Here is a 114,376-nt window from a genome sequence, read left to right as displayed (position 1 = left end):
TGATTTTTGCTTTCTGGACGATATTTATTTATCGTCCGTGGGAGCCAAATTGGTATAAAGGATGTCAACAGCAAGGGCGCATAGCGTTTAATGGGGTTAAGGATTTGATGTTTTTTGAAGGCTCAGAAAAGAAACTTGAGATCATCGCGGCGGCGTCTGCGCTGAATTTACGCGAACTCGATGTGAGCTTTTGGTCAGCCTTAGTCAATTGTGCCCATGCCGAGATTTTGTCGCAGATAAGTAATGCTGATTGCGATGCCTACCTGTTGAGCGAATCCAGCTTATTCGTGTGGCACGACAGATTTGTCATGCTCACCTGCGGCAATAGCACTTTAGTGGACGCCGCCTGTTATTTTATCGATGCGCTTGGCGTATCTGCGATGGCGCTGGTGAGTTATCAGCGTAAAAACGAATACCAAGCCCACCTACAAGCCAGCAGTTTTGCCGATGATGTTGGCAAGTTGCGTCAGCGTATCGCGGGTAAGGCAATGAGAGTGGGGCATTTAGACAGTCACCATCATTATTTTTTCTGCTCTGACAGCGATTATCGAGCACCAAAGGATGATCAAACCTGTGAGCTGCTGATGTACCACATTCGTGGTGAATTGGCCGACTATCTTAATGGTGGCTCGCAAAGCAAAGATGAAATTTGCGCCGCACTCGAACTTAACGATTTACTCCCCGAATTTGAGATTGACGCCCATTTATTTGACCCCTCAGGTTTTTCGATGAATGGCCTCTGGGGCAAATATTATGCCACCTTGCATATCACGCCTCAAAGCGAGAATGCCTGCGCCAGTTCCTATGTGAGCTTTGAAACGAATCTTGATTTAGCCCAGTATCCGCAAGATCTCTTGGGGCGGCTATTAGCGCTGTTTTCTCCCGTCAGCTGGGACACTATCGGCTTTAATACCTATGACTCAACGCAGGGATTTCCTGCCCATTTATGCTTAGGGCGTGGCTCATTAACGACCGAGCAAGGTTATGACATTAGTTTTAGTCACTATCAGCAGCTTGATGCTGAAGTGCTGATCCCTGAATTCATGTAATTTTTTGGCATTTGCTTAAGGAAAACCCATGACAGATCTGAGTGATATCCGCCGCGAGTATGCTAAAGGCGGCTTAAGACGTGCCGACTTACCGCAAAACCCGATGGACTTGTTTGAATTGTGGATGACGCAGGCGAGGGATGCGGAACTTAGCGATCCAACCGCCATGTGTGTGGCGACTGTGGATGAACACGGCCAACCTTTTCAACGGATAGTGTTACTTAAGCGTTTTGATGACACTGGCTTCGTGTTTTTTACCAACTTAGGCAGCCGCAAAGCCCAGCAGATAGCCGCCAATAATAAAGTCAGTTTGCATTTCCCTTGGCATCCTCTAGAGCGCCAAGTGTCTGTGCTCGGAGAAGCGCAGGCGCTGTCTACCGCCGAAGTGCTTAAATACTTTATGACCCGTCCTAAGGACAGTCAAATTGCCGCTTGGGTGTCGCAGCAGTCGAGTAAACTCAGCGCGAGACAAGTACTTGAAGGTAAATTCTTCGAAATGAAGGCTAAGTTCGCCAAGGGCGATGTGCCTTTACCCAGTTTTTGGGGCGGTTACTTAGTCAGACCTTCGAGTATCGAATTTTGGCAGGGTGGAGAACACAGGCTGCATGATCGTTTTATTTATACTCGCCATGATGCTGAGTGGGAAATCGATCGTTTAGCGCCATAATACGCGCATAGTTCTGCATAGTATTGCCTAAAACTAAGCCTGTGAACCTAACACCAACAGAGTTAAAAGACATTGAGTGATTATAAAATTTGGGTTGATGCGGACGCATGCCCTAATCCCATTAAAGAAATCCTGTTCCGCGCGGCGGAGCGTAAAGCTTTGCCGCTGGTGCTGGTGGCCAATCAAATGATCCGTGTACCGCCATCGCCCTATATCAGCCAAATTCGCGTTGGCGCGGGTTTTGATGTGGCGGATCAATACATTGTCGACCATGTCGAGCCGACGCATTTAGTGATCACCGCGGACATTCCCTTAGCGGCTTTAATCATCGAAAAGGGCGCCTTGGCACTCAATCCCCGCGGCGAGCTTTATACCGTCGATAACATAAAACAAAAGCTGACGATGCGCGATTTTATGGAAGATTTACGGGGCTCTGGCGTGCACACCGGCGGGCCGGATTCGTTTTCCCAAGCGGATAAACAGGCGTTTGCCAATAGCTTAGATAAATGGCTAGTTAGAGTATGAAGCATAGTTTACTGGTCGCTAATGGATAAAAAGAGTATCTTTAGCTTAAGTTAGGTGATGTGGGTCACGTTTAACGGGGCAGGATTTTCGCCTGCTGCAGATGTCGATTTGCTTTACTGCATGGCTTTTAAACTCACTTTTTGAGGACTGATACGATGAAAAAATGGATGGGAATTGTCGCCTTATCGGCTATGGCCAGTTTTAGCTGCGCCGCGCAATGGCAAGTGATGGATCAAGATTCGCGAGTCAGTTTTATTTCGGTAAAGAAAGGTGACATTGGTGAAGTCCATCACTTTAAACAACTCAAAGGTACGCTAAAAGAGGATGGTCAATTCGAATTAACCATTCCGTTAATTGGCGTCGCCACAGGTATTGATGTCCGTGATGAGCGGATGCAGAACTTATTGTTCGAAGTGTCTTTATATCCTGAGCTCAAATTGTCGTCTCAAGTTGACATTAAGATGCTAAAAGATCTTGGCGTTGGCGAGACTAAAGTTGTTGATATCGATGGTAAAATTGCATTGCATGGTAAATCGCAAACTAAGACTTTTTCGGTTATTATCACTAAAGTTTCTGATAACAAGCTGTTAGTGAACAGTTTTCAGCCGATAATTGTGAATGCTAATGAGTTTGATCTTGTCGCTGGGATTGATAAATTACGTGAAATTGCGGGTTTATCGAGTATTAGCCAAGCTGTTCCTGTGTCATTTGTACTAACCTTAACTCAGTAACTTCAATAAGATTGGTGTAGATCAATACGTCGGTTATCGAAGATAGGCTAGAGTTGAATAAGTGGCGTATGCTGGATCTCGATGAGAAGCCGAACTTTCGGCTTCTTTGATATTTCCGATTGTGGTATTAATAGCACCACAGTAGATATTAAGTTAATGAGTTTAAAGGGTAAAAAATGGTCACAGATAAAGATGGTTACATGCATTTGGTCCAGTATTTAACTGAACATCTTGGCTTATTTGAAACACCAAATTCTGAGGTGATTTCAGACGATACTGTGATGGAATTATTTGAAGAGCAATTGTCGGCGCAGATCATTATGGTGTGTGGTCAAAATCCGTCATTGTCTTTCACGCAGCGCAACATGATTATCCGCGAAGTGGATGCGATAGTATATGATTTAGAAGAGATTTTAGCTTCGGTTGCCAATCATAAAGCCACGCCCGCGCAGACGTTATTTATTACCGAGTTTTCCGGTTTAATTAAGAATTTGTTCGATCAAGAAATCGCTAAACAGCAAGTCAGCGCCTAGTCAGAAGGGCGCTCTAATCTTGAGTGGCAAGCGTGCTGGCATTAAAATTAGGGCGTAATTTCAGCTCGTTGTAACAGTTAGTGTTAACGGCCTATTTTAACCGTGATGTTTTTGCCGCTTGATTGCCACGCTTAAGTGCCATGTGTTTCCTCACCTTGAATCTAGTCTTAAGTCGCTGCGCGAGTTATCGTTAAGCTTAAAACATTTGGTGTGAGGCTATATCTGCTATCCGTTACCCTTCGAGTTATTCTACTTTTCATCACTTTTCAGTCTTGTATTGCCACTTTGTTCAGCGATTTTATGCTGCTGGCTGACACTTAGCTCGAGTGATTTTAAAACTTGAGTGGTGAGGACTAAATCGGCTGAGCGTAAAATAAACCACTCTTTTCCTGCATTTATTTCATTGTCTGTGTATCTTTAGTGTGTGAGCTTTAACAATTTTCTTCATGTATTGATAAGGAGTGTTCAATGCTAACGATCTCTTCGGGCCATGCCCATGACATATTAGCAGTCGTCGCATCTGGTCGTGTTAACCATGAGGATGTTGAAGGCTATCTAGTTCCCGCCATTGAAGCTAAGCTGCAAGATCACGCCAGTATTCGCCTCTGGTACGAGTTTTCCCCTGAATTTGAAGGCATATCCGTCGCTGCCCTGTGGGACGATGCAGTACTCGGCTTATTTCACTTAAGTGATTTCTCAAGAGTGGTGATGATTGCTAACCAAGCTCAAACAAGCGCTATGGTCAATGCGCTTGCCTGCATGCTGCCGTGCCCTGTAAAGGTATTTGCTGCCGATGAGCAAACCCAAGCAAAAGCATGGCTTGATCAGTAAGCCGACTTCTTTATTGCGACGCTAAGCTTGTACTAAGCGGCCAATGACATTGTATGTGTGTGCCTTGGTTTAACAGGCTGCTTATGGTCAGGCTGCCATTAAGATCGTTTTTGAGCCACAGATTGATACAGGTTAAGGTTCCGAGGCAGAGTTCTTGCTCCAGTTCCTGTCGCAATTGCGTGAGCTGCGCCTCCGTCATACCAATTCCATTATCGATAATACTGATCTGCAGCACGTCGTTCGATTTGTCGATGGCGATGGTGATTTCACGCTGTTCGTTGTGAGTCTTAAAAGCATGATTCAAAGTGTTAGTAATTAAGCGATAGAAGAGTTGCAGATATTGCCAAGCAGGGCCATCGATGATGATGTTTTCCTCGCAATCGAGCACTATCTCTACGTTTGCTTTCGCTAATTGCACTTTTAACAAACCTAAGAGATGGCGCATAAATTGCGCCAGATGTAATGGACGAATATCGTTTTGATGATTGGTTAGCAGCTGGGCAATATGCCGCAATTTCTCTGCCTGAGTTACCATGATTTCGGTGATCTGAGTTCTGTAATTTGCCTCGTCCGTTTGCTGCAGTTGGCAAACTTTAGCGAGTAGCTGATCTTGCTCATGCATGATCTGCGTCATCATTTCAGCTAAGAAGTTTTGCATTAGCTGTTGGCTTTGTTCACGGCTGAGATTGAGTTGATGATGCTTCTCAAGCATTTTAGTTAATGCTTCTTGCTCTTGGTAAAGCTCATTATTATGTTGATTGATAAGGCGAACTTGCTCTTGTAGATGATTGAGCGTCTCGACTTGCCCTAAGAGTAATTTATCCTGTTCTTGCTCTTTAATCTTTTTCAACGTGATATCAAAGGCGATAGCGCCGACCGCAATCACAGTATCGTCATCATCTTTTATCTTAAATTTGGTCACGATATAAATAAGATTCCCCAGTGGCGAGGGGATGGCCTCTTCAAAATTAATGGCTTCGTTATTGTGCAGTACGCGCCGATCGTTCTGTTGATACTCGTGGGCAAATTGGCTGGGAAATACCTCAAAATCCGAGGCGCCAATAATGCGTCTGCGTTCTATGCCTAAAATTTCACAATACTTGTCATTCACCAGAATATATTTACCGTGCAGATCTTTGACATAGATAAGGTTTTGGGAAAATTTCAGCAAAGCCCTTAGTTGTTCCTTATGGCGCTTTAATTCAAGTTGGAATAGGTTCTGACTCTGCAATTGTTGCTCTAGGGCAAGATTACTGGCATCTAAACTCGCCATGGCGACTTCAAGTTGTTGAGTGCGCGACAGGAATGTCTTGGCTAATAAGCCAATTTCGTCGTGACTGTCTTTGGCTTTAAGTTCAATTGATGCGGAATCATTACGCTTTAAGGCTTGGACGATTTCAATAATTGGGGTAATAAACAGCCGGTGTTGGAGCAAGAATAACAGGATCAAGCCTAAAAGCTGGATGAACACTAAATAAATACCAACCTTTTCAACTAAGTGTTTGGCGGTATCTTGCAGTGGCGAAATTGGGGTGACAACTAACACTTTCCAATAAGTATTTGGCATCAAAAATACCGAAACCAGGGACGCCGTTTTCAAAATGGGATCATGGGCTAAGGTCACTGAGGTCAGTAATTTTGGGGTGGTGAAATAGTTTAAGGCATTGTTATTGACGATGGCGGCTAACATGTCGCGCTCATCTTGATGACTTAGCCGAGTCAAATGCTGCATCTGTTCCTGGGTAAATACGCGCTCGGCCACGGCTTCTTCGATAAAGGCTTTATCCGCATTGTGTAATGCCGCTTCGATGGGGCTGAAGTCTGGCTGCTGGTCAACGAGATGATTAAAAGTGACAAAGGTGTGGCTGGTATTGGCTTGATGCTGAAGATTATGATTGCCATGGGGATAGGCGAGTACTTGATTTTGATGATCTAAGGCAATGACATAACCCCTGACATCGACCATAGCATTGCGTAGTAGGGCATTGAGCTTTTCTAAGCTGATATCCACAGTGGCGGCACCAATAAACTGATGGTCCATCCACATAGCACCAGAGGCCGTGATCATGGACTCATGGGTGGTGGGATCGAAATAAGATTTAGACCAGAAAATTTTGCCCGCAGGGAAATAGCGTGTCGGGCGATACCATTCTTCGGTGTGATAACTAGGAAACGTGTCCTTGTTATAGCTATCAATCGCGACTAACTCGTCGTTTACATTGTGGGCCCAGAATAGGCTATCCCGGAATTTTTGCTGATTAAACGCGCCGGGTTCCGGCCAGACACCACCGCCAGAGATGATGCGCTGTTGGTTATCGAGCGTCAGCAAGCTGGGTATGGTTTTCACCAGTTGCTCATGATCATAGCGATAAAGTTTTGCAATACTGGAAATGGAGCCGACAACGGTTTCGACCTGTGAAGTCATTTCCTGCAGTTTGGCGATGATTAACTGGCCATAGTTTTGGTTTAACACGGCTTGTTGATCAAGCACTTGTTGACGCTGAATACTCAGAATCACCCAAGCTGTGCTGCAAATCAAAATAGCGGCAATGACGAGTTGGATAAGGCTAAATTTGAACGGCAAACTGTTTTGCCATTGGGTTAAGGCAGTGTGTGGCTCAGAAGTCGAACTTTTTCCCATAATCACCAGTTTCCAAATCACCACTTTTCATTGAGCCAGTGTAGCGCGTTCTCGCTGTTTTGCTATTGGCATATGTCTAAGTTGCGGGGATTGAATGGGATAAGCAGCGGGAATCAGTCGTAAACTGTGAATAAAATCGTTAATAAAAAGGCAGGGTTGATCCCTGCCTTATCTCAAACTTGTTACTTATAAAGAGAAGGTTTATTTGAACCACTCAAGATAGGCACAATAAAGAGTAACCAAGCCACTAGGAAGCCACTGAAAGCGACTACCATCCATTCGGCCATTGTCACACCCATAAAGACCCAAGGCACATCAGTACACATGCCAGTAGGCATCATAATGGAAGGGAACCATTCGTGTAATGGCATCCAAGCTGGGAATTCAGGTAAGAATGAACACGTTGAGAAAGGCGATGGGTTGGTTTGCATGTCTACCAGCGATAGCGCTAGCTTTAATCCCCAAGTCGCACTGACTGCCCAAACAATGGCCGCGAGAATCCTCACGATTCGATATTTTGGCGCCGTCATGCCGATAATGCCGGCCGCTAATAAACCAAAGACAGCAAGTCTTTGATAAATACACATAACACAGGGGTCGAGTTTCATTATATGTTGAAAATACAGTGCGCTTAACTCTAAGCCTAGGGCTGTGCCTGCGAGAATAAACCAAGATGAACGGGAATGGGCAAAGCGAGTAATAACAGTCAAAGTGAGCTCCATATCAACAAAAAACGCCCTCAGACATGGGGCGTTTTTTGGACTCTACTTATTTAATAAAGTTCAGTCAATAGAGAAGATTAATGTCCGGACACTGTGCCCAACACTTCTTTTGCACTGTGATGGATGATTGTATGGGAATCATAGAAATATTGAGTGGCTTGTTCTAAGAATCCCGTTTGGATCGCCATAACGCCCACAATGGATAGCACGATAGTGTAGGGCAATGCCATCCATACCATTCTGCCATAGGATAAGCGGATCAGCGGTGCTAAGGCTGACGTCAGTAAGAACAAGAACGCCGCTTGACCATTAGGTGTCGCCACCGAAGGTAAGTTAGTTCCGGTATTAATCGCAACGGCCAGTAAGTCGAATTGATCACGGGTGATTTGGCCGTTAATTAATGCCGCCTTCACTTCGTTGATATACACAGTACCGACGAACACGTTATCACTCACCATAGACAATAATCCGTTGGCGATATAGAAAATCACTAATTGGGTATTGCCTTCATAACCCAGTGCCCATTGGATAACGGGGGCGAATAAGTGTTGATCGATAATCACGCCAACAACCGCAAAGAACACCGCTAATAATGCGGTAAAAGGTAGTGCCTCTTCAAAGGCTTTACCAAGGGCATGCTCATCGGTGACGCCATTAAAGGCTGTGGTTAAAATAATCACAGAAAGACCAATTAAGCCCACTGAAGCCAAGTGCAAGGCAAGACCTGCGATCAACCAGACACCCACTAGCGCTTGGACGATTAACTTCATGTTGTCTTTGTTGGTACGGCGCGCATCTTCATGGGCGGCATATTCACATAAGATCCGATGAACGGCCGTTGGCAACTTAGCGCCGTAACCAAAAATACCAAACTTTTCAACTAAGTAGCAGGTTAAGATACCAGAAATCAATACAGGGACTGTAACTGGTGACATACGTACGGCGAATTCACCAAACTGCCAATTGGCCTGTGCGGCAATAATCAAGTTTTGAGGTTCGCCCACCATAGTACATACACCGCCGAGTGCAGTACCGACACCCGCATGCATTAACAGATTACGCAGGAAGCCACGGAATGCACCGAGTTCTTCTTCGTTTAACAGATCTTCACCCGCAGCGTTTTTACCTTCGGAGGTATGATCGTGATCGGCGCCGAAATCTTTTCCAGAAGCGACCTTGTGGTAAATAGAATAGAAACCCACAGCGACCGCGATAATCACGGCAATAACCGTTAACGCATCTAAGAAGGCAGATAAAAACGCCGATGCCAAACAAAACATTAGTGACACTAAAACTTTAGAACGCACTTTGGTAATAATTTTCGTGAAGCCAAATAGCAGCAATTGCTTCATGAAATAAATACCAGCGACCATAAACACCAAGAGTAATAATACTTCTAGGTTGGCTTCTATTTCATGTAAGACTTGGCTTGCCGATGTCATGCCAATTGCGACAGCTTCAATTGCTAATAATCCGCCAGGCTGTAATGGATAACATTTTAATGCCATTGCTAAGGTAAAAATAAATTCAAGCACCAATACCCAGCCGGCCACAAAGGGGTCGACATAGAAAAAGAGTAGTGGATTGATAATTAAAAATGACAGTATTGCGGTTTTGTACCACTTAGGAGAATTTCCTAAGAAGTTCCCAATAAACGCCTGACTCATTGTCGCCGGCATGGCAGCCTCTCTTCTAATTATGTTAAAAATTGCACGTGTTTAATATCAATACCTGCGTTTGTTAAATCAGTCTAGCCTAAAGAGAAAGCTAATGTAATGAGATACTGATACCCACATTTCAAAAAGCGGAGCTAATCGGCAAAATTGGCGTTTGTTGCCTTGATCTTGGTCGTTTTTTTGAGCGATTGTGTGACATTTACACGGCGATAACACAGTGAATTTAAGTCAATGGTTTCCATTTTTTACCGCTCTGGTATGATCAGTGACCATTACGACGCACAACAACTGGATAAGTGGGCTGATGATTATCAATGCCAAAGGACCTGCAAGTTTTGCAGAGAAGTATATTGTGAGATCCATTTGGGATAATAAATTTCCTCCAGGGTCCATTTTACCGGCTGAACGTGAGCTTTCGGAATTGATAGGTGTGACTCGCACCACTCTGCGTGAAGTGCTACAGCGCTTGGCCCGTGACGGTTGGTTGAAAATCCAACACGGTAAACCAACGCGAGTGAATAACTTCTGGGAAACCTCAGGCTTAAACATTCTAGAGACGATTGCCGATCTCAATCCCGAAGGATTTCCGGTATTGGTTGACCAACTCTTGTCAGCTCGTACTAACGTCAGCGCTATCTATTTCCGTGGTGCCCTGCGTTATAACCCAGATACAGCTGTGGATGTGCTCGCCAAAATTCACCAACTTGAAGATACGGCTGAATCCTATGCCGAATTTGACTATTTATTGCATCACACCTTAGCTTTTTCCTCTGGGAATCCACTTTACGTATTGATATTAAATGGATTTAAGGGATTGTATAGCCGAGTTGGTCGCTATTATTTTACTAGTTCCGATGCGCGTTTATTGGCTTTGAACTTTTACAAAGAGTTAGAGCTACTGGCTCAGGCGAAAAATTATCTCGACGTCCCTGCGCTGATGCGCACCTACGGCATGAACAGCGGTAAGATGTGGTTACAATTACGCGATGATATGCCCGCGTCTATCGCACAGGATAATTAATTGCTGCGATTGATGTCGCATTAAAATAGCGATAAATACATAAAAGCCGTTTCCAATGGAAACGGCTTTTTTATTCGGTTTATTATTCTGGTTTAGCCGCTTCAGGGCAGGATGCTAATACTGTTACACTCGCATCCTCATTTTTTTGCTCTAAGGTGACAGTGAAACCCCATAATCTATGTAAATGCTTTAATACTTCTTTATGGCTGCTGGCTAAGGGAATATCGTTATTCGGCACATAACGTAAGGTCAAGGATCTATCACCGTTGACCTCCACATTATGCACTTGGATATTCGGCTCAATATTCGACAAGTTATATTGCTGCGATAATAACTGGCGAATATCTTGATAACCTTGTTCATCATGAATTGCCGATACAGACAGATAATTGCGTTTCTCATCATCATGGATACCAAACAACTTAAATTGGCGGATGACTTTAGGTGAAAGATATTGGCTAATAAAACTTTCGTCTTTAAAGTTCTGCATTGCAAAGTGTAAGGTTTCAATCCAATTGCTGCCGGCAATGTCGGGAAACCAGGCTTTATCTTCATCGGTCGGATTTTCACAAATTCGACGAATGTCAGTAAACATCGCAAAGCCTAAAGCATAGGGATTGATGCCACTGTAATAGCGACTGTTGTAGTCGGGTTGGGCAACCACGCCCGTATGGCTTTGCAAAAACTCGATCATGAAGCGGTCAGTGACCACGCCATCATCATACAAGTGATTCAAAATAGTGTAGTGCCAGAAGGTGGCCCAGCCTTCATTCATTACTTGAGTTTGTTTTTGCGGGTAAAAATATTGCGCCATTTTACGTACAATGCGGATAATTTCCCTTTGCCATGGTTCCAGTAAAGGGGCATTTTTCTCGATGAAATATAAGATGTTTTCCTGCGGTTCTGCGGGGAAACGACGTTTCTTCAATTGAGACTGTTCATGTTGCTGGGTAGGAATCGTGCGCCATAAATCATTCACTTGGCTTTGAAGGTACGCCTCGCGATCTTTTTGTCTTGCTTGTTCTTCTCGGAATGAAATTTCTGAGGGGCGTTTATAGCGATCGACACCATAGTTCATTAGCGCATGGCAGGAGTCGATGACGCTTTCGACCTGTGCAACGCCATGTTTTTGTTCGCAATCACTGATGTAGTTTTTAGCAAAAACAAGGTAGTCAATAATCGAGCTGGCATCTGTCCATGTCTTAAATAAGTAGTTGTTTTTAAAAAAGCTATTATGTCCGAAACAGGCGTGGGCGATCACCAGAGCCTGCATTGTGATGGTGTTTTCCTCCATAAGGTAGGCAATACAGGGGTTAGAATTAATCACAATTTCGTAGGCAAGCCCCATTTGGCCGCGCTTGTAACCTTGCTCGGTTTCGATAAAACGTTTGCCAAAGGACCAATGGGTGTAACCAATGGGCATACCTATGCCCGCATAAGCATCCATCATCTGCTCAGCGGTGATGACTTCAATTTGATTTGGGTAAGTGCTGAGCTTATACAGTGCTGCTACCCGTTCAATTTCCTTGAGGTAGTCCTGCAGTAGCTCGAAGCTCCAGTCAGGACCATCGCTCAGTGGTGTCCAAGGTGTTGATTTAGTTATCCCCATAGTGCCCCCTTAAACCGCTTGTTTCTTGAATAGCTCCCTAAAGACAGGGTAAATATCTTCGGCTTGACGTATGTGCTGCACGGCGATGTTGTCGTAATGCTGTTGCAGGGATTCATATTCACGCCACAAGGTTTGATGGGCGCGATTGGTGATTTCGATGTAGCTGTAGTAGCGCACCAGTGGCAAGATTTTTTGTTCTAACAATTGCCTACAGGTTGGTGAATCGTCGGCCCAGTTATCACCATCGGATGCTTGGGCTGCGTAGATATTCCATTCATCGGCTGGGTAGCGGGCTTGTTGAATTTCATGCATTAATTTTAATGCACTGGACACTATGGTGCCGCCCGTTTCTTGGGAGTAAAAGAACTCGTGTTCATCGACTTCTTTAGCTTGGGTGTGGTGGCGAATGTAGACCACTTCTAAATTTTTATAGGTACGGGTGAGGAACAGATACAGCAAGATATAGAAGCGTTTTGCCATATCTTTAGTTGCCTGATCCATAGAGCCAGACACATCCATCAAGCAGAACATCACGGCTTGGCTAGAAGGGATTTCCCTTTTGGAATAGTTATTAAAGCGTAGATCGAAGGTATCGATAAACGGCACTCTGGCAATCTTTTGTTTTAACTCCTCAATTTGGGCTTTTAAATCCAAAATCAACTCGGCCTTAGTGCCTGGAATATTTTCCAGTTCGGCAAGTTCTTGTTCTAACTCTTTTAACAATTTCTTTTTACTGGCTGACATCGCAATACGACGTGCCAGTGATGAACGTAATGAACGGACAATATTGATGTTAGCGGGGACGCCATCATTGGTGAATCCCGCACGGTAGATTTGGTATTCCACCAGTTTATTAAGGCGATTTTTTTGTAGATTGGGGAGTTCTAAGTCCTCAAACAATAATTCTAGATACTCATCCTTAGATATTTCGAACACAAAGTCATCGTCGCCTTCACCCGAATTTGAGGCTTCACCTTTGCCCGAACCGCCGCCAGAACCACCAGGTGGCCGGTCAATTTTATCGCCACGGGTAAATTGGTCATTACCGGGATGCACTCTGTCCCTGACACCGCCTTTGCCTTGGTGAAACATAGGTTCACTGATATCCCGGGTGGGGATACTGATTTTTTCGCCTTTATCTACATCCGTTACGCTGCGGCGAGTCACTGCATCGCTGACGGCTTTTTTAATTTGTTGCTTATATCTATTGATAAAGCGTTGGCGGTTGACTGTGCTTTTTCCTTTCGCATTCAACCGTCTATCGATAAAGTTCGCCATACGCACCTCCCAAAACCCAGCGAAGGCTTTGGCAACACCAAAGCCCTGTACTTAGTTAGCGCAAGTTTAAGAAGATTTACGAACCCGTAAATACCACTCAGACAAGAGTCGGACTTGTTTCTTGGTATAGCCTTTCTCCATCATACGATTGACGAAATCATCGTGTTTACGTTGATCGTCGTTCGATGTTTTGGCGTTAAAGGAAATAACAGGCAGTAAATCTTCTGTGTTGGAGAACATTTTCTTCTCGATCACAGTGCGAAGTTTCTCGTAGCTGGTCCAGAGCGGATTATTACCCTCATGGTTCGCGCGGGCGCGCAGTACAAAGTTGACGATTTCATTACGGAAATCTTTAGGATTGCTGATCCCCGCGGGTTTCTCAATCTTCTCAAGTTCTGCATTGAGGGCGGCGCGGTCGAATAGCTGACCTGTTTCTGGATCGCGGTATTCTTGATCTTGGATCCAAAAATCGGCGTAGGTGACATAGCGGTCGAAGATATTTTGGCCGTATTCAGAGTAAGACTCTAAGTAAGCGGTTTGAATTTCTTTACCGATAAACTCGACGTATTTAGGGATCAAATAACCTTTTAGAAACTCCAGATAGCGTTCGGCGGTATCGCCGGGGAACTGCTCTTGTTCAATTTGCCGTTCGAGCACATAGAATAAATGCACTGGGTTGGCGGCGATTTCTGAATGGTCAAAGTTAAATACCCGCGACAAAATCTTAAAGGCGAAACGGGTGGATAGCCCATTCATGCCTTCATCGACACCCGCGTAATCACGGTATTCTTGGTAAGACTTAGCCTTAGGATCGGTATCTTTCAGGCTTTCACCGTCATACACCCGCATCTTAGAGTAGGTGGAGGAGTTTTCAGGTGGCTTGATGCGCGACAACACACTAAATTGCGCTAGGGTTTCTAAGGTACCTGGCGCGCAGGGCGCTTTTGATAACTCAGAGTTGATCAGCAGTTTTTGATAGATTTGCAGTTCTTCCGAAACCCGTAAACAGTAGGGGACTTTGACTATGTAAACACGGTCGAGGAAGGCTTCGTTGTTTTTGTTGTTTTTGAAGGTTGACCATTCTGATTCATTTGAGTGAGCCAGAATAATTCCGCTATAGGGCAGGGCCGATAGGCCTTCAGTGCCGTTATAGTTGCCTTCTTGCGTCGCAGTTAGTAGTGGATGCAGCACTTTAATCGGTGCCTTAAACATCTCGACGAATTCCATCACCCCTTGGTTTGCGCGGCACAATGCACCCGAATAAGCGTAAGCATCGGCATCATCTTGGGAGAAATGCTCGAGCTGACGAATATCCACTTTACCGACGAGGGATGAAATATCTTGATTGTTTTCATCTCCGGGTTCTGTTTTCGCTATCGCCACTTGGTCCAGAATCGATGGAAAAACTTTCACCACGCGAAATTTGGAGATATCGCCACCAAACTCATGCAGACGTTTTACCGCCCAAGGCGACATGATGGTTTTGAGATAGCGGTTGGGAATGTTGAATTCATCTTTTAACAGCTGACCATCTTCTTCTAAATCGAATAGACAGAAGGGATGATCGTTGACAGGGCTACGTACCCCATTTGCGCTCAGAATATAAATGGGCACTTTTTGCATCAGGGCTTTGAGTTTTTCGGCGAGCGATGACTTACCGCCGCCCACAGGGCCCAGTAGGTATAAAATTTGTTTGGATTCTTCTAATCCTTGAGCCGAGTGCTTTAGATAAGCCACGATTTGCTCTATGGCATCTTCCATGCCGAAGAAATCTTTAAATGCGGGATAGCGTGAAATAAGTCGATTCGAAAAAATACGGCTAAGTGTTGGATTTTTTGCGGTATCAATGACTTCTGCTTCACCGATTGCAAGCAATAGTCGCTCTGATGCTGACATGTAAGCGCTGCGATCTCCTTTGCAGATATCCAGAAACTCCTGCAAAGAATATTCTTCATCGAGTTTTTGTTCGTAGCGCTTTTGGTAATGCTCGAAAATGCCCATATAAACCCCCTGAAACGCCAGTGATGTCATGGAACGGATAACTGGCTAGCCAGCCTCCTACTCTAATCTTAGACACAAACTCACTATCTGTGTCAAAAAAATATCAAATAAAACAATAACAAATAGTTGCAAACGCAATTATTGCACTTGTAGTTTACGGAGGGGCAATCAGCGGGATAAGGGATGGACGGCAAACGAGGGGCATAAAAAAAGAGCCACTATGGCTCTTTTTACTGGGATTAACCCACTGCTCATACAGCAGTCAACAACGATAGGTTAAATGAATTAACCAGCGAAGTTTTGGTTAACGAAGTCCCAGTTAACTAATTGCCAGAAGTGGGCAAGGTAGTCAGGACGCACGTTACGGTAATCGATGTAGTAAGCGTGTTCCCACACGTCAACTGTCATGATTGGCGTTACTGTGCTGTCAGTCAGTGGCGTTGCTGCATTGCTAGTGTTAACGATAGCAAGAGTGCCATCGGCTTTTTTCACTAACCATGTCCACGCGCTACCGAAGTTATTTACTGCTGAATCAGTAAATTGTGCTTTAAATGCGTCGAATGAACCGAAAGCAGCATTGATTGCATCAGCAACTGGGCCAGTTGGCTCGCCGCCAGCGTTTGGTGCTAGGCAGTTCCAGTAGAAAGTGTGGTTCCACACTTGAGCTGCGTTGTTGAATACGCCGCCAGTAGAAGTTTTGATGATATCTTCTAAAGATTTACCAGCGAAATCAGTTCCTTCGATTAAGCCGTTTAGCTTAACAACATAAGTGTTGTGATGCTTGCCGTAGTGGTATTCAATGGTTTCTTGAGAAATGTGTGGTTCTAGTGCGTTCTTTGCATATGGTAATGCGGGTAATTCGAAAGCCATTAGTATCTCTCCATGGTCTTAGGTTATCGTTTTTAAACGTGCTCACTTAGAGCTATTGTACCGATAAAATTTGTGATGTGAATCATTGTTTAGCTAATTGACTAGATAGACGCCATCGAAAAATCAAATGTCGGCATAACCTTACAAACTGTGGGATTTTGTTCTGCCTCTAGCTGACGTACAATAGTCGCATTGAGTCAATGTCATCCTACTTAGGAATCAAAATGGAAACAGTAGAGAAAATTAAGCAGCAGATCACGGAAAACCCTATCATTGTTTATATGAAAGGCTCTCCTAAGTTGCCTAGCTGTGGCTTCTCGTCACAGGTAGCTCAGATCATGATTAACTGCGGTGAGCAGTTTGCATTCGTGGATATTCTTCAGCATCCAGACATTCGCGCAGAATTACCTAAGTTTGCTAACTGGCCGACTTTCCCACAATTGTGGATTGAAGGTGAGTTGATCGGTGGCTGTGATATCGTTGTGGACATGTTCCAAAAAGGCGAATTACAACCTTTGATCAAAGCCGCTGCCGCTAAGATCAAGACTGAAGAATAAGCGTTAATGCTTTTTTATAAGTATTAATGAAAAAGCCGCCATGATTAATATCACGGCGGCTTTTTTGTCGCTGTTTTTCAAAGAGCTATCGCTAAAAAAACATTACAACAAAGACTTCAATAAAACGGCGATTCCTCAAACAACGACTAGTGAGGGGTAACATCTGACTCATTGTGTTTATCGTGTGGCTTGGTTGCGGGCAATAATAAGTTCATGGTAATCGCGACAATGCCGCACAAGCTGATACCGGTCAGGCTGAATGAACCTATGCCAAATGCCATGCCGCCGATACCAAATACTAAGGTGACACCGACAATGCTTAAATTACGCGGCTCAGACAAATCCACATGATTGCGAATAAGGGTGTTGAGACCAACGGCTGCAATTGAGCCGAATAACAAACACATAATACCGCCCATGACTGGGACAGGAATGGTTTGCATCAGCGCACCTAATTTGCCGACGAAGGCCAACGTGATGGCAGTAATAGCGGTCCAAGTCATAATTTTCGGATCAAAATTGCGCGTTAGGGTCACTGCACCTGTCACTTCTGAATAAGTCGTGTTTGGCGGGCCACCAAAGGCTGCCGCGGCAATCGTGGCAATACCATCACCTGTTAGCGTGCGGTGTAGTCCCGGTTTTTTCATAAAATCTTTACCTGTGACATTGGATATCGCCAGAATATCGCCGATGTGTTCAACCGCCGGAGCGATTGCGACAGGGATCATAAAAGCAATGGCATGCCAGTTAAATTCGGGGGCGACAAATTTAGGAATCGCAATCCAACTGGCGGCTGTAACAACCGCAAAGTCAACAATACCAAAAGCAAGGCTTAAGCCGTAGCCTACAATAATCCCCGCTAAAATCGGCATCACTCTCAGTAAGCCCTTGGCAAAAATTGCTACTGCTATAGTGGTACAGAGTGATGCGAGCGAAATAAATAGCGCAATATTGGTGTCAACGAGAGTCAAGCTGCCATCGCCACTTTTACCTAAGGCCATATTCACAGCGACAGGTGCTAAGCCAAGGCCGATGATAATGATCACAGGACCCACTACCACAGGCGGTAACAGCCTATGGATGAAGTCGGTGCCGCGCACTTTGACCAAGGCGCCGAGCATGACGTAGACCACGCCCGCGGCCATAATGCCGCCCATGGTGGAGGGAATGCCCCAAGTTTGCACGCCATAGAGTATTGGGGCGATAAAGGCGAAGGAAGATGCGAGGAAGATAGGCACTTGGCGTTTAGTGATTAATTGGAACAGTAGAGTGCCGATACCTGCGGTAAACAATGCCACACTGGTGTCGAGTCCTGTCAGCAGCGGCATTAGCACTAAGGCACCGAAGGCCACAAACAGCATTTGCGCGCCCTGTAGGGGGATAGCGAGTCGTCTCATTTATTATTCTCGTTAATTTTAGGGTAAACCGCCAAATGATATCAGTTTGTTGGATTTTGAGCAGAAGAAAATCGCCCGTTTTGCCGACTCGGATCACTGTTTGGGTTTTCCGTGCCATGGTTGGCACTGAAATGGGGCTAAATTTTGCCAAGACTCGCTTAAGGCGCTAACTATGGTACAATTTGCCCCATCTGACGTTACTTCAACTACTCAAAGATGCTGAAATTCCTATTGAAGCCGAGCTTAATTGCATTTCTATATTGTCTGTTCACGATTAATAGCGTCAATGCTGTTGAGGTGAGTAAATTAGATGAGGCCAATGTGCCTGTGTCTTCTCGCGCGGTTGCAGAACGCGACAAAGCCCTAAAAAGTGCGCTTGAGCAAGTCATTATCAAGAATACTGGGACGGCGCGATCCCTCGACAACAGTCTGATCCAATCACAGCTCAGTAATCCTGATACCTTGCTGAGCCAGTATGGTTATATCGAGCAGAATGGCCAATTACTGCTAACTGCCAGTTTTGAACACCGTCGCATCGTGGCGCTACTGCGTCAGGCGCAATTGCCCGTTTGGGGAACACAACGCCCGCTGACCTTATTTTGGGTCGCAATGCCAGGCGATGGCGACACTATGATATTGGGTGACTCGTCTGCGTTAGCCGAACGTAAACTCTTTAGTGATTTTTCCGATGCCCGCGGTATTCCGGTATTGCTGCCAATCTTAGATCTTGATGAGTTGATGGGAATTAACCCTAACGATATCAAAGGTATGTTTGCCGATATCGTGGCGAGTGTCTCTGGCCGTTATCAAGCTGACTTTTTGGCATTGGTGGCGATTGATGCTGCTGGCAGCCAAGTTCGTTACCGTTTAAATCTCTATACTAAGGCTACCATTGACTCTTTGACGCCACCGTTATTCAGTTACAACGGCACCGCTGAAAATTCGACTCAGGCGATTGAAGCCATGATGGCGGCGTTAGGCGAATACTATTTTACTAAGTATGCCATTGCCGACACGGGCACGCAGCAAGGCGCGAGTGTCACTTTTGTGAATATTCAAAAAATGGCGCAACTAGTTGAAGTCGAAAAATATTTGAAGCAACTCAGCGCGATTAAAAATGCCACGTTAACGCATATTCAAGGTCATACCGTGACCTTCTCGCTAGATTTGTTTGGCTCAGAAACGGATTTACAACGTTTATTAAGCTTAGAGCCGCGAATTTCTGTGGTTGCACCTGTGAGTGCGGGGGAGTTTAGCCCAGTCTCTAACCAAACAGGCAAGCCTGTGTATGAATGGCGCTTACCTTAAGATGTTATCGGCCGTGCTGAGCCATGATAAGCACGGCATTGTTTTTATTTGATATTGAGAAGACCGAGTGCCCTTAAACTCACCTCTGCAACTCTCGTTACCTGTGCATTTGCCAGACGACGAAACCTTTAACAGTTATTACCCTGCCGCTGGTAATGATGAGCTTATTCAAAAACTGAGAGCCAATGCCGAAGGGCAGGGTGAAGCCGCCATTTATTTGTGGGGCCCAGTCAAATCGGGTCGAACCCATTTAATGCACGCCGCTTGCGCCCACGCTAATGAAGTAGAGCGTCGCAGCTTTTATATTCCATTAGGCATACATGCGAGTATCTCGACCGCCTTGCTTGAAGGACTAGAACAGTTAGATTTAGTTTGTATCGATGATGTCGATGCCATCGCTGGTCACCCCGTCTGGGAAGAAGCGATTTTTGATCTCTACAACCGCGTCGCCGAACATAAAAATTGTGCCTTAGTGGTCAGTGGCAGTTCGTCTCCTGCGGATGCGGGTTTTCTGTTACCTGATCTCGTTTCACGTATGCAGTGGGGTTTGAATTATCAACTGCAACCTATGGCTGATGATGAGAAACTTGCTGCACTGCAACGCCGCGCCGCCATGCGTGGCCTGCAATTACCGGAAGATGTGGGACGTTTTTTGCTGAACCGAATGGCGCGAGATTTACGTACCTTGTTCGATGTATTGGATAAGTTAGATAAAGCCTCATTAGTGCACCAGCGCAAGCTCACCATTCCCTTTGCCAAAGAGATGCTGCATCTTTAAAAGCATGATTGGTTAGAGACGCGGTTTGAGTGGTTTTGAATTAGCCTTGAGCGATGTAAACGCTAAAAAATGTAAAATCCCTAAAACCTAAAAATCAAAAGCCCGTCATGCTGAATGCAGACGGGCTTTTGTTTATCTACAACTTAAACACTCTATTGCTGAGGATGACGGTGACGGTCGCCACTTAAGTGAAGTTCAGGCTCAAAGCGTGGCTGTACATCGTTTGTCGGTGCATTGTTTTGGCCTTTGAGCTGCGCATTCGCAGGCGATGTGGCTAATGTTTGACGCCAGCTTTGACCTTGGGTCATGGCAATCGGCTCGGGCAGGCTTTCAATCAAACTGATCCCATCAAGCTCTGGCAGAATTTCATCAATCACCAGTGCAGCACGATTCTCTAGGCTGTCTTGTGCAATTCGACCTCTTTGTCCCCAGTCAATAATCAGCGTATCCGCAGTTAACACCGCAGGTTTATTGGTGACGGCGACATCACGTAATATTTGATAGCGATAACTCATCATGGCTTCTTCAAATAGCATAGCCGTGTCTTCACGGGTACTGGAATAGGCATAGAAGTCGCTGGCGATATCGGTAGAAAAGAATGTACTCACATCCGATGGTTGATAGGCCTTCTGTACATTACTCGCCGCAGCGCCGAGGAAACGGACATTGGCAAGCCCCATCATTTCAGTGCTCATTAATGGATAGCTGGTGCTGACTTGATCAGATATCAGGCTCTTGTTGGCATTGCGGCGACTGTAATCATCTAGCAGTCTTGGCCCTGTGAGTGAGGCATGTACGCTGCGGGGGAAGAAGTCATTGGCATGGGCTAGCTCGTGATACAGCAAGGAGGCTAGATCGGGATTGATTTGCGCTAATGTTCGGTCTGCTCTGACGGTGATAGGTACGCCAAGTGACGCATACTGATTGTCTTTCACATAACGCCAAGGCATCACAAAGTTAAGATCATCACCGAAATTACTGCGGTAATCCGGCGCCTCATTAATGGTGTCACGCTGGCTTGGCGTAAGCCATAAATCGTCGGGATCGAGATAAATCGCTCCTGTAACTACCCAATAGAAGGAAGGGCGCACGTCATAGCTAATCACCACGGCCGTGACGGATTGTAACAGGCGAGCAAAATCGCTGTTGGGGTCCATCTGAGCTAAAAAGGCGGCAAAGTTATCGCCCATCCAGTCGTGGGAAACCAGTACACGATTAAGAATAGTCTCGCGATTTAGATCGCTTGAGGTTTGGCCTATCAAAGGTAAGGTATTGATAGTGCAACTATCATTGAGCTGATTAGAGTAAACACAGCCCGCTAGCACATTGGCGTAAGGCGAGGCGGGACGATAGGCGTGAGTGCGCGCCACTGGAGTATCGAAATATTGCGAGCTGATCGCCGGCGCCGCAGTTGTTAGCACAAAGGCATCATCACTGAGTGGATTACCGTTGATACTGGCGTTCACTTTGAGCCGAGTGATTGTATCTTGGGCGACCGTTGGCGCGGTAAATAAAGGCCTAAACGGATCGCTTACATCGACCATTAAATCTGGGCCAGACGCCACGCACCAAGAGATATTCGCAGCGCTTAATCCTGATTGTTGTCCGAGCCTTAAGCTGACATTGTTACCTTCAACCACTTGGTGATCTTGGCGGACGTTCAGTACACCCGTCGATGCGGGATCGACATTAATGCCAATTTCTCCGCTGACATCTAGATTACTTCCCGTGACATGCAAGCTAAAACGGTAGCCGCCTGCGGTGGTAGTATCAAAGGCTAATACCGGGCTGTTTTGACTGACTAATTGTATGATAGGTCCATCGATTTGCTGCCAGCGAAAGGTTAAGTTTTGGCTATCGCGATTAAGGATGTTGGCAATGATGGCACTGGATTGACCTGCCACATAAGTCGGCTCAGTTTGAAAACGGATTGAGGATGATGTAGTAACAAGGAGCGGCGAAATGCTATCTGTGCAGCGTGGCAGTGAGGTGGAGGGGGGCGTTACTCCGCCATTATCTGTGTTGCTGTCTCCACCGCCTCCGCACGCCACGAGTAGGCTAGAGCAGGCCATTAATCCCAAAAGCTTCAGTGGTATCGATATCCCCATTACAGCATTCTCCCTTGTTAACTCAGCAGTGCGATTAGACTTTTTGTGACTCACGGGATACTAAGGCCCCACGATGAGAAACTGACTATAGCACGGGGATTAAGTTGCAAAAAGTCAGTGTAAGTATATTAAGTGTTAATTTTGCTGCGGTTTAACTGTCCGTTTAGCTGTTTATTTAACTGCTCGTTTGTCTGTTTGTTTAGCTGGGCATTGAACTGAGGTTGAAGGGGATATTTGAACGCAGATCTGCAGCGGAGTTTGGCGTTGCGATATAAAAATGCCGTCATACCCAGTAAGGTAAGACGGCACTGATATCACATTGTATGCAATGGCTTATTCTTTAGACTTTTTCTTCAGGCCTAATCCCAGTTCACGACCACGGATCCGAGCGTAGAAGGGGAAGGCAATCAGCAGTACACCAATCAACAATACTTCGATTAATGCAAAAGCGAAGGCATCGGTAGTGACATAAAGCAGTGTCAGTCCATGCAGCATATAAAGGCACAGAACAAAACTCGCCCAAGCATAAGTATATGGATTACCTTGGAAAACCCCTTTTGCAGGTAGTAATAATGGCACTATCCATAATAGGCTAAATAGCAGAGTGTATTCACCGCTAATCCCTTGGCCAACAAACCAGCCGCCTAATAGCAGAACGAGCGCGAAGTAGCCTAAACGGCTAAGGGTAAATAAGGTGTTGGACGTCATATGTCTACCTAACGATTAAAATTAAAGCGATTTTTTTTTAAATCATGGATTAAAGAATAGCGAGCACATTCTCTGGAGGACGGCCGATAGCAGCGCGTTGATTGGCGAGCACAATCGGACGTTCGATGAGTTTAGGCGTGTTCACCATGGCCTCAATCAATTGCTGCTCCGTCAACGAGGTGTCGGCAAGTTCCAAGGCTTGATATTCCGCTTCCTTGGTGCGCATTAATTGGCGAGCACTGATGCCTAATTTAGCCAGAATATCGCCGATGACTTCAGCCGTAGGGGGCGTTTTTAAGTATTCCACTAGGGTAATATCGCAACCTTGTTGCTCAAGTAGAGCTAAGGTTTCACGGCTTTTTGAACAACGTGGGTTATGGTAAATCGTCGCTTGGGTCATAGTGCTAGAGGCTCAATACGGGCTGAAATAACGATGGAGCGGATGATAACAGAAAAAATAGCGCCCCGTCAGTGTGTTCGGGGCGCATAAATGGGCTATTAAGTTAAATCAATTTATAAAACAACTGATTACTTAAGTGCTTCCATCTCTTTATCGGCCATTTTGAATTGGCGAATACGGGCTTCAATACGTGCAAGCTGTAAGGGATTACTTTCGGATGCACGGTAGGCAAAGTTAAGCTGATCGATAGCGCCCTTATAGTTAGCTCCTAATGCCATGAGCTCAGCGGTGGAAAAATATTCCAATGCCTGATTACCTGTTTTTTTATAGACAGCGCTCAGCAATTGATAGGGCAGCTGATTTTGCTTATCGAGGAATATCATATCTTCTAGTAAAGGGATTGCCTTAGAGGCTTGGTCAGCTTCTAGGTAGATATTGGCTAAGTTGGCGTTAATCACTTGCGATGTTGGCTTCATTTTCCGCTGGGCTTCAAGCATCGCAATCGCCTTCGCGTAGTCTTTACGTTCGGTCAGTAAATCGGCTTTAGTATCGATATAAAACAGGTTGTTATCATCAATTTTCAATAGTACATCGACGATTTTTTCCGACTCACCAAACTTCTTCAATCTAAATAACGCCAGCGCTTTGCCATAGAGCGCTGCCTCTTTAAAGCTGTAAGTCTGTTTGTTCAGTTGTCTGTCAAACATGCTTAAAACCGCTTCGTCGCTATAACTGGAAAAACGGACTTGAATACGGGCTTTCGCCAGCTGGAAATTGAGGTTATCGGGGATATAACGCTTAGGATATTGCTCGGCGCGGTTACGGGCTTCGGTAATCCGCGACTCAGGTAATGGGTGAGTTAACAGCATTTGTGGCGGTGTGGTGGTAAAGCGATAACGAGTGGCTAACTTACCAAAGAAATCCGCGGCGGCGTTGGGGTCAAAGCCTGCATCCACCAAAATTTGCATACCGATGCGGTCGGCTTCTTTCTCATGTAAACGGGTATAGTTGATTTTTGATTGCGTTGCCATCGCTTGGGTCGTTGCCAGCGCAGCCATACCGGCTTGTGGCACAGCGATGGTTAATAAAATGGCGCCGAGTAAACCCGCAATCGTCGCCGGATTGCTCTGTTGCTGTGCTTCGAGCGAACGCGCAAGGTGACGTTGGGTAACGTGGGTTATTTCGTGACCGAGTACTGAGGCGAGTTCGCTTTCGTTATCTGCATTGAGAAATAAGCCTGTGTGTACGGCAACATGGCCGCCGAAGAAGGCGAAGGCGTTGATTTCATCATTTTGTAACAGGAAGAAATAGAAGGGTGTTTTTACCCCTGTGGCATGGGCGACCAGTTTGTTGCCAAGCTCAGTAAGATATTGACTTAACACGGGATCATTTAACATAGGCGCCGAAGAGCGAATGATGCGCATATAGGCATCACCGTAAACCATTTCTTTTTCAAGGCTGAAGGTGTTAACTGCGGCCGTACCTAAATCCGGTAAGTCATTGTTAGCAAAGCTTTTGGCGGCGAAGGTTAGCAGCATCAAAGAGAGTGCGCCTGCAACAAAAGGTTTTAATCGAGTTAAAAAAGTCAAATTACGCAAGCGGATCCTTTTATTTCTAATTATCTCAACTAAAGGCAGAGATACTGCACTTAGCTTGTAGTTTGAGGTGCAACTTAGGATAATAGCCCAAGTTCGTCTATAGCAAGTTCATTATGATTTTTATTGATTTAACGCTATTTCGCTGTCCTGTACCTTTAGTCAAAGTGAAGCTTGCATTGAAGCCAATGCGAGACGGCGAGCAATTTCATATCTTACTCTCTGACTCAGGCTCGAGGCGAGATGTTCCCCAATATTTAAAAAAACAAGGTCACGTCGTGCAAGAGTTGCGTAATGATGTGAGTCTGTTAGCCTTGATGATCACCAAAGTTGATCTATCTCAGGGATAAATTGAGGATTTTCATGTTTAAATCCTGTCCGAGTCGCGGCCTAACCTCATGTGGGAGCCAGATGAGTGTACCTGATTAGTGTGCCAGATGAGTGCAAGAGTCTCGCTTAGATACGATTTTTGAACTTTGTGAACTCAGTTTTTATAACTTAGCTGACAAGTTGAAGTAAAAGTAGGATTGAGTAGTGTCGTAAATAACTGCATGATAAATAAACTTTCCTGAGCGTTTGGGAAGCCTAGCCAATCATCACTATTGGAATGATCCATGTTTACTGTTTTTTCTCGTTGGTATCAAGAGCGCTTTAGTGATCCACAAGCGGTGACCTTAATGGCTATCCTTGTTGGGTTCGCGTTAGTGATTTATTTCGCTGCAGGTTTACTTGCCCCCTTGTTAGTCGCGCTGGTGTTGGCATTTCTACTGGAATGGCCCGTGGCACAAATGCTTAAAGTGGGCATTAATCGCACCGCTGGTGCATCCTTAGTTATTGTGTTGTTTTTGGGCATTGTGGTCCTACTGACATTTGGCTTAATTCCGAGTGTGTGGCGCCAAGGCGTGAGCTTAATTGCCGATCTGCCGAGCATGATAGATAAAGGGCTGCTGACGATACAAACCTTGATCAATCAATACCCGCAATTTATCAATCCAGAGCAGTTAGATCTGATGGTCGGAGAGCTTAAAAAGCTGCTTGATACTCAGCATGTGCTGGATATTGCTAAGCAATTAATTGGCTACTCAGCTTCTTTGCTCGTCTTGATGGTGTATGCGATTTTAGTGCCTTTGCTGGTGTTTTTCTTTTTAAAGGATAAAGACCAACTGATCAGCGGCAGTAAGCGCTTTTTCCCCGCCAATCGCCAGTTAGCTCGCAAAGTGTGGTTTGAAATGCATCAGCAAATTTTCAATTACATTCGCGGTAAAGTGATTGAAATCGTGGTTGTTGGCGTCGCAACCTATATCTTGTTTGCCGTAATGGGACTGAGATATTCAGTGTTGCTCGGGGTGCTAACTGGGTTGTCGGTATTGATCCCCTATGTTGGTGCAACCTTAGTCACCTTGCCGATCACCTTAGTGGCATTTTTTCAGTGGGGTTTTAGTTCTGAATTTGGTTATTTGATGTTGGGTTACGGCATTATTCAGGCGCTCGACGGTAATTTACTCGTGCCGATTTTGTTCTCCGATGCGGTGGATTTGCATCCGGTGATCATCATAGCCGCGGTGTTAGTCTTTGGCGGTTTATGGGGCGTGTGGGGGGTATTCTTTGCCATTCCATTGGCCTCGCTGGTCAAAGCCGTGATTAACGCTTGGCCTAAAACTGAGGTTGAAACTCTCCATGGACTCGATGCGAGTTGATGCCGACTCGCTGAACGGTTTGCTTAGCTTGTCCTTGTGAGCATGCCTGCTTTTAACAACTTAATTTAGTTTCTAAATTTGAGCATTGAGTTCCGTCATGGAACTCAGTGCCTGAGACGAGTAGGGCGTTCAGGCGCCACATTTAGGCACCATATATAGGCGCCATGTTTCGTCTCCATTACACATATTCATCAATCACTCGCTATATTTCTTGTTTAGCGTTATTGCCTTCGGGTTTGTCATTTGTCTTCAAGTCCCTTGAATAGAGCCCATATTGTCTAATTCAGGCTTTTTATTTTGTCCTTAGTCGCTTTGGGGATTTACATTATGTAGCCTCTAGGTTAGGCATATGTAAAACTCTTATATAAGCATGTGGTTACATGATGCAGCGCACATTTTACCCTTGAGTATGTTGATAAAGTTGGGGTGCTTAGCATGGGTTTGCTTATTCGTTCATCCTTAGCTAAGTTATATCGAGTCGTGCTATTTACTTTTGGTTGCGAGATGGAAGTCACCCTGACAAGAATTTCCACTGACAATCGCCATTGGAGGATACTATTGTGAGCAAAAAACTATTAAGTGCGCTTTTCGGGGCTAGTCTCGCAGCGTTAGCGCTGTCGCCAACCGCATTTGCTGCAGATCAAAAATTGTCTGATTTCCACGCTGAGTCGGGTGGTTGTGAAAGCTGTCATAAAGATGGTACACCTTCTGCGGATGGTGCCTTTGAATTTGAACAGTGTCAAAGCTGTCACGGTTCTCTTGCTGAGATGGACGCTGTTCATAAACCACATGACGGCAATTTAGTCTGTGCAGATTGTCATGCGGTGCATGATATGAATGTAGGTGAAAAACCTACCTGTGAAAGCTGCCATGATGATGGCCGTACACCTGCGACTATTCTGAAAAAATAATCAAAAAATGTTAGAAACGTTGGCGCAAGCCTTCAAGTCTAAACAAATAACGCCAGCAAATGCTGGCGTTATTTTTATCATTAAACTAAACGATTACTCGTCTTTTGGCTGACCTTGGATGATCTTCTTGCCAGAGAACATGGCTGAAATAATCCCAGGTTGACGTTTAACTTCGGTATAAACCACTGCGAATACATGCAGTAAAATCAGTAGCATAAGTAGATAAACCGCATAAACGTGAACTTCACCGGCAAGTCCCTTCAGCGGTTTAAGCGCATCCGCTTTCTCGGTATTCACCCCAGTGGCATCATAGGGTTTTAAGCTTGCTGGATCGACATTGGTATCGGCCAGATAGCTTTGTACTGCACTACCCAATGGCGGGTAGTAAATATCTGTTCCTGCGCGTAAAAGCCCAGTTACCATGATAGTAACTAACAGCAGCATAATGCCGAGGACAGCAAATTTGCCTTTAGGATTATGGCCTAAATACTGCGGATTTTTACCCGCGGCCAGTTCTGACTTATAGGTCATTAACTCATTTTTGCTATTGGCATTGGGAAACATATGGCTGAAACGCGCATATTTGTTACCGACAAAACCCCACACAAGGCGAATGATGAGGTTGATTGCAAACGCATATCCTATGCATACGTGTAAAGTTTTTAAGCCAATTTTGCCGGTTAACTCAGTGATGCCCAACTCAGTGCGATACATCATGATGCCACCCACTAATATGAGTGCGAGCACGAGAATGACATTTATCCAATGGAATAATCGAGTCGGTTTGTCCCACACAGGGTAGGATTTGACTTCAAGCGCGGTGGGTTTACTGCTGGACATGGAATTTCCTTATTTTTTGTGTTGATATGATCTTACGCTTTTATCTAAAAATTTCAGTAATTTTTTTCAGTTTCAATTAAGACTTCTGATTGATAGTGGATTCAACGAAAGTGTTAGAAGTTTTTGATTTGCGTACGGTAAATATTTTTCACGTAAGTCTTTTTAATCTGTTTTATCTAATGCTAATATCGTCACCACGATAGACTTGGAAGTCTATTGAACGGATGTTGAAGTTGTATTGAGAGGATCTTAGGTTCTCAAAGTGAATAATCGTTAATCAGACAGGGAGTGAGCAGGATGTTCAAAATATTACATTGGATTGTAGTGTCACGATCGCAAGTATTAATGGAACTGCTAGCAGGACGTTGGCCACAGGAGTTTCTCGTTAAGTTGACGCAAGTCAGCCCAGATGAGATGTGTGAACAAATCAAGGATAATCATGCCTCCATGGTAGTGATTGATTTAGCGACTGTTGATCTTCAAAAAGCCCATCAATTTCAGCGTTTACTTGCCCGTGAACAACCAAGTGTACGAGTCGTCTATTTACAATTCCCTAAACAAGTGGATGCGCGCTTTTTAATGCAAGCAGCCACAACCGCAGGGGTGTTTTATCTCGATGCGGGTTTAACTGAGATTAGCCTAGGATTCTCGAATATTTTACGAGGACATAGGGTGATCCCAATTCAACTCGTCAATGGGGTGAACGATGACTTTGGTTTGTTCGAGGATACTGAACCGCTGACGATTCGTGAGCGAGAAGTATTACAAGCACTCTTAACGGGTAGTACTAACTTAGATATTGCCAATCAGTTGTTTGTCAGTGAAAGCACGATAAAAACCCATTTGTACCGAGTATTCCGTAAGATAGGTGTGTCGAGCCGTGGTCAAGCGATCGCGTGGGCGCAGACCTATTTGCACGATGTGGTGGTTTAAGTCTGTATAAGCACTGATATAAGACACTGATTTAGCAAGGGAATACTGATCTAGACATAGATGTGTGCGTTTAGAGATTAGTACCTAAGTTAAGTGTTATCTCAGAAATGATAAAAGGGGCTTTTGCCCCTTTTGTTTTTCTTAAAACCTGTCTAATCAAAACGTTAAATTAACGTCCTAACCAAGCCGCGAGTTTAGTCTTGTCGCTAATCGCTAGGGCGACAGTGTCCTTCGGCGCGGCAGTTATCATCAATTCACCCGTCATCAATTCATCCCGTCTAAACCAATGTAGATTCAAGGATTCACCCAGCGGATATTGCTGCAGCTGCGACTCAAATTGCGCGCTGACTTGCAAGTTATCGGCGGCGATTAAGATATCCCCCGCACTTAACCCCGCAAGGTGGGCAGGGCTGCCTTGGGTAACTGTCACCACTTTCAATCCCATCGGCGCCACTTGAGTTTTCGCGCCAAAGGCAATGTCATAACCTTTAGCTTGCCCGCCGCCCACATCCTGCGGACCTTGGCTGGCTCGAAGGTTAAACTCGACGCCAAATTCGGCGAGTAGCGCAGCCAGTGGAATATCATCGGTGTTATCTAAGTAGGCAAACAAATCGTGGCAATCACGGTCAAGGAGTCGCTCGACAATCGCTTGGTGACAGCCGTCAGTCGTGCCTTTGTCTTGCAGAGCATATTCCTGCCATAAAATCTGCATAACATGGTCGAGATTGTATTTGCCTTGGGTTTCACTGCGCAGGGTTAAATCTAAGTACAGCGCAAACAGCGCGCCTTTGGTGTAATAACTGATGATGGCGTTTTGCGCGTTTTCATCCTGCTTATAGAACTTAGTCCAGGCATTAAAGCTTGAATCTTTAACACTTTGTTTAAAGCGTCCTTGGCTGCGATAGACGCGAGTGAAGGTTTCACTCAGCATATCTAAATAGCTGTGTTCATCTACCAGTCCGGCGCGATAGGTAAGGAAGTCATCATAATAAGAGGTGATACCTTCATAGGCCCATAGCTGCGGCGTATAGGTTTCAGCCTCAAGTTTATAGGGTAAAAAGCACTCCGGCTTAATCCGCTTCACGTTCCAGCTGTGGAAATACTCGTGGCTGCACAGGGATAAATAAGTGCGATAGTCGTTATTAATTGGCGCATTGAGCGATAGCGGTAAGTCCTTGCGAGAACACATCAATGCGGTAGAAGCTCTGTGCTCTAACCCGCCAAAGCCATTGTCTAATACTGTGGTCATAAACAAATAACGTTTAAACGGCGCAGGCGTGCCGAAGAGATTGATTTGATACTCACAAATGGCTTTCAAGTCTTGGCAGAGCCTTGGCATGCAAGCGCGGTGGCGGCCATTGAGTACGATATCGTGTTGGACGCCGCAGGCATCGAAACTGGCTAAGGTAAATAAGCCCATTTCCACTGGATGATCGATAAGCTCGTCATAGCTTGTGGCACTAAATTGGCCGAAGGCAAAGTCGTCACCACTGATGCGGGTCATGCTGGTAGCGACGCGCCAATCACTTAATGTGGGCTCAGAGGGCGGTAACATAGTGACAGTGTGGGTTTGTTGTTCAAAACCGTGGGCGGATAAAAACACGCTACTGCCGTTAAAGAAGCCGTGGGTTGTGTCCAAATGCGCAGTGCGCACCGACAGATCCCAAGCATACACTTGATAAGTCAAAATGATTTCGCTGCTATTATTGTCAACCGACCAAGTTTGCTTATCTAGCTGTATGAGCTTGAGTGTTTGGCCATTAGCATCTTGTGCCTTGAGTTCAATGATATTTTTAGCAAAGTCGCGCACCATATAACTGCCAGGTAGCCAAGCGGGGAGGCTAAAGACCTGCACTGGCTTGGGCTGGGATAATGTCATAGTGACTGCGAATAAATGGGCTTTCGGATCGACGGGGATTATCTGGTAATGGATCATATTTATCCTGCAAAACCTGAGTGTTTTAATGGTGGCCATGCTGCCAAAAATGCCTGCAACTGGCAAATGAAAAGCAAAATATCTACAGACACAAAGTATTGAATTACTAGTATACTATGCCAACTAACCCAAGGAGGACGCCCCATGGCCGAAGAAACGATTTTCAGCAAAATTATTCGTCGCGAAATTCCCGCGGATATTCTGTATCAAGATGAACTTGTGACTGCCTTTAGAGACATTTCCCCTAAGGCGCCAACGCATATTTTGATTGTGCCGAATCACTTGATCCCAACGGCGAACGACATGAAAGCCTCTGATGAGCCGGTACTTGGCCGTATGATGACGGTTGCGGCTAAATTGGCGGCGGAAGCGGGTATCGCTAAAGATGGCTACCGACTGATCATGAACTGCAATCAACACGGTGGACAAGAAGTCTATCACATTCATTTCCACCTTGTGGGCGGGGAGCCTCTGGGGCCCATGTTGAGCCAAGGAAAATGAAGGTCAATTCGGATTTTTTCCCGTTGACCCAAATGGCTCAGCGGTTTGTGGATCAATTAGCTCAGTGTCGTCGCCTCGGTTTAACGGTACTGGAGGCGAGTGAGCATCATGTGTTGATTGAGTTACCCTACAGCACTGAATTAATTGGGTATCCCGATACCGGTGTTATCCATGGTGGGGTGATCACTACTTTAATGGATACCGCGTGTGGTAGTGCAGTCGTGAGCGCAATTTTCCATAAATTCAAACTATTAGAAATATCACCTACGCTCGATTTGCGGGTGGACTACATGAAGCCGGCTCAGCCCCATAAGCCTGTATTTGGTTTTGCAGAATGCTATAAGTTGTCTTCTAATATTGCTTTTACCCGTGCAATTGCTTACCAAGACAGTATTGACGATCCCATCGCCCATGCCGTCGGCTCTTTTATGCGGATAAGCCCTGAAATGGTCGGTGATGCCTTTAGGCAAGCGTTAATGGGTGACGCCGTGCCTGCGATAGGAGAGTGTGATGAGCGCAAATAATTCGATACTAGATGCCGCCAGTAAAACTCAAAACGCACAGGTTAAAGCGCCTATTGATGTGCAAGGCATAGTTAAACGCGCCACTGAACTTAATGATTTTGGCCATTTACTTGAGCACGTTCCCTATGCCAAATTTATTGGCATGAAGGTGGAGCGTTTTGGTGATGAACTGATTTTTAAATTGCCCGCTAAAGACGACAATATCGGTAATCCTGTGTTGCCAGCGATTCATGGCGGCGTCATTGCAGGTTTTATGGAGATGTCGGCGATAGTGCAGTTAATGGTCTTTATGCAAACAGCCAAAGTACCTAAAGTGGTTGATTTTTCAATCGACTATTTACGTGCAGGACTGCATAAAGATAGCTTTGCTGAATGTCGTATTACCCGTCAGGGGCGACGAGTGGCCAACGTGAATATCGATTGTTGGCAAACCAATCGTAAGCAGCTCATCGCTACGGCACGGGCGCACTTTCTGATTGATTAACTCGTTTTATTGAGATGTTCGAGTGATGATTAAGTCTGTCTTGTTAAGCATAAGTTCAGCACAGTTCGATTAGCTTGTCGTTTAATGGGAAATGGTGCGCGCTGGCCGCGCATTTTGTCGCGTGACTGGGAGAAAGAGATGAAACAAATTTATACAGGACTATTATTGGCCGCGGTGCTGACCTTAGGCGCTTGTGCCTCACATACCGCAGGTATTTCAGTGAGTTCGCTTGGTGAAACCCGTGTCGATAATACCAGTTTTGCCCGAGATATTGGAGTTGAAAGTGTGGATGCACGCCGAGTTGGCGATTTAGTGCAGGGCTCAGCGCTGATTGTTAGCAAATCATCAACTGACATGCGTGTGCAGTATAAATTCACTTGGTACGATGCCAGCGGCTACACCATAGAAGATGAAGCGACGAGCTGGAAATCGGTCAAGCTGCATGGCAAGCAACAATTGCAAGTCGCCGCCGTGGCGCCCAATGCCCAAGCGGTTAAATTTGATGTGTACGTGCGCGAAACCTTTTCGAATTAAGCGGTGAGCTCGCCCAGAGAATGCCAGCTATGCTGGCATTTTTCATTTTATGAGGTAAATGTGTCATCCCATCCTATTACTCATGTATACTAGGCGTCGCCAAGGGGTGTTTGCAGCGAATGAATTTACGTTAATTACTGCAAACTGAGATGTCAGTTGACGAACCCTTAGAACCTGATCCGGCTAATACCGGCGTAGGAATGGGCCAATCAACAGCACACTTCTGAATCGCTTATTCGTTGCCGGATCTCAAACTATGTATTTGAGGTCCTATGTTAAACAGTAAAACGCTAAACAGTAACACGTCAAAACGCCATTCCCCGTTTTCAACCATCACACCCAGCTTGTTTTTAACCCGAGCGCCGCTGGCGTTAGCCATTGCTACCGCGCTGAGCACTTCTGCATTTGCACAAACCGACGCTATCGATAAACCCGATCCCAGCACTGAGATGGAAGTCATGGTAGTGACGGCGGATTTTCGCAGTTCAAGCTTAGAAAAAATGCCCTCCAGCATTACCGTTATCGACAGTCAAAAAATTCAAGATGAAAGCGCGCAGCACTTTGAAGATCTGCTTAATTCTATTGCCAATTTTAACTGGTCGGGTGGAAGTTCGCGGCCGAAATATTTTCAAATTCGCGGCGTAGGTGAGCAAGAGCAATACCAAGGCGCGCCTAATTCTTCTGTGGGTTACATCATAGATGATATCGATTTATCCGGTATTGGCATGGTGTCGAGCATGTACGATCTACAACAGGTCGAAGTGTTACGCGGACCACAGGGCACACGTTATGGCGCGAATGCTTTAGCGGGACTGATTTATCTGAAAAGTAACGACCCCACCGATGTGTTTGAACATGGCGCAGAAGTCTCGTTAGGTGATGATGATTTACGTACGTTTAGCGGTTTCAGTTCTGGCCCATTAACGGATTCTGGCAAGCTGCTTTATCGCGTGTCACTGCAGCAACATCAACAGAATGGTTACCACGACAACCTCTATTTAGGTCGTGACGATACCAATGGCCGCGATGAGTTCAGCGGCCGCGCTAAGCTGCGCTGGTATGCGACTGACGATTTGCAGTTTGATTTAACTGTGCTGCACGCCGATTTTGATAATGGCTACGATGTGTGGAGTTTAACCAATTCTCCGACCCAGACGACATCGGATCAACCGGGTGTCGATAGCCAGCGCACCACAGGCGCAGGCTTTAAAGCGACCTATTCTGGCGCCGAAACCTTTGAGCTAACCTCGTTAACGTCCTTTGCTAATACCGATCACCATTACAGTTACGATGGCGATTGGTCGAACCCAGAGTATTGGGCTTCTAAGCAATGCAGTGATGACGATGGCAATCTGGCACCGTGCCAATATGATTATTTTTGGGATAAAACGGGCCAACGTAAAACCGTGTCGCAAGAGTTTCGCTTAAGTTCTACCGAGCAGGGCCGAATCTTTGCGGATAGCACAGATTGGTTGCTTGGTGTGTACGGCATGAATCTGAAAGAAGATAACCAATTGTATTCTGAGTACAATACTTTGCCGGATGAAGTCTTAGACTCTGAGTATGAAGCGACGAACTATGCCTTTTTTGGTCAGCTCGATACGGATCTGGGCTCAGATTATGCCTTATCTGTGGGCCTACGTTTAGAGCGCCGTAACAGCCATTACTCAGATACGAATAACGATAATTTCGACCCGAGTGAAACCATGTGGGGCGGTCATATTGCAGTGAGTAAAGTGCTGAATGACTCGCACAACGCTTATGTTCGTGTTGCACGCGGTTACAAGGCTGGCGGTTTCAACATGACTTTACCTGTCGAATTGAACGATAAAAAAGAGTTTAGTACTGAGACGCTTTATAACTATGAAATCGGCCTTAAATCCCATTGGTTAGCGGGGCTTATCGATACTAATTTGGCGCTGTTCTATATGGACAGGCAAGATCAACAGGTGGCGGCATCCCAGCAAGACCCTGATAAACCGCAGCGTTTTATCTTGTTCACCGAAAACGCTGGTAGTTCTAATAACTATGGTGCTGAGTTAGATGCGACCTGGTATGCCACGGATAATCTACAAATTTACTCAAGCTTAGGTTGGTTAGAAACAGCCTACGGTGATTACCAGTATCAGGATAAATACGGCACTGAGGTCGATTTAACTGGCCGCGATCTGGCTCATTCACCACACTTAACCTACAGCCTTGGCGGGACTTATCGTACCAATTCGGGCTGGTTTATTAACCTAAACCTGAGCGGTAAGAGTGAGTTTTACTACTCCGACAGCAATGAATCCCGCTCTGAGCCTTACACTATCGTCAATGCCCGTGTGGGTTATGAGGCGAGTGCATGGTCAGCCTATTTATGGGGCCGTAATTTGTTCAATGAAGAATACGGTGTGCGCGGCTTCTACTTCGGTAACGAGCCTGATAATGGCTGGGCTGAAAAGCAATATATTCGTTACGGCGATCCGCGTCAGATTGGCGTAACCTTTAACGTTAAGTTTATGTAAAAGCTGATGTAATGGCACATATCACTATGAGCCTATTGGGTTAACTCATGACTAAGCTGCAGTCCAGTGTAAGGGCTACAGCTTCTCTCAAATTTAAGGAATTAAAATGAAACTGACCGCAGAAATTAGCATGTATCCCTTCAATGAGAACTACCTCGATCCGATTAAGTGGTTCATTGGCCGGGTGGATAGCTATCCTCATATCGAGCGCGTGACCAATGCGATGGCAACACAAGTGTGCGGCGATTATTTAGATGTGATGACTATGCTGGCGACCGAGATGCAAGCCGCCCATGAGAAGTGGGGCAAGGCAGTATTTGTGTGTAAGTTTATCGGTGGTGAGCTTAATTTAGCCCACAGCGAATAACGCTTTACCGTCACATACGCGATAAATAGGCAGTGAGAACAACACAATGACAGATTTATGGTTAACCTTGGTCGAGAGTATGAATGCGGCCTTTGGTGAAGTCCATGTGATGACCGCATGGGAAGCCTTGGCGGTACTGCTAGCCATGGCATATCTACTGCTGGCGATGAAGGCGAGCGTCTGGTGCTGGGCGGCGGCCTTTGCCAGTACCGCCATTTACACTGTGTTGTTTTGGAAGGTGTCGTTACTGATGGAGTCAGTGCTGAATATCTATTATATGGTGATGGCGCTCTATGGATATTGGCTCTGGACCCAAGGCGGAGATAAACATCAAGGGGTAAAAGTGACCACTTGGCCGTTGAAAACCCACTTGAAACTGATCGCGGTGACGGGCGTTATTTCGCTATTAGTCGGTCACGGCATGGCAACGTATACCCAAGCCGCGTTCCCGTATTTAGATGCGGCCACGACCTGTTTTGCTGTGATGACGACCTATTTAGTGGCTAAGAAAGTACTTGAGAATTGGCTCTACTGGGTCGTCATCGACATAGTGTCTATATACCTCTATCTCAGCAAAGGCTTGATGCTGACCTCGTTATTATTCGTACTCTATGTGGGGCTTGCTGTAGTAGGGTATTTCCTGTGGCGCACTGCATTAGCCGACGCCCGTGAGGCCAATGCGTTGAAGTTACTCAGTTAATGCCCGATGTAATCGCAGCCATGCAATACACAGCAGGCGAATCATTCAACGCACTCTTGCCCATACTCAAACGAGCTGGGCTGGAGCAAGTGTTAAGTATTTGCGAGCTTTCGGGCGGCTTGAGTAATCATAATTATAAGATCACTACGCCCACAGGTCGTTATGTGCTGCGGGTCAATGCCGATGCGGCGGACAGTTTTTGCACCCGCCAGCAGGAGCGTTTTTACTGGCAACAACTCGCCCAAGCTAAACTTGCCCCAGCACTGCTGTGGGTGAGTGAAGATGAGCGCTACTACCTCAGTGATTTTATTGAGAGTGACCTTATTGAGAGTTATTTTATCGAGAGTGACCTTATCGAAAGTGCTGTAGCGAGCGTTGCAGAGTGTGCGGCAATTGAACACAATGTGATTGATAGCGAACGCTTTCAACGTAAACGCTTTATCCATTGGTCTGCCTTAGAGCGCCAAACCAGTGCCGCTGATTTTATGCTGGCGCAAGTGTCTTTGGGCATTTTACATCACGGCGATTCACAACAAGCTTATTTAAATCCTGAACCGCCAATAGAGCAAGATAAGCATCCCAACTCAGCTGCGCATTTACTGCTTGAATTATTGCTACAATTGCGGGAACTGCCCACAGGTTCTTATGCCATTAGTGTCACAGAGCAATGGCAGGAATATCACCAGCAGATGCTTGCCTATCAGGCATCTCTTGCGCTCACGCACGATTGGAGTGAGCGAGTGGCTAAGCTGCTTGGTATTCAAATCGACATCAAACATTGGTGTAATGACTTAGCGGCTTGTTTAATTAAACCGCAGTTTTGCCATCGCGATCTTAATCCCCACAATCTTTTACTCAAAAACAACCGTTTGTATTGTATCGATTTTGAGTATGCAACAGCGTCGCATCCCCTGTGTGAGTTAGCCGTAGTGTTAGCGACCCATGCGTTAACGCCAATCCAGCAAAACGAGTTAGTGACACAGTATCTGAGTCAACATCCCTATGTCACGGCCCACGCCGTAGCGGCCGTGCCTGCCGCCATTGACATGTACTGGGTATTTGCTTGCTACTGGGCATTATTGATGGCAGCGCAAACGGAGGCCAGTCGTAGCGCCGACTATCTCGCATGGTTTGATTGTTTTTGGCCGCTCATCACCCAAGAATCATAGCGATTAGCTGCACGATTGGCGATTTAAAGCAGGCAAAGTATTAACATATTAAAAACCTTTATTAGACAAACTTGTTTGATATAAGAGGCAACTTTATATAGGCTCAAGCGTCATATTAGCAACAGTTCTAGGATGGATGATTCAGAATGAAAAAAGGCGTGATGCTACTTGTGTGTCTCTTAGGCTTAAGCGCCTGTTCCACTAAATTCAGTTACCATTTTCTCGATTGGGCTATCGGTTGGGAGCAAGAGGACTACGTTACCTTAGATAAACCACAGCAAAAGGCATTTGACGCCCTCATTGAAAAATTTGTCCTGTGGCATCAATCTAAAGAATTGTCCCACTATGTGGTGCAATTAACCGAAGTCGAAAGCCTCATCAAAACCAATACCTTAACACCAGTATTATGGGCCGAGCATGTGGAGATTGCTAAGCGGCATTGGTTTCGTTTGTTTGAGTTTGCCTTGCCAGAATTACTGCCCATCATCATGTCCTTGTCAGATGAACAGGTGAAGCAAATCCTCGCCAAATTACGGCAAGATGAGCAGGAGCTCGTCAAAGAGTTTGCCGGCAAAACTCCAACGCAGTTACAAAAAGAGGCCGACGAAAACCTTCAAGAGCAATTTGATGACTGGCTTGGCAGTGTGAGTGCAGAACAAAAAGTGCTTATTCATCAGTATAATCAACAGCGTTTATCCACCTTAGATATGTGGCTCGAATACCGCCACGAATGGTTACGTCAGTTTGAAGTTGCTCTTGGGCAGCGGGCAGATAAAGCGCTATTAACCGAGCGTTTGACCCTGTTGATGACGCAGCCCGATGAGCTTAAGTCTGAGCAACATAAAGTGTTTTTGCGTAAAAATACTGAGGCATTTGGGACCTTACTGCTGGCGATGAACACGAGTTTGTCGGAGAAGCAGTCGAAACATTTTTATAAAAAGTTGGGTGGACTCATTCAAGATCTCACCGAGCTTAATCAAGAAGCCATTGAAAAAGAGGCGAGTACAAAAAAAGCCTAGGCCATGAAAGATTTATTGGCTTGCTAGGGTCTATTCCTGCAAGCCAATAAATTAGTCAAAGAGAGACACTATGCCACTTGCATCCCTTTACCAAAAATTGCTCAATATGAGTCGCTATTTCGATGGCGTAGCGCCATTAGCCCTCAGGATTTACCTTGCGCCCGTGTTGATGCAAGCGGGTTATAACAAGCTCGCCCACTTTGACGATACGGTTGCTTGGTTTGCCAATCCCGATTGGGGTTTAGGCCTGCCAATGCCGGCGGTAATGGCAGGATTGGCGGCGGGAACCGAGTTCTTTGGCGCTATCTTATTAATGCTTGGGCTTGCGACGCGGCTGATATCTATCCCTTTGATGGTCACTATGTTGGTCGCCGCATTTACAGTGCATTGGCCAAATGGCTGGTTAGCGATTGCCGATGGCAGTTCTTGGCTTGCCAACGACAGAGTGCTTGAGGCTGGGGATAAACTGGCGAAAGCCAAAGAAATATTGCAGGAGCACGGTAATTACGACTGGCTGACCAGCTCAGGTAACTTAGCTGTGCTTAATAATGGGATAGAGTTTGCGGCAACTTATTTCATTATGTTGTTGGCACTCTTTACCTTAGGCGGCGGTCGTTACACTAGCCTAGATTATTTTATCGCTAAGCGCTGCGGGGTTAAGTAAGCCTTTTATAAAGTACCCTCGATTTTCAAGAGCAATCAAAGCGTTAAATCCCACCCATGCGGTGGGATTTTTTTATGCCTCTTTGCCTGCAATTTGCTATGCTTGAACGCAATTTATATCGAACTAGGATAAGAACTTGGACGCTATTGAACTTTTGCTCACCCGTCAATCGACCCCGCGATTAATCGCTCCCGCTCCCGATGCGAGTCAATTAAAAATCATCTTAGATGCCGCCATTCGTGTGCCAGATCATGGTGCCTTAGCCCCATGGGAATTTATTATTGCCACTGACCAAGGGTTAAACACCTTAGCCGATATCTTTGTTGAGGCGGCTAAAGCGAGTGGCGCCGATGAGGATTTCGTTAATAAAGCTAAGGGCATGCCAATGCGTGCGCCTATGGTGATTACCGTGGTGGCGAAAACGCAGCAACATCCTAAAGTACCAGTACTTGAACAACTAATTGCAGCGGGCTGCGCAACGATGGCGATGCAACAGGCTGCTTTTGCCTTAGGTATAGGTGCTGTATGGCGAACGGGTGATTTTGCTTTCGATGCCAATGTGAATGCCGCCTTAGGCCTTGAGCCACACGATCAAATCGTCGGCTTTTTGTATGTCGGTACGCCAGCGGTTGTGGCACCCCAAAAACCGCAAAAGGACGGCAGCCAATACGTCCGTTATTTATGAAAAATAGTTTATAAAAAATAGTTTATAAAAAAGTTTAAAAACATTTTTTATAAAATTGTCTATTTCTAGTGGAGAAATCCTATGCAAGTTGCGCGTACTCCGAGATTAATCCTGCGGCAGTTAACCCCAGCCGATGCTTCATTTATGTTAGTGTTGCTCAATAGCCAAGGCTTTATTGAGAATATAGGGGACAGGGGAGTACGCACGCTTGTGCAGGCCAAGGATTATATCCTCAATGGACCAATGAAAAGTTATGCCGAATGTGGTTTTGGCTTTTATGCCGTGGTGCTTGCGGAGAACGGATTCACCATAGGAATTTGCGGTTTAATCAAACGGCCGACGCTTGATAATGTCGACATAGGCTATGCATTTTTGCCGCAATATTGGGGTAAGGGTTACGCATTCGAAGCCGCGAAAGCCGCTTTTGATTTAGGCAAAAGTTTAGGTATCGAGCGTATTGTGGCGATTGTGAGCGCCCATAATGGCGCGTCAAAGGCATTGCTGAACAAACTGGGATTACAGTTTGAGCAGTGTGTGCAGCTTAGCCCAGAGGATGAGCCAGTCGAACTGTTTAGTTGAATTTAAGTTATTGTTTATATTGATTTTTATTTTATTGTAATTCGGCGTTCTTTACTCTAGAATTCTGCAAAATTTACTGTTGAGATATGGCAATCATATCTCGTATCGACGCCCCTCGAAAATCAGGCTCATTTAATCCCTCCTTGAGCCCTTGAGTACAGCAAAAGCGTAGCCCTTTTATTGGATGTAGCATAATGGTTTCGCAATTAAGTGAAGCAATGCTGGACGTGATCGCTGATGCCTTGGTAGACAAAGGCTATATCTTTTTACCTGACTTAGTTCCAAACAATATAAGCCAAGTGCTATTGGAAAAAATTCAATCAACGCAAGCACATGAGCTAAAAGCTGCGTCCATTGGTCGTGGCGCAGAGCAGCAATTAACCCCAGATATTCGCCGCGACAGAATACAATGGTTAGAAGAGCACAACGAGCCTGATGCCCAATATCTTGAACTGATGACGCAACTCAAAAATGGCTTAAATCGTCGTTTGTTTATGGGGTTATTCGACTATGAAAGTCACTATGCGGTATATCAGCCTGGGGCATTTTATAAAAAGCATGTCGATGCGCTAAAAGGCAGTCAAAATCGCATCTTAACCACAGTGTTTTTCTTAAATCCTGACTGGAAAGCGGCAGATTGTGGCGAGTTGATTATCTATGATGAAGCTGACATTGAGATTGAACGCATCGCACCTAAAATGGGCCATTTTGTGATTTTTCTCAGTGAGCGATTTCCCCATGAAGTGACTAAAACCTTAGCCCAGCGCAATAGTATTGCGGGTTGGTTTAGGGTCAGTAACAGTGTGCATGGCTTTTAACTTTAGCCTTTAACTATGGTGGCTAGCTTCAACGGATAGCAAACGCTTAAATACTGAACGCAGATTTAGGTGTTTGCTGTTATTGGCCCCGATTGCTTATCTCATTTCGCGGCATATTCTTTCGCAGCAGTATTTATTCCAACCTGTTTTAACTGTCTTCTACTCATTTTTTCAAATTTTTTTACACTCTTAAGCTTTAGGTAATCTAAGCCGCTGACAATGAGATAAATTTGTCCAATCATGCTGAAAATAGGGTATTTTTTTATTCTCGTTTAATGTTAGGCTAGATAAAAATGTGCGCAACAACACACTTTTCTATTATCTAACGGAGGCGAGACTGTGGGCTGTGAAGATAACTTAGGTTGTTTAACGGGTGAGCATATTGTGCTTGAGCCCTTATCTTTGTCCCATGTGGCGGCATTGAGTTTAGCTGTGACAGATGGTCAACTTTGGCGTTTATGGTTTACTAGCGTGCCAGAACCCGCCGAGGTGAAGTCCTATGTGACTAAAGCCCTCGAAGAAAAAGCGCGGGGTCAGAGTTTTCCCTTTGCAGTGCGGGATAGAGTGAGCGGTGAAATTGTCGGCTGCACGCGAATTTGCAACTGGGAGCCTGAAAATCGTCGCCTTGAGATTGGCTACACTTGGTATGCAAAACGTGCCCAGCGCACAGGGATTAATACCGAAGCTAAGTTATTGCTATTGACCTTTGCCTTTGAAACCTTAGATGCCATCGCTGTTGAGTTTCGAACTCACTGGCATAACCAAGCCTCCAGACAAGCGATTGCGAGACTGGGTGCTAAGCAAGATGGTGTGTTGCGTAATCACAAAATTCTTAAAGACGGCACAATTCGCGATACTGTGGTGTATTCCATTATTGATGCTGAGTGGCCAGCGGTGAAAAACAGTCTGCAATTTCGATTGCGACAACGACCGCCAACACTCTAACGATAAAAAGGAAAGGCCCATGGCAAGCATTATAACTCGAGCAGATGTGACTCATGCCCATGAGGTTGCAGTGTTATTCAATGAGTACCGACAGTTTTATGGGCGCAGGGATGATGTAGCGGCCGCGGAGCAGTTTATTCATGCAAGATTGTTAGATGAGTCATCGGTGATATTTATTGCCAAAGATAATCAAGGGCTTGGATTAGGCTTTGTGCAAATGTATCCCAGCTTTTCATCGTTACGTATGGCTCCAATGTTGATCCTCAATGATGTGTATGTGACTCAACATGCTCGATGTGTCGGTATTGGGCGAGCGCTAGTTCAGCAGGCCGCCAGTTATGCCAAAGCGCATAATATGAGTTATTTGATGTTAGAAACACAGCAAAAAAACCAGCGCGCGCAGGGCTTGTATGAAGGCTTAGGCTTTGTGCGTAACCAAGATTTTTATATCTACGAGCTTGAGATCCACCCAGGGCTTGAGTAGGTTTATTTATGGCGATTAAAAGGAAAAGTAACATGTTAACTCAGGTAAAAACGTTAGTATTAGGTGGTTTAGTATTGAGTGCCAGTACTGCAGTTTGGGCTGATGAAGCAGAAAAAGCGTTTAGTAAAGAAGCCATTGAATGTGCCGCTTACTATCAAATTAGCTCAGAAGCCATTGGGGCGATGAATGCACCGCAAATGCAGGCCGTGGGTGAGCGTTTAAAAAGCTCTAAAATTGAGTCTGAGAATCTAGCCAAGAAATACAGCTCTGAAGCTGAAGTGACTCAAGCAGTTGCCGCTGCTAAAGCGCGTCAAATCGAAAGCTTAGGGGGCTCAAGTAACTTAGGTGCGTTAATGGGTAAATATAAAGAAGAATGTAAAAACCTATTAGCCGATCCGCAAAAGCGTTTAGATTATTGGACTATGGCAACTATGTAGTCGCAGGTTTTAGTCAGCACAGGTTTTTAAGCATGTGATTTTAAGCATTGTGATTTTAAACATGTGAAGTAAGGGAGCCTAAGGGCTCCTTTTTGCGCTAAGAACTTAGCACTGGGTTGCGCGAGTTCATTTTATCAGGCTTGTGTGTTGGTTGCGGTCCGGTTGACTCAATGATTCTTAGCCAGCTAGGTTATTTTTGTTAAGCTGAAACTCAACCGGGGTTTTCAGGGTCTTATTGCCGAGGGTTGCTATTCTCGTTTTGTTTACGCATTGATTTTCAAACACCATCAAATATGAGCACTAACTAGGAGCAGTATGGTTTTAACATTAATGGCAGCGACTGTCTTGAGTGCTGGAGTCTGTGGATACCATTTAATCTATGGTAAACGTGTTCTATTGGCGCCGTTGTTAAAGGCAAATGTGTCCCAGCAGAGCAAGCAAATGTTGTGCTGTTTATTTCACTGCCAGTCAGTGTTTTTTGTGGCCTCAACTGCGGTACTTTTAGCCTGCGCACTTAAGGTGATCCCAGGCATGTATGCCTTTAGCTTATTGTTATTTCTTGGGATGAATTACGGGATCTTCGCGATTTGGCAGTTTTATATTGCCACTTTGAGCCCGCCAAATAGTGGCCAGATGATCATAGTGCAAGCCTTAATTTTCTTGTTGATCGGCACTTTGGCTATGCTGGGACCACTCTTGTCCGTCGCCTAAATCGCTGATCGCTTTTGGATAGTCTTAGTGCTTGGATAATCGCCGCGCTTAGATAAATCATCACTCCTGGAGAGTTATGGCGCTTAAAGCGTGAACAGTTTGAAGAAAAGCGAATTATTGGCTCGACTTAATCCCGTATTGGGCGGCGAGTTCGGCCAGTTTGCCATTGTCGATGAGCAGCTGAACCCAGTGTGAAAGCTTTTTAGCATCAAGTGATGATCTGAGGCTAAGTAAGATGCCGTTATCGTACTCTTGGTCCCATTTATCTGAGATTAAAAGTAAATGCCTGTCTTGTGGATTCACCTTTAAATAATACTGCAAATAGGAATGAGTGACGGGCGCTATGTCTGCCCGTTCGCGCAGAATACTTTCGATAGAGGCCCTGTTGTTACTGACGAACAAGGGGCGAAATTGCTTTGCCAACTTGTCAGCATCGGTTTCAAAGTGGGCAAACTGATAGTGATAGCCCTTAACGAATGCGACTGACTTATTGGTTAAGTTTTTGAAATAATTTTGATTATGGGCTTTGGCCTTAAGCGCAATAAACACTTCCCCATCTATCATGTGTAGTGGAATAAACTGATCCGCTATTTTCTGCCATCCCCAAGCGGGATTTTCAAATATCATCATGTCGAAGCGACCTAAGGCATAGGCTTTATATCTGTGTTCAACACTGGTGACGGTAAATTCAAAAAACACTTCTTGTTGTATTTGATTCAATGCATTAATGATATCGAGGGTGAGGCCTGTGTAGCGGCCGTCCTGTTGTAGATTTACATAGGGAGAAAATTGATAACCACCGACATGAATGGTCGGTATTGTGTTGGGCGCTGTTGTATTGGGTACTATTGTATTAGTTGCTGTGGGCGACTGATTATTATCTTGGGCGATTGCGGCCGAAAATACGCTAATCCCTAAAATGAAACTAAAGAGTAGACGATACAACTGTCTTATTACCATGGTCACCCCTAATCATGCCAAAGGTTAATGATTTTTTACAAGTATACACAATTTAATTTACTCAACGCTGTCGATATTGTGCGAATTTTGAATAGGTCATAGTAAGCTAGCGCAAACAGGATGAGGGAGAACTCACATTGAGCCAGATAAAATCTCAAGTGTGTGGCTGGGTTGAACAGGGACATATTACGCAAGAGCAAGCGAATACGCTTTATCGGCAGGTCACAGTGTTGCCAGATGCGTCGAGCTGGCGTGGCTTAATCGCTAACTTATTACTCTGGTTTGGCGCCTTGAGCTTTGCCTCTGGGGTGATTTTTTTCTTTGCCTACAATTGGCAATCCCTCGGGCGTTTTGCCAAATTTGGTCTGATTGAAGTGGCGATAGTGCTCGCCATCGCCGCATTTGTTTGGCTCTATTATCGTGCCAATTCCCTTTCTACTGCAGTCCATTCCCTTCCTCACAGTCATAGTAACCACATTAACCAAAGCAACGACAGTAGATTTGGTGGGACGACAGCCAATGGTGTGTTATTAGCCGCGAGCGTATTGGTGGGCGGCTTATTAGCACTGGTTGGGCAAACCTATCAAACGGGCGCCGATCCTTGGCAGTTATTCGCCCTGTGGGCGTTAGTGATTTTGCCTTTCGCTTGGGTGGCGGGATTCGATGGTTTATGGCTGCTGCTGGTGGGACTTATTAACCTAAGCATAGGGATATTTTTAGATTCCTTTTCCCATTTATGGGGAGCCTTCTTGGATGAACAAGGCCAACTGCTGATCTTTATCTGTTTGAATTTAGCTATCTATTACGCTTTTGTCTTGTTAGACCGCAACGTCGCGGGGCGCTGGCATGCGCCAATCCTCGAATATGCGTGTTCACTGTTTGCGATGGGCTGTTTTACTTGGTTAATCACTTGGCTGATTTTCGATGATCTCCTTAAAGGTGATGGCTTTAGTACTTGGATAGTTTGTGGTTATCTTGCCCATCTAGTGTTGGGATTCGTTATTTTTCGCTATCGCTTACCGCGCATTTATCCCTTGGCCTTGGGCGGTTTTAGCTTGATTGCCGTGGTCGCTGCTTTACTGATTCGGCTGATGTTTGAGGACAATGATCCCATAGGTGGTTTTTTGTTTATTGGGCTTTACATCATTTTGGCGAGCACAGGCTTGAGTATTTGGTTAAAGGAACTGAGTCGCAAGCTAAAATCACTGTCACAGTCTATGTCAGAATTAGAACCTGAACCTATGTCTGAATTAGAGCCTGATCCCGCAGCGAGAGCGACCCAAGGGAAATTGGGAGACATTCATGAGCAACAATAATGGCTTACCGGATGGCGACATGGTGACCAATCCTTTAACGGGTTCAGTAGCGACTGCTTTAAAGTCTCCTTCAAAAGAGGATGCCGCTTCAATTGATGCATCGGGTGAATCCAGTCTGATAACCCTGTGGCAATCCTTGTATGCCGAGGGCAAAGTCAATACGCCCCAAATGCCAGAAAACCAGGATATTCCTTGGTATATTGCCGCTATGCAGGCCTTCGCTGCTTGGATAGCCGCTTTGTTTCTATTGGGTTTTATGATGGCGGCATTTGGTGCTATTTTTGAGCGGGTAGGTGAGGGCGTCGCCTTATTTATCGGCTTAACCTATTTAGCCGTGGGCATTGGGCTGTACTTTTTGCCGCGGCAACAGATCTTCATTGAGCAATTTGCTTTTGCCGCCTGTTTGAGTGGTTTAATCAGTGTGGCTTGGGGATTCTATGATTTAATCGACAATGATTTTAGCCTCAACTGGTATCTGTGTATGGCGGGTATTCTCTTGCTGTTGTGGGGCTTAATTGCCCATGGATTAGCCCAGTTTGTGTTCGCGTTTGGCTTAAGTTGGTGCGTGATTGGCCTCATGGCTAAATTCGAATGGCTCAATGTCTGCCCAAGTCTGTTTGCCTTAATCATTAGCCTAGTGTTGTTCAATATCAATCGGTTCGGGCGTCATTACCGCCGAGCGTGCATGCTTATCTACGGCTTTGCACTGGCGTTAGTTACATTGCAACTGATGCATGCCTTTAGCATGGACAGTATTTTTGAAGCCTTATTCAGTCCTTGGCAACAAAGTCTGTGGTTCACGCTAAGCCATCTGTCGATTATTTTTGTCATTTGCGGATTATTGTTGGTCACTGTATTTCGCAAACGCCAACAATCACTTAGCTCAATGGCGGCGATAGGCTGTTTTCTCGGTTTAATGGTTATTAGCGGTTTATCTTTACCCATGCAGGGATTATCGACGGCTATCCTATTGATCTTGCTTGGCCATTATTGCAATGAGCCTTGGCTAAAAGGCATGGGAATTATGTCGGCGCTGCTGTTTGTCAGTGGATATTATTATTCCTTAGAAACAACACTACTGCTGAAATCTGCTTATTTGATGGGTTTAGGCGCGCTGCTGCTGGTGGCAAGGATGCTGGTGTGGCGGTTATTTCCTGCCAATGAAAATGCCAAGGAGACTATGTGATGGGCAATGTGATGGGAAAATTGGCGGCTTCACATAAATGGGCGCTGGGCATAGTACTTTTTACGACTGTTGCGATTCTCGCTGGCGTGAATTGGCGCATTTTCAAATTCGAACAATTGCTTAATCACGGCCAAGTCGTGCGCTTTGCATTAGCGCCAGTCGATCCGCGCTCGTTAATGCAGGGGGATTACATGGCGCTGGAATATGCCATTGCCCGCGATGTGCGTAGCGCCTTAGCGCCGCAACAAATGCAGGGTCAGTTGTTACTGGCACTAGATGAGCAAAAAGTGGCGCGTTTTATGGATTTTTATACCGACCAAGCTCTCGGTAAAGATCAGCTGCGGGTGCAATTTCGTGTTCGTGGTAATCAAATCAAGCTCGCATCGAACAGCTTTTTCTTTGAAGAAGGGCAAGCCGATCATTTCAGTGCGGCTAAATACGGCGAGTTTAGGGTGAACGCCCAAGGTGAGTTACTGCTGGTCAGTTTACTCGATGAAAAACTTGAGCCCTTATAGCCCTGCGTCAGGGCTTTTATCCATTGGCTCTGCTTATATCTGTTAAGAGCGATTTATCCCCATCACATTGATTATTTCTGGCCGCATTGTTAATGGGCGGCCAGCATTCCCCGTACTGCTTTCTTCCTAGCTCTGATCGCTAAATCGCACCAATAATATCAACCTTAAGTTGCAACTTGGACGCAACTAATTTGTAACCTTGGTCGCCTATAGTATCGTCAGTGTTCGAGGTGACATCATCTTGAAGCATCTAAGCACATCAATTAAATCGCAATTCAATACAAAATATTAAAACAATACATTTAGGGGTCTCAATGTTTAACACTAAAACTGTGCTGGCGTTAGCCATCAGCAGCGTTTGTGGGCTTGCCCATGGCGCGGATAATTTGATCATTTCAGAATACGTCGAAGGCAGCAGCAACAATAAAGCTATCGAACTGTATAACCCAACTGCGGGCGTTATTGATTTAAGCCAATACCAATTGCGTTTCTATTTCAATGGCAGCACCAACGTCGGTACGACCATTGCGCTCACTGGCTCATTAGCCGCGGGTGCGACTTATGTGGTTGCCGATAACGACGCGTCTGCCGATATTCTTGCGGTGACCAATCAACAGAGTAGCGCCAGCTTCTTTAACGGCGACGATGCGATTGAACTGACTTATCAAAATCAAGTGATTGATAGTTTAGGTCAAGTTGGTGTCGATCCCGGTGCCGAGTGGGGCAGTGGTGATTTATCCACTCAAGATAATACCCTGCGTCGTAATCCTGATCAGCTGATTGCCGATCCCATCAGTGACGATGCTGTCAGCTTTAGCACTTGGTTAGGTTTTGCGAAGGATGATATTTCTGATCTCGGTAAATTCAGCGCGGGCACGCCAACCGATCCCGTCGACCCTCCACCGAGTTCTTTAGTGTGCGGCGAAGAAGCCACAGCAATTCATGCGCTTCAAGGCGCGGGCGCTGCCAGTCCTCTTAATGGTCAAACCTTAGTGGTTGAAGCGGTTGTCGTCAGTAATCAAGAAGCCGGTCTTAAGGGCATTTTTGTACAAATGGCTGATAACGAAGCCGATAGCGATCCACAAACCTCTGAAGGGGTGTTTGTGTATACTGGCACTGCGCCTACTGCGTATGTGGCGGGCGATCGTATCCGTTTAAAAGCCAAAGTCACTGAATATCAAGGCTTAACTGAACTAACGACTGTATCAGATCATAAGTTGTGTGCCACTGCACAAGCATTACCAACAGCGGCTGTGGTGACCTTACCGGTTAACAGCAGTGATGATTTTGAGCCATTTGAGGGCATGCGTGTTCGTTTCAGCCAAGATTTAGTGGTGAACGAAGTCTACAACCTCGGCCGTTATGGCGAGATTTCATTAGGCAGTCAGCGCCACTTTATCGGTACGCAAGTCGCGGCACCGGGCGCGGATGCGCTGGCAGTTAGCACTGCTAACCAACGTGACAGTATTTTATTGGATGATGGTTTAACGGCGCAGAATCCTGATCCTGTGCAATTCCCCGCTCCTGGTTTGAGCGCATCAAACACTGTGCGTGTAGGCGATAAAGCCACATCGCTTACGGGTGTGATGCACTATGGCTTTAATTTGTATCGCATTATGCCAATCGAGACGGTGAACTTTGTAGCGGAAAACCCACGTCCTGTCGCCCCCACATTGAATGATGGCGGTAATCTAAAAGTCGCTAGCTTTAACGTACTCAACTACTTCAACGGTGATGGTCAAGGTGCCGGTTTCCCAACTGCGCGTGGTGCCAATACGTTGAGCGAATTTGAGCGTCAAAAGGCGAAGATTATCAGCGCCATGATGGGCATTAGTGCCGACGTATTTGGTTTGATGGAAATCGAGAACGATGGCTTTGGTGCAAATTCGGCCATTGCTGATTTAGTCGCAGGTTTGAATGCCGCTGTGGGTGAAGCGCGTTACGCTTATATCGCGCCAACAGGCATGAGTGCAATTGGCTCCGATGCCATCACAGTTGGCTTGATTTATCGTAGCGATAAAGTCACGCCGCAGGGTGCTGCACGTATTCTATCCAGTGCCAATTCGCCATTGGATGATGACCAAAAGCCTTTGTTTGACGATAGCAAAAACCGTCCAATGCTAACGCAAGCCTTTAGCGTGAACGGCAGTGAAGAGGGCGTGGTTGTTGCGGTTAATCACCTTAAATCTAAGGGCAGTGAATGTGCGGGCGATCCTGATCTCAATGATGGTCAAGGCAACTGTAATATCACTCGTACCCGTGCGGCGACTGCTGCAGGTCAATGGATTAGCGAGCAATATCCAGATCAAGGTGTATTGTTGATTGGTGATTTGAACGCCTATGCGAAGGAAGATCCATTAACGGCCTTAGGTAATGCAGGCTTTAGTGAGCTGTTTGCCAAACTTGAAAAACCGAACCCTTATTCCTATGTATTCTCGGCTGAATCGGGTCAGTTGGATCATGCTTTAGCAAACGCTGCCTTGTTAGATAAAGTGGTGGATGTGACTGAGTGGCATATCAATACCGACGAACCACGTGTATTGGATTACAACGAAGAGTTTAAGACGCCTGCTCAAATCCAAGACTTATTCGCTACTGATGCGTATCGCTCATCGGATCACGATCCTGTGGTGATTTCACTCTTGCTCGAAGCGGAAAAAGTCGCGCCAGTGGCCAGTTTCACTCAAGTGGTGAATGGTGCTGCGGTGCAACTGACATCCACTTCAACCGACAGCGATGGACAAATCGTGTCTGCCGAGTGGAGCTTTGGTGATAACACAGTGGCAGTGGGTGAGGTAGTGACTCACAGTTACAGCCAAAGCGGCGAGTATCTGGTCACGCTAACTGTGACTGATAACGACGGCCTAACCCATAGCACGTCGCAAACTGTGTCTGTGGTTGTTGGAGAGGTTAAACAACCGCCTGTTGCGCAAATTCAGCGTATCAATCTATTGTTCGTCGATATGTTTATCTCGACTAGCTTTGATACCGATGGCGTGATCAAGCAACATAAGTGGACGTTCGACAATGGCACCCGCGCTAACGGTCAAGTGGTATTACGCCTTGCCCGCCGTGGACAACACACTGTTGAACTGACCGTTAAAGATAACGATAAGCTAACGGATACTACGACGCTGACGTATCGTTAAGTCAGTCTTTATATTCCGTTGATTTTAAGTGACGCCAAGCCCGCAGCCGCGGGCTTTTCTTTTTACCCAAAAGCAAGATAAAGTTGTCGTCAGTTGTTGTGACGCATCAATTTTCATTGTTTCCCCAGTGACTCACCACCTCTTTATTTAACAAGAAGTATCACTGAGGGCTCTAATAAAATATCCATGTTTTAGAAGATCACTGGTGGAACAATGCCAATTTTAACTAACCCTTTTGCTGTTTGTTTAGCTAAAAAGCTAATGCCCAAAGCAAGATAATTTTGTCGTCAGCTGTGCTGTATTCATTGTCATTGTTTCCCCTGTGACTCGCCATAAACTCGTCCCTGAGGGCTCGACGACGGCATCCATGCCGCCAACGGTCACAGTTGCAACAATGCCAATCTTAACTAACACTTCTGCTGTTCGTTTAGCTAAAAAGATATTGCCCCAAAGCTTGTTAGCACACGTTTGTTCGTTCTGGACTTTACGAAAGAGTTACCCTACAAAATCTCATCTATTAGCCCTCCACTTTAGTCCTTCTCTATGAACAGCTCAATCCTGGTTAGATATACAGTTATATCGTATTACGCTAGTTTTTGAGGGTTTTGAGAGCAACATCCGTGCGCGTTTTTCCGGATGGTGTATTTGTAAAAAAGCTGATAACTTCTTTACATACAGATAGTCAACTGTGCGCGTTTTTACTGGTCTAACTTGATAAACGCGCATGCGCACGAATAAAACGTTAGGCTACACACGCGAAGATTTAAGGAGAGACGATTGACTGTAGATGACTGGAAAAAGAAATACGAAGAGACTCGTCCACGATATATCCAATTATGTGAGAAGCTTGTCAACTTATTGAAAGAGCTTTTGTATGTAAATGGAATTCAGGCAACGTTGGAAAGTAGAGTTAAAGAGTTGTCGAGCTTCGAGGGGAAAATTGGACGAAAAGGCTATGAAGACCCGCTTTCCCAAATGACAGATATTGTTGGGATTAGAATTATAGTTCGAACATTGGACGAAGTTTCTAGGGTTGAAAGTATAATTAAAAGCGAATTATCTATAGATGACGCAAATTCAGTTAGTAAACTGAGCCAGTTAGATCCAGATAGGTTTGGATATTTATCGGAACATTACGTTGTAAAAGTATCTTCTCCAAGAGCTGAACTATTGGAATGGCGTTCAGTTTCGGAACTGCCATCAGAGATTCAGGTCAGGACGATTGTTCAACATGCTTGGGCGGCTGTCCAGCATTCACTTGATTACAAAACTGCCTGCGATATACCTCATGATCTGCGTCGAAGGCTCTTTAGGATAAGCGCTTTATTTGAGCTTGCAGACCAAGAACTTAACTCTGTATCGAGGGATGCAAATTCCTTGTTTGAAAGCTATCAAGAGCAGATTTCGCAAAACAGATCTGCACCTATTGAATTAAACTCTGAATCAATACGGGCTTATCTAACTTCATCGGAAGAGGTTGCTTATTGGGCGGATGTCATTAAATCATTTGGTCAAGACATATCGGCACCAGGCTTAATATCCCGCGACCTAGAAATGGCTCGCGAAGCTGGGATTACTGATATTGAGTCACTAGACTCATTGCTCTCAGGTTCGCGGGGCTGGGGCGAAGATTATCTCAAAGAATTTTATCTAAATTCATATGGATCTTTGCCGACGAAAGGAAGTACAGACTTAAACGGAGTGGTTACTTTATTATTAATAGGTAACTACTTAGATATATTTACCGATACCGAATTAAATGGCAGGTGGGGATTTGGAAAGCCAGAACGAGCTACTAGGCCAGCAAGAAAAATTAATCCAAGGTTTGAGAATGAAAAAGCCTAACAAATCAAGCAAGTGGGACGCCGTAAACGGCCCCTTCTTGAGGCGTTAGCCCATAGAAATTTTCATCCGAAAATGACGAGTTAGAGTTAATAACCTAACTCATTTTTGTCCAAAAGCGTGCTGCGTAACGCTTTTAAATCTACAGATTACGCCAATGCTAGAAAGGTGAGCCATGGTGATTAGCGAGACGACCGTCCGCCCCATGGACGGGGCGGTCGAGCATCCAAGGATGGACTGGCTGCGAGTCGACGAGCGAATGCCATGGCAAGCCTGTGCGAGTGGATACCCGTAAACGCTAAACTGCTAACAACTGAAATTACTGATCCCAAAACACTACTTTTCAACACATTTCTGTCCCAAAGTATGTTGCGTATGTCTTTTAAATCTACAGATTACGCGAATGCACGAAAGGTGAGCCATGATGATTGTCGAGACGACCGTCCCATGGACGGGGCGGTCGGAGCATCCAAAGGAAGGACTTGAACAACATCCTTCGCCGTCCATGGATCTCGTTTATAAGCTCAGAAACCCTAGGTTTCTATTCACAGTGTCGATGAGTGAATGACATGGCAAGCCTGTGCGAGTGGATATCCGTAAACGCTAAACTGCTAACAACTGAAATTACTGCTCCCCAAACACTACTTTCCAACACGTATCTGTTCCCAAAGCGTTATCAAGCTCTACGCTAAAACCACTCAAAACTGAGAATGAGATGCTGAAGGTTGAATTGGGCAAGAGATAACAGACAATAAAAAAGTGCTTTATTTTTCAATAAAGCACTCATTTTAAAGCGGCTTGAGCACTCGTTAACCTACTGATCACAGCACTGATTAAAGTAGCGCTCAAAGTACCGATCAAAGTACTATGTAGAGTGGCCAGCCAAGGAGGCCGACGAGACCTTCCTTGTGTTCGAACCTTTCTAAGCGTTCGGGTGAAGCGTCGCTGAGTAATAGTTCGCGGTAGCTTTTCGCAAAGTGCAGGGTACGCAGTAGGGCGGGGGCAAAGTTTTTGCCGAGATCTTTACTGATGGTCTCAGCGAGTTCTGCGGGCAATTCTGCTAATGCTTTCTGAGTTTCCAATTCAATATGCTCACGGGTAAACCATTCCTCTTTTAAGGTGATTTTGCCGATACGCTTTTTCAAATCCTGTCTGACTTTGGCGCCATCAAACAACAATCGATACAGTACCGCTTCGGCTAATACACTCTCTAGATTGAGAAAGTCGAGCGGATCATAGCTCGATTGGGCATAAAACTGTGCCAATAGCGCCGCAATCGACTGTTGGCGCTGATGCTCAAGCAGGGCATCTTGATAGGCTTCATAACCTAGCCACTCTTCTGCATCGGGTGGGCTGGACACTTGTTCGAGCAAGAACTTGTCGACATCGCCGTACAGTGACTTGCCGTTGACGAGTTTATGCTTGCTGACAGTGCTGAGCATGCTCCAGCCTTTTTGAAAGCATTTGACTACGCCATCGGCGGTGATCAACAGGCGTATCGCCTGCTGCGGGTTTTGGTTTGACAATTCCATCAAACCAAGGCTCACCACACCAATGACATCGTGCGCCGCTTGTTCGAGCAGGTGCATTTTGTACTTGTTGTAAAACTTATCGGCCAGTTTGAGGCTCATCAAAATGGCTTTGGATTTGATTTGTGACAGCTGTTCACCGCTCAGCGTTTCGTCTGCTTGGCCTTGGAGCAATACCTTGCTCAGGTAGGGTCCTTGATCTACATCACGCAGTACCAGTTGCATCAAATAATTCCTTAATCCAAAAAGCTAAACATATCATCGACTTCAGCGTATTCATCCGTCACTTGGTTTTTCTCTTTGGCTTGAATAACCAGCTCGTTGACAAACTTGCTGATGATCATTTCCCAACCTGAGCTTTCGTTACGCAGCAAACTCTTAATGGCTTTTTCCACATCGGGCGCGAGCTCGTGGATCAAGGCCATTAGGCTGCGTGGGTCGTCTATGCTGAGGCTGTGTGCATCTTCACTGGCGACGCGGCTGTCGTAGCCGATGGTTTCAGTGTCTTCTTCGTCATCATAGAGATCTGTGTAGCCGTCTTCATCTTCATGTTTTTCGCCTAACATCATTTCGATGAAGGGGATCGACAGATAGAAGAGGCCCGCTGGATCTTCGGCGATACATTCTAGAATCGCAGTTTGCTTTTCTTCGCTATCTTGGATGCGAATTAAATAGGTCAAAAAATCAAAGGTATGCTGAATAAGTTCTTCGGCATTGTTTTTGATTTTTTCTTCCCAGTACAAAGGTTGCTGACAGACGATGTCGCGAATTTGTTCTGGAGTCATGAGTTCAGACATGATCGAAGGGCAAGAGATATCATGGTGACTGTTGATTTGGGTCAGCGTGACGATATCCATGTGTTCGATGACTTCGACTAATTGCTCGTCGCTCATGGTATTTGCAATGATTTCAAAGCGTTTGCTCGCTTGTTTTGGCTCTACGTCCGCCAACTCTTTAATTTCGGCGACGGTAATCTCAATGAGACTAGTGTTCATTAGCGGTCCTCATCATCGTAGTGATCGTAGTAGCCATCTTCCTCTTCGCCTTCATCATCGTCGTCGTTATCTGAGGTACCAACATAATCGTTGTCATCATCTTCATCGTCGTGATGCTTCGCTGCTGGCGTTGCTTTACCTTGAGTTTCAAGTAAATACAGCACGGCGCAGCTTTCAATCAGTAAGGTTTCCGAGTAACCACGCACGGCTAACACTAAGGGTAAATCAGCATTGTTAAAGCCAATCGTGACTTTAAACTCATCCCACTCGGGTTGAGTTGCCGTGTTTATCCAATGTGCCCACTTGAGTTTGGCTTCGGCGGGAAACTTAATTCGACCGTAAAGCGCGACAGGCAGGTACTCAGGCACAGTATCGAGCATCTTAGGATCGGCTTCTAACACCTTTTTAATTTGGCTAGTAAATTGCTCTAGCGCTTTAGGTGTATCGGGATCGTCGTAGGACTCGATATTGTCGTAGGCATTATTTTTTAGCTCATTAATGCGTGAGATATTCAGTTTTTTGACCATTTGGCACTTACTCTAGAAAACGCTCAAGGATAAAATTGATCCCACAGCTCGCGCATGGCGCTAGCTGGATCGGTCACTATGACGTTATTGAAATCTTTGATAAACGCATTTCGTCGCTTAGGATCGGACAACACATCATAAGCATTTTTAACGCGTTCAAGTTGTACGGCGGCTTGCTGCTTTTCCTCTTCCGAGGCGCCTAACAACTTGTCGGGATGATATTTGTTTGACAGCCGTCGATAGGCTTTTTTAATGTCGTCTTCTTTGGCACTGGGTTTTATACCGAGCACACTAAAGTGGTTAATCATACTTGTACCTGCAGGCGATGGGGCTGATATCGCGAGATAAAAAGGGTTTGACTCTGATTATCTTTAAATTCGTGGAATTATGATTAGTCAGCCGTGGATGATAGCAGAAATCCCCACTCAGCGGCAAACGCGCGAGCAGGAATTTGTGCTTTAGTGAAGGGTTAAAAATCCTTTAAACTTTAATCTGTTGTGGCGCATGGATTAAGTCAACCGCTATGCTGTTGAAATCCCGTTACCAAGCCAGATTGACAGCTAACTTAACCTTGTTTTTAGGCGAGATAATTGCCCTCGATTCTGGGCAATATTTTAGCACCGAATCCTTCGCTAAAATCATTCACACAGAGCTAACTCACACTCGCCTCAGCCACGTTCGGCAGAGTTAACGCCGTAACAGCTAAGTCAAACTAGACACTAACCGCAGGTTCATCCCAAGCGTGAGCATTTGCTTCTGTTCCCGCTGTAAATCCTTCATAAACAGGCTGATTTTTCGCTTATGGCTCGGTAGCACTAACATGAGCCCATCGGGGATCACTTTAATATGATCTAAGGTCAGCGTCTTAGCGATACGGCCAAGATTGAGTAAGACCGCAAGTCTCAGCAGGCACAGCAGGCGATTCAGTGTGAGCTTATGGTTGGGCTCAAGTTCGGCGAGCATTAATTCGTTGGGCTTTTTTCTGTGGTTGGTGATAAGCCGTGCTAAATCCAGCTGCAAGGCTTCACTAAACCCGGGTAAGTCACTGTTGCTGATGATATAACCACCGTGTTTGTGCAGGGACTTTGAATTAATGTGTAGCCCAATCTCATGTAAGGTTGCGCCATAGGCGAGCAAGCGTGCATGGGGCCTTAATTGCCATTCATCGGCGACCTGTTCAAACAAGGCCATGGCGGTGTCGCGTACCTTAGCGGCGTGGGCCATATCGATATGATAAAGCTGGGCAATACTGTCGACGGTGCGGTGGCGAATATCCTGATACTGACCAATCTTTGCCAGTTCATAGAGTACGCCTTCACGCAGTGCTCCTGGGCTAAACTCGAGCTTTTGTATCGGTAAGCGCCTAAAAAAGCTGATTAAAATGGCAAGTCCGGCGGGCACTAAAGGAATGCGTTTATCATCGACATTGGCAAATTGAATTTGGCTAATATGGCCACATTTGATCAACTTGATTTTGAGCTGTTTTAGTCGTGGCAGCGTGATAGTTTCATCGCCGTGTTCTTCTTGAATCGCTTCGCAGATGGCTTTCACTGTGCCTGAGCTGCCTAACGTCAGCTCCCAGCCGCCCGCGAAATATTCCTTGGAGAGCGAGGCGAACTGTTTGTCGGCCGCGCTTTGAGCATCACGAAATGAGGCAGGGGTGATGAGTCCATCGATAAAGAAACGCTCGTTAAAACTCACGCAACCGCAGCGCAGGCTAGATAACTGGGTTGGGGTATTCTTTTTACCGATCACGACTTCGGTCGAGCCACCACCAATGTCGATGACTAAATTACTTTTTCCAAGCACTTGGCTTTGGGCAATGCCGTTATAAATCAAACGCGCTTCTTCATGGCCTGAAATCACTTCCACCGGATAGGGCATGATGGCGAGCGCGGCCTCGATAAATTGATCGCGGTTTTTGGCGATTCTGAGGGTGTGGGTGGCCACTAATCGCACTTGCGCTTGGTCGAGATTGGAAAATCTTTGATTAAAATCCCGCAGACAATTGAGGCCACGTTCTATGGCGTCATTGTCGAGAATATTCTGCGCATTGAGCCCAGTGGCGAGCTGAACCTGTTGTTTTTCTTTGTGTAAAATCTGCAAGCTGCCATCTTGCTCACGGGCGATGACCAGATGAAAACTGTTCGATCCCATATCGATGGCAACAAAGTGGCGCGATTTAGCATTTGCGGGCGCATTGGTTTGTGGTGCCTGCGACTTTAGTAATGTGTGTTGCTGTGTGTGCGAATGTGTGGCTACCAATCGGATTATCCTTAGGCAATCAAAGCGATATAAAGCCAGCGCTAGCTGGCTTTGGCCTGTAACTCGGGCGTTATGTCTGGCTCAGCGTTGCTCTCTCGCTCAGCATCACCCTCATGGGCGGACATACGTAAGGCATTAAATTCTTGCAGTTGGCGCTTCTCATAATTAATCAGATATTGATAAATGGCAATTTGAGAACGCACTTTTCGTTTGTTACCCCGATTTCGATAGGGGTTACTTTGTTCTTTGTTGATGACCCGCGCTTTAGTGTTGTCATTGAATTGTAAGGATAAAATATCCATTATCATTTGTTTTAGGCGCAGATCATAAATCGGCACACTCACTTCAACGCGGTTATCTATGTTGCGGCTCATCCAATCGGCGGAGCAGATAAAAAGTTTGTTCTCGCCGCCCGCGTGGAACAGCATCACCCGTGAGTGTTCGAGGAACCGGTCAACGATACTGTAGACTTCGATGTTGTCGCTGATCCCGGGAATTTGCGGAATAAGCGAGCACATACCGCGAATGAGTAACTTAATTTTGACCCCAGCGGCTGAAGCCTCATAGAGTTTTTGGACCAAGGATTCATCGAGTAAGTTATTTAGTTTTAAGGTAATCGCCGCCTTCATATGGCTTTGGGCATTGACGATTTCATTATCAATTAAGTGACTCAGTTTTTGTCTGGCATCGTAGGGCGACACGATTAAATGCTGGAAGTTATCGCGGCGATACGGATGCTCAATTAAGTCAAATACTTGCTCCACTTCACGGGCAATCTCTTGATTGGCGGTGAACAGTGACAAGTCGGTGTAAACCCGCGCCGTGCCTTCGTTAAAGTTGCCTGAGCCAACGTGACAATAGAGTTTGATTTCCCCTTGTTCCTCACGGCCAATTAAGCACAACTTGGAATGCACTTTTAAACTGGTGATACCGTGGTGAACTTTGACGCCCGCTTCGGCTAAGATGCGGGTCCATTCGATGTTGGATTGCTCATCGAATCTGGCCCGCAGTTCAATTACAGCGGTGACTTGTTTGCCGTTTTTCACTGCATCGATAAGCGATTGCATCACATGGGATTTTTTCGCCACTCGGTATAAGTTTATTCGAATAAAGCGCACCGCCGGATCGTAGGCCGCTTGGCGCACCATTTCGGTAAAGTGGGAAAACTTATGGTACGGATAATTGAGCATGATATCGCCCATCCGAATGGCATCGAAACTGTTGGCACTGCGACCAAAACCCGCACTATTGAGCGCCGGCAGTTTTTCGTTTTCGAGGTAGTCGCGGCTCGGGTTGGGGAAGGCGATAAAGTCTTTAAAGCTGTGGTAGCGCCCGCCTGGGATCAAACATTCGGTCGAGCTGATGTTCAGATTTTCTTTGAGCATCACCAACATGTGTTCGGGCATTTCTTTGTCATACACTAAGCGAACTGGCTCGGCGGTCAGACGTTTTTTGAGGCCCTTAGTCATTTTTTCGAGCTGAGTTTGCTCTAGCTCGTCGGTGATATCAAAATCGGCATCGCGGGTTAGTTTCATCGAATACACTTCGATGGCATCGTACTCGAAGAAGGGGCCAAACAGCTCATCCACGCAGTGGCGAATAATGTTATCTAATAAAATCAGATACTTTTTCGCTTTACTCTTTTCAGCGGGCAGTTCGATAAACCGCGGTACGTTTTTAGTGGGCACTTCGACTAAGGCGTATTGACGGCGAGCCTTAGTGAACAAACACACGCATAAATAGGTGGCGTCATCGTTGATTTGTTTGATCAAATCGCGATTGTTATTGACGATAAGCGGGGCGATATGGCGTTTAAATTGATCACGAAAATGCTTTTTCAGCCAGTCGCTGTGGAACTCGCTTAATTGTTTCTCATTGATTAACAAAATATTACGACGCACTAGCTCGCGCATTAAATCCGTGTATATGCCGTCGAACCTTTCTTGCAATGCCATCACTTTCGATTGGATTTTTGCCATTAAATGGCGACTGTTGCTGCGACCTTCCTGCAGGGATGACAGCAGAATCGAGCGCCTGACCGCAGCCACGCGTACTCTAAAAAACTCATCCATGTTATTGGAAAATATCCCTAAAAAGCGCACTCGCTCCACTAAAGGAACATTGGGATCGCAGGCTTCTTGCAATACCCGCTCATTAAAAGACAACCAAGAGAGTTCTTTATCAATCGAAAGTTTATCGGTATTCGGGGACACTGCACAGCTCCTTTAAGCAAGCGTCATGGCGCAATATACAATAGCATTCATCCGCCTTTGTGCAATCAGATTTACTGCCTACAAGTGAAGGAATTTCAATGATAAATACTGCGTACACGCCAAAATCAGTCTGGGATTTATCTGGGATAAAGATACGAGGGAAATATGTCAGCTTGATGACGAGTGTGACAGAAATATGACCTTAAGATGATCATCTTGGATTGGACTGAAACGCTGCCCGTGCAACTGCGCTTTACGTACTGAGCCCGCTATACTCGCTGCCAGTTTGCGAGTCAATCCGGCAGTGTTAACTCCTTGGGCATTATCGCAAACTATGTTATCTTGCTCGGCTTTTTTATCGCGGGAGTAAAAGGTATGTTTGTTGGATTTGATTATGGTAGTGCTAACTGCGCCGTAGGGATCATGCAGGGCGATGATGTGCAGTTATTGGCGTTATCAGAGCAATCAGCTTATTTACCTTCGACCTTATATGCGATGGACAGGGAACTGATCGCCGAGGCGGTTTATCGTGGTCTTCCCTCTGAGTTAAAAGCCGATTACGCCAAAAAGCGCGCCGCACAATTGAGCCGTGCCCGCATGGTGCGCCATGAGTTAGATCTCGACGCTGATGTTCAGGCCGTGTTTGTTGGCGAGCAGGCGGTGAGCGCGTATTTAGAGATGCCGGAGGAGGGATTCTATGTCCGTTCGCCAAAATCCTTTTTAGGTGCGACGGGACTTAGACCCGAGCAAGTGGCCCTGTTTGAAGACATAGTTACCCTGATGATGCAGCACATTAAAGTGCGCGCCGAATCTGTGTTAGTTGAAAAGGACCTTGCTAAACAAGGCGCAGTGGCAACGATTACCCATGCGATTATTGGTCGCCCGGTGAACTTTCAAGGCATAGGCGGTGAAGAGAGTAACCGTCAGGCCGAATCCATTTTGACCTTAGCGGCAAAACGTGCGGGTTTCGTCGACGTTGATTTTCTGTTCGAGCCGTTAGCGGCGGGGATGGATTATGAAGCGAGCTTGACCGACAACAAAACCGTGCTGGTTGTCGACGTGGGCGGCGGTACAACGGACTGCTCAGTGGTAAAAATGGGCCCAGCCCATCAACAAAAAGCGGATCGCAGTGAAGATTTCCTCGGCCATAGTGGTCAGCGAATCGGTGGTAATGATCTCGATATCGCCCTTGCAATGAATGCCTTTATGCCGCATTTTGGTTTAGGCTCTTTAATGACCAATGGCAAGCCCATGCCCAGTAAGGCCTTTTGGAATGCGGTGGCGGTAAATGATATTAGCGCCCAGCGAGAATTCAGTACCTTAAGCAGCCGTAAACTGATTGATGAATTGGTTAAAGAAGCCGAGCAGCCACAGTTACTCAACCGACTGTTAAAAGTGCAACAACAGCAATTAAGTTATCAGCTAGTTCGCCAAGCCGAACGCGCCAAAATTGCCCTGTCGGATGCCGAGAATACAGATATCAATCTCGATTTTATCGAAGCTGCGCTGCACGCGGGTGTGAGCCGTAATTTATTTGAGAATGCTATCGAGCCTTCACTGACAAAAGTAGAAGCCCTTATGCACCAAGCGCTCGCGCAAGCGGCAAAAACCTTAGCGGCTGACGGCTTAGCTCAAGACTCTATGAATAACGAGAATGTATCTGCCGATAATGCTGCAGAATACAAACCCGATGTGATTTATGTGACAGGTGGTACGGCGCGAAGCCCTGCGATCTACGCGAAAATCGCTGGTATCTATCCCGATATTCCGGTTGTGGTCGGCGATCACTTTGGCTCTGTGACAGCAGGACTAACCCGCTGGGCACAAAAGCTATTTGCTAAGCATTAACGTATAAGCATTAACATAAAATCACTAACATATAAGCACTTATATAAGCACTAATGTAAAAGGATGTAGGAATGAAAACTCTGTTGAAGTGTGCGTTTGCCGCCACTGTGGGCTTTTTGCTCGCGGGTTGTGGTGACGATGTAGGTAAGGTGAGCTTAGGGCTTTTTACCACCAAAGATGTGATCATCGATGCTAAGCACGATCCTAAAATTCCTGGGGTGACTTGCCATATTAGTCGTATTGAAGCCAATTTAGATTTTGCCGATCCATCGGATATGGGCATAAGTTGCCGTCAAACGGGGCCAATTAACGCGGCCGATTTGGCTAATATCGACATGGGTAAACACGGCGAAGTGATTTTCACCGAATCCCTGAGCATTTTGTTCAAGTCATTAAAAGTGCGCCGAATTTATGATGCACAGAACCAGACTCTGCTGTATTTGTCCTATTCGACGAAAGAGACCAACGGCAGCCATAAACATGCCCTTTCGACCGTGCCGCTTTATGGCTCAGCCGCTTGGGTTGACCCTGCGTTGAGTGCTGGAGCGAAAGCGAATTAATCGCCGAAGAGTTTGTGGTTTGGTTGTACCTTGGCTGTAAGCATTGATATTTGAAATAAGTTAAATATGCAGTAAGGTAAATTTGCAGTCAGTGTTGATAAGAGAAAGGGGCGGAATGTTTATTCCGCCCCTTTTTGTTTTTATAGGCTGCGCGCATTTAGTCGCTAATGACATAACGCAATAAATATTAGCCCTCTAACGACCTCGCTTAATTTCTATCACGATCATTATCGCTACTTAGCTTTGGCCGCCAGTACTGCGTTAAAGCGGTCAAACCCTGCGCTGAGATCGGCAATTAAATCCGCGGGATCTTCTAAACCAATATGCAAACGAATTAACGGTTTGCTCGCATCCCACTTAGTCGCGGAGCGAATTTTTTCAATGCCGAAAATGCCGAGGATCAAACTCTCGTAGCCGCCCCAAGAAAAGCCCATCTTAAAGTGACTCATATTCTCAACCAGTGCGGTGACCGCATCGGCATCGCCTTGTTTCAATACAAAGGAGAACAAGCCGTTGGAGGCGCTAAAGTCGCGTTTAAAGAACTCATGGCCAGGGCAGGTATCAAACGCCGGATGACGCAGATGATCGACTTCTGGTCGGGTTTTCAACCAGTTGGCAACCTGCAGGGCATTTTTTTCATGCTGCGCCATACGCACGCCTAAGGTGCGCAGGCCACGGGCGGCAAGGTACACATCATCAGGGGAGGTGGTTTGTCCCATCAAATAGCTGTGTTCACGCAATTGTGGCCAGTATTTTTCGTTGGCAGTGGCCGTGCCTATCATCACATCTGAGTGACCGACGATGTATTTGGTCGCCGCTTGAATCGAAATATCTATCCCCATTTCAAAGGGCTTACTATTGATTGGGGATGCCCAAGTGTTGTCCAGCATAGTAATCAGCCCATGTTCGTGGGCGATGCGGCATAAGGTCGGCACATCTTGCACTTCCATGGTGATGGAGCCTGGAGACTCTAAAAACAACACTTTAGTATTGGGGCGAATAAGGTCGCGAATACCTGCGCCAATCAGCGGATCGTAGTAAGTGGTTTCGATACCAAAACCGCCGAGAATATGGGTACACAGATCCCGCGTTGGCTCATACACGCTATCGACCATCAATAGGTGATCGCCCGCTTTTAAAAATGACAATAACGCCGCACTGATCGCCGCCGCGCCAGAGGGATACAGCGCTGTACCGACGCCGCCTTCTAATTCAGCAATCGCCGCTTGAAACGAAAAATGGGTCGGGGTACCACGGCGGCCATAAAACATCTCGCCGTTGGTTTTATTTTTCGCGGCGTGGCGCATTTCATCCATCGTTTCGAAGACGATAGTCGAAGCACGAAAAACGGGCGGATTGATCACGCCTTTGGTCCATTTTTTGTCTCGACCTAAGCTGACGATTTGGGTGGCTTGATGATGTTTATCTGTCATTGGATCATTACCTTGGCATTTAGGTTGAACGAATAGGTTGAACAATGTTGGAGAAGAACCATTGGAGATATCTAATCTATTGTTATGGCGGTCATCTTAGCATCTGCACGCAGAAATGACAGGAGGCGCGATGATGAGTTTGACTCATGTTATTGGCTCCTGTCCCTTCGGTCTTTAGATTATGAAGCAGGGCTCAAAGGCAAGGTTACTAGGATATCGACGCCATTATGCTCGCTGCGATTGCGGGCGAGGATTTGTCCTTGGTGGAACTCGGCGACCAATCGTGCGATATACAGACCTAAACCGAGATGAGGTTTGTCTTGGGCTTGATTTATCCGCACCGACACCATGGAGTCGAAAATCTGCTCCGACATATCAACGGGCAGTTCTGGTCCTAAGTTACTGATAAGCAAAGTTGCTTGCTTACCGACTTGGGTGAGCGTGACTTCGATGGCGCTGCCTTTATCGCAAAATTCAATCGCGTTAGCGATAAGTTTGTCCATCAACTGGGCGATATATTCCGGCACACCTTGCATCATCAGAGGTTGCTCGGGCACTTTTACGCTAAAGCCTTGTTCTGGATAGGTCATTTGATAACCTTGCATACAACCGCTAACCACTTGGGAGAGTGGGAATTTAGTGATATCGGCCTGCGTTAAACTCTGCTCTAAGCGCGTTGCTTCGCTCATGTTATTTAAAATCATGCTTAAGCGGCTGACACCTTCTTGGGCGCGGTCGACATATTTCTGCGTGTCTTTATCTAAGGTTTGCAGGTTTAAATGCTCAAGGGATGATCGCACAACCGCCACGGGCGTGCGCAGCTCATGGGACAGGCGCGACGACATATTTTCCAGATAATGGGTGTATTGACCAAGCCGCCCGACAATGCTGGAAAAACTGCGGGACAGATCGCCAATTTCATCCCGAGCTTTAGACGGTTTGAGGTGATTACGAACGCGGCCTTGGCTATCAATAGCATTTTCGGCCTCATCGCGCAGTTTACGGATACGGTTAGAAATGCTCGAAGCGAAAAAGAACAGCGCCAAAGTGCCCATGCTCATAATGGTCAAAATCACGTTAAAGAGTTTTTCCAGTGCGCGGTTACGCAGGGTACGAATTCCGTGGGTGGTTTCTTCGGCGACAACGGCGCCCATCACATTGTTATCAATCCAAATAGGGCTGGCGGCAGCGAGCACCACTGCTTTATTGTCTGGGGTTAAGCGCCAAGTCGAGCTTTGCTGACCCGCAAGGGCTTTTTGGATATGACTGCCATCAAGTTCAGTGGAGTCTTGCAAGGAGTCGATAAAGTCTTTGGGCGGCTTAGTGAGAATTTTATAGTACAGCGGATGCAAGTAATCGCGCTTGAAGGTTTCCCACAGCGTGGTGCTCTTTTCATCTTCTAAGGTGCGGGTCCACACGCTGTCATTGGCACGAATGTCGCCCGATTTTGCCAGTACGCGGCCGTGCTTATCGACCACCCAAATGCGTGAGCTATAGTGGCTCATACCTTTGATAATGTTTTCAATTTCTGGCGATGGCACCAACACAGTGCCGAGATTATCGACCGTATCTAAGGCCGAGGTGCCGACTACGGCTGCCACATCGCGGTTCTTGTTGTCGTTAACATCGGAAATGGCAAAACCGAGTTTGCTGCCGACCATGTCTAAGGGAATACGCAGCTCGACATTGTAGCCCACATCTGTGGTCGCCCATTGTCCTTGGATGCGCACTTCAGGTTTGACGGGCACAGTTTGCTTAGGATTGGCGGGTAACTCGAAGGCGCTGATCCAACCGGGTTGCGTGGTGGCAACGATATAGCGTTTAAATTTATTGTCGGGCGCGAGTGTCGCAATCGAGAGATGATCGTTTCTATCGACACTTAAGGCATTTTTGCCACGCAGCACCACAGTTGGGTCGGTCACTTGAAAGAAGGCATACAGATAACCATCGTACTGGCCGACCATGTGGGTAAAGCTTAAGGTCAGCGGCGCGTTGGGATCGGCGCGTATGATCTGATGCGCCTCACCGTACTGGATAAATCTGTGCTGATACTCTTCCCATTCGTTGAGTTTGCCGTCGAGCAGAATCGCCCCATTGAGTTGATAGGCATACAGATCGCGACTCTTTTCCACTTGCTTTAAAAAGCTCGCTTGTCCATCGAACAATTTCGGCCGTTCGTGCAGCGCGGTGGCGAGTGCCTGAGTGGTGCCTTCTAAGGTGCGTTCTTGACCGTGGCGAAGATACTTTTCCATCTCCCACACATATTGGTACCCCAGCCAAGGTAGGCAGAGCAAAAACAGGCTAAGGCCGATGACTTTAGTGCGTAGACCAAAGGGGAAACGTGTCATAAGTTAGGGATCAGCATCAATGGGATCAAAAGTGTATTGGCTCAAGGTTACGTGCATCAAGGCAGCACGAGAGTTCAGGCTAAGCTGTCCCAGCGATAACCCATGCCATAAACCGTATCGATACAGTCAAACTCAGGTGCGGTGGCGATGAACTTCTTGCGAATGCGTTTCACATGGGAAGTGATCGTGCTGTCATCGACAAAAATCTTCGCCTCTTGCATCAATTCATGGCGGCTGCGCACATGGCCCGGGTGTTTGGCTAACGCGTGCACCATCCAAAATTCAGTGACAGTAAGCTCAATGGGTAATTGGTTCCAATAGACTTGCATGCGATTGGCATCAATCGTCAGCGGGCCACGTTCGAGCAGGTTTTCCTGCGCCGTTTGGCTGGCCGCAAGCTCGGAGCGGCGAAACAAGGCCGCTAAGCGCGCAGTTAAATGGGGGAAACTCACTTCTTTACTCAAGTAATCATCGGCGCCTAAACGCAGGCCACACACAGTATCAAAGTCACTGTCACGGGCGGTCAAAAAGATGATCGGCAGCGTGCTCGACATAGCGCGCAATGACTGACACAGCATAAAGCCGCCGTCGATTTCATTGCCTAAGCCGATGTCGATAATGGCTAAATCCGGTAACCGAGTATAAAGGCTAACATGGCCGATGGTCTGTCGGCATAGGTTTGCACGCTGTAACCGTGTTGTTGCAGCACGTCCTTGTAATTCTCGCGAATGGCCGCTTCATCTTCCACTATGGCGATACGCTTCATAGAGCCATATTCCTATTGACTTGGGGGAGTAAGTTTTCGTGACTATACAGGATTTTACCCGAGATAAAAGGCCACAAATGCAATTGCCATTTTGTTGCCACAATTGATAGTTGCATTGCCATTTTCCATCCCTGCTCATGCCATTCCACTTGTGTTTAATAGCCTCATTCAGTTTTGCACCCGTTTTGACCTGATGGGGTTTTGAACTTGTTGTTCAGGTTCGAGTGCAAGCTCAGCTAATAATCAAAAAGGAATGAGATGATGAAAAAGACACTAATTAATTTGTTGGTTTTGAGTTTATTAAGCGCGCCAGTCGCCAGTGTGTCGGCGCGGGTTTCACTGCAAAACCAAGCTCAAGGACAGGAGCACAGCTTAGATAATGACGTCGATGCCAGCGGTATGGCGATGGATGGCGAATACGCCAATGAGGACGAACAGCCAGAAGCCTTAATTGGCCTCGGTGGTGGGGCGCTAGTGGGCGCGTTAGTCGGTGGCCCAGTGGGGGCCATTATTGGTGCATTCACTGGCACCTTGATTGGTAAGTCGGTTAGCGACACAGACACGCTGCACGTTCAGCAGAGACAGATCAACCTGCAAGAGTCGCAATTATCCGAGTTGAGTGTAAAGCAACAAACTGCCGAAAAACGCGCCAGCGAATATGCCAAGGCACAGCAAGATCTTGATGAATTGCTATCTGCGCAACGTCAATTGTTCAGTGAACTCGCCCTAGGGCTAAACGTGCAGTTTCGCACTGGTTCCTCTGAGGTCGAATCGCATTTTTTGCCCCAATTAGATGATGTGGCCGAGGTGATGAATCTGTCGCCTGAGCTTAATTTGGAATTGAAAGGCTATGCCGATCGTCGGGGTGATGTGAGCTACAACCAAGCCCTTTCTGAGCAACGTTTACTGGAAGTCCGTGGCTACCTGATTAAGCAAGGCGTTGCCGCTGAGCGCATGACAACACAAGCCTTTGGCGCTTTATCGCCACTGCAAGCGGAGCAGGACAGGGAATCGGATGTGTTCGATCGCCGTGTGACCTTGACCTTACAGCCTCATTCAACCTTGATGGCAACGCGAACGACGCAATAGCGGTCGATATTAGTCGTCCATTCTAAGCCGTCAATTTAGAACATTCATTTTAACGACTGCGAACGTCAGTCCATATTGGTTAATAGAAAGAAGGAAGCCTTTGTGATGATCACAGGGAAAAGGGTAAAAGAAATCAGCGAAAGCTTAGCGATATTAATGATCAGTGCCGCCGTATGTTGGGGCTTGCCTTTTGTGGCATTAGCCTCACCCAATAGCACGGGCACATTGTCTGAGCCGCAGAATATTGCCTCGGCGCTGGTCGGCCAAAATACTGCTCAAAGTACGGCAGAATCACAGGTCATTAATTACGATGACATTACTCAGGGTTTGTTGCTTTATCGTCAGCCGAGCGGCGCTTGGGTGCCATCTTTGCCACTCGATACACAAGTGTCGATGCAAGTCTCTGGCTTAAGTAATCGCGTGAGTGTGAAGCAGGTTTTTCGCAATAACACTGAATTTGTGTTGAATGGGCAATATCTGTTCCCGCTGCCCAATGAGGCCGCGGTGGATTCGCTGCGATTACATATCGGCCAAAGGGTTATCGAAGGGCAAATTCATCCTAAGGCCGAGGCTAAGCAGATTTTTGAGCAAGCCAAAGCTGAAGGCAAACGCGCCAGCTTAGTGAGCCAAGAGCGGCCGAACATGTTCACGACAGAAGTGGCCAACCTAGCACCACAAGAGGAGCTGATTGTTGAAATCAGCTATCAGGAGAGTATCAAATATGAAGATGGCTTATTTAGCCTACGTTTTCCGCTGGTGGTCGCGCCTCGGTATATCCCGGGCTTAACCTCTGACGCCAGTGCTAGCGATTCAAATGATCCTATAGCACAGGGTAGCCAATCGAGCCGAGTGACCAGCTCGCAGGTGTTTGATGCTGACCGGATTGTGGCGCCTGTGCGGGACGGCGCCAGTGGACGCGATCCTGTGCTCAAAGCGGACATTCAAGTCTTGCTGGCAAAGGGGGTTGATAAGGCGTCAATTGAGAGCCCTTACCATGACATCAAACTCAAGCAAACCAATAGCGGCGGCGTCGATGTTTCACTGGCACAACGCGTGCCTGCCAATCGCGACTTCGTATTGCAATGGCGCGTTCAGCAGGGCACGAGCCCAATGGCTTGGGTGTTTAATCAACAGGGTAAAACCCATAAACCCGATGGCGATAATTTGTCTCAGGACACGCTTGAAACCAGCAAAGCTAACGGCATGAATGAAGATAATTACAGTCTCGTCATGGTGTTGCCTCCTAAGGTCGAAAAGAGCACCCAGCCGAGTTTACCCCGTGAATTAATTCTGGTGATTGATACTTCGGGCTCTATGGCGGGGGATTCTATCGTTCAAGCCAAAAATGCACTGCTTTATGCATTAAAAGGACTCAAGCCCGAGGACAGTTTTAACATTATCGAATTTAATTCCAGTCTGTCTCAGTTTTCAGCGACACCATTACCGGCGACCTCGTCGAATTTGGCCCGCGCCCGTCAATTTGTGAGCCATTTACAAGCCGATGGTGGCACTGAAATGGCACTGGCACTGGATGCGGCCTTGCCCAAATCTTTGGGTAGTGTCTCGCCCGATGCCGTGCAGCCTTTGCGCCAAGTGATCTTTATGACCGACGGCTCTGTGGGCAATGAGCAAGCTTTGTTCGATTTGATCCGCTACCAAATCGGTGAGAGCCGCTTGTTTACTGTTGGCATAGGCTCGGCGCCTAATTCTCACTTTATGCAAAGGGCGGCAGAACTGGGTCGTGGCACTTTTACTTATATTGGCAAAGTGGATGAAGTCGACGAGAAGATCAGTGCCTTGCTGAGCAAAATTCAATATCCCGTATTAACCGATATTCAAGTGCGTTTTGATGATGGCAGTGTGCCCGATTACTGGCCATCACCGATTGCCGATCTGTATCGCGGCGAGCCTGTGCTCGTAAGTCTAAAACGCAGCGCCCGTGAGCCGCAGGAATTAGTGATCTCAGGTCGCCAAGGGCATAAAAACTGGCAACAGTCGTTATCGCTTCAGGACAACTCAGCAGGACTTATCACTAATCAAGGTGCGGGTTTAGATTTACTGTGGGCGCGTAAACAGATTGGTGCATTGGAGCTGAGTAAAAATGGCGCAAATGATGACAAGGTAAAGCAGCAAGTCACGGCCTTATCGATGAATTATCACTTAGTCAGCGCTTATACCAGCTTAGTGGCGGTGGACTTAACCCCCATAGATTCAACCGCAATGAGCCGCGATGCCGTGGTGCGTCAGCACTTGCCATTAGGTTGGCTGCCTTTTGGTGCCTTGCCACAAACTGCGACCTCGAGCCGTTTGGATATGTTATTGGGTGCGCTGACCTTGCTACTGGCCTTGGTGCTTATGGGATCGATTCTGCGACAAAAACGTGAAGAGAAGGCGGCTATGGCGGCGCTTGCCTGTCATCGATGAACCATGAACCAATGAATCATGAACGACGAGTAAAGCGCGATGAGCAAAGGCAGAACACAGCGATTTTTAGTGGTGGGATTATTTTTAATTGGCGCAACATTGTTAGGAAAGGGACTCTATATGCAAGCTAAAGCACACTTTGCCCAGTATTTGATTGAACAGGCGTGGACTAAAACCTTAGCTGATGGACAATCCCATAAGCCTTGGTCATGGGCGGATACTTATCCCGTGGCAAAGCTGTCCATTTATCGTGAACAAGCGGCGGCTAATAGCGATATTGAAGCCGAGCTTAATGACAGTTTATATGTGTTGGCGGGGGCTTCAGGGCGAAATTTGGCCTTTGGCCCAAGTTTAGTATTGTCCAGCGCGCCAGCGGGGCAAAAGGGCAATACTGTGATTGCCGGACACAGGGACACGCATTTTGCGATCCTCAATGGCATGGCGGTGGGTCGTCGACTATCGCTGCAAACGCTTAAGGGAAATAACATTATTTATGAAGTGGTTGCAACTCAGGTGGTAAATGAAACTGAAACGCAGTTTATGGCGCCATCCGATGATAATCGCTTAACCTTAATCACTTGTTATCCGTTCGATGGACTTCAAGGCGGCGCCGAACTGCGCTTTGTGGTGCAGGCGATACCGGTTGAGGATGAATCAATGGATACTGCTAGTGCCGATGTTTCAGCTTCAACTGGAAATGGGATGCAAGGGAAGGTCGCTTCTGTATCGCGCAGTTTCACCCATTAGGTCGCACGTTAATTTAAGCCTTAGCGCAATCTTCAACCAAAGCGTTAAGGCTGCTTTGAGCTAATAATGTTAACTAAATAATGCTGAATAAATAGTGCTTATCAGTAACCGCCAAATGACTGTCTTTTAATCATCCTAGCCTGAAGACGAATCATCGGCTTCAGGCTAATTCATTACGTTCCAGTTAGCATAATCAAGTTATCACAATCAGTTGCTGATCGGTAACACGCGATTTCGACCTAAACGTTTAGCGTCATAAAGTAATTTATCTGCCGCTTCAATCAATTGCATGCCCGTTTGTTTTTCTTGCCATTGGGCAACCCCAAATGAGGCACTGATATTATTGATGCGCTCGTCTTTACGTCTGTCTTTCAAACTGAGCTTTTCGAGTCCACGGCGCATGGCTTCGGCCAGTTGCCTTGCGATGCGTAACTGACTTTTAGGCACAATAATCACAAATTCTTCACCGCCAAAACGATACAGTTTCGCGCCATCGCGGCAGGATTCCTGTAGCCGTTTTGCCACGGCGCGTAACACTTGGTCGCCGAGCTGGTGGCCATAGGTGTCGTTAAACACTTTAAAATGGTCGATATCGGCCAAGATCACACAGGTGCCTAAGGGCGCTTGGGCCAACATACCGGCAAAATCGCTGTCGAAGGCGCGGCGATTAAAGCAGCCAGTCAGCGCATCGTAGAGCACATCTTTTTCTGTCTGTTCGAGCTTTTTCTTTAGCGCATCGATTTCGGTTTGCGCTTTCTGCAATTGTCCGGTAAAGAACTCAGTGCTCGAGCGAATATTGTCCGACTCTTTCACTAAACTGCGCACCAGATCGAGCACTTGCTCAACACTAAAACCCTCATCTTCGATGCGGTTGAGCTTTTCAAAATTACTCTCGATGCGCGACTGGAATTCATTGGCATCCAGATTGGTATCTTTGAGCGATTGGGACAGCTCAGTCACCATAGCATCCAGATTCTGGCGCATTTCGCGGACATCGAGTTCAACGGGATCGGCAACATACTGGCGATATAAGAGTTCGCTACTCACTGGAGGACAGGTGTTGTACTGGGCGATAACGGTATCGAGTCGTTGATTTAATTCGGGATTCTGTTCACCAACATAAGTGTACCAAAGCGCATAGTTAACCGGGGTGGTCGGAATTTTATGTTTGAGCATCAGAGGCACTGCTTTTTTGAGATTCAGTGCAGCGGCTTGTAATAACTCTAGCGACATATTGTTACCTTACTTAATGAAAATAAACGGATATTTTAAGATTTTCGCTATTTTATTCTGTTGTTATCTGTTCAAGGCTAACCACAAGTACCTCGGCTCGATGAAGGCATGAACACCGTTTGTGCTTGGGCAGCAGCGACTCCGTTTGCGCTAAGACTTCCATCATAAACTAAAGATGATATGGTAAAGTCTATCCTTAAAATCAAATAATGATAATAACTTGGGAGAAAGTTGTGAAAAATATCATCTTAGCCACAAGTCTGATGGCCACTATCTCATTACCCGTCTTTGCTGAAACCGCATTTGTGCAAAGCCTCGATCTCGCGCAATACCGAACCGATGTTAAAACCTTAGCCAGTGACGCCTTCGGTGGACGTGCGCCTTTATCAGAAGGTGAGACCTTAACTTTAGACTATTTAGTGAAAGCATTTAAAGATATGGGTCTCAAACCCGGATTTGGCGACAGTTATCTGCAGGCCGTGCCCTTGGCGCAAATTAGCGCAGATCAAAATATGCAGCTTGATATCGGCGGACTTAAATTTGCCAATGGCAGTGAATTTACCGCGAGAACCCAAAGAGTCGCCGAAACCGTGAGCCTGAATAAAAGCGATGTGGTGTTTGTCGGCTATGGGATCAACGCGCCAGAATATGGTTGGAATGATTACCAAGGGTTAGATGTAAAAGGCAAAACCGTTATCGTGCTCGTGAATGACCCTGGCTTTGCGACTCAAGATCCTGCGGTATTTAAAGGTAATGCCATGACCTATTACGGTCGCTGGACTTATAAGTATGAGGAAGCCGCGCGTCAAGGCGCCGAGGCTGTGTTTATTGTCCATGAAACCGCGCCTGCCGCTTATGGTTGGGGTGTGGTGCAAAACTCCAACACGGGCACTAAGTTCACTCTGGTCGATGCCAATAATAACCAAGGCCAAGTTGGCATCATGGGTTGGGTTCAGCACGAAACCGCGCAAAAAATCTTTACTAAAGCAGGATTGGATTTTGATACCTTAAAGCAGCAAGCAGCCAAGCCAAACTTTAAGGCGATCCCACTTAAGTTGAGCGCCCAGCTCACGTTAAACAATAAAATTGAACGCGCTGAGTCTCATAATGTCGCGGCTTTACTGCCAGGTAAAACGCGCCCCGACGAAGTGGTGATGATGCATGCCCATTGGGATCACCTCGGTACTGTGATTGAAGACGGTAAGTCAGAGATTTTAAACGGAGCGGTCGATAATGCCAGCGGTGTGGCGGGGGTTTTAGCCTTGGCGCGTTACTTCAAACAGCAAGCCAAGACGGCGCCACTGGATCGCTCGGTGCTCTTCAGTGCCTTTACGGCGGAAGAAACGGGTCTGATTGGAGCGCAGCATTTTGCTCAGCATCCGAGTGTGCCAACGAAAAACATCGTCGCCTTTTTAAATATCGATGGCATGAATGTGAACAAGGGCGTGGATTACATTTTACGTTATGGCGAAGGCGTGTCTGAGTTAGAGCAATACTTAGACAAAGCCGCGAAGGCCCAAGACCGTTTAGTTAAAGGTGATCCAAGACCGCAGAATGGGTTGATGTTTAGATCGGACCACTTTGCGCTGGCACAACAAGGTGTACCTGGATTGCTATTTATGAGCCTTGGGGATACCGATCCTGATTATATCGCCCATAAATATCATAAGCCTGCTGACGATTATGATCCAAGCTGGAATTTAGGCGGTGTTAGCCAAGATTTAGACCTTATCGCCAGTATGATTACCAGCTTAGCTAATAGTACCGATTGGCCCCATTGGCTTGAGTCATCTGACTTTAAAGCCAAGCGCGAGCAAGATGGGCGTAAATAGTGTTAATCAGTTGAATTATGAGGGCGCCCAGTAGGTGCCCTTATTTTTTAACGCTGATTTTAGCTGAGGATTGAGTGATAGTTTTAGCTAAGCGTGGGCAATTTAAGACAATAACAGTTTTAATGGAATATATTTGAATTAAAAAGAATAACTGATGGAAAGCATAGGGCCGATAAAGCTGTAATAGATATTGTAATCGGCGATTTGAGTGTCTTTATTCGGCGAGTTTTGGGCGATATCCACATCAACTTTGTAGTAGTTATAGGCCACGCTCATGCGCCAGTTCGGGGTGATTTGTGCATCAACACCGACTTTAATATCAACAAGCTCGCCTTTTACATCATTGAGTGTGATGTAGAAATACTGTGCATGGCTGGTTACTTGCCAACCTGGAACAAACTCATACTGTCCATAAATGCCAAAGTCCGGCAGTGGTGCAGTGACATTTTCATCAACAATGCGCGGAATCGCTTGGCTACCACAGACGTTATTGAGTAATTCTGACGAAGCGCAAACACCAATCACACCTTCAAAACCTGTCTTGATAAACATAGTGTGTAAACCAAATGACAGACCCACATCATAGTTACTGCCTTGAAAGACATCATAACCATAGCCTAAGCGCAGCACATCGATGTTTAAGGTTGAACTGAGCTTACCGCCGGCTTTGATATCGTAAATGGTGTCGTTGATTTCGAGCTGGAAGGGTTTGGCTAGGGCTTGGGTGTCGGCGCTACGGTGGAGTTGTTTCCAGTCGAGGTAGATATTGTGCCGCTCGTTGAAGTGATAATTTAACTCGATAAAAGGCAGGAATTCGTTTTCAGCGAGTTTGAGATCAGATTCATAATCTAAGGTGAAGTTATTACCCGAAACTGGGTTAGTGACTTCCATATTGGTGTCTGATTGCGAGTAGAAGCCGCCTAATTGAATAGTAAAGTCATCGGCTTGCACTTGAGTGCTGACGAGTGACGCTATGATGAGGGGTAACAGGCGAATCGACATGTTAAGGAGTAACTCCAGCATTATTCTTATTATGTTTAGCGATAAGGTCAGACTTTAGTGCCATAAAAAATCGACATTTGGAGTTTAACAGCAAATTTCGCGATGTGAATAAAATGTTTTAAAAAATGCGAAAATTTGTGATTTAAAACAAAAGTAGGACTTATTTTAGCGGCATTGAATGAAATTTGAGCGAAACATCACATCAATTGTGGATTGAAGGACTAACGCAAACAGTAAGGGAGGGGCTAGTGCTACCTAGAAATGACTTCAGTATTGCAGCTTTGCTTGTGGCGCGAGATGCCAATGGATGTGAAACATGATAAATGGGGGATAGTAATCAATTTAAGAATATCTAGCGGCGTGATACCGCTAGATATTAAGTTGTCCCTCGTCCGCTATTTAGGCTCGATAACGGGCGTCACAGACGTTTCTACATTGTCAGTAATGACCACTTTGGGGCTACTTGGCTCATCTTTATTAAACATGCCTAAACGGATGCGAATAAAGTGTAAAATTTGCGCGGCAATATCCACATTCAAACAGGATTCTAAGCCTTCAAATCCTGGGGATGAGTTTGCTTCGCAAATTTTGTAATGGCCGTTATCAAACAATAAATCGATACCCGCGACATCGAGATCGAGAATATTGGCTGTTTGCGTGGCAAGCCATTCAATTTCAGGAGTGATCTGAAATGGACGCGCTGAGCCGCCGGCACTGACATTGGCTTTAAAGCTGTCTTCTTGACCACGCCTTTCGTAGCAACCTGCAACACGACCACCGATGGTAAATACCCGAAGATCGCGGCCATGGCTGTTAGCGATAAACTCTTGCAGAATAATGTTAGCGTTTTTGTTGGTCGCTTCAATTAACTGCATTAGATCGTCAAATTCACGTGCCTTATGGGATAAAAACACACCGCTGCCCTGTGAGCCAGAAAGCGTTTTAATCACCACAGGAAAGCCTAGATGGCGCTCTACGAGGGCGATATCAACGGGGAACTTAACCAACATAGTTTTAGGCGTAGGCAAATTCTTCTCTGCCAACAATTGCTGGGAGAATAATTTGTCTTTAACGATTTCAATGGCTTTAGAAGGATTGAGGCAATACACCCCTAATCTTTCTAAGTGGCGAATAATGGCTAAGGCAAAGTAAGTTGTGCCTGATCCCATTCGCGGAATAATAAAATCGGGCAGCTCGACGGCTTGCCCATTCAATAAAATGCTCTTGTTATCTTCTCTGGTGACAGTCAGATCAAATTCATCAGGTGCGTAAACTTCCAACTGTATGTTGTCGGCTTTTGCTGCCGCCAGTAGACGCTCAATTTCATACCATTCAGGTTTTAGCTGAGTCGCGGTTTCTTTATATAAAATCCAACCACGCATTTAGTAGCAAACCTTAATCTTCATTCTTTATCCTCGGGTTCAGGTTCATCCTGAACATCATCTTCAATATCAAATACAGCCTCAACTTCTATTTCGGGCTTGGTTGCAGGCAAATGCACTGTACCAACCACGGCATAAAAGGGTTTCCCCATGGCGAGCCTGCGATACTTTACCCAGATCTGCTCTAACAAGCTACTGGGCGCGATATTTCCTTTGGCGACTTCCACAAATTGAGCTTCATCGGAGGTGCAGGGCAAGGTTTTACCTTCGGCTAAATTCTTCATTGCATGACCATGCAATTCAAGCAGTTCAGCTTCCTTATTAGTAAAATCGCCGCTTCGTTTGAAGCCTTTGGGGAAATTCGCGTCATCGTAGAAACGTTTTTGCGAGATAAAACTGGCAGCAGCTGAGCCGTTAAACGTCTCAGAACCCTTGTTAGCGTTTGAAAAAGACTGTTCAGACATGGCAGATACCCTCTAGTTTTTGATATACAAAGATTTGCAACTGGAGTATTGGCTAGTATTATTGATTTATAAATCAAAAAAATTTGCCTATGTTGGTCAAGAATTTTTATGGATACCGATTTACTGAAAACCTTTCTTGAAGTCTCCCGTACTCGCCATTTCGGTAAAGCGGCCGAGAATCTGTATCTCACGCGCAGTGCCGTGAGTTTTCGAGTCAAACAGCTTGAGAGCATTTTAGGCGTCGCGCTGTTTGAGCGGCAGCGTAATAACATTCAGCCCACACCAGCTGGCGAGCGCATGCTTGGCCATGCCGAGGCAGTATTAACGGCGTGGGAGCGGGCTAAACAAGATGTTTCCCTCAGTCAGTTACAGTCGACTCAGCTTGCCATTGGTGCAGGGCCGAATATTTGGGATGCCTATTTGCAAGGTTATTTACAGGGATTGCACGTGGGGCTGCCCGGCGTTGCGCTGCGCACCGAAGTGCTGCCTGCCAATGCGATGACGCGCCAATTAATGGACCGCACCCTAGATATCGCGATTTCATTCGATCCGCCAAAGCTTGATCAATTTGAATTAGTGCAGCTGGGGCAAATTAATTTGCTGTTAGTTTCGAGCCTAAAAGGTCAAACGGTGAATGCCGTGGTGCCGGGGCAATATGTAAAAGTGGATTGGGGGACGGCGTTTAATATTGTTCATGCGCAAGAATATGCGTCACTGCCTGTGCCAACACTGCACACGAGCTCTGCGCGTATCGCCTTGGATTTCATCTTAAATAATGGTGGTTGTGCTTTCTTACCCGAGCATTTGGTGCAGCATGCTTTGCGCAGCGGCGAATTGCATCACGTCAGTGGCGCCAGCGCCATTTCAAGAAATGTGTATGTTGCCTATTGGGCGGAAAATGATCGTTTAGCCCAGATCAAACAAGCCATCGACTTTTTAAGGGACGATGGCTCAGTGTTTGCTCATGCGACTATCTAAAACGTCTGTGTTAAAACACCAGTGGCGCCAATACGACCAGCCAAGTTAATCCACACAGTGCAAGACTCATAAACACGGCAGCCGAGGCAATGTCCTTGGCTTGGCCGCTTAGTGGGTGAATTTCACTGCCAACACGATCGACCACAGCTTCAATCGCCGAGTTTAAAAGCTCAACAATCAACACAATAAACAGTGTAAAAATCAGCAACAAACGTTCAATCGTGCTGATATCAACCCACAAAGCCACGGGTAACATGATGATGGCTAACATTAATTCCTGTCTAAAAGCGGCTTCGTGGACCCAAGCGGCCTTTAAGCCCTTCATCGAAAATCCCGTCGCTCTGAAAATGCGTTTAATACCGTGATTGTTGGCTGGTTTCATAGTGTTTCCAATAGACATTAGCGACAACGCGCTGAGGTGTTGCTCATTCAAACAGGTTTGATAAAACCAACTGTTGTGGATTTTAACATTTGACTGAGTCAATAAATTTGGCCGCAGTATAGCCCGAGATGAAAAGCGCATAAACAATTAACTGAGTAAAATCGTCATCAACATTCGTTGTTAACTTAGGCGCTTAGTGACTTTCGACGGTTTTTTAGTGCAACTTTAGCTATGGGTTCTAAGCTTAATGAAGGATATATTGTCAGAGTGAGCAAGGGAATGACTCATACCAACCCGTTACAAGATTTAACATTTTATCGGTTTATCCGCTTTCGGTTTTTCAAACAACGTCTGCTCTTACTCAGTCTGCTGATATTCGGTTGTTTAGCCCCAGTGACTTATGCACAAACCTCACCACCTTCGATACAGTTGGCAACCGAGTTTGATGCCCAGCAAGAGATTCATATTCAGGACTTTTTGATTAGCGAAAAACTCGACGGGGTGCGAGGTTACTGGAATGGTCAGGCACTATTGACTCGGCAAGGTAATCTTATTGCTGTTCCAACTTGGTTTATCGCAAATTTCCCGAATTATCCCCTCGATGGTGAGTTATGGCTTGGGCGAGGCCAGTTTGAGGCTATGTCGAGCATAGTTCGACAAACCTCAGCCAAGGATGATGACTGGCGCAAAGTGCGATTTATGGTGTTCGATGTTCCCAAGGCGGGTGGCGACTTTCAGCATCGCTATCAATTTGCGTTAACTAAACTGAGTGGCAAATCGCATTATCTTGAAGTCATAGCGCAGTTCCAAGTGGACAGTCTTGAAGCTCTGTATCAAAAACTTGATAGCTTAGTTGCTAAAGGCGCTGAAGGATTAATGCTGCATCGCAGCTCCGCGATGTATGTCAGTGGCCGCAATCCTAATTTGATGAAATTAAAACCCTATTATGATGCTGAAGCGACAGTGATCGGCCATATACCAGGCAAAGGTCAATTTGCAGGGCAAATGGGTGCAATAAGAGTGCAAACTCCAGACGGCCGGATTTTCAACATAGGCACAGGTTTTAATCTCGCAGAGCGTCAGCATCCCCCCGCCGTGGGTGCAATCATCACCTATAAATATCTGGGTCTTACCGTAAATGGCTTACCCAGATTTGCCAGTTTCCTGCGGGTACGCATCGATATAGATAAGATCGACAGTCAACAATAGGGGCGTGTATGGTTAACGAGACTTAGTGCAAGCACTTGTTTTAGTAGACTTTATTTCACTTTAGTTTGACTTTAATTTGACAACTAAGGCACAAAGCACATTTAATCAATTAATCATGACGATGGATAAGCTTTGACTGTTGAAGGATTGAATGAAATGAAAGAGGCGAGAGTGCAACGCATATTAATGGTGTGTATGGGCAATATCTGCTTGAAATTTAACTCATTGTAATTGTTAGATAAAAACCTCTCTCCAAAATCTCTCCAAAATTCCTCTCCAAAACGCTGTGTGATTTCTGGTGCTAAATCACTAGCTCTATCCACATCTGGCCACGTATATCATGATATGCAGCAGTGGTTCGCGGGTCTTTGTGACCAAGTAAGATTTGAGTGTCGATTCCCTGACCGCTATAGAGTCTTTCTGAAAGTGACCGTAATTCGTGAAAGGTCGTGGTCGATGGACCAAGCTCATCGCGGCATTCAGAAAAGCGTTTGGTAATGGTATCAACAAACACTTGCCCACCTATGGTTGCACCTCTAATACCGTGTTGATGGTGGATCAGGTATTTAGATACACAGCGGCTACGGCACGATAAAACAACATTGCCAATGCTCAAATCTAACGCCTCAAGTTTAAGTCCCAGCGGCAGCTTGAGCATTGTTGAGGTTTTCTGCTGAAACACATGCAACCATTCGCCTTCAACGTAGGAGTAGGGCGGCTTCGAACGATTTCCTGTTTTCCAATTTTGATACAGTTTTTCCCAATCGTTGCCCTTTTTAAATTGCATGTTAGCGATATCAACGCGGCGCTGCCCAGTCACCAATGCGAGCAGAATGGTATTTTTAACCCACGGCTCTTTGGTTTCGGCAACCGCGAGGATTTGATTCACGGCCTCTAGTTCAAGCCGATCCCGAATGACGTTTACCCGTGGGGATTTGGTTGCCGATGCGGGATTAAATCCACCGGTGATTTCTCCCGCTTGAGCGGCTTCTTTGAAAATATCAATCAGTACTGATCTCACCGCCTGCGCAGTTCTTTCTTTTCCTTGCGCTCTTAAAGACTGCATCAGCTCGTAACAGTCTTTGGTTGATATGTCTTTGAGGGGAATATTGCCCATCGCTTTTATAGCAATAGTCGCCTGAGACTTACGGGTTTTAAACGTGTTGAGTCTGATCTCGCCGTTATTTAATCTATCGCCCTGGATAGCAATATATTTTTCAACCCACTTTTTAAAGGCAATGCCATGTTGTGCCACACGTTCCGGCCTAGCGTTATAGTTATCGATAAACGCACTTGCAAGTTGTTGAGCAATTAACAGATTTAATGCGCTTGCTCGTTCCTTTGCGATGGTTCTATCTTTACCTAGCCCTCTAAAGGCCCCATTGCGGGGATCTCGGTACTGGTAATAAACTTCACCATTGCGAGCATCTTGCCGGCAATAAAGATTTTCTACACCTAGGTCGAATTTACGTGGTCTAGCCGCCATTGAGGATTCTCCTGATAACAGGGTCGCTTATATCACTGACCACAACCTGAGTCGGGTCTACGTAAATCGCATTGGATTTAACCGCCCAGCGTCTACCGAGCTTAATTGGTCTTGGTACAATGGACCCTGACTTTGCCCAAGCCTGCAAAGTCGCTTTTGATACAGAGAAGGCGATATGCATTTTCGCCCAATCTTCAAGGGTAATATATTGCTCGATCATATCGGACTCCTGATTAAGTCAGCGCCAGCATTGTTGCAGTGTTCATCATCGTGCCTTACCTGCGTTAAACAGCCTTCATCCTCATCTTCTTGCCATTCACCAGAGTCGATTAATGCTTTGGTGCATTGACTGCAAATCTGATAGGTACGGCCGCAATGTTCGACAAAGGTTGGTCTATGCACTTCACAGAAATAACCCTCGCAGCTGATCTCATCTTCGCCATGCATACCACCACACGCATAAGAAAGGCCACGGTCGATTTGTTTGTGGCAACCCGGATGATCACAGGTTGCTTCGAAGGCATAACCAATGGGTCTGCCGATACTATCTTCACCACAATTTGACCAGCTCATTGCTTACCATCCTCAATGTAACGATGAAAATCATCCTCGCCACACGTTGCAAACTCCTTTTCACAATGCGCCCATGAACAGACAAATTCGTTTTCGCATAGATCTGATGCGTAAATCGTATTTTCACCGCCACAGTGTGGACATGAAACTATTAGCCCAGCAGGCTTTGCCATCTTCTTCATTGTTTACCACCATTTGTTACGCTTTTTTCTTGGCCGCAAATTTTTAGAAGCTCGTTCGCATCAGTTATTGCACTCTCGATTCCTAGGCACTGTGGATAGTCATTACTTAATACAAATAGGTTTGGCAGTGCTTGTGTAGATATGAAAGTTTTGAGCTTATCCACCTGCATCGCCAGCTGGCCGCGCTCAGCTGTTAGAGTGTCAATTTCTTGCGCTGCCTCAGCCGCAAGATTCTTTTCACCACGACGAGATAAGTCGTCTTGATCTGTAGCGAACTGCTTTAGCCGTTCAGATAGTGAAAGCTGCTTCATGCTGCTTCCTTATCTTTCGGGGCGAAGAACAGTGCGACGGGGCCATCTTCGGTGTCGTGAATACTCAGCAAGAATGAGCCGGCTTTGTCGCAAATGGGGTGCCAATCGCTGATATCGTTGTCGCCCTCGTCAAAGTAACGTTCGATGAGGTTTTCAGGCGCATCGAGTTCAAACCAAATCGCCACAAACTCGCCGCCATGGCGTGCCGCCCATGCTTCACACTCTGCGCGTGTTACCCCTTCATCCCACTCGGGCAAATCTGGATGGGTCCAATAACCTTCTTCACGTTCAACTGTTGCTGCTTGTATCGACTTCATGCTACTTCTCCTTGGCGCTGGGCTTCATATGTTTGCCATGCGGGCAAATCAGTGTTTGATACTCGCCAATCAAGCTCGCCAGCCTTGTCATAGGCCACTGAGCCGCCATATTGAGCACCCTCAAAAGTAAATGTCGCAGTGCAATACAGTTGTGGATATGCACCGTTAAACGCCGTGAAGGTCAGATCAGGGCGCAGTGATAACAGCTGTTGCTTAAAGGCTTCGGCCTTAGCATTGTGCTGCGTAATGTCAGCTTGCTTTTGTGTATGGCACGCCGCGTTGCAATAAAACGCCTCGCCAATGCAGATCACCGCTTCAATGTCCGTCGCATTGCCGTCATCATCTTCGGCTTTAATTGGGTTGCCGCAGTGGTAACAGGTAAAACACCAACCATCTGCCAGTAACACTTGATAAGGCACGTTGCCTTGCTCTGCGTATTGGTCATATTCAGGGCAGCGAGTAACTGACATATCATCTTCAAAGGTCAGATTGAGTTCGCCCGCACCTATGCGGCGAGCGGCGGCAGCATGTTGATGAAACACAATGCATGCTGCGCCCTCGCAATGTTCTTGTACTTGAAACGCTTTTATCTTGGGTGTGTTCATGCTGCTTCTCCTTTTATCCTGAGTTTTGATTCTGCGTTGAGTGCAAATACTTCGGCGTCGGCTTGGCCGAAGTCGCTGCACTCGATGGCGTTAAAAGACTTACAAATGCCCCAGCCGTGGTAATTGTTGGGAGTGTATTTCACTTCGATTTGTTGCTGATCGCACATCAAGGTGGAGTAGGGCTTAGATAACGTGACCACGCCATCTTTGGTGCTAAACGTATTCATGCCGCCTCCTTGTTTTGGTTGTCGCTGGTTTGGCTGACTGGCGAATGGCAGGGCAGGCGCATTGGGTGATATCGGTACGAATACACTATGGTGCGGTTAATGCCCTTAGCTAAGTTGGTTAAGCCGTTGCCCAATGCTTGCCAGTACAGGCAATCTAACGCGCCGAGTGCCAGCGCGATTTTGATGCTGTCGCCCGTTGTGGCCTTGAGTAACAGGCTCAACTTATGGCTACGGTAATGATTTAGCAGATGGCGAAACGCCGCTGATTGAGTCATTTAGGCCACCTGCTTCGGTTGCAAAGGGCTTGATTGCAAATGAGTTAATTGCAGCTTGGCCCAGTCGATGGCTTTAATGGCCTCGACCGTGGCGGCGATTTGCTCTAGCTTCTTTTGCCCGCGCATAAAGTTTGAAAGTTCAATCCCGTGGCGAGCCGCCGCACGTTCGGCGGGTAGGGCGCTGGTGTAATGCAGCGTTAATGCGGCAATCACCTCGGGTGAACTAATACGGGTAAGCGACAGCAATAACGCAACGCGCTCTTGTGATTCAAAGCCTGGGAGTAAGTGGTTCATGCTTCACCGCCTGTGGTACTGATCACCCTGAACTCGATCACCCACACCCACGGGTTAGCATCAACGTTGTGATAGATTTGCTCCCAAGTACGCAGGAATGCGGCGCGCGGTTTCTCATACCAGCCCGCCGATTTCGCCGCGGCTGAGCGTGAATGATCAAAACCCTCTTTTATGGCATCGTCTTCTGAGATCTCATTCAATCGCTCAACCCTGATCGCAGTGACTTCCAGTAGAATGCGCGCCGCCCAGCGTGGCATGTGGATAGAGGGAATAAACCCGCGATATTCAGCGCCACGGTAATCAAAGTCTTCATCACCCGTACCTGCCGTTAATCCGCCACTGACATAATGCAAATCAGGCCAGTGTGCTTTGGTCATTGCCTCACGTACCCACAGCTGATCACCAAGCGTGCCGAACGGTGAAATAAACGCGCAATCTTCGCTGCTAACCCCAAAAACATCATCATTGGCTGGTTGATAGAATCCGTGCTTATCAATGACTGTCGGTGTATACCATTCGGCATTTCTAGAAAATGGCGCCCAATCATCATGCGGCTGAGCTTTAAACATTCTGCGCGTCTGTGTTTTACGGCCATCAAGGATGGCGCGCACCATTTCGGTGTTGAAGATAATAGGGCGCTGTTTCATGCTGCCACCTCGTCACATGGGTATTGCTTCCTTACATTGTTAATCGCGTCTTCCATGCTGGGATGACGCTCATTCATTCGGCCTTCACGCTGATGGCGCTTATGTGCAACGAGCTTTAACATGCGCGGGCCCGATGGCTCGATTTGAAAGCGGATCATGCGGTCATGTGCAAGAACGACGGCAGTCGTTAGAGCGCTATAGTCGAAGGTAGACATGTAATGCGCGCTAGTACTGTTGATTGATAATCCGTGGTCACCACAGGCTTGGATTTTGCCAAACATGTGATTGCCGCCGTTGTGAATGTCACAAAGGAAATCAAAACACTCACGTTGATCTGCATTGAGCCAAGGGTAATGTTTGGCGTAAAAATCATGTTCGTTGCTCATGCTGCCTCCTTGCTTTGGGTGGCTTCGTCGTATTGGCGGATGGCAAAAAAAATCGCGAAACAGCACCAGATAAAGCGATAGGTGAAGGGGTCTTTCCAGCCATCCCAAAAATCATCTAACGTCATGCCGCCTGCATCTTCCTCATCCCAATTATTGAGGCGATAAACCACATCCCACTCGGCGTTCTCGCGGTTTTGGGTAAACTCCTTAACAGCATTGGTCGCGCTGCTAATCGCCTCTGCCTCTTCTTCGTTCGTTGGATCGAGCCCTTCGATAAACCACTGCAAAAACTGCTCAAGGCGTTGATCGGCTTCCTTGGCATCAAACTCACGAGTGCCATCGGTTTTACACTCAGCCAGTACCTTTTCTTCCCAGTAACTCGCATTCACGCCCCAGTCATCACCGCTTTGGCGAAAGAAGCTAAACATGTCCTGAACCCGAGAAAATACGTAACAGCCCATATCGCCACTGATGCACAAATGCTGCGGCCATGTTGTTATCTCAAAGCGATGCTCAAAGCTGCCTTGGCTGAGTTCCATGTGACGGAACACGCCATCATCTTTAAGAATGGTGAGTTGATGTTCGGCCACATCGTTTAAAAATGACTCTCTCGTTGGGTGGTTCATACGCTATTCCTTCCTTTTGAATCAGCCGAGCTATGCTGCGGCTTCGCCGTTAAACACCACCAGATTGATGATGGGTTTCTTGGTTTTGGGGTTCACCTTGTCCGACAGCTTGTGATAGCGAATATGCACATCGCGGTGGGCTTCTTGGGTCATGGCTAACACGATATATTGCTGGCACAGCGCGGGCGTCGATAACGAATGCGACAGGCGTTGTGGCTTAATGGTTTCAAACAAGTGCTGCGCCATCTCATCCAACTTAGCTTGGTACTCGTCGGGGCTCAGTTGACGGCGGTTAGGGTGCGCGCCTACTGAGGTGCTGCACTTTTTGGCCGCTTGATTTTTCGCTAAGGTCATGGACACGCCGTAAACAAAAAACATAAATGCCTCCAACAAGGTGAAACTGTCGCCGTTATCGTTACAGGGATATGGACCATCACCCCTTGGTTGCTTTGCCTAGATAGCCTAAATCGTGAATGTTCGCGGCGGTTCTGCGGCTCTACCGCGTTAGCGGCCGACGGGCGTGGCTGTCGTCATCGTGTGCAGCGGATGCACATTAGTGACGGCTTGCGGGTCGTTGCGCCACACCATCACCTTGCCGTACAAGCCTTGTTGGGGCTCAGTGAAGCGCAGGCAGAAATTGAGCCCAAGTTCGCCCGTGTGGCGAATGAACTGGCGGTAAAAGGCGGCGCTTGGGTGGTGATAGGCAAAATGCTTTACCAGCTCATTGCAGCGGGCTTGCACCCGTGGGCAATCCATTGGGTCGGTGTGGCCCTTGGCCAGCGCCATCAAGCAGGCAAAACGTATTGCAACCAGTAGACGAAACTCATCGCGTTGCTTAGGTGTGGTGTGAACTTTCGCTAGAATCATTTCCTTGTCCTCGGTAGTGGGTTTATTGAGCACAAGTGCAAAGTTAAGATAACTTGACTTGCGAGTCAAGCTGATTGGTTTAAAAAACTTGACTAAAGTTTAGTTGATTTTGATTTGATGGCTTTTTGTACGAGTGTTTATGTAAAGTAAGGTATTGAGCTAAAGAGGATTTATGGTGATGTTAGGTAAAGCCATTTTAATAGATGAGGCAGATTGCTCTTTTATGTCACAAAAGTGTTTTGGCTCGTTAGAACAATCGAAAATTCCCTCACCTGTTGTCCTACAAATTTTCATCTATTTGGCTAATGTTGGTCCTTCCGTAAAGTGATTAGCAATGTATGGGTATACAGTCGTATTTAAGTTTAGATACTTTTGAGTGTTTTTTAACTCATTTTTTTGCATGATTTTCCAACCTACAATTAATAAAGCACATAAAATCATGTGGATATGCTTACCCAAAATTAGTTAATAGGTTTGTAAAACGCACATGCGCGTTTTTCCGGATGGTGTATTTGATTAAAAGCTGATAAGTTCTTTGCATACAGAGAGTTAACTGTGCGTATTTAACTGGTCTAATGAGGTAAACACGCATAAATACTAAGACGCTAGGTTTTAAGGATATAGTAAATGCTTGTAGAAGCTAAAAAACGATTTGAATACGGATTTGTCTTGAATGAACAAGATTTAAGAAGAACCATTGATGTTGTTATAGAGCAATACCAAAAACTTTCAACTTCACTTAAACCTACCATTTCGTATGAAATAAAATACAAAAATGGAGCTATTAGTAAAACAGATTCATTAGAAAGTGTTTTCAATCAAGAGAATCTAGGTTCTTCTCAGATCATAAAGTTAGTTGCTGTTTTTGAAGCAGATTTAGATGGAGACTCTATATCAGTAAACATAGGGTTTAATAATGCTGATTTAAATGAAGATCCCGGGACAACATCAATTTGGTATAATATCCAAGGAAATTCAAGGGATTGGGTTTTTATATCTAGCTCTTTAATTCAAGAAAGAATTGAAAAGATCAAACGTTTTTGCCCTAATCAACTTGGTTTATCAGGAAAGCGAAGTTCACCTTTAAGAGCTTTACTTCCATTGATTCTAATGTTGGTAATGCTCATTCCTTTACTACTTGTAAGTAAATCATCACAAGTAGGTACTAGTAGCTTATTAATAGAGGCTAAAGATAAAGGTGAATTAGTTACAACAATTGATGCACTTATTTTAATAGAACAAGCTAGAGAAAGTAGAAGCTCAATATTTGGGGATTCTTTTAGTTCTATTATCTCTTATGGTTTTGTTGGAATTGTTAGTCTAATAGGACTATTTATGTTCTTACAGCGCTACTACCTAGTTTATAACTTTATTTGGGGAGACTACTCTGAACATTTCAAAAAAACAGAGGGTATTAGAAGTTTCATATTAATTATTGTATTGCTTGGTATTATTGTATCCTTTGTTGGTGGAATACTAGCAAATATGACTGGAATAAATTAGTTGCTTAAAAGGGCAAATTACAGTTGGCTGTTGCTCGTGCCTCGCACATTTTAGCCAACCATAATTTTCCGCTTAGCAAAGCGTTAAGTGCTAAGGGTGAAAAATAAAGGTTTAGTCTATGAAAATTCCAGCTCAATTTATGCACGTCGGATTTTTTGACTTGTTGTGTGATGCGTTAGTGCAGCATTCTCAAGCGAAACAGAATGAAAATAGTAGTTACAGGTGTAATCGTTTTTCTCGTTCGTCTATTTGTGCGTCTGTCCTGTCTATCGAGAACTGCGCCAATGCTTTATTTCAGCAAATTGAAGTATCGCCGCAAACATTAAATGATTTAGACAGGATGCCTGCTTTATCTAAAATAGACATGTATTTACGAGTTGAACACCAATTATCAGGTTTAGACTACGGGAATAATATAGTTCAAAAAGTAAAAGAGCTACTTCATGTCCGCAATCAGTTTGTGCATCAAAAAGGAACCAAAATCAAAACCGATATTGGTAAACCAAAAGACGGTATGGAGAATTGGATCTTACCTATGGATTTGGAGGGTAAATTACACACGGAACTGAAAATTCCCAAATGCTCAATGTTCTGGAGTAACATTCATGCTTATGAAGTACTTAAAGCAGTGTTCAGCTTTTACAATTACTTGTTCTCAGAACTTGTTCCTTTGAGTGAGGATGATTTAACAGCAGTACTTATGAACCGAATTCAGTTTAATAACTACGTAATGCCTAACTTGTTTGATGAAATGCATATTGAGTTAGAAGAAGCAGAAAGTATTGGGCTAAAATTAAAGTTTTTTGATGCTGCTCCTTGGCGGCGCACTTAACAAACGCCTCAAGAGGGACTTCCAAGGCGTGGCATTTTTACTGTGTGTTGATTTCTGTGGTTTCAGTGTCATGCGGAAACTTGGTAGTAGCGTTGTCAGCCCCTTAAGCTGGCATTACATGCTTTATTTGCTAATAGAATAGTTAATCCGAATAGGCTAATGTCTAATAAGATTAGACCCAAAATACATAAGAAGAGCTATTTGGAATTAAATCGTTTTTACAACAGTACTGAATACCAAAACACTTTGCCGATCACTTTGATCTGTTTCACTTGGTCGGCATCAAGGCGTTCATCAGGATATTCGTCAGTGTTGTAGCTACGAAGACGTAAACCACCACCGGGTAATTTATACAGCACTTTGATACGTAGCATGCCATCATGGTTCACTGCGTACATTTTGCCGTCGATTACATCGGTGGCTGAGGTATCAACACCTACTGTTGAGCCGTGGGGTAATATGGGCTCCATGCTGTTGCCATTCACTTTGACACAAGCCGCATAGTCACTATTCACACCTTGACGTTTAAGAGTGCTCTTAGTAAAGCGCAGTTTCGGCCCTTTAAATTCGCGGCACTCGAGAATGCCATCCCCTGCGGCTAGCTCCACTTCCATGTAAAACGGTATTTCAACTTCATCTTCCCCTAATGGGGTATCACTATCCCATATCTCAAAACCGCCAGCCCATTCAGCGTTGGATTCCGGTTTAGTTTCTTTATTTCCAAAGAGAAGATATTCGGGTGAGCAGCTTAAGGCTTTCGCTAAGGCATGCAGGTTCTCGCCTTTAGGAGAGGTAGAGCCTGATTCCCAAAGCGATACTGTGGCTTTAGTTAAGCCTATTTTTTTGGCAATGGCTGGCTGTGTAAAACCTAGCTCTTTGCGTCTTTGTTTAATGCGTTCATTCATCATAGTAAAGCTATCTTAACTTAACGTAAGTCAAGTTACCTTTTCTTTTGTTGACATTTGAGTTGAGTTTTCTTAACCTCGGTTAAAATTACTTGTCGGAGTTTGTCTATGAAAACGAAAGATGCGATCTCGCATTTTGGAAACAAGCTAAAACTGGCTGAGGCTTTGAGTGTTACTAAATCGGCAATTAGCCAGTGGGGGGAAGATGTTCCCGAACTCCGTGCTTATCAAATCGAACGGTTAACTGGTGGTGAACTCAAGGCGACTGAGTTGCCGTTAATGAGCCCTGAGCATGCCGCTTAATAGTGAACCGTTCTAACACGTTAACAGAGAGAGGCTTATTAGCATGAAAACCCATTCACGTAAAAAAGATAGCCGTTTGAATTTGTTGATGAAAACGATTCATCGGGTGTTGGAGTTGCCCAAGATGACGCGCTTTGCGCTGGCGATAGATTTTGTTGCGGCGGTTGAGCGCCTCGGGCTAAGCGAGGTGTTGGCGGCGGAGGGCATTAGCTTTGCGAGCACGCAAGATGTGCACAACGATGCGCGGATTAATGCGCAAAAGCTGTTCCGTTGGCTCGGTCAGTACGAGGGCCAACATCCGCAGGCTGATCGCTTGTTTCATGTTGAGCAAGCACTGGTTGCAGCACTGCCCGAGCATTTACGGGTGCAGTATCTCAACGATGTATTTGGTTGCACTGGGGTGACGGTAATTGCTGATCGCATGAATGACGGCCATGTGTTGCATGTGGCCGATATGGCGGCATCGCTCACCAAAGAGAACGCCGAGGCGCAAGTGGCGGTGATCCATTTGGGCGAGGAGCCCAAGCGCGAGCAGTTAGTGGCGGCGCACCGTGAGTTAAAAGAGTCGGCGGCAACCACGCAAGCGAGCATGGCAGCGTTAGAGCTGGCGTACCCGTATTTAGCGAGTCACGGTGGCAAGGCGGCGCAATACGCGGCCGAGAAGTGATAGCGATGCCGCAATCGAACCTGAACATCAATGTTATCGCCAGTGCTAAAACCGAGTTGCATCAGCAGTTGATCCGCTTGGGCGACATGATCGGCGACGGTTTGCATTTAGAACCCGATGGCAAATGGATTGCGAAAGAGTATGTAAAAGTGGCGCGGGCGTTAGGTTATCGGCCTAAACGCGCGGATCACAGTGCACAGATTAATGCGGTAATGCTTAAGCGGGTGGCTGATGTGCCGTGTGGTCAGTGCGGTTTGGCTTTAAAGCAAACCAAGTCGGGCTCGAAACGCGCCGTGTGTGCCAATGGGCATAAATGGCAGTTGTTGAAATGACTTGTTTGAATGACTTGTTGAAATGAAAGAAGGAGTGAATGACATGTTCACAAATCAGTTAAGTGATAACTGGGCGCGTAAAAAACGCAGTTATCAAATTGCCCGCCACAGTTTGGCGACCGATGCGGGCTTGATACCTAAGATCATGAAGTGAGGAGGATAACGATGTTTGATCCTGAATGTTTAATTTGTTGTTTGGAGGGCGGCGCCGCGTGTTCGGTGCATGGGCAAGTTAGCAGCGATGATGGGCCCGCCGTGGCCGCGCTTACCGAGATGGAAACCGCGCAAGTGACGTTACTCGTGATGCAAGCAAAGCAGTTAATGCTTAAGGCGATGGCGCTTAAAGCTAAGTCGAACATGCCTAATAGCACTGAGCCTAACGCCAAAGATCTTAGCGCGGCAACCTCTGAACGGGCAGCGTTAAGTGGCGTGAACATGGGCAAAGACATTGCCTGTTTTCATGGGCATACCACGGCGGAGTTGTTTAGACGAACGCAGGTGGGCCGAATGGTTGAGGTGTTAAGGAACTGCGATGAATTGCAGCATAGTCGCCCCGAGCGTTGGGCGGTTATCGCGACCGACATAGTGGATAAGGCCTTGCTGGGTAGTGGCAAGCAATTGTTGCTGCCGACGGTGAGCATCGATTGGATTATGAATTATCTGCTGATGGAAGAACAACGCGCGGAACGTTCTATTGCGCTATTGGAAGCGGATGTAGGCGCGGCTGATGCGAGTGCAACTAATGTTAAAGCCGCTGATATGAGTGCAATAGCGAAAAGCCGCAACGTGCACATTAAACGGCGTGATTTTTTTAGCCAGTTGCGCAGTAACTTGGCGCACAAGGTTTACTTGCTTGGCAGTGAAGGCGAGCGAACGGAGGGCAACGGGGCGCATTGCAGTTGACCCGTTGCTGTAGACATAAGAAAGCCCGCTGAAGTTTTGGCGACCGATGCGGGCTTAATGCCAGAGAGGTAGGCAATTGCATGTTACTGAAATACGGCGTTGTGGTCAAATTTTGACCTTTCGTCGAGTGGTAGGGATTCAGTTTAATGTGTGAAGCAGGTGCCGCTGAGCCGTTTCATGATCGCAGCAGATTGCTTCGACATAAACGAAATATTCTGCTTGAGCGGTTTGGTTGAAAACGAAATAACCACCGAGTACATCAAGCGGTCCAAAGAGGATGTGGTCAATTTCAAAGCATTTGGGATTGTAAATATCCATGACGCTGATGTTGTCGGTATCTAGTTCTACGGCAATGCGGCTGCGGTTTTTACTTATGCCGATAACGGTTCCATGTGTCTGTCGGGGCATTTAAACGTCCTGTTTAAAGTCGATTGTAAATAAGAAAGCCCGCTGAAGTTTTGGCGACCGATGCGGGCTTAATACCTAAGTGAGGCAATATTATGTTACTGAAGCATAGAGTTTGCGTCAATTCGAGTTTGTGGGTTGCTCCGTTTGGGGGTGACTTATGAGTATGGAATTGATGGTAAAAGCGATGAAGGCCAAGGTGGGTAATCCACTGCGCAAGCTGGTGTTGATCAAGCTTGCCGATAACGCCAATGACCAAGGCGAATGCTGGCCGAGTTACCAGAACATTGCAGAGCAGTGTGAGATAACCCGCCGCAGTGTGATGAACCACGTAAAAACGTTGGAGGACGACGGCTTTTTACGGCGCGAATATCGCAAGGGTGAGAAGGGTAACTCCACCAATATTTTCCACATTCGTTTTGAGCCGATGACGCCAAAATGCAAGGGAGACGCTGCTGTATTAGGGGGTGAAGCAAATTCACTATCCCCAAATGGCGCAGATTTGCCCCCTAGTGAATGTGGTTCACTACCCCCTAGTGAAGCAAATTCACCCCCTAGTGAATATGGTTCACCAGCTAGTGAACGTGGTTCACCACCCCTAGTGAATATGGTTCACCCAGAATCTATCAATCTTGAATCTATCAATGAATCTTTAAAAGACTCTTGTCCAGCAACGAGTGCTAAGTCGGTTTTCAATGCGTTTTTCAAAGCGTATCCCGCCCATCGCAAAGGCGGCTCGGATTCGGCTGCGTGGAAAGCGTGGAAGGCCGAAAAGCTGACCGATGCCGATTGCGTGTTGGCGGTGAGCTGGTTGAAGGAGGCGGCGGCGCTGGATACGAGTTGGGGCTTTAGCGCTAACGGCCAGTTTGTGCTCGGCATTACCAAGTTTATCCGTGAACGCCACTGGTTAACGCCGTTGCCAAGACCGATGGCCGCGGCCGTTGGGCAAGTGGATTGGAGTTATGCGGTGTATGACCCTGAGGACCCTTTGATATGACGGCTAACCAAAATACGAGCATGAAATCACTGCAGACCTTAATCCGCCAGCCGCTGGTTGGGCAGGGGCGTGTGAGTCAACCCGAACCCACGGCAATGGACATGGCGATTGTGGACAGTGTGTTTAGCAAGTTGCGGGTGTTGTTTCCGGTGAGTGCGCCGCGGCCTGAGGACGAAGCGACCCACAAAGCCGAGTGGCTTAAAACTCTGGCGGCGCAGGGGATTGCCAGCCGCGAGCAAGTGCAAGCGGGGCTGAATCGCGCTAGACGCGAGCAGGGCGATAGGCAGTTTTGGCCGACACCGCGCCAGTTTGCGCTTTGGTGCCAACCGACGGCCTGTGATTTGGGGCTGCCCAAGTTAGAGGCCGCGTTTAAGGAGGCAACGCGCCATTACCATCACCCTGACAAGCATACGTGGAGCCATGATGTGGTGCGCTTAGCGGTGCGCGAAACGGGCAGCTGGATGTTTGCTACTGGGCTTGAAAAGGACGTGCTAATGACGTTTGAGCGCAATTACACAGTGTTATGCAGGCGCTTTAGCCGTGGCGAGTTAACCGATGTTGAGTTGCCAAAGGCACTACCCGAAACGGTGACGCGGCCCACTGAGGCGGCAAAGGCCAAATCAATTATTGCCACGCTACGAACCAACCTTGGGCTTAAGGGGGCAAACGATGGCGACTAAACCACTGACCCAGCGCGAACGCTTGATGCGCATCATCACAGGCAAACGGTTTTGGACCCTGTTTGAAATCCAGCAAGAAAGCTTTAACCGCTTTGGGGTTCACGACAGCGAGACAGCGTTAAGTGCGCGGTTTCGGGATATGCCGATGAACCAGCGGGTAAAGCGCATACGCTCGGGTACCCATCACACCTTTGAATATCGGTTGGAGGGCTAGATGGCGCAAGTGATGACAGCAACAGGCGTAGAGCAAGGCAAGTTAAACGATGCGGTATTGCGCCGTTGGTTGCGGGCAGGGATAACGCGGGACTTTCGGGACACGCAGTTTCCTGCAGTGCGGTTACGGGCCTCGACTGATAGACGCCAAGCCTCGGTGTATTTAGTGATGAACGAAGCGGGCAAAACCGTGTGGCAAAAACAGGGTGTGTGGCCAGTGATGTGCTTGAAGACCTTTTTAACCGAGTTACCTAGCCTTTTAGCAAAACGCAGCATGGGCCAAACGGTAATCAGCAACGAGTTTGCCACGGTAGCGCAATTGCTGGCGTGGTTTGTAACCCATGTTGAATGCAACCGCACCTTAAGCAACAGCTGGCGCAGTAACTGTAAATCGTTAGTGAGTAAACATCTCAGTGGTTGCTTTGGTGAGTTACCGCTCAATGAGCTGAACTTTATTGCAGTGGACAGCTATTTAATCAAACCCATGTTGGCGCAGGGCTACTCCGCCAATTACATCAAAGCGGCGGTGAAAGTGTTGAAACGGGCGTTATCGGTTGCGGCCGATTTACGGGTGTTAGACAGCAATAGCTTGGCGGGGTATCGGGTGCAAATGAGTTTGAAGATGCCGCCTTTGGTGGGCACGCAATTAAGCGAGTCGGACGTGGGACCGTTATTCAGCGCCCTACGGAATGCAGCAAGACCGGTGGCGATGTTGTTTGTGTTAATGCTGATGTTCGGTACCCGCATTGGTGAAACCCGCTTGGCAAGATGGGACCACTTTGCCGGTGATTACTGGTTTATTCCGGCCGAGAATGCCAAGAACCGCCAAGAGCATCGCTTACCTATGACGCCAACAGCCAAGAAGCTGATAACCCATTATGCCCAGTGGCAATACACGCATGTGGGCAAGCGGGCGTTTTTGTTCCCAGGCGAAGTGGGGCCGGTGAGCATTCGCACTGCGCAGTATTGGAGTGAGACGATTCGGTTTAAGGCGTTTACCTCCCACGCGCTAAGAAAACTGTGCCGCACCATTATTGCCGACATGGGCGTAGATACCATGGTGGGTGAGCGGATTTTGAATCACACCTTGCCGTTACTGCTACGTACTTACGTTAACAGCACTTTAGATAAGGGCATGTTGATGGCGTTGGATGCCTACCACGCACACTTAATCACGCTGGGGTTTGATGATGTGGCGCCCGAGATAATGCGCCAATCGACCACTGAGCCGAGTGAGCCAGACGAGCCAATGTTAGTGGGGTGGTTATGACGCTAACAATGACAATTACAATTAAAACAACTGGGTTATGGCCTGAGTACAGGAGGATTTATGGCTAATCGCGCCGCGGATGTATTGAAAGTGGGGCGCCGTTTACGGGGCATGACCCAAGACGAAGTGGCTGAGATTTACGGCATTAGCCGCAACACTTACCAACGTTGGGAAAATGGCCGTACAACTGCGCCCTATGACGATGTGACATCGATATGCCTTGATGTGTTTAAGCTTTCGATTGAGAAGATAAATGAGGTGGCTAATGGGCTTTAGCGATGAACCCGAGCAGAGGATGAACATTAAGGCGTTGCGGTTAGGGCTGTATCGCTGGGGCCGTTATTGGGTGTACCAAGAGTTGGGCAAGGGGTTTTCGAACCGCAGCGCCTGCGACCGTTTAGGTGAAGCGCTGGGCGGCGGCAACTTAAAGCACGAACTCAACGTGCCTGCCCACGTCGCCCATTTTGACCAGCTCGTTGAGCAGTTATCCATAAACTGCAAACGCGCCATTCGTGCCCATTACCTCTGCAAAGAGCAGTGGGCCTTAATGGGATTTGACAGCAAAAAATCTTACATCTTCTGGCTAAGAAAAGCCGAAATGGCACTGCTGGATAGGATGAATTAGAAGGAACGCCCTCTTACGAGGGCTGGCGGGTTAGACGGTTGTCCACCAAGACTGCTAACCCGTTGACTGGATTTTATCAAAGGTTCGGACAGATACCAATGCGAAATAATTATCCATTTAATGATGCGCTGAGCTTAGGTGTGATCTCTATATTGATCACAATGAAACTAGGCTTTTACTAATGATTGCTTTGTGGATTTATCGTTTTGGTGCTCTTGCCGCAATCCGTCTTTATGCATTTGTTTGGGCAAACACGCTGCGTTAGAGAGACTGCATTTGTCGTAGAAAACTTTTGCATGTTCAGTTTGGTGGGCAAAGGGGAACGATTGTGTATGTTGTTTGACTAATAATGAAAACACCCCCTTTAATAGGGGGTGTTTTCAAGCATAAAAGTCTATGTGAACAAGATAGCTTAAAAGTTATACATCACTGATACACCGATGTTTCTTGGGTCGATAATTGCAGCGTAACCGTCCACATAACTGCGGCTGGGAGGCTCATTTACTGTCAATGCTTGCTCATCAAATAGGTTGTTCACGAAGCCACTCACCCGCCAGCTGTTGGCTTGATAATCGACGCTAAAGCGAGTTACTACATAGTCACCTGCCACGCGGTCTTCTGTGTTGTTGATATCGGCGAAGTATTCACCAACATAGTTGCCTGATAGGCCAAAGGTTAGCTCGTCATTGAGCCAATATTTAATGCCTAAGTTTGCTGTAACGTGTGGTGCCGCATTCAGTTGATTGCCGATAACATCGCCATAATTAGGATCTGCTCGTTTAATTTCACTGTCGAGTAAGCCCACTCCAGTCGTTAATTGCCAGTTATTACCAAGCATTGCAGTCAGAGCTGTTTCAATACCATAGGTAACTGCTTTGTCTACATTGGTAATTTTTCGAGCTTGATTAGATGCTTGATATCCATCGAAGTTGTTATAGAAAAGGTTGGCACTAAGGTTGACATTACCGTCTAAAAATTCACTGCGCGAGCTAAGTTCGAAGGTATCAACAAATTCTTCATCGTAATAGTAGTATTCACTTTCTGCTAACGACAATGCTCCACCGCCAGCGTTATATCCGCGGCGCGCACTGGCGGCTAAGGTCGTGTTATCTGTGATGGCGTATTGCAGTACTAACTTAGGCAGTGTGACTGTGGTGCCGTCATCGAGGTTTTCATTTAGTTGATTGCCTTGGTATTGCATCGAAAAATTACGTGTTTGTTCATCACGCATCACCCGACCGCCGAGAGTGACCCAAAGTGAGTCATTTAAACCATAGGTGATTTCACCGTAAATAGACGTTGATGTGCTACTGTCATCGCCGTTATAAATTGAGCTGCCTGTGCTATCAAAGTCTTGGCTGCGCTCAAAATAAGATAGGCCAATAAAACCATTCAAGTCGCGGTTATTTAAGCCAAAACTGTATTTACCATCGACAGTGTAACTTTGATCTTTCATATCCACATATTGCTGTGCTGTCACTACTGGCTCGTAAGATTCAAAGCCCCAGTCATAATCCATGTAGGCGACAACTAAATCAAATGCTTTGCCTTCACCAAGATCGTAGTCGATTTTTACTGAGTGTGTGGCCGATTTAGTTTCAATATAACGCTGAAAGATAGGGTTATATGCCCAAGGGTCATTTCCCGTGAAGTAGTTACGTCCGGAATCTCCTTTCTCATCATTAAACGAGAAGCTATACATCACTTTTAGAGCGTCAATCGCACTTGGTTGCCATAAAACCTTGCCGCGCCAGCGATTAGTGATGAGTTCATTTTGGTCGAATGTGGCTGGGTTTGTGCTGTATTCCAAACCTTTGTTATAGGTTTCACCTGTGACATTTTGCCCGCTGATCCTAAAGGCTAATTCGTCGTCTAGAATCGGGCCTGATAGCATCACGGCGCTATCAATATAGTTATCTTGGTTGCGGTAACCTAAACGGGCGGCACCATGCCAATCAAACGTGGGATCTTCAGTTTTTATAAATACAGTGCCACCAATACTGTTACGGCCATTAATGGTCGATTGTGGCCCTCGAAATATTTCAATTTGTTGAATGTCCCATAAGCCTGTATCGCCAGTGAGATCGGCTACAAAGGGTTCTGCCACACCATCAATCAGAGTGGAAACGCGTGCACGAGCACCGCCAGTGAATGAGTTGAAGCCTGAAGCCGAACCATTGCCTGAGACACCACGGATATCTGGTACCGAGCCTGTTAGTACGACAACGTTAGGTATTTCGGACAAAGCATTTGAAATCGACTGATACTGACCGCTATCGAGTGTTTCTTTGTCAATAACAGATACCGACGAGGTCGTATCTTTTAAACTGCGCTCAATTTTTTCGCCATATACAGTAATTTTTTCAATAGCATCTGCCGACGCTATCTCGACGGCAGCTGCAGCCGTTGACATGCTAATACTCGACAGAAGTGCCGCAATCATATTTTTCTTAAATGCCCTGTGTTTCATGAAGATCCTCGGACTGACTATTAATGAATAGCGTGGTGTTAGCTAGAAGTGCCGACAATTTACATTAAAATAACCTTAATCGCAATTGCGAATGTATGTCATTTACATTACCATTTATCGGTTTTGTGACCTCTACCAAATAATGAAAATAACAGGGTAAATATGTTTGGAATTTCAGCTTTTGTAGCGACAGTTATCGGTATCATGCTTATTTACGGTACGAGTAAACATCAAAGATTAAGACGAACGTCATTACCTAAATCATTTTTGATAATCGGATATTGTTTACTTTTATTGGCACTATTTTTTTGGTCGCAGCATTTGAGTTTGATATCCGCATTATTCACTTGGTTTTTTAATGTCTTGCTATTGCTGATATGCATTCCGTTGGTCACGCTCGTAAAACATAGAGGTGAATTGTCATGAAGCGGTTAACTGAAGCTGAAAAGATTCAGCCTCATTGGTGGCGAAAAAGCCTGATTGCAGGAGTGTTAGGTCTTACATTCGCCTACGGAGTGGTGGCAGTTTTTGCTTGGTTTGGCCTCGGAGGAATTGATGCGCCAATGAAGGTACAGCTTAATATGTGGCTAATTAGTTTAATTTGGTTGACCGTTGTTTCACTGAGTTTTTTATTCAAGACCGCAACCACAGCCTTGTGTGGCTTGGCCTTGGCTAATATTGCTATTTATCTTATTTTCATCGGGTTATGGACATTGTTATGAGAATCCGTGCAGATGTGCTTCGTACTTATCAGTCTATCCATACGTGGACGGGAATATTAACTGGACTGCTATTATTCATTGCTTTTTATGCGGGTGCATTGACTATGTTCAAACCGCAAATTGAGCAATGGGCTATACCGTCAAATCAGCAGTTAGCTCAAGTACCCAGTGAGCGGTTGGATGAGTTAATTACGCAGGCATTGAGCCAATATGATAAAGCTAGAGAAGGTTTTATTATCAGCTTTGATGAAAATGAATCACCAATGAAGTGGTACGAACATGGCGGCGGTCGGGGTATTCGATTAGATGATCAATTACGGCATGCAAGCTTGACTGAGCGTGGCGAGATTATCACTCAAATGAGTAGTACTAATGAGTTGGGTACGTTAATTGACCAACTGCATCGTACTGCTGGCATCATCGGTAAAGTGGGCCATGAAGATTTAGGCGTGATTGTTTTAGGTGTGGCAGCCCTATTGTATTTTTTGGCGTTAGTGTCAGGTGTTATTATTTTGCTGCCTACTTTAGTCAAAAACCTGTTCGCACTGAGGCAAAATAAGGGAAGTAATCGCCTTTGGCTAGACAGCCATAATCTCGTTGGTATCATCAGTTTGCCATTCCACATTATCATCGCATGGACAGTGATTGTTTTTGCATTCCACGACTTTTTTTATGGTGGGTTGGGTATCGTTTATGGTGATAAACCTTTATTTGAACGGCCTGTACGCTCAAATGTTGAATACTCAATTACTGAACTTCCATCAATGGCAACGTATCGACAGCAATTGAGTGCAATGACCCATGGCTATCAAATTGTTTCTATGGCGTTTTCAAACCTTTCAACTACCAATCCCGCGCTAGCTGTCGAAGTAAAAACCGATGGGCAGATAATGCGTGGTGGCTATAGCGATTTTATTTATCTGAACCCTTATACCTTTGCGGTGCAATTTAACACACTTAATCAAGCCAGTGAGGGGGCGTATGGTCCTATTGTAAACAGTTTGTTTGCTCTGCATTTTGGTAATTACGCGGGTGACTTTGGTCGCTGGATGTATTTTGCCTTTGGTTTATTAGGGGCATTTTTGTTTTATAGTGGCAATTTACTCTGGCTAGAAAAACGTCGTAAAAAGCAAGCAGAGCAGCAAGCATCGACACGTTTTATGGCATCGCTGACAATTGGTGTTTGTTTAGGGTCAATGTTGGGGGTGAGTTTCGCTATCTTGGTGACTAAATGGCTTTATCTGGTAACTCATCAGGTCAATAGTCATTATCTTGCGTGTTACTACGTTATATTTTTTGGGGCGATTATTTATAGTTTTGTTCGTAACCCTGCGTTGGCCGCAATCCATATACTGAAGTTATTAGCATTAGTTTGTGCATTGATCCCTGTGAGTACACTCATCTCACCGCTGTTTGCACCATCCGAGTCGATTGCTTATGCTAGTTTGGGGCCAGTTGATATGGTGGCGTTGATTTTTGCAATATGCTTTTATTTCTGCGCCCAGAAAGTTTATAAGCGAGCTTATTTTGGAGAACGAAATAGTATTTGGGCATTGTCGAACGCGAGCACTTAATCAATGTGGATGTTGTAGTGGATCAGTAAATTTGCATCACTCCGAAGTGCGACACTCATCAATTAAGCAGCTAATTGGTTAAACACAACCGCTCGAAAGGTATCGCTATGCATGTTGTTAGTGAGTTAATTAATGATCAATGCAGTGGCATGTAGCTGTTTATGAACGAGACCACGAGGCATTTAAATTTGTGGATAGGTTTTTTGCGAGATTAACTAATGTGGATGTCATGAAAGTTGAACCACCTGCAACTTAAGGTTTTCATGAATATGTGATTACAAATATCTAAAAATAAGCGATGGACGCGATGAGTATTACACTGGAAGACGTTACAAGTTCAAATTATGACGCCGTATGCGACTTGGATGTCACTGATGAGCAGCAGGAATATGTTGCTAGCAATATGTGGTCTTTGGTTGAGTCACATTACTGCCAAGGGCATACCTGTAAGGCAATCTATCAAAACGATAAACCTGTTGGCTTTTTCATGTGGGTATCTGAAACACCTGAAAGAGTTTCTATCTGGCGCTTTATGGTGGATCAACGTTATCAAAACGCAGGGATTGGTAGAACCGCTTTAAATTTGGCGCTAAATGAAATCAAAGCGTACGACAAAGTAAAAGAGATTGAAATTTGTTATGACCCTGAGAACACCGTCGCCAAAGATTTTTATTCTAGTTTTGGCTTTCAGGAAGTGGGTTTGGATGAAGACGGTGAAGATATGTTGGCAGTCATCAAGCTGTGAGCTCTAACAATCGCCTTAAACATCGTGGCCTGCGGCCGCTGGACTCGCAACAAGTTGCTCGCCGTTTAGGCGAGCGTTAGGCACAATCTAATCAAAGTACATATTTCACTTGGAGCAGAAATGGAAGTCAGAAAATCTTCGAGATTATTTATCGTAGATAGCGAAGGACGCCTTTTATTATTTTTATACAAGGACGAGCATCAAGCACCATTCTGGGCAACCGCTGGCGGCGAGCTTAAAACAGGAGAAAGCTACACTGACGCCGCCGCACGGGAGCTATACGAGGAAACTGGACTTACTCTAAAAATTGGACATCTTCTGAAAGAGCGAGATGAAGTATATGCTGTAGCACGCTCAACACCTGCGCGCTGGCTAGAAAAATACTATCTAGTAGAGTGCCCAATAAATTCAAATATATTCGCGGCAGAATGGACCGACGAAGAAAAGTGCACCATTCAAAAATGGAAATGGTGGAGTATTCAAGAAATGCAAAATGAGAACCCAAACATATTCAAACCAAAGTGGATTCCTGAGCTTTTGAGTGCAGTATTGAGCCAACGCCAACATTGCGCCTAACAAGCGTTCTGACTATTTAGCCTTAAATCGTGCCGTGAATCACTCTGACCTAGACTGATTCATGCTACCCTTCGTGCCCCTTTGCGAGATTCTGGGGCGTTTTTTCCCTTAAGATAAATCAAATATCTGGAGAGCTGATTCACACCTATACCCCGATGTTACAACCGAAATCAATATTGTTATTGGGGCCTGATTTCATTAGCTAGCAGAGGATTTTAAAGTCGTTATGTAGTTTGGCCCAGTGAGCTTTTAATATCGCTTTATGCTCTTCATGCATGGGGAGTTCAGCAAGTGCCTTTGGCCAAAGAGTACGGGCTTTTTGCATGGCATCCAGTAAATGAACCTTTATCGCGGGCCATGGTAGGCCTGTTCTCGTTGCCCATGCTTGGAAGGTGGTGATATCAATGGCGTACCATAGCTTTTGTTTATTCATGTTGAGAGCTATGGCGGTTTCGCCTTCTATGTAGGGTAAGGTGCTCACAATATCGTAAGCGGGTGAGAGTATCGCATTTTGGGTATCAGGGTAGATAACACTCCAATTTTTTAAGTGGGCATCACCGTTGGCGAGCAAGATATTGGCCAGCAACCGCCTTGCCATTTGCTGCACGTCTTTTAGTCCGTTGTAGCTGCTCATGTATAGAGCTTTAGCTATGGCTTCGTAGTTGTATTTACCGTATTTATCATGGGCGTAAACTTCGAATATTTGGGCAAAGTCCTCTGCATGAATGCGGCCCGTATCACTGCGGTCAAAGCGCTTAATTGCATAAGCCGTGGGCTCATCTGGTAGTTTGATGTTAGGTAGGTTATCCAATGCGTTAAGCGAGATGAGCTCAATTTCAGGGATGTTCACTCCGATTATTTGTGCCAACTTCATTGCAGTGTATTCATTTTGCGGGACGTTGCGGTGTACTGTTGAAGGCGTCTTGATAATCCAACTATCTTGGCCATCTTGATCGGCATTTATGTTGAATCGTCCATCGTTTCTGCTTGTCGAGAATTTCATTTGAACACCGGCAAGTGAGAACTTATTACTGGTGTGGGTGATGTCGATTACGATGGCTTCTGTTCTTTCCCGTGGCGATAGTGCCCAAGCTGGAATATCTTCTTTTGCTATGGCTGATGCGATTAAGCCGCCAGGAAGATTGTTCCCTGCCCATGCTAGTATGGGAAATTCGTTGTTTTCATGTACTTTTAGCGCGGCTGACATCCAATGCCGCAATGCGCCCTCTGGGAGCAAGTTGGACAGCACCGGTGATAATCTTTGTTTTCTGACTTGTATTTTATCGATGTAGTGGGGGTCTAGCAGCTGGGTGAGCGTTAATGTTGGTCGAAGTGCTTTTGGCATCGCGATATATTCAGGGTCAAATTTCAGAATGTTTTTACCCCCAGAATAATGGGTGAGTATCGCAATCCGTTGATGATTTAAATAAAGCGCGAGGGCCTCTACTGATTCAGCCGGTTTCATAGGTTATCTTCTTTATCATCAACTGAATGTAGGACCTTATCCCAAGATGTGCCCGTCTCTCTCGTTAAGTTGTTAGGCGAATGACGGTCAATTTCTGGTTCTAAAGTTGCTTGGTTAATGAGTGCTTTTACTGCACTTATGTGCTGTTTAGGAACGAGCATCATTTCAAGATTTAATCCTTCCAAGACTCTCAGTAATGTCGATAAGCGAGTATCACTGCCACTTTCTATTCGTTGGTATTGTTGCTGTGACATACCAATGTTCAGCAGCATGTCTTTCTGACTTAGTGCCAATTCTTCTCGGTAGTGCTTGAGTTCTGTGGCTAATTCGCTGAGGTGCTTCATGGTGTTGGCTCGGTTATCTTTTTCTTATAAACATCATATTAGTTGTTATTTACTATTAATTACAACTAATGAGATGTTTATTTGTATAAATACAACCAATTTGTTGTTTATGCGTATGGATACAACATATTAGTTGTATATGTGACGTTGATATCGGATTGGATTTTGTCATAGATGAGGTGGTTGTCGCGGGCTACATTATGGCCGCGCTGGTGTGTGTGATTAGGCCGGCTTGATTGTGTAGACATTGAAGAGTCGTTATTTAACACCACACTTCTGGGACAAAACCTTATTAGCCAGATTCGGATTAGCTATTTTATTAGTAACGCCTCTTTGGGCTACAAACTAATCAACTCTCGATATCACCAGTTGGAATAGGCATAACAGGGATATGAATCAGTTCTCTAGAGATCTGATTCATGCTAAGGCAAAAAAAAGCCCCGTTGAAAGGAAGAAACGGGGCGAAATGGGTCTGCTTTAAGGTCAGCATGAATCAGTCTGGTGTAGAGTGATTCACTGGCTCATTTTTGGACATTTTCGTGCTAGCCTAGATCGCGCTGAGGCGGCGATATGTAACACCTTACCTTTATTATAATTTAAAATTATCATTTTTATAAATATCGATAATTTTAATTGCTAATGATTAAGCCATATATTCCATTCTATCGAAACGATAGTTACAAAAAGAAATGTATTGGAGCACATTATGAAAATGAATCACGTAGGTATTATGGTTGGTGATATGGACAAAGCGGTTGAATTCTATACTAAAGCGCTAGGTCTTCGTATTGTAATGAACAAGACTAAAGTGATTGAAGAACGAGAATCTGCGATTGGCCGTATGTGCATTGCGGTATTCGGTGAAGGTTTTAAAGGCTTTAACATCGCTCACTTGGTAACAACAGATGGTATCGGCGTTGAACTGTTTGAGATGAAAGATCGTCAAGAACGTCATGAAGTAGACTTCGCTCGCCTAGGTATCTTCCACTTCTGCTTACAGCTACCTAAAGAGCAGTTTGATACAGCAATCAAACGTGTTGAAGAGTATGGCGGTAAAGTTCGGATGGACATCATGCGTTACCATCCAGAAAACGAGCTAAAACAAGCACAAATGGTTTATCTGGAAGACCCGTTTGGCAACCTGTTTGAGTTCTACTCACATTCTTACGAAGACACTTACGCTTCAGACTATGAATAAGTAAATACGTAAAACAAAAGGTTGGCTCTGATGCCAACCTTTTTGTATTCATTCCTAGGTCAGATATAAGATCAAAAAGCTAATAGCTTCTGAATAGTAGTTCTTAACTTACATCAACCAATATCAAAAGAGTTCTCGATAACTTTAATGATCTGTTCATAACGCCTAGCAAGTGGTGAATTAAGTTTGCTAACCAAGTACACAGGCTCCTGTATCTCTGCGGTAATATTGAATATTTTTAGCTGTTCTTTGGCTGCGAACAGGTTGACGCACCATCGAGGAACCACCGTAAAACCGATACCCTTAGCTATAGGAACCAATATTTGATGCACTTGGTTAATGTAGCTTTGTGTCGAAACATTCTCTAAATCGACCAAACTAAGTAAATCATTGTGGGCTTGATTAACATAAGTTTGGAAATAGTGAGCCAAATCTGGATGACGAACTACTCCCAACTCCATTAACAATTCATTTATAGATAAGTTTTCGTCTGCGGAAAGTGGCAGCACAAGAGCAAGACACTCCGCACCAATAATACGGCTCGCAAAATATTTAGGATTGGGTTCTTTTGTCACTAAACCTATATCCAATTTTCCCTGTAGTACTTGCTCAAATATACGTTGGTTTGGTGTTGCTTCTAACTCAATGGATAAGTCTGGATAACTCGTTTGCAAAGAAAGTAATTCTGAATAAATCAACCAGGCGAAAGTTCCCGAACAGCCAATAGTACAGCGACCTCGGAAAGGTTCGTCGTGTGCCAAATTCTGTAATAGTTCAGACTCTTCTTCAAAATGTTTGACAGCATAATCGTAAACTTTACGCCCATAGATTGTTAACTCAAACTTTTTGTTAAATCTCTTTATTAGAGGATAACCGCATGCAGCTTCTAGTTTATTTATGTGCTGGCTTACCCCAGGTTGCGTCATGTGGAGCAATTCGGCCGTTTTGGTGAAGTGTCCAACATCGACCAATGTTTTAAAAGTGTTAAGCCAAATAGGATTGAGCATAGTTAGAAACCAATAATTATTAATAAATACATTTTCAATAATCATTAATTATACTGAAAATCACCCTTTGTGTCCCTATCGCTCAGAGAGAACCACAAACTCATGACGAACTTCAACCAGAGAGAGTCAAATAGGTTAATGAAAAGATTTAGAGATTAGATTACAAAACGGCTAATAATTTTATAAAGGCTGACTTTTACGGATAACTTGAGGTAGGGCAAATACGCACTAGCAGTATGAGTTAGGGGTTCTACTCTAACCAAGAATAGGGCAAAGATTTGTTAGCCCAAAGCTCATGAAAAATGATCGCGTTCGCGCGTGAACCAGACTAGGCAAGTCTGATTCAATGTAACGGTTTATCAAATCCCTCATGATCACACCTTACTCTTTGGTAGTCATTACATTATGTATCTCAAATTATCAGATAACAAATGCCTGAACTTCGAGCTGCGGCAAACTTTGGGTAGAAGTGGGTTAAAGCCATCTATCGGGTCTAATTGCATCGTGATTTGAATATTTACAGGTTAAGTTAAGACTAATCCAGTTCAATCGTGCGTTCGGTTTAACCTATTCTTAGACCACTTTTTTCACCTGCAGACGTGTCACTCGATCACCTTACGCTTCATACCATGTAGTCAGCTTTAACCAATCCCAATGAACTTCATGAGCTGTGGGCTGTAATACGTTAATGCCGGTGATCTATGTCGCCGGTACCTAAGGGTGTTGTTCCGTCTGGTCCTATGATCCTGCTGTGTTTACCTGCCGATGTGTCCGCTAATCTCACGCTGGCTAAATAGTCTTTGTGAGGCAGGGAGATTAGTTAGGCGGATAAGTGTTGATACCTAGCATCAATGTGCATGTTTACGTTTTGTCAGCTGCTTTACCTGCAGGTGCGTTAGTCGTTCAAGCATTTGCTGATGATTGTGGGTGCAGCTGGCATTGATAGGGCTTTGTGCGACGATGGCGAGTGAGAATAGCGCACGTTTTCTTAGCCTTAGTTGTTACTGGTATGTTATTTGGGGATAGGGGGGGGGCACCATTAGGGTTCAACCGTGCTTCGATGCGGCCTAGATAATCCCTAGATCCCCTCAAAAAGTTGGGAGCACTCAAACCCATGCAGCAGTAAGGCTACAGGCGAGTCGTTGCATCAACCCTACAGGAGGATGCAATGACTCGCTTTTGTTGCTTTTGTGTTAACGCTTGAGGGGCGTAAAGGGTAGGGCAAAAGGTGAGTTTTTTGGTAGTTCTGGGTGAATTGATGGCGCTTAAATGGATCCTTCTATTCGGCTCACGGTTTAGGTCGTTGCCTCATCCTGCTTGGGTGCTATCCGCTCGCCGTTTTTGGTCATTAAAAGCAGGCAAAGTGGGATGATCTGCACACTGTTTCTGAGTGATTGAACGCGTTTTTAGGCTCATGCTGCCTTAGTTTGAATTGTTATTGATATGTTTTAATTTGATGGGTGTTGTTCAATGTGTTGCACCAATATGGTTCAACAGTTTTTTGATGCGGCCTAGATAATCCCTAGATAGCCTCAAAAAGTTGGGAGCACTCTAGCCCATGCAGCAGTAAGGCTACAGACGAGTCATTGCATCAACCCTAGTGGAGGATGCAATAGCGTGCGTTTGTTTCTTTAGTGTTAAATGTTGGCAGTGGGGAGAATAGGGTGAAAGCTAAGGTTTTAGACTGTTTTAGGTGAACAGTAGCTGTCTAGGACTTGGCTTACTTTAGCCGAGTGCCAAGCTCGTTCTCTTTACCTATATTAGTCATCCTGCATGGATAGGAATGGAGCGATGATCATGTGCAATTATGAGGAATTTTGATTTTCAGATGGGCGGATTTTGTGCCTCGCCGATGCTCACGGTTTGATTGAAGCAGAACGCGACACCTTATGGTGATGAGAATCACTCGCAACTCGATATAGATGCGAACCATTATCATCGCGGGTCCTTCCGGCTCGGTTGATTGCGGGGGCAGCGACACGCAGTGCTTCACTACATATGAGAATTTTAGAGGGCTTGGTTGTTGTTTTATTTGAGGGTTTTTAAGGGGCGTTCATAATTTCAAACACTATTTATAGTATTGATTTTATTTGCTTATTATTCTTATTTTCTCAGGAGTCCAAAAAATTGGTGTGCTCGGATATACCAACTTGAACAGATCGATTTTGTGATCCTTTGATCTTTGTTGAATGGGCCGATATTTTGCGTCTCTTGGTAAGCGAGTCACTATAAAGCGGAGAACAGTGAGGGGAGAAACCTACCTTTAGTTTGAATACATCTGAGTGCCACCACCTAGGCATATCGTTTCGTTCTAGGTTTATCCCCAAATCACTTAACTGACAACTAAATCATTCAAAATTTACTCACCGGTTAGTGCTGTATGTCATAACTGTGATTTTACGCAGTACTTAACCAATGCTTGCCACCGCAAAAAGCTTGCGCTAATCAAGTTGCAATCAAACAATCCATTGGTGATATTGGCGAGGCCTTTGGTTAAAGAAGACTGTTTGTGGTCATGTCCGCAATGCCAGTTAGGTCATTTGCAGTTTATTGGGCTGATAAAACCGCAGGGATTTGTGATGATTAACAACCAAAGTCAGCCAGTACGAATGTCAGGATAACCATGCCATTAAAGACGAAGAGGAATGACCGACAGTGAAAAGTAACCAGCCCTATAGGCACAAGCCAGTGGGGCGATGGGGTACGAGAGTCAGCCTGAATGTGGGGCCTAAATGCTGTCAACCAAGGTCAATAATCAGTCGAAAGTGAGCGTAAAAAATGAGAAAGCTAAAACGATATCAAGTGATTACCCATCAAACTGTATAAAAAACTGCTACCGCAAAAAAGCATATTCCTATAGCATCATTCATACCCATTCACACGTATGTGGCATCGGCCAAGTCCAACAAACGATTTATGCCCTGCAAACAGCGCAGCGCATAAATACTAAGACGTTAGGTGCTAAAGAGTAAATGGAATTTTCGATAGACTCATCAATATCAAATAACTCACTCAAGTTCTCATCGCTTGAATCTGAATACGTTACTGTGCAACTCACTGGCGTTGTTACAGCAACGGCTCGTGTTTGCACTTACACGGATGAATTGGGTATTTTAAATTGGTTAAAGAAGCTTGCTTCGCTTAAATCGCCTTGGAAATCTGCAATCGAATGGAAGTCACTAGAAGATCAATTTAGTATTTCTACTACTTGTTCTTCATTGGGTGAGGTTCGCTTTTCATTCCAGCTCAGGGACATGCACGGACATCCAGAAGAATGGAAGGTTACTTCAAGTATCGTAACTGATTTTGGTCAACTACCAAGTTTAGCTAAGCAAGCAGAACGGTTTTTCAATCATGCACGCACCTAACAAATAAGGATAGGCCGCGCGTAGCCGCGACCTTATCCCAAGTGTTGAACAAGCCCGATGCTGGTTGTTGACACTTTATTATGCAAATAGCTGATTGAGAATTTGAGGGTGCTAAGGTCGTACTTTGAAAGAGACTTTTTTGCAGACATGACCCGCCCTTAGCGAACGAGCTAATATTTTTATCACTTGTTCATCAAGCTGTTATCGAGTCCTCATTCTGTTTGGTTAACCCGTTATCCTTATACTTCTCGCCTTAAGCGGTGATATTAGCGCCTGTCGGTCGATGACGCATATGAACACCCATAAAATGCATAGCTTGATGGCAGCAAGGGCAATAGCGCACGGCTAAGGTACGTTTGACCTCAGGTAACATGGGGAACACTGCACCTGCGACAGCCAACATTAGTTGGATTTGTTGCCGTAGCTTTTTGGCATTGCCTCGCAGTAAGCCATAGTCTCGTACTCGCCGTAATCCTTTGGGTAACACATGTTGTAATATCAACCACAGAAATTCGACCGCGGGCAAGCTGCGTACTTGTTGGCAGCGAGTCTGACTGTCTTGATAGGTAAAGCTCACCTGATTATCGACATGACGACAAATACTGCTGTCGGGTAAAACGCCCCGATAAAGGTAGCGCGACAGATATTGCAGTGCAGGAGCACCTTTACCGACGAACTGACAATCGACCACCCATTTCGACTGGGATTGATGTGGCAGTTTAAGCTGAAGCGTGTCACTCAGATAAGCCAGTAAACGTGCTCGCCACACCTTGGCAAGATTAAAGGCGTTAAATAAGTAATGGGTTTGACACTTGCGCCATTGCCGCTTGCCTGAGTGGTAGCTCCCTGCTGGGATAATGAAGTGCAGATGTGGATGGTAGTCTCTGCGCCGACTGTGAGTATGCAGTACGCCGGTGAAGCCGATGTCACCACTGAGCTTAGGGGAGCGTGCGGCAAAGTCTTTGAGTACACTCGCTGCCACGGTAAACATGGCGTGATAGAACGGCTCGGGTTGCGACTTCGCTATGGCTCTTAATTCAAACGGCAAGGTAAAGGTCACCATAAAATAATTCACCGGTAATAACTTGGCTTGTTGTTTACTCAGCCAGTCACATGTGGTGCCGTGTTGGCACTGTGGGCAACTACGATGACCACAAGAGAGCGGAAACTCAAGCTGTTGCTCGCAGGTTTGACAATCCCAGCAACTCACCCTCGCCGTGTTGCAACGACAGCTGAGCATGGCATGGATAGCAGCATGTATTTCTGGGGTGATTTGATGGGCATAACGCCGCCGAAAATCCGCCAGATGTTGGCGTAAAATATCGATAAACTGGCTCATAACCCACACTCCCACCTCAAAGCTAAGTCGTTGGTCAGTTGGTTAATTGCCTCACAGGTATTTTTACGGGTGATATCAGTGAGCCGCGTGTAACGGGCGGTGGTATTCAGGCTGTGATGGCCAAGCAGTGTTTGCACTGAGCGCAAATCGAGTCCTTGCTCCAGTAAATGGGTGGCATAACTGTGGCGTAGACTGTGCGGGCTGATGGCTTTATGAATGTTGCACTCGGAAATGACTTGCTTCATGGCTTTTTGGAGCCCGCCTCTGTCCATGAGTGAATCAGGTTGATTATCTTTACCCGGAAACAACAAACGAGGATGACGGTGGGTGCGCCAATAATAGCGTAAAGCTAACAAGGTGCGTTGAGGTAACGGCACCAGTCTATCCTTGCCACCTTTAGCATCACGGATATGCACCTGCATGAGTCCTGCATCAATATCCCCGACCTGCAATGAAATCGCTTCACCAAGGCGCAATCCCATGCTGTACAGGGTTAAGAAACAAACCTGATAACGCAGTTGACGCGTGAGGCTGATAACCATCGCGACCTCGCAGGGCGTCAGGATATCGGGCAGGTGTTTCACCTGTGGTGGCTTAACAATATTAAGCCACTGCCAAGATTTATTGAGGACGTGAAAGTAGAAAAACTGCAAACCGTTGCGATCGAGTTTGACGGTGCTCCATGAATGTGAGGCAATCAAATCAGCAAAATAGCGTTTTAAATCATCGGTGGTCAGGGTATCGGGGCAGCAGTCAAAATATGCCGCAATACGGCGTATAGCTCGGCTATAGGCATCAATGGTTGCAGGCCGCTTGCCTTGCAAGGTTAAGTTGGTAAGATGTTGTTCATAAAGTAAATCAAAGCGTTGTTGTTCGTGAATGTCCATGATGATACTCCTAGGTTTGCGACCGAAGCAGGTCGCGTCTAGCAAGTATTTAGGATGAGGGGCAAAAGGATGGCTTTATCTTGTTCCTGCCGCAAAGCGGCTTCGTTCAACAAGCGCAGTAAATGCGACCGCGAAAAGCGCGGCGCTTTCTGCGAGCGTTAGGCCTCTGCACCAAATATTATGGAGTTTAGATTGAGTAGTATTCCACAATTTAAAGATAACGGAGTATTGCCTGAAGGCATACATAGATGTTCAGGCGAAATGTTCTTAGAAAGGTTTTGTGAAGGAGATGATGAAAGGGTTCTCTTCTACAAAACGATTACTGACATTTTTGACTTCGCAAAAGAAAGGAATGCTAAATATGTCTTTATCGGCGGTTCATTTATAACTTCAACGGATACTCCATCTGATTTCGATGCAGTCATTGTGTTTGGTAAAAAAGAACATATTCCACGTAATGGCGAAAGATTGATTGTCGGTGGAAAAAGAACGGATGTAATGTTTTGTTCTGAAGATGAACCGAAAATTGTTGATTCATTTATATACTTATTTTCACATGGGCGTTATGGTCAAGAAAAAGGGATAATTCAAGTTGATTTGTTGGGGCTAAATAAAAACTGGACAGTACGACACATGCCAGATGATGACGACTATGAAATCGTAAAAAGGGCGTATTGCAATCGTGAAATTGTTGATCTAAACGAGCCGGAAGGAGTGTTAGTTACAATACATGGTTTGAATACTACAGCCGCATGGAACAGCGATATAATGCCTATCTTCAGTAGTAGAGGCTGGATCGTAGCCCCTTTCAACTATGGATTTCAAACCCCTGAAGTATTACTAAGTGATTCGGGCCGAAGTGATATAATGAATCGCTTCCGGGATTGGATATATGATCTTCACAGAACATACGATGCACCCATATCAATAATTGCACATTCATTTGGTACATACGTAATAGGAAAGTATTTGGAAGGTTTCGACGAGATGCCTCCAGTGACTTTTGAATCAATCATATTGACTGGTAGTATTTTGAATGAAAATTACGACTGGGATTCCTGTGAGGGGCTTAAAGTTGGTAGAGTGAGAAATGAAAAAGCACCTAATGATCAATGGGTGAAGTGGATGCCAAGAAAAAGCTGGCTAGGTTTAGATCCGTTGTTTGGTCAAGCAGGAATAAAAGGTTTCAATAGTACTTCAAGAATTCTAACTCAACATAGTAATAACATCTTTGACCATAACAACATGATTAAAAAAGATGTTATCAATCAAATGTGGCTCCCATATTTACAGTCAAATAAAGCTGTGTTCATGAGAGAGTATATCGCAAAGATTAAGGCTGGTAAGGCCTACAAGTAGTTCCAAGTGATGCCTACGGCGCACCTGAAAAGCGTTAGGTATCAAGAGTTTGCATCACCAAGGATTGTTGAAAATGGTTCCACCTAGAGTGTTTATTTCTTATTCGCATGACTCAGCTGAGCACAAAAGCTGGGTGCTGGATTTTGCATCGACCTTACGTCATCGCGGGATAGATGCCGTACTCGATCAGTGGGACTTGCGGCCTGGCGACGACCTGCCACATTTCATGGAAACAGAATTAGCTAAA

Annotated in this window: 114 protein-coding genes, 2 pseudogenes and 1 riboswitch (1 of these 117 running past the window's edge); of the genes and pseudogenes, 65 read left to right on the top strand and 51 right to left on the bottom strand. The window is 45.8% G+C overall.

Annotated features, from left to right (window positions below):
• Positions 1-107 precede the first annotated feature (107 nt).
• The 6 genes from DYH48_RS11925 (at position 108) to DYH48_RS11900 (ending at position 4,336) form a co-directional block, all read left to right on the top strand.
• Positions 108-1,049: an adenosylmethionine decarboxylase gene (locus DYH48_RS11925; RefSeq protein WP_115334883.1), complete on the top strand. Its 942-nt coding sequence runs from the start codon at positions 108-110 to the stop codon at positions 1,047-1,049.
• A 28-nt stretch (positions 1,050-1,077) separates the two neighbouring features.
• Positions 1,078-1,716, top strand: coding sequence for a pyridoxamine 5'-phosphate oxidase (gene pdxH, locus DYH48_RS11920; RefSeq protein WP_006081276.1), 639 nt, complete (start codon positions 1,078-1,080; stop codon positions 1,714-1,716).
• Positions 1,717-1,788: 72 nt separating this feature from the next.
• On the top strand, positions 1,789-2,241 hold the full coding sequence (locus DYH48_RS11915) for a YaiI/YqxD family protein (protein WP_006081277.1): 453 nt from the start codon (positions 1,789-1,791) through the stop codon (positions 2,239-2,241).
• Between the two features lie 155 nt (positions 2,242-2,396).
• Complete coding sequence (locus DYH48_RS11910) at positions 2,397-2,972, top strand: YceI family protein (RefSeq protein ID WP_115334882.1); 576 nt, start codon at positions 2,397-2,399, stop codon at positions 2,970-2,972.
• Between the two features lie 176 nt (positions 2,973-3,148).
• Positions 3,149-3,505: a DUF3802 family protein gene (locus tag DYH48_RS11905; protein ID WP_006081279.1), complete on the top strand. Its 357-nt coding sequence runs from the start codon at positions 3,149-3,151 to the stop codon at positions 3,503-3,505.
• A 468-nt stretch (positions 3,506-3,973) separates the two neighbouring features.
• A complete protein-coding gene (locus DYH48_RS11900) occupies positions 3,974-4,336 on the top strand; it encodes a SpoIIAA family protein (RefSeq protein ID WP_006086327.1) in 363 nt (120 codons plus the stop codon).
• Between the two features lie 10 nt (positions 4,337-4,346).
• Here the strand turns inward: DYH48_RS11900 and DYH48_RS11895 are convergent, their stop codons facing one another.
• From DYH48_RS11895 to nhaB, 3 genes are all read right to left on the bottom strand, one after another.
• A complete protein-coding gene (locus DYH48_RS11895) occupies positions 4,347-6,977 on the bottom strand; it encodes a PAS domain-containing protein (RefSeq protein ID WP_115336129.1) in 2,631 nt (876 codons plus the stop codon).
• Positions 6,978-7,159: 182 nt separating this feature from the next.
• Entirely contained in the window at positions 7,160-7,687 is a 528-nt protein-coding gene (gene dsbB, locus DYH48_RS11890) for a disulfide bond formation protein DsbB (protein WP_107404968.1), read from the bottom strand.
• A gap of 89 nt (positions 7,688-7,776) precedes the next feature.
• The gene (gene nhaB / locus DYH48_RS11885; protein ID WP_115334881.1) at positions 7,777-9,378 is read right to left on the bottom strand and encodes a sodium/proton antiporter NhaB; all 1,602 of its coding nucleotides are present in this window, start codon (positions 9,376-9,378) and stop codon (positions 7,777-7,779) included.
• A 301-nt stretch (positions 9,379-9,679) separates the two neighbouring features.
• Here nhaB and fadR point away from each other — a divergent pair, with 301 nt between their 5' ends.
• Positions 9,680-10,396: a fatty acid metabolism transcriptional regulator FadR gene (gene fadR, locus DYH48_RS11880; protein ID WP_006081284.1), complete on the top strand. Its 717-nt coding sequence runs from the start codon at positions 9,680-9,682 to the stop codon at positions 10,394-10,396.
• A gap of 82 nt (positions 10,397-10,478) precedes the next feature.
• Here fadR and DYH48_RS11875 read toward each other — a convergent pair whose 3' ends face one another.
• The 4 genes from DYH48_RS11875 to sodB all read right to left on the bottom strand — a co-directional run bounded on the left by DYH48_RS11875 (position 10,479) and on the right by sodB (position 16,154).
• Positions 10,479-12,005: a SpoVR family protein gene (locus DYH48_RS11875; RefSeq protein WP_006086330.1), complete on the bottom strand. Its 1,527-nt coding sequence runs from the start codon at positions 12,003-12,005 to the stop codon at positions 10,479-10,481.
• A 9-nt stretch (positions 12,006-12,014) separates the two neighbouring features.
• Positions 12,015-13,283, bottom strand: a complete 1,269-nt coding sequence (locus DYH48_RS11870; RefSeq protein WP_006081286.1) for a YeaH/YhbH family protein — start codon at positions 13,281-13,283, stop codon at positions 12,015-12,017.
• Positions 13,284-13,349: 66 nt separating this feature from the next.
• Entirely contained in the window at positions 13,350-15,284 is a 1,935-nt protein-coding gene (locus DYH48_RS11865) for a PrkA family serine protein kinase (protein WP_006081287.1), read from the bottom strand.
• Positions 15,285-15,569: 285 nt separating this feature from the next.
• A complete protein-coding gene (gene sodB / locus DYH48_RS11860; protein ID WP_028760317.1) occupies positions 15,570-16,154 on the bottom strand; it encodes a superoxide dismutase [Fe] in 585 nt (194 codons plus the stop codon).
• 224 nt (positions 16,155-16,378) lie between these two features.
• On the opposite strand from sodB, the gene grxD reads away from it, so the two are divergent.
• The gene (gene grxD, locus DYH48_RS11855; protein ID WP_011846572.1) at positions 16,379-16,711 is read left to right on the top strand and encodes a Grx4 family monothiol glutaredoxin; all 333 of its coding nucleotides are present in this window, start codon (positions 16,379-16,381) and stop codon (positions 16,709-16,711) included.
• Between the two features lie 146 nt (positions 16,712-16,857).
• On the opposite strand, the gene DYH48_RS11850 is transcribed toward grxD, so the two are convergent.
• Complete coding sequence (locus tag DYH48_RS11850) at positions 16,858-18,108, bottom strand: uracil-xanthine permease family protein (RefSeq protein ID WP_115334880.1); 1,251 nt, start codon at positions 18,106-18,108, stop codon at positions 16,858-16,860.
• A gap of 216 nt (positions 18,109-18,324) precedes the next feature.
• Here DYH48_RS11850 and DYH48_RS11845 point away from each other — a divergent pair, with 216 nt between their 5' ends.
• Together DYH48_RS11845 and hda are read left to right on the top strand one after the other, a co-directional pair.
• Entirely contained in the window at positions 18,325-19,416 is a 1,092-nt protein-coding gene (locus tag DYH48_RS11845; RefSeq protein ID WP_012088917.1) for a DUF2066 domain-containing protein, read from the top strand.
• Between the two features lie 67 nt (positions 19,417-19,483).
• The gene (gene hda / locus DYH48_RS11840; protein WP_006081292.1) at positions 19,484-20,194 is read left to right on the top strand and encodes a DnaA inactivator Hda; all 711 of its coding nucleotides are present in this window, start codon (positions 19,484-19,486) and stop codon (positions 20,192-20,194) included.
• Positions 20,195-20,346: 152 nt separating this feature from the next.
• Here the strand turns inward: hda and DYH48_RS11835 are convergent, their stop codons facing one another.
• The 4 genes from DYH48_RS11835 to bepA form a co-directional block, all read right to left on the bottom strand.
• The gene (locus tag DYH48_RS11835; protein WP_115334879.1) at positions 20,347-22,302 is read right to left on the bottom strand and encodes a hypothetical protein; all 1,956 of its coding nucleotides are present in this window, start codon (positions 22,300-22,302) and stop codon (positions 20,347-20,349) included.
• Positions 22,303-22,635: 333 nt separating this feature from the next.
• Positions 22,636-23,010, bottom strand: a complete 375-nt coding sequence (locus DYH48_RS11830; protein ID WP_006081294.1) for a DUF2069 domain-containing protein — start codon at positions 23,008-23,010, stop codon at positions 22,636-22,638.
• Positions 23,011-23,059: 49 nt separating this feature from the next.
• Positions 23,060-23,410 (bottom strand): arsenate reductase (glutaredoxin), encoded by a 351-nt coding sequence (gene arsC / locus DYH48_RS11825; RefSeq protein ID WP_006081295.1) that lies wholly within the window; start codon positions 23,408-23,410, stop codon positions 23,060-23,062.
• 128 nt (positions 23,411-23,538) lie between these two features.
• Positions 23,539-25,008: a beta-barrel assembly-enhancing protease gene (gene bepA, locus DYH48_RS11820; protein WP_115334878.1), complete on the bottom strand. Its 1,470-nt coding sequence runs from the start codon at positions 25,006-25,008 to the stop codon at positions 23,539-23,541.
• A gap of 113 nt (positions 25,009-25,121) precedes the next feature.
• On the opposite strand from bepA, the gene DYH48_RS11815 reads away from it, so the two are divergent.
• The 3 genes from DYH48_RS11815 to cctA all read left to right on the top strand — a co-directional run bounded on the left by DYH48_RS11815 (position 25,122) and on the right by cctA (position 27,613).
• Positions 25,122-25,355 carry a sulfurtransferase TusA family protein gene (locus tag DYH48_RS11815; RefSeq protein ID WP_115334877.1) on the top strand — a complete coding sequence of 78 codons (234 nt, stop codon included), beginning with the start codon at positions 25,122-25,124 and terminating at the stop codon, positions 25,353-25,355.
• A gap of 264 nt (positions 25,356-25,619) precedes the next feature.
• Complete coding sequence (locus tag DYH48_RS11810; protein WP_006086338.1) at positions 25,620-26,702, top strand: AI-2E family transporter; 1,083 nt, start codon at positions 25,620-25,622, stop codon at positions 26,700-26,702.
• Positions 26,703-27,262: 560 nt separating this feature from the next.
• A complete protein-coding gene (gene cctA / locus DYH48_RS11805) occupies positions 27,263-27,613 on the top strand; it encodes a tetraheme c-type cytochrome CctA (RefSeq protein WP_006081299.1) in 351 nt (116 codons plus the stop codon).
• Positions 27,614-27,706: 93 nt separating this feature from the next.
• Here cctA and DYH48_RS11800 read toward each other — a convergent pair whose 3' ends face one another.
• A complete protein-coding gene (locus DYH48_RS11800; protein ID WP_071938843.1) occupies positions 27,707-28,453 on the bottom strand; it encodes a cytochrome b/b6 domain-containing protein in 747 nt (248 codons plus the stop codon).
• A gap of 297 nt (positions 28,454-28,750) precedes the next feature.
• Here DYH48_RS11800 and DYH48_RS11795 point away from each other — a divergent pair, with 297 nt between their 5' ends.
• On the top strand, positions 28,751-29,386 hold the full coding sequence (locus DYH48_RS11795; protein ID WP_006081301.1) for a LuxR C-terminal-related transcriptional regulator: 636 nt from the start codon (positions 28,751-28,753) through the stop codon (positions 29,384-29,386).
• 169 nt (positions 29,387-29,555) lie between these two features.
• Here the strand turns inward: DYH48_RS11795 and DYH48_RS11790 are convergent, their stop codons facing one another.
• Positions 29,556-31,322, bottom strand: coding sequence for a M61 family metallopeptidase (locus DYH48_RS11790; protein ID WP_115334876.1), 1,767 nt, complete (start codon positions 31,320-31,322; stop codon positions 29,556-29,558).
• Positions 31,323-31,466: 144 nt separating this feature from the next.
• Between DYH48_RS11790 and hinT the strand changes: the two genes are divergently transcribed.
• The 17 genes from hinT to DYH48_RS11705 all read left to right on the top strand — a co-directional run bounded on the left by hinT (position 31,467) and on the right by DYH48_RS11705 (position 44,450).
• A complete protein-coding gene (hinT, locus tag DYH48_RS11785; RefSeq protein ID WP_006081303.1) occupies positions 31,467-31,823 on the top strand; it encodes a purine nucleoside phosphoramidase in 357 nt (118 codons plus the stop codon).
• Complete coding sequence (locus DYH48_RS11780; RefSeq protein WP_115334875.1) at positions 31,820-32,347, top strand: PaaI family thioesterase; 528 nt, start codon at positions 31,820-31,822, stop codon at positions 32,345-32,347. The genes hinT and DYH48_RS11780 overlap by 4 nt, the downstream gene beginning before the upstream one ends.
• Positions 32,334-32,831, top strand: a complete 498-nt coding sequence (locus tag DYH48_RS11775; RefSeq protein WP_172481184.1) for a PaaI family thioesterase — start codon at positions 32,334-32,336, stop codon at positions 32,829-32,831. The genes DYH48_RS11780 and DYH48_RS11775 overlap by 14 nt, the downstream gene beginning before the upstream one ends.
• Before the next feature lie 138 nt (positions 32,832-32,969).
• A complete protein-coding gene (locus tag DYH48_RS11770; RefSeq protein WP_115334874.1) occupies positions 32,970-33,365 on the top strand; it encodes a YcfL family putative periplasmic lipoprotein in 396 nt (131 codons plus the stop codon).
• A 92-nt stretch (positions 33,366-33,457) separates the two neighbouring features.
• Positions 33,458-33,583: riboswitch (TPP riboswitch) on the top strand.
• Between the two features lie 54 nt (positions 33,584-33,637).
• On the top strand, positions 33,638-35,872 hold the full coding sequence (locus DYH48_RS11765; protein WP_172481183.1) for a TonB-dependent receptor: 2,235 nt from the start codon (positions 33,638-33,640) through the stop codon (positions 35,870-35,872).
• Positions 35,873-35,978: 106 nt separating this feature from the next.
• Positions 35,979-36,239, top strand: coding sequence for a hypothetical protein (locus tag DYH48_RS11760; protein WP_006081308.1), 261 nt, complete (start codon positions 35,979-35,981; stop codon positions 36,237-36,239).
• Between the two features lie 46 nt (positions 36,240-36,285).
• Complete coding sequence (gene pnuC / locus DYH48_RS11755; protein WP_115334873.1) at positions 36,286-36,939, top strand: nicotinamide riboside transporter PnuC; 654 nt, start codon at positions 36,286-36,288, stop codon at positions 36,937-36,939.
• On the top strand, positions 36,939-38,108 hold the full coding sequence (locus tag DYH48_RS11750) for a phosphotransferase (RefSeq protein WP_115334872.1): 1,170 nt from the start codon (positions 36,939-36,941) through the stop codon (positions 38,106-38,108). Before pnuC ends, DYH48_RS11750 begins: the two co-directional genes overlap by 1 nt.
• Before the next feature lie 146 nt (positions 38,109-38,254).
• On the top strand, positions 38,255-39,127 hold the full coding sequence (locus DYH48_RS11745) for a DUF6279 family lipoprotein (protein WP_012088925.1): 873 nt from the start codon (positions 38,255-38,257) through the stop codon (positions 39,125-39,127).
• Between the two features lie 70 nt (positions 39,128-39,197).
• Positions 39,198-39,791 (top strand): HvfX family Cu-binding RiPP maturation protein, encoded by a 594-nt coding sequence (locus DYH48_RS11740; protein ID WP_012088926.1) that lies wholly within the window; start codon positions 39,198-39,200, stop codon positions 39,789-39,791.
• 136 nt (positions 39,792-39,927) lie between these two features.
• On the top strand, positions 39,928-40,476 hold the full coding sequence (locus DYH48_RS11735; protein ID WP_012088927.1) for an NAD(P)H nitroreductase: 549 nt from the start codon (positions 39,928-39,930) through the stop codon (positions 40,474-40,476).
• Positions 40,477-40,557: 81 nt separating this feature from the next.
• Positions 40,558-41,055: a GNAT family N-acetyltransferase gene (locus DYH48_RS11730; RefSeq protein WP_115334871.1), complete on the top strand. Its 498-nt coding sequence runs from the start codon at positions 40,558-40,560 to the stop codon at positions 41,053-41,055.
• 194 nt (positions 41,056-41,249) lie between these two features.
• On the top strand, positions 41,250-41,873 hold the full coding sequence (locus tag DYH48_RS11725; RefSeq protein WP_115334870.1) for a 2OG-Fe(II) oxygenase: 624 nt from the start codon (positions 41,250-41,252) through the stop codon (positions 41,871-41,873).
• 339 nt (positions 41,874-42,212) lie between these two features.
• Complete coding sequence (locus DYH48_RS11720) at positions 42,213-42,818, top strand: GNAT family N-acetyltransferase (protein WP_006086351.1); 606 nt, start codon at positions 42,213-42,215, stop codon at positions 42,816-42,818.
• Between the two features lie 19 nt (positions 42,819-42,837).
• The gene (locus DYH48_RS11715; protein ID WP_115334869.1) at positions 42,838-43,302 is read left to right on the top strand and encodes a GNAT family N-acetyltransferase; all 465 of its coding nucleotides are present in this window, start codon (positions 42,838-42,840) and stop codon (positions 43,300-43,302) included.
• 32 nt (positions 43,303-43,334) lie between these two features.
• Complete coding sequence (locus tag DYH48_RS11710; RefSeq protein ID WP_012088930.1) at positions 43,335-43,739, top strand: hypothetical protein; 405 nt, start codon at positions 43,335-43,337, stop codon at positions 43,737-43,739.
• A gap of 315 nt (positions 43,740-44,054) precedes the next feature.
• Positions 44,055-44,450 carry a hypothetical protein gene (locus DYH48_RS11705; RefSeq protein ID WP_115334868.1) on the top strand — a complete coding sequence of 132 codons (396 nt, stop codon included), beginning with the start codon at positions 44,055-44,057 and terminating at the stop codon, positions 44,448-44,450.
• Between the two features lie 114 nt (positions 44,451-44,564).
• On the opposite strand, the gene DYH48_RS11700 is transcribed toward DYH48_RS11705, so the two are convergent.
• Positions 44,565-45,410: a substrate-binding periplasmic protein gene (locus DYH48_RS11700; RefSeq protein WP_012587850.1), complete on the bottom strand. Its 846-nt coding sequence runs from the start codon at positions 45,408-45,410 to the stop codon at positions 44,565-44,567.
• Positions 45,411-45,547: 137 nt separating this feature from the next.
• On the opposite strand from DYH48_RS11700, the gene DYH48_RS11695 reads away from it, so the two are divergent.
• The 5 genes from DYH48_RS11695 (at position 45,548) to DYH48_RS11675 (ending at position 53,421) form a co-directional block, all read left to right on the top strand.
• Entirely contained in the window at positions 45,548-46,726 is a 1,179-nt protein-coding gene (locus DYH48_RS11695) for a DUF2157 domain-containing protein (RefSeq protein ID WP_115334867.1), read from the top strand.
• Positions 46,713-47,912, top strand: a complete 1,200-nt coding sequence (locus tag DYH48_RS11690) for a DUF4401 domain-containing protein (protein ID WP_115334866.1) — start codon at positions 46,713-46,715, stop codon at positions 47,910-47,912. Before DYH48_RS11695 ends, DYH48_RS11690 begins: the two co-directional genes overlap by 14 nt.
• Positions 47,912-48,427, top strand: coding sequence for a GDYXXLXY domain-containing protein (locus DYH48_RS11685; RefSeq protein WP_012587847.1), 516 nt, complete (start codon positions 47,912-47,914; stop codon positions 48,425-48,427). The genes DYH48_RS11690 and DYH48_RS11685 overlap by 1 nt, the downstream gene beginning before the upstream one ends.
• A 314-nt stretch (positions 48,428-48,741) precedes the next feature.
• Positions 48,742-51,576 (top strand): ExeM/NucH family extracellular endonuclease, encoded by a 2,835-nt coding sequence (locus tag DYH48_RS11680; RefSeq protein ID WP_115334865.1) that lies wholly within the window; start codon positions 48,742-48,744, stop codon positions 51,574-51,576.
• Positions 51,577-52,353: 777 nt separating this feature from the next.
• A complete protein-coding gene (locus tag DYH48_RS11675) occupies positions 52,354-53,421 on the top strand; it encodes a GTP pyrophosphokinase (RefSeq protein WP_115334864.1) in 1,068 nt (355 codons plus the stop codon).
• 854 nt (positions 53,422-54,275) lie between these two features.
• On the opposite strand, the gene atcC is transcribed toward DYH48_RS11675, so the two are convergent.
• The 6 genes from atcC to ppk1 form a co-directional block, all read right to left on the bottom strand.
• Entirely contained in the window at positions 54,276-55,172 is an 897-nt protein-coding gene (atcC, locus tag DYH48_RS11665; RefSeq protein ID WP_115334862.1) for a cold adaptation protein AtcC, read from the bottom strand.
• Positions 55,173-55,183: 11 nt separating this feature from the next.
• On the bottom strand, positions 55,184-55,942 hold the full coding sequence (gene atcB / locus DYH48_RS11660; RefSeq protein WP_006086363.1) for a cold adaptation protein AtcB: 759 nt from the start codon (positions 55,940-55,942) through the stop codon (positions 55,184-55,186).
• Positions 55,942-56,469, bottom strand: coding sequence for a cold adaptation protein AtcA (gene atcA / locus DYH48_RS11655; RefSeq protein ID WP_115015148.1), 528 nt, complete (start codon positions 56,467-56,469; stop codon positions 55,942-55,944). The genes atcB and atcA overlap by 1 nt, the downstream gene beginning before the upstream one ends.
• 23 nt (positions 56,470-56,492) lie before the next feature.
• Positions 56,493-56,777 carry a cold adaptation protein ActJcold adaptation protein ActJ gene (atcJ, locus tag DYH48_RS11650; RefSeq protein WP_006081330.1) on the bottom strand — a complete coding sequence of 95 codons (285 nt, stop codon included), beginning with the start codon at positions 56,775-56,777 and terminating at the stop codon, positions 56,493-56,495.
• A 394-nt stretch (positions 56,778-57,171) separates the two neighbouring features.
• The gene (gene ppx / locus DYH48_RS11645; protein ID WP_012196942.1) at positions 57,172-58,734 is read right to left on the bottom strand and encodes an exopolyphosphatase; all 1,563 of its coding nucleotides are present in this window, start codon (positions 58,732-58,734) and stop codon (positions 57,172-57,174) included.
• 41 nt (positions 58,735-58,775) lie between these two features.
• Positions 58,776-60,947, bottom strand: coding sequence for a polyphosphate kinase 1 (ppk1, locus tag DYH48_RS11640; RefSeq protein ID WP_006081332.1), 2,172 nt, complete (start codon positions 60,945-60,947; stop codon positions 58,776-58,778).
• Positions 60,948-61,322: 375 nt separating this feature from the next.
• On the opposite strand from ppk1, the gene yegD reads away from it, so the two are divergent.
• Positions 61,323-62,795, top strand: a complete 1,473-nt coding sequence (gene yegD / locus DYH48_RS11635) for a molecular chaperone (protein WP_115334861.1) — start codon at positions 61,323-61,325, stop codon at positions 62,793-62,795.
• A 71-nt stretch (positions 62,796-62,866) separates the two neighbouring features.
• On the top strand, positions 62,867-63,355 hold the full coding sequence (locus DYH48_RS11630; RefSeq protein ID WP_006086367.1) for a CreA family protein: 489 nt from the start codon (positions 62,867-62,869) through the stop codon (positions 63,353-63,355).
• A 233-nt stretch (positions 63,356-63,588) separates the two neighbouring features.
• Here DYH48_RS11630 and DYH48_RS11625 read toward each other — a convergent pair whose 3' ends face one another.
• From DYH48_RS11625 to pdsR, 3 genes and pseudogenes are all read right to left on the bottom strand, one after another.
• Positions 63,589-64,788 carry a cystathionine beta-lyase gene (locus tag DYH48_RS11625; protein ID WP_006086368.1) on the bottom strand — a complete coding sequence of 400 codons (1,200 nt, stop codon included), beginning with the start codon at positions 64,786-64,788 and terminating at the stop codon, positions 63,589-63,591.
• A gap of 179 nt (positions 64,789-64,967) precedes the next feature.
• A complete protein-coding gene (gene pdsS, locus DYH48_RS11620) occupies positions 64,968-67,136 on the bottom strand; it encodes a proteobacterial dedicated sortase system histidine kinase (protein WP_115334860.1) in 2,169 nt (722 codons plus the stop codon).
• Positions 67,137-67,210: 74 nt separating this feature from the next.
• Positions 67,211-67,902 (bottom strand): annotated as a pseudogene (gene pdsR / locus DYH48_RS11615) (proteobacterial dedicated sortase system response regulator).
• Between the two features lie 258 nt (positions 67,903-68,160).
• Here pdsR and pdsO point away from each other — a divergent pair.
• The 3 genes from pdsO (at position 68,161) to DYH48_RS11600 (ending at position 72,162) form a co-directional block, all read left to right on the top strand.
• Complete coding sequence (gene pdsO, locus DYH48_RS11610; protein WP_115334859.1) at positions 68,161-68,991, top strand: sortase-associated OmpA-like protein PdsO; 831 nt, start codon at positions 68,161-68,163, stop codon at positions 68,989-68,991.
• A gap of 105 nt (positions 68,992-69,096) precedes the next feature.
• On the top strand, positions 69,097-71,415 hold the full coding sequence (locus tag DYH48_RS11605) for a marine proteobacterial sortase target protein (protein ID WP_115334858.1): 2,319 nt from the start codon (positions 69,097-69,099) through the stop codon (positions 71,413-71,415).
• A 39-nt stretch (positions 71,416-71,454) separates the two neighbouring features.
• Positions 71,455-72,162 carry a class GN sortase gene (locus DYH48_RS11600; RefSeq protein WP_115334857.1) on the top strand — a complete coding sequence of 236 codons (708 nt, stop codon included), beginning with the start codon at positions 71,455-71,457 and terminating at the stop codon, positions 72,160-72,162.
• Positions 72,163-72,369: 207 nt separating this feature from the next.
• On the opposite strand, the gene DYH48_RS11595 is transcribed toward DYH48_RS11600, so the two are convergent.
• The gene (locus DYH48_RS11595; RefSeq protein ID WP_006086374.1) at positions 72,370-73,395 is read right to left on the bottom strand and encodes a GGDEF domain-containing protein; all 1,026 of its coding nucleotides are present in this window, start codon (positions 73,393-73,395) and stop codon (positions 72,370-72,372) included.
• Between the two features lie 209 nt (positions 73,396-73,604).
• Between DYH48_RS11595 and DYH48_RS11590 the strand changes: the two genes are divergently transcribed.
• Positions 73,605-75,227 carry a M28 family metallopeptidase gene (locus tag DYH48_RS11590; RefSeq protein WP_172481182.1) on the top strand — a complete coding sequence of 541 codons (1,623 nt, stop codon included), beginning with the start codon at positions 73,605-73,607 and terminating at the stop codon, positions 75,225-75,227.
• Positions 75,228-75,365: 138 nt separating this feature from the next.
• On the opposite strand, the gene DYH48_RS11585 is transcribed toward DYH48_RS11590, so the two are convergent.
• The 3 genes from DYH48_RS11585 to DYH48_RS11575 form a co-directional block, all read right to left on the bottom strand.
• Complete coding sequence (locus tag DYH48_RS11585) at positions 75,366-76,229, bottom strand: DUF481 domain-containing protein (protein ID WP_006086376.1); 864 nt, start codon at positions 76,227-76,229, stop codon at positions 75,366-75,368.
• A gap of 395 nt (positions 76,230-76,624) precedes the next feature.
• Positions 76,625-77,611, bottom strand: coding sequence for an ATP-grasp domain-containing protein (locus DYH48_RS11580; RefSeq protein WP_011846616.1), 987 nt, complete (start codon positions 77,609-77,611; stop codon positions 76,625-76,627).
• A 20-nt stretch (positions 77,612-77,631) separates the two neighbouring features.
• The gene (locus tag DYH48_RS11575; RefSeq protein WP_012587831.1) at positions 77,632-78,075 is read right to left on the bottom strand and encodes a MaoP family protein; all 444 of its coding nucleotides are present in this window, start codon (positions 78,073-78,075) and stop codon (positions 77,632-77,634) included.
• Positions 78,076-78,183: 108 nt separating this feature from the next.
• Between DYH48_RS11575 and hdfR the strand changes: the two genes are divergently transcribed.
• The gene (gene hdfR / locus DYH48_RS11570) at positions 78,184-79,053 is read left to right on the top strand and encodes an HTH-type transcriptional regulator HdfR (RefSeq protein WP_006086379.1); all 870 of its coding nucleotides are present in this window, start codon (positions 78,184-78,186) and stop codon (positions 79,051-79,053) included.
• 10 nt (positions 79,054-79,063) lie between these two features.
• Here hdfR and DYH48_RS11565 read toward each other — a convergent pair whose 3' ends face one another.
• Positions 79,064-79,435 (bottom strand): diacylglycerol kinase, encoded by a 372-nt coding sequence (locus DYH48_RS11565; protein ID WP_006081347.1) that lies wholly within the window; start codon positions 79,433-79,435, stop codon positions 79,064-79,066.
• Positions 79,436-79,714: 279 nt separating this feature from the next.
• Here DYH48_RS11565 and DYH48_RS11560 point away from each other — a divergent pair, with 279 nt between their 5' ends.
• The gene (locus DYH48_RS11560) at positions 79,715-80,644 is read left to right on the top strand and encodes a DNA ligase (protein ID WP_115334855.1); all 930 of its coding nucleotides are present in this window, start codon (positions 79,715-79,717) and stop codon (positions 80,642-80,644) included.
• Between the two features lie 301 nt (positions 80,645-80,945).
• Here the strand turns inward: DYH48_RS11560 and DYH48_RS11555 are convergent, their stop codons facing one another.
• The 14 genes from DYH48_RS11555 to DYH48_RS11485 all read right to left on the bottom strand — a co-directional run bounded on the left by DYH48_RS11555 (position 80,946) and on the right by DYH48_RS11485 (position 87,440).
• Positions 80,946-82,130 carry a phage integrase Arm DNA-binding domain-containing protein gene (locus tag DYH48_RS11555; protein ID WP_115334854.1) on the bottom strand — a complete coding sequence of 395 codons (1,185 nt, stop codon included), beginning with the start codon at positions 82,128-82,130 and terminating at the stop codon, positions 80,946-80,948.
• Positions 82,120-82,350, bottom strand: coding sequence for an excisionase (locus DYH48_RS11550; RefSeq protein WP_012088952.1), 231 nt, complete (start codon positions 82,348-82,350; stop codon positions 82,120-82,122). Before DYH48_RS11550 ends, DYH48_RS11555 begins: the two co-directional genes overlap by 11 nt.
• Positions 82,347-82,703: a hypothetical protein gene (locus DYH48_RS11545; protein WP_115334853.1), complete on the bottom strand. Its 357-nt coding sequence runs from the start codon at positions 82,701-82,703 to the stop codon at positions 82,347-82,349. The genes DYH48_RS11550 and DYH48_RS11545 overlap by 4 nt, the downstream gene beginning before the upstream one ends.
• Before the next feature lie 178 nt (positions 82,704-82,881).
• On the bottom strand, positions 82,882-83,196 hold the full coding sequence (locus DYH48_RS11535) for a hypothetical protein (protein WP_113941495.1): 315 nt from the start codon (positions 83,194-83,196) through the stop codon (positions 82,882-82,884).
• Complete coding sequence (locus DYH48_RS11530) at positions 83,193-83,513, bottom strand: hypothetical protein (RefSeq protein ID WP_115334852.1); 321 nt, start codon at positions 83,511-83,513, stop codon at positions 83,193-83,195. The genes DYH48_RS11535 and DYH48_RS11530 overlap by 4 nt, the downstream gene beginning before the upstream one ends.
• On the bottom strand, positions 83,510-84,118 hold the full coding sequence (locus DYH48_RS11525; RefSeq protein WP_115334851.1) for a hypothetical protein: 609 nt from the start codon (positions 84,116-84,118) through the stop codon (positions 83,510-83,512). The genes DYH48_RS11530 and DYH48_RS11525 overlap by 4 nt, the downstream gene beginning before the upstream one ends.
• The gene (locus tag DYH48_RS11520) at positions 84,115-84,345 is read right to left on the bottom strand and encodes a hypothetical protein (RefSeq protein ID WP_012586784.1); all 231 of its coding nucleotides are present in this window, start codon (positions 84,343-84,345) and stop codon (positions 84,115-84,117) included. Before DYH48_RS11520 ends, DYH48_RS11525 begins: the two co-directional genes overlap by 4 nt.
• Positions 84,342-84,620 carry a hypothetical protein gene (locus DYH48_RS11515; RefSeq protein WP_115334850.1) on the bottom strand — a complete coding sequence of 93 codons (279 nt, stop codon included), beginning with the start codon at positions 84,618-84,620 and terminating at the stop codon, positions 84,342-84,344. The genes DYH48_RS11520 and DYH48_RS11515 overlap by 4 nt, the downstream gene beginning before the upstream one ends.
• Positions 84,621-84,914: a hypothetical protein gene (locus DYH48_RS11510; protein WP_012089044.1), complete on the bottom strand. Its 294-nt coding sequence runs from the start codon at positions 84,912-84,914 to the stop codon at positions 84,621-84,623.
• Entirely contained in the window at positions 84,911-85,561 is a 651-nt protein-coding gene (locus DYH48_RS11505) for an ASCH domain-containing protein (RefSeq protein ID WP_115334849.1), read from the bottom strand. The genes DYH48_RS11510 and DYH48_RS11505 overlap by 4 nt, the downstream gene beginning before the upstream one ends.
• Positions 85,558-85,947 carry a hypothetical protein gene (locus tag DYH48_RS11500; protein WP_115334848.1) on the bottom strand — a complete coding sequence of 130 codons (390 nt, stop codon included), beginning with the start codon at positions 85,945-85,947 and terminating at the stop codon, positions 85,558-85,560. The genes DYH48_RS11505 and DYH48_RS11500 overlap by 4 nt, the downstream gene beginning before the upstream one ends.
• A complete protein-coding gene (locus tag DYH48_RS11495; RefSeq protein WP_115334847.1) occupies positions 85,944-86,573 on the bottom strand; it encodes a hypothetical protein in 630 nt (209 codons plus the stop codon). Before DYH48_RS11495 ends, DYH48_RS11500 begins: the two co-directional genes overlap by 4 nt.
• A 30-nt stretch (positions 86,574-86,603) precedes the next feature.
• A complete protein-coding gene (locus DYH48_RS11490) occupies positions 86,604-86,951 on the bottom strand; it encodes a hypothetical protein (protein WP_115334846.1) in 348 nt (115 codons plus the stop codon).
• A gap of 126 nt (positions 86,952-87,077) precedes the next feature.
• The gene (locus DYH48_RS11485) at positions 87,078-87,440 is read right to left on the bottom strand and encodes a forkhead box protein (RefSeq protein ID WP_115334845.1); all 363 of its coding nucleotides are present in this window, start codon (positions 87,438-87,440) and stop codon (positions 87,078-87,080) included.
• Positions 87,441-88,067: 627 nt separating this feature from the next.
• On the opposite strand from DYH48_RS11485, the gene DYH48_RS11480 reads away from it, so the two are divergent.
• Both DYH48_RS11480 and DYH48_RS11475 read left to right on the top strand, forming a co-directional pair.
• Positions 88,068-88,943 carry a hypothetical protein gene (locus DYH48_RS11480; protein WP_115334844.1) on the top strand — a complete coding sequence of 292 codons (876 nt, stop codon included), beginning with the start codon at positions 88,068-88,070 and terminating at the stop codon, positions 88,941-88,943.
• A 118-nt stretch (positions 88,944-89,061) separates the two neighbouring features.
• Entirely contained in the window at positions 89,062-89,775 is a 714-nt protein-coding gene (locus DYH48_RS11475; protein WP_115334843.1) for a hypothetical protein, read from the top strand.
• A 218-nt stretch (positions 89,776-89,993) separates the two neighbouring features.
• Here DYH48_RS11475 and DYH48_RS11465 read toward each other — a convergent pair whose 3' ends face one another.
• Positions 89,994-90,683 (bottom strand): S24 family peptidase, encoded by a 690-nt coding sequence (locus DYH48_RS11465; protein WP_115334841.1) that lies wholly within the window; start codon positions 90,681-90,683, stop codon positions 89,994-89,996.
• 105 nt (positions 90,684-90,788) lie between these two features.
• Here DYH48_RS11465 and DYH48_RS11460 point away from each other — a divergent pair, with 105 nt between their 5' ends.
• From DYH48_RS11460 to DYH48_RS11445, 4 genes are all read left to right on the top strand, one after another.
• On the top strand, positions 90,789-90,983 hold the full coding sequence (locus tag DYH48_RS11460) for a Cro/CI family transcriptional regulator (protein ID WP_012089987.1): 195 nt from the start codon (positions 90,789-90,791) through the stop codon (positions 90,981-90,983).
• Between the two features lie 43 nt (positions 90,984-91,026).
• Positions 91,027-91,650: a toxin YdaT family protein gene (locus tag DYH48_RS11455; protein ID WP_115334840.1), complete on the top strand. Its 624-nt coding sequence runs from the start codon at positions 91,027-91,029 to the stop codon at positions 91,648-91,650.
• 5 nt (positions 91,651-91,655) lie between these two features.
• Positions 91,656-91,982, top strand: a complete 327-nt coding sequence (locus DYH48_RS11450) for a hypothetical protein (RefSeq protein WP_115334839.1) — start codon at positions 91,656-91,658, stop codon at positions 91,980-91,982.
• Between the two features lie 165 nt (positions 91,983-92,147).
• Positions 92,148-92,885, top strand: coding sequence for a hypothetical protein (locus tag DYH48_RS11445; RefSeq protein WP_115334838.1), 738 nt, complete (start codon positions 92,148-92,150; stop codon positions 92,883-92,885).
• A 138-nt stretch (positions 92,886-93,023) separates the two neighbouring features.
• Here the strand turns inward: DYH48_RS11445 and DYH48_RS11440 are convergent, their stop codons facing one another.
• Entirely contained in the window at positions 93,024-93,293 is a 270-nt protein-coding gene (locus DYH48_RS11440; RefSeq protein ID WP_115334837.1) for a hypothetical protein, read from the bottom strand.
• Positions 93,294-93,450: 157 nt separating this feature from the next.
• On the opposite strand from DYH48_RS11440, the gene DYH48_RS11435 reads away from it, so the two are divergent.
• The 6 genes from DYH48_RS11435 to DYH48_RS11410 are packed head-to-tail and all read left to right on the top strand — an operon-like array spanning position 93,451 to position 97,075.
• On the top strand, positions 93,451-94,287 hold the full coding sequence (locus DYH48_RS11435) for a helix-turn-helix domain-containing protein (RefSeq protein WP_115334836.1): 837 nt from the start codon (positions 93,451-93,453) through the stop codon (positions 94,285-94,287).
• On the top strand, positions 94,284-94,967 hold the full coding sequence (locus tag DYH48_RS11430; RefSeq protein WP_115334835.1) for a replication protein P: 684 nt from the start codon (positions 94,284-94,286) through the stop codon (positions 94,965-94,967). Before DYH48_RS11435 ends, DYH48_RS11430 begins: the two co-directional genes overlap by 4 nt.
• On the top strand, positions 94,957-95,181 hold the full coding sequence (locus tag DYH48_RS11425) for a hypothetical protein (protein WP_006082025.1): 225 nt from the start codon (positions 94,957-94,959) through the stop codon (positions 95,179-95,181). Before DYH48_RS11430 ends, DYH48_RS11425 begins: the two co-directional genes overlap by 11 nt.
• Complete coding sequence (locus DYH48_RS11420; protein WP_115334834.1) at positions 95,182-96,450, top strand: tyrosine-type recombinase/integrase; 1,269 nt, start codon at positions 95,182-95,184, stop codon at positions 96,448-96,450.
• 60 nt (positions 96,451-96,510) lie between these two features.
• The gene (locus DYH48_RS11415) at positions 96,511-96,726 is read left to right on the top strand and encodes a helix-turn-helix transcriptional regulator (RefSeq protein ID WP_006082023.1); all 216 of its coding nucleotides are present in this window, start codon (positions 96,511-96,513) and stop codon (positions 96,724-96,726) included.
• Positions 96,716-97,075, top strand: coding sequence for a hypothetical protein (locus tag DYH48_RS11410; RefSeq protein ID WP_115334833.1), 360 nt, complete (start codon positions 96,716-96,718; stop codon positions 97,073-97,075). Before DYH48_RS11415 ends, DYH48_RS11410 begins: the two co-directional genes overlap by 11 nt.
• 412 nt (positions 97,076-97,487) lie before the next feature.
• On the opposite strand, the gene DYH48_RS11405 is transcribed toward DYH48_RS11410, so the two are convergent.
• On the bottom strand, positions 97,488-99,545 hold the full coding sequence (locus DYH48_RS11405) for a TonB-dependent receptor (protein WP_012197546.1): 2,058 nt from the start codon (positions 99,543-99,545) through the stop codon (positions 97,488-97,490).
• Between the two features lie 422 nt (positions 99,546-99,967).
• On the opposite strand from DYH48_RS11405, the gene DYH48_RS11400 reads away from it, so the two are divergent.
• The 4 genes from DYH48_RS11400 to DYH48_RS11385 all read left to right on the top strand — a co-directional run bounded on the left by DYH48_RS11400 (position 99,968) and on the right by DYH48_RS11385 (position 103,162).
• Positions 99,968-100,267 carry a hypothetical protein gene (locus tag DYH48_RS11400; protein WP_115334832.1) on the top strand — a complete coding sequence of 100 codons (300 nt, stop codon included), beginning with the start codon at positions 99,968-99,970 and terminating at the stop codon, positions 100,265-100,267.
• Positions 100,264-101,841: a PepSY-associated TM helix domain-containing protein gene (locus tag DYH48_RS11395; protein WP_115334831.1), complete on the top strand. Its 1,578-nt coding sequence runs from the start codon at positions 100,264-100,266 to the stop codon at positions 101,839-101,841. The genes DYH48_RS11400 and DYH48_RS11395 overlap by 4 nt, the downstream gene beginning before the upstream one ends.
• 307 nt (positions 101,842-102,148) lie before the next feature.
• On the top strand, positions 102,149-102,586 hold the full coding sequence (locus DYH48_RS11390; protein WP_014358086.1) for a GNAT family N-acetyltransferase: 438 nt from the start codon (positions 102,149-102,151) through the stop codon (positions 102,584-102,586).
• Positions 102,587-102,706: 120 nt separating this feature from the next.
• A complete protein-coding gene (locus DYH48_RS11385) occupies positions 102,707-103,162 on the top strand; it encodes an NUDIX hydrolase (protein WP_012197542.1) in 456 nt (151 codons plus the stop codon).
• A 202-nt stretch (positions 103,163-103,364) separates the two neighbouring features.
• Here the strand turns inward: DYH48_RS11385 and DYH48_RS11380 are convergent, their stop codons facing one another.
• Positions 103,365-104,627 carry a type II toxin-antitoxin system HipA family toxin gene (locus DYH48_RS11380; protein WP_115334830.1) on the bottom strand — a complete coding sequence of 421 codons (1,263 nt, stop codon included), beginning with the start codon at positions 104,625-104,627 and terminating at the stop codon, positions 103,365-103,367.
• Positions 104,624-104,971, bottom strand: a complete 348-nt coding sequence (locus tag DYH48_RS11375; RefSeq protein ID WP_115334829.1) for a helix-turn-helix domain-containing protein — start codon at positions 104,969-104,971, stop codon at positions 104,624-104,626. The genes DYH48_RS11380 and DYH48_RS11375 overlap by 4 nt, the downstream gene beginning before the upstream one ends.
• Positions 104,972-105,677: 706 nt before the next feature.
• Here DYH48_RS11375 and DYH48_RS11370 point away from each other — a divergent pair.
• A complete protein-coding gene (locus DYH48_RS11370; RefSeq protein WP_006087343.1) occupies positions 105,678-106,169 on the top strand; it encodes a VOC family protein in 492 nt (163 codons plus the stop codon).
• A gap of 113 nt (positions 106,170-106,282) precedes the next feature.
• On the opposite strand, the gene DYH48_RS11365 is transcribed toward DYH48_RS11370, so the two are convergent.
• Positions 106,283-107,221: a LysR family transcriptional regulator gene (locus tag DYH48_RS11365; protein ID WP_006087342.1), complete on the bottom strand. Its 939-nt coding sequence runs from the start codon at positions 107,219-107,221 to the stop codon at positions 106,283-106,285.
• Positions 107,222-109,581: 2,360 nt separating this feature from the next.
• On the opposite strand from DYH48_RS11365, the pseudogene DYH48_RS23965 reads away from it, so the two are divergent.
• Both DYH48_RS23965 and DYH48_RS11355 read left to right on the top strand, forming a co-directional pair.
• Positions 109,582-109,797, top strand: a pseudogene (locus tag DYH48_RS23965) (IS91 family transposase); the annotation flags it as partial.
• Between the two features lie 351 nt (positions 109,798-110,148).
• Positions 110,149-110,544, top strand: coding sequence for a DUF6228 family protein (locus tag DYH48_RS11355; RefSeq protein ID WP_115334827.1), 396 nt, complete (start codon positions 110,149-110,151; stop codon positions 110,542-110,544).
• A 253-nt stretch (positions 110,545-110,797) separates the two neighbouring features.
• On the opposite strand, the gene DYH48_RS11350 is transcribed toward DYH48_RS11355, so the two are convergent.
• Together DYH48_RS11350 and DYH48_RS11345 are read right to left on the bottom strand one after the other, a co-directional pair.
• Positions 110,798-111,883 (bottom strand): IS91 family transposase, encoded by a 1,086-nt coding sequence (locus DYH48_RS11350; RefSeq protein WP_115334421.1) that lies wholly within the window; start codon positions 111,881-111,883, stop codon positions 110,798-110,800.
• Positions 111,880-112,770, bottom strand: a complete 891-nt coding sequence (locus tag DYH48_RS11345; RefSeq protein ID WP_115334422.1) for a tyrosine-type recombinase/integrase — start codon at positions 112,768-112,770, stop codon at positions 111,880-111,882. The genes DYH48_RS11350 and DYH48_RS11345 overlap by 4 nt, the downstream gene beginning before the upstream one ends.
• Positions 112,771-112,962: 192 nt before the next feature.
• On the opposite strand from DYH48_RS11345, the gene DYH48_RS11340 reads away from it, so the two are divergent.
• Together DYH48_RS11340 and DYH48_RS11335 are read left to right on the top strand one after the other, a co-directional pair.
• A complete protein-coding gene (locus DYH48_RS11340) occupies positions 112,963-114,129 on the top strand; it encodes a DUF6932 family protein (RefSeq protein ID WP_115334826.1) in 1,167 nt (388 codons plus the stop codon).
• A 73-nt stretch (positions 114,130-114,202) separates the two neighbouring features.
• Positions 114,203-114,376, top strand: partial view of a toll/interleukin-1 receptor domain-containing protein gene (locus tag DYH48_RS11335; RefSeq protein WP_115334825.1) — the 5' end (the start) only. It continues 570 nt past the right edge of the window; 174 of the gene's 744 nt are visible here — the first part of the coding sequence; its start codon is at positions 114,203-114,205; its stop codon lies beyond the right edge, outside the window.

Source organism: Shewanella baltica (assembly GCF_900456975.1).
Taxonomy (GTDB): Bacteria; Pseudomonadota; Gammaproteobacteria; order Enterobacterales; family Shewanellaceae; genus Shewanella; species Shewanella baltica.
This window is presented reverse-complemented; position numbering and strand designations above follow the sequence as displayed.

What these genes read in the sequence shown, in the direction of transcription:
- DYH48_RS11460 (WP_012089987.1), top strand. Translation starts at nt 90,789, where the DNA reads ATGAAAACGAAAGATGCGATCTCGCATTTTGGAAACAAGCTAAAACTG.
- DYH48_RS11685 (WP_012587847.1), top strand. Translation starts at nt 47,912, where the DNA reads ATGGGCAATGTGATGGGAAAATTGGCGGCTTCACATAAATGGGCGCTG.
- DYH48_RS11545 (WP_115334853.1), bottom strand. Translation starts at nt 82,703, where the DNA reads ATGAGCTGGTCAAATTGTGGTGAAGATAGTATCGGCAGACCCATTGGT.
- DYH48_RS11420 (WP_115334834.1), top strand. Translation starts at nt 95,182, where the DNA reads ATGGCGCAAGTGATGACAGCAACAGGCGTAGAGCAAGGCAAGTTAAAC.
- DYH48_RS11795 (WP_006081301.1), top strand. Translation starts at nt 28,751, where the DNA reads ATGTTCAAAATATTACATTGGATTGTAGTGTCACGATCGCAAGTATTA.
- DYH48_RS11440 (WP_115334837.1), bottom strand. Translation starts at nt 93,293, where the DNA reads ATGCCCCGACAGACACATGGAACCGTTATCGGCATAAGTAAAAACCGC.
- DYH48_RS11740 (WP_012088926.1), top strand. Translation starts at nt 39,198, where the DNA reads ATGCCACTTGCATCCCTTTACCAAAAATTGCTCAATATGAGTCGCTAT.
- DYH48_RS11625 (WP_006086368.1), bottom strand. Translation starts at nt 64,788, where the DNA reads ATGACAGATAAACATCATCAAGCCACCCAAATCGTCAGCTTAGGTCGA.
- DYH48_RS11845 (WP_012088917.1), top strand. Translation starts at nt 18,325, where the DNA reads ATGCTGAAATTCCTATTGAAGCCGAGCTTAATTGCATTTCTATATTGT.
- atcA (WP_115015148.1), bottom strand. Translation starts at nt 56,469, where the DNA reads ATGGTCAAAAAACTGAATATCTCACGCATTAATGAGCTAAAAAATAAT.
- DYH48_RS11450 (WP_115334839.1), top strand. Translation starts at nt 91,656, where the DNA reads ATGCCGCAATCGAACCTGAACATCAATGTTATCGCCAGTGCTAAAACC.
- DYH48_RS11630 (WP_006086367.1), top strand. Translation starts at nt 62,867, where the DNA reads ATGAAAACTCTGTTGAAGTGTGCGTTTGCCGCCACTGTGGGCTTTTTG.
- DYH48_RS11835 (WP_115334879.1), bottom strand. Translation starts at nt 22,302, where the DNA reads ATGGGGATATCGATACCACTGAAGCTTTTGGGATTAATGGCCTGCTCT.
- DYH48_RS11520 (WP_012586784.1), bottom strand. Translation starts at nt 84,345, where the DNA reads ATGAATACGTTTAGCACCAAAGATGGCGTGGTCACGTTATCTAAGCCC.
- DYH48_RS11690 (WP_115334866.1), top strand. Translation starts at nt 46,713, where the DNA reads ATGAGCAACAATAATGGCTTACCGGATGGCGACATGGTGACCAATCCT.
- DYH48_RS11875 (WP_006086330.1), bottom strand. Translation starts at nt 12,005, where the DNA reads ATGGGGATAACTAAATCAACACCTTGGACACCACTGAGCGATGGTCCT.
- DYH48_RS11425 (WP_006082025.1), top strand. Translation starts at nt 94,957, where the DNA reads ATGGCGACTAAACCACTGACCCAGCGCGAACGCTTGATGCGCATCATC.
- DYH48_RS11900 (WP_006086327.1), top strand. Translation starts at nt 3,974, where the DNA reads ATGCTAACGATCTCTTCGGGCCATGCCCATGACATATTAGCAGTCGTC.
- DYH48_RS11400 (WP_115334832.1), top strand. Translation starts at nt 99,968, where the DNA reads ATGAAGCGGTTAACTGAAGCTGAAAAGATTCAGCCTCATTGGTGGCGA.
- DYH48_RS11910 (WP_115334882.1), top strand. Translation starts at nt 2,397, where the DNA reads ATGAAAAAATGGATGGGAATTGTCGCCTTATCGGCTATGGCCAGTTTT.
- DYH48_RS11370 (WP_006087343.1), top strand. Translation starts at nt 105,678, where the DNA reads ATGAAAATGAATCACGTAGGTATTATGGTTGGTGATATGGACAAAGCG.
- DYH48_RS11850 (WP_115334880.1), bottom strand. Translation starts at nt 18,108, where the DNA reads ATGAGACGACTCGCTATCCCCCTACAGGGCGCGCAAATGCTGTTTGTG.
- fadR (WP_006081284.1), top strand. Translation starts at nt 9,680, where the DNA reads ATGATTATCAATGCCAAAGGACCTGCAAGTTTTGCAGAGAAGTATATT.
- DYH48_RS11575 (WP_012587831.1), bottom strand. Translation starts at nt 78,075, where the DNA reads ATGTCTGAACAGTCTTTTTCAAACGCTAACAAGGGTTCTGAGACGTTT.
- DYH48_RS11410 (WP_115334833.1), top strand. Translation starts at nt 96,716, where the DNA reads ATGGGCTTTAGCGATGAACCCGAGCAGAGGATGAACATTAAGGCGTTG.
- DYH48_RS11680 (WP_115334865.1), top strand. Translation starts at nt 48,742, where the DNA reads ATGTTTAACACTAAAACTGTGCTGGCGTTAGCCATCAGCAGCGTTTGT.
- atcB (WP_006086363.1), bottom strand. Translation starts at nt 55,942, where the DNA reads ATGAACACTAGTCTCATTGAGATTACCGTCGCCGAAATTAAAGAGTTG.
- DYH48_RS11385 (WP_012197542.1), top strand. Translation starts at nt 102,707, where the DNA reads ATGGAAGTCAGAAAATCTTCGAGATTATTTATCGTAGATAGCGAAGGA.
- DYH48_RS11770 (WP_115334874.1), top strand. Translation starts at nt 32,970, where the DNA reads ATGAAACAAATTTATACAGGACTATTATTGGCCGCGGTGCTGACCTTA.
- DYH48_RS11345 (WP_115334422.1), bottom strand. Translation starts at nt 112,770, where the DNA reads ATGGACATTCACGAACAACAACGCTTTGATTTACTTTATGAACAACAT.
- DYH48_RS11870 (WP_006081286.1), bottom strand. Translation starts at nt 13,283, where the DNA reads ATGGCGAACTTTATCGATAGACGGTTGAATGCGAAAGGAAAAAGCACA.
- DYH48_RS11490 (WP_115334846.1), bottom strand. Translation starts at nt 86,951, where the DNA reads ATGTTTTTTGTTTACGGCGTGTCCATGACCTTAGCGAAAAATCAAGCG.
- DYH48_RS11365 (WP_006087342.1), bottom strand. Translation starts at nt 107,221, where the DNA reads ATGATTATTGAAAATGTATTTATTAATAATTATTGGTTTCTAACTATG.
- DYH48_RS11705 (WP_115334868.1), top strand. Translation starts at nt 44,055, where the DNA reads ATGGTTTTAACATTAATGGCAGCGACTGTCTTGAGTGCTGGAGTCTGT.
- DYH48_RS11730 (WP_115334871.1), top strand. Translation starts at nt 40,558, where the DNA reads ATGCAAGTTGCGCGTACTCCGAGATTAATCCTGCGGCAGTTAACCCCA.
- DYH48_RS11815 (WP_115334877.1), top strand. Translation starts at nt 25,122, where the DNA reads ATGATTTTTATTGATTTAACGCTATTTCGCTGTCCTGTACCTTTAGTC.
- DYH48_RS11790 (WP_115334876.1), bottom strand. Translation starts at nt 31,322, where the DNA reads ATGATCCATTACCAGATAATCCCCGTCGATCCGAAAGCCCATTTATTC.
- DYH48_RS11495 (WP_115334847.1), bottom strand. Translation starts at nt 86,573, where the DNA reads ATGAACCACCCAACGAGAGAGTCATTTTTAAACGATGTGGCCGAACAT.
- DYH48_RS11750 (WP_115334872.1), top strand. Translation starts at nt 36,939, where the DNA reads ATGCCCGATGTAATCGCAGCCATGCAATACACAGCAGGCGAATCATTC.
- yegD (WP_115334861.1), top strand. Translation starts at nt 61,323, where the DNA reads ATGTTTGTTGGATTTGATTATGGTAGTGCTAACTGCGCCGTAGGGATC.
- pdsS (WP_115334860.1), bottom strand. Translation starts at nt 67,136, where the DNA reads ATGACACGTTTCCCCTTTGGTCTACGCACTAAAGTCATCGGCCTTAGC.
- arsC (WP_006081295.1), bottom strand. Translation starts at nt 23,410, where the DNA reads ATGACCCAAGCGACGATTTACCATAACCCACGTTGTTCAAAAAGCCGT.
- DYH48_RS11430 (WP_115334835.1), top strand. Translation starts at nt 94,284, where the DNA reads ATGACGGCTAACCAAAATACGAGCATGAAATCACTGCAGACCTTAATC.
- DYH48_RS11830 (WP_006081294.1), bottom strand. Translation starts at nt 23,010, where the DNA reads ATGACGTCCAACACCTTATTTACCCTTAGCCGTTTAGGCTACTTCGCG.
- DYH48_RS11355 (WP_115334827.1), top strand. Translation starts at nt 110,149, where the DNA reads ATGGAATTTTCGATAGACTCATCAATATCAAATAACTCACTCAAGTTC.
- DYH48_RS11905 (WP_006081279.1), top strand. Translation starts at nt 3,149, where the DNA reads ATGGTCACAGATAAAGATGGTTACATGCATTTGGTCCAGTATTTAACT.
- DYH48_RS11600 (WP_115334857.1), top strand. Translation starts at nt 71,455, where the DNA reads ATGAGCAAAGGCAGAACACAGCGATTTTTAGTGGTGGGATTATTTTTA.
- DYH48_RS11715 (WP_115334869.1), top strand. Translation starts at nt 42,838, where the DNA reads ATGGCAAGCATTATAACTCGAGCAGATGTGACTCATGCCCATGAGGTT.
- DYH48_RS11800 (WP_071938843.1), bottom strand. Translation starts at nt 28,453, where the DNA reads ATGTCCAGCAGTAAACCCACCGCGCTTGAAGTCAAATCCTACCCTGTG.
- DYH48_RS11590 (WP_172481182.1), top strand. Translation starts at nt 73,605, where the DNA reads ATGATAATAACTTGGGAGAAAGTTGTGAAAAATATCATCTTAGCCACA.
- DYH48_RS11500 (WP_115334848.1), bottom strand. Translation starts at nt 85,947, where the DNA reads ATGAGCAACGAACATGATTTTTACGCCAAACATTACCCTTGGCTCAAT.
- sodB (WP_028760317.1), bottom strand. Translation starts at nt 16,154, where the DNA reads ATGGCTTTCGAATTACCCGCATTACCATATGCAAAGAACGCACTAGAA.
- DYH48_RS11745 (WP_012088925.1), top strand. Translation starts at nt 38,255, where the DNA reads ATGAAAAAAGGCGTGATGCTACTTGTGTGTCTCTTAGGCTTAAGCGCC.
- DYH48_RS11765 (WP_172481183.1), top strand. Translation starts at nt 33,638, where the DNA reads ATGTTAAACAGTAAAACGCTAAACAGTAACACGTCAAAACGCCATTCC.
- DYH48_RS11565 (WP_006081347.1), bottom strand. Translation starts at nt 79,435, where the DNA reads ATGAAACCAGCCAACAATCACGGTATTAAACGCATTTTCAGAGCGACG.
- pdxH (WP_006081276.1), top strand. Translation starts at nt 1,078, where the DNA reads ATGACAGATCTGAGTGATATCCGCCGCGAGTATGCTAAAGGCGGCTTA.
- DYH48_RS11350 (WP_115334421.1), bottom strand. Translation starts at nt 111,883, where the DNA reads ATGAGCCAGTTTATCGATATTTTACGCCAACATCTGGCGGATTTTCGG.
- DYH48_RS11405 (WP_012197546.1), bottom strand. Translation starts at nt 99,545, where the DNA reads ATGAAACACAGGGCATTTAAGAAAAATATGATTGCGGCACTTCTGTCG.
- DYH48_RS11895 (WP_115336129.1), bottom strand. Translation starts at nt 6,977, where the DNA reads ATGGGAAAAAGTTCGACTTCTGAGCCACACACTGCCTTAACCCAATGG.
- hinT (WP_006081303.1), top strand. Translation starts at nt 31,467, where the DNA reads ATGGCCGAAGAAACGATTTTCAGCAAAATTATTCGTCGCGAAATTCCC.
- DYH48_RS11380 (WP_115334830.1), bottom strand. Translation starts at nt 104,627, where the DNA reads ATGAAACCGGCTGAATCAGTAGAGGCCCTCGCGCTTTATTTAAATCAT.
- DYH48_RS11865 (WP_006081287.1), bottom strand. Translation starts at nt 15,284, where the DNA reads ATGGGCATTTTCGAGCATTACCAAAAGCGCTACGAACAAAAACTCGAT.
- grxD (WP_011846572.1), top strand. Translation starts at nt 16,379, where the DNA reads ATGGAAACAGTAGAGAAAATTAAGCAGCAGATCACGGAAAACCCTATC.
- hdfR (WP_006086379.1), top strand. Translation starts at nt 78,184, where the DNA reads ATGGATACCGATTTACTGAAAACCTTTCTTGAAGTCTCCCGTACTCGC.
- DYH48_RS11725 (WP_115334870.1), top strand. Translation starts at nt 41,250, where the DNA reads ATGGTTTCGCAATTAAGTGAAGCAATGCTGGACGTGATCGCTGATGCC.
- pdsO (WP_115334859.1), top strand. Translation starts at nt 68,161, where the DNA reads ATGATGAAAAAGACACTAATTAATTTGTTGGTTTTGAGTTTATTAAGC.
- DYH48_RS11475 (WP_115334843.1), top strand. Translation starts at nt 89,062, where the DNA reads ATGAAAATTCCAGCTCAATTTATGCACGTCGGATTTTTTGACTTGTTG.
- DYH48_RS11535 (WP_113941495.1), bottom strand. Translation starts at nt 83,196, where the DNA reads ATGAAGCAGCTTTCACTATCTGAACGGCTAAAGCAGTTCGCTACAGAT.
- DYH48_RS11700 (WP_012587850.1), bottom strand. Translation starts at nt 45,410, where the DNA reads ATGGTAATAAGACAGTTGTATCGTCTACTCTTTAGTTTCATTTTAGGG.
- DYH48_RS11445 (WP_115334838.1), top strand. Translation starts at nt 92,148, where the DNA reads ATGTTTGATCCTGAATGTTTAATTTGTTGTTTGGAGGGCGGCGCCGCG.
- DYH48_RS11555 (WP_115334854.1), bottom strand. Translation starts at nt 82,130, where the DNA reads ATGGCGGCTAGACCACGTAAATTCGACCTAGGTGTAGAAAATCTTTAT.
- DYH48_RS11465 (WP_115334841.1), bottom strand. Translation starts at nt 90,683, where the DNA reads ATGATGAATGAACGCATTAAACAAAGACGCAAAGAGCTAGGTTTTACA.
- DYH48_RS11415 (WP_006082023.1), top strand. Translation starts at nt 96,511, where the DNA reads ATGGCTAATCGCGCCGCGGATGTATTGAAAGTGGGGCGCCGTTTACGG.
- DYH48_RS11455 (WP_115334840.1), top strand. Translation starts at nt 91,027, where the DNA reads ATGAAAACCCATTCACGTAAAAAAGATAGCCGTTTGAATTTGTTGATG.
- DYH48_RS11530 (WP_115334852.1), bottom strand. Translation starts at nt 83,513, where the DNA reads ATGAAGTCGATACAAGCAGCAACAGTTGAACGTGAAGAAGGTTATTGG.
- nhaB (WP_115334881.1), bottom strand. Translation starts at nt 9,378, where the DNA reads ATGCCGGCGACAATGAGTCAGGCGTTTATTGGGAACTTCTTAGGAAAT.
- DYH48_RS11485 (WP_115334845.1), bottom strand. Translation starts at nt 87,440, where the DNA reads ATGATTCTAGCGAAAGTTCACACCACACCTAAGCAACGCGATGAGTTT.
- DYH48_RS11780 (WP_115334875.1), top strand. Translation starts at nt 31,820, where the DNA reads ATGAAGGTCAATTCGGATTTTTTCCCGTTGACCCAAATGGCTCAGCGG.
- DYH48_RS11510 (WP_012089044.1), bottom strand. Translation starts at nt 84,914, where the DNA reads ATGAACCACTTACTCCCAGGCTTTGAATCACAAGAGCGCGTTGCGTTA.
- DYH48_RS11525 (WP_115334851.1), bottom strand. Translation starts at nt 84,118, where the DNA reads ATGAACACACCCAAGATAAAAGCGTTTCAAGTACAAGAACATTGCGAG.
- atcJ (WP_006081330.1), bottom strand. Translation starts at nt 56,777, where the DNA reads ATGATTAACCACTTTAGTGTGCTCGGTATAAAACCCAGTGCCAAAGAA.
- DYH48_RS11550 (WP_012088952.1), bottom strand. Translation starts at nt 82,350, where the DNA reads ATGATCGAGCAATATATTACCCTTGAAGATTGGGCGAAAATGCATATC.
- DYH48_RS11775 (WP_172481184.1), top strand. Translation starts at nt 32,334, where the DNA reads ATGAGCGCAAATAATTCGATACTAGATGCCGCCAGTAAAACTCAAAAC.
- DYH48_RS11515 (WP_115334850.1), bottom strand. Translation starts at nt 84,620, where the DNA reads ATGACTCAATCAGCGGCGTTTCGCCATCTGCTAAATCATTACCGTAGC.
- DYH48_RS11435 (WP_115334836.1), top strand. Translation starts at nt 93,451, where the DNA reads ATGAGTATGGAATTGATGGTAAAAGCGATGAAGGCCAAGGTGGGTAAT.
- DYH48_RS11480 (WP_115334844.1), top strand. Translation starts at nt 88,068, where the DNA reads ATGCTTGTAGAAGCTAAAAAACGATTTGAATACGGATTTGTCTTGAAT.
- DYH48_RS11560 (WP_115334855.1), top strand. Translation starts at nt 79,715, where the DNA reads ATGACTCATACCAACCCGTTACAAGATTTAACATTTTATCGGTTTATC.
- DYH48_RS11375 (WP_115334829.1), bottom strand. Translation starts at nt 104,971, where the DNA reads ATGAAGCACCTCAGCGAATTAGCCACAGAACTCAAGCACTACCGAGAA.
- DYH48_RS11395 (WP_115334831.1), top strand. Translation starts at nt 100,264, where the DNA reads ATGAGAATCCGTGCAGATGTGCTTCGTACTTATCAGTCTATCCATACG.
- DYH48_RS11810 (WP_006086338.1), top strand. Translation starts at nt 25,620, where the DNA reads ATGTTTACTGTTTTTTCTCGTTGGTATCAAGAGCGCTTTAGTGATCCA.
- DYH48_RS11710 (WP_012088930.1), top strand. Translation starts at nt 43,335, where the DNA reads ATGTTAACTCAGGTAAAAACGTTAGTATTAGGTGGTTTAGTATTGAGT.
- DYH48_RS11580 (WP_011846616.1), bottom strand. Translation starts at nt 77,611, where the DNA reads ATGCGTGGTTGGATTTTATATAAAGAAACCGCGACTCAGCTAAAACCT.
- DYH48_RS11605 (WP_115334858.1), top strand. Translation starts at nt 69,097, where the DNA reads ATGATCACAGGGAAAAGGGTAAAAGAAATCAGCGAAAGCTTAGCGATA.
- DYH48_RS11505 (WP_115334849.1), bottom strand. Translation starts at nt 85,561, where the DNA reads ATGAAACAGCGCCCTATTATCTTCAACACCGAAATGGTGCGCGCCATC.
- DYH48_RS11595 (WP_006086374.1), bottom strand. Translation starts at nt 73,395, where the DNA reads ATGTCGCTAGAGTTATTACAAGCCGCTGCACTGAATCTCAAAAAAGCA.
- DYH48_RS11390 (WP_014358086.1), top strand. Translation starts at nt 102,149, where the DNA reads ATGAGTATTACACTGGAAGACGTTACAAGTTCAAATTATGACGCCGTA.
- atcC (WP_115334862.1), bottom strand. Translation starts at nt 55,172, where the DNA reads ATGCAACTGGTACTGCGTGATGTAGATCAAGGACCCTACCTGAGCAAG.
- DYH48_RS11925 (WP_115334883.1), top strand. Translation starts at nt 108, where the DNA reads ATGTTTTTTGAAGGCTCAGAAAAGAAACTTGAGATCATCGCGGCGGCG.
- DYH48_RS11585 (WP_006086376.1), bottom strand. Translation starts at nt 76,229, where the DNA reads ATGTCGATTCGCCTGTTACCCCTCATCATAGCGTCACTCGTCAGCACT.
- pnuC (WP_115334873.1), top strand. Translation starts at nt 36,286, where the DNA reads ATGACAGATTTATGGTTAACCTTGGTCGAGAGTATGAATGCGGCCTTT.
- DYH48_RS11760 (WP_006081308.1), top strand. Translation starts at nt 35,979, where the DNA reads ATGAAACTGACCGCAGAAATTAGCATGTATCCCTTCAATGAGAACTAC.